The 115343-nt window shown below is 35.0% G+C and carries 109 protein-coding genes, 2 pseudogenes and 1 riboswitch (2 of these 112 running past the window's edge); of the genes and pseudogenes, 52 read left to right on the forward strand and 59 right to left on the reverse strand.

Translation table 11 applies throughout. From position 1 onward, the window contains the following. A protein-coding gene (gene metG / locus CJF12_RS07040) for a methionine--tRNA ligase (protein WP_034685637.1) crosses the window boundary here: on the forward strand, window positions 1-1146 show its 3' portion. The gene continues 891 nt to the left of window position 1, outside the view; the window shows 1146 of its 2037 coding nt (coding positions 892-2037); its start codon lies off the left edge, out of view; it ends in the stop codon at window positions 1144-1146. 133 nt (window positions 1147-1279) lie between these two features. Here the strand turns inward: metG and CJF12_RS07045 are convergent, their stop codons facing one another. The 3 genes from CJF12_RS07045 to CJF12_RS07055 form a co-directional block, all read right to left on the reverse strand. Next, the gene (locus tag CJF12_RS07045; RefSeq protein ID WP_034685639.1) at window positions 1280-2002 is read right to left on the reverse strand and encodes a class I SAM-dependent methyltransferase; all 723 of its coding nucleotides are present in this window, start codon (window positions 2000-2002) and stop codon (window positions 1280-1282) included. Between the two features lie 256 nt (window positions 2003-2258). Further along, window positions 2259-3071 carry a siderophore-interacting protein gene (locus CJF12_RS07050; RefSeq protein ID WP_034685681.1) on the reverse strand — a complete coding sequence of 271 codons (813 nt, stop codon included), beginning with the start codon at window positions 3069-3071 and terminating at the stop codon, window positions 2259-2261. Window positions 3072-3173: 102 nt separating this feature from the next. Beyond that, the gene (locus tag CJF12_RS07055) at window positions 3174-5384 is read right to left on the reverse strand and encodes a TonB-dependent receptor (RefSeq protein WP_034685683.1); all 2211 of its coding nucleotides are present in this window, start codon (window positions 5382-5384) and stop codon (window positions 3174-3176) included. Between the two features lie 390 nt (window positions 5385-5774). Here CJF12_RS07055 and CJF12_RS07060 point away from each other — a divergent pair, with 390 nt between their 5' ends. Then, on the forward strand, window positions 5775-6200 hold the full coding sequence (locus CJF12_RS07060; RefSeq protein WP_095591088.1) for a hypothetical protein: 426 nt from the start codon (window positions 5775-5777) through the stop codon (window positions 6198-6200). 3 nt (window positions 6201-6203) lie between these two features. Continuing rightward, a complete protein-coding gene (locus CJF12_RS07065; protein ID WP_051887323.1) occupies window positions 6204-7028 on the forward strand; it encodes a GLPGLI family protein in 825 nt (274 codons plus the stop codon). Window positions 7029-7093: 65 nt separating this feature from the next. Here CJF12_RS07065 and CJF12_RS07070 read toward each other — a convergent pair whose 3' ends face one another. The 4 genes from CJF12_RS07070 to CJF12_RS07085 all read right to left on the reverse strand — a co-directional run bounded on the left by CJF12_RS07070 (window position 7094) and on the right by CJF12_RS07085 (window position 12200). Further along, a complete protein-coding gene (locus CJF12_RS07070) occupies window positions 7094-8686 on the reverse strand; it encodes an efflux MFS transporter permease (protein ID WP_034685643.1) in 1593 nt (530 codons plus the stop codon). Window positions 8687-8802: 116 nt separating this feature from the next. Next, window positions 8803-9930, reverse strand: a complete 1128-nt coding sequence (locus CJF12_RS07075) for an HlyD family secretion protein (protein WP_034685646.1) — start codon at window positions 9928-9930, stop codon at window positions 8803-8805. A gap of 24 nt (window positions 9931-9954) precedes the next feature. Continuing rightward, a complete protein-coding gene (locus tag CJF12_RS07080; RefSeq protein ID WP_034685647.1) occupies window positions 9955-11265 on the reverse strand; it encodes a TolC family protein in 1311 nt (436 codons plus the stop codon). Window positions 11266-11354: 89 nt separating this feature from the next. Continuing rightward, complete coding sequence (locus CJF12_RS07085) at window positions 11355-12200, reverse strand: helix-turn-helix domain-containing protein (RefSeq protein WP_034685649.1); 846 nt, start codon at window positions 12198-12200, stop codon at window positions 11355-11357. 73 nt (window positions 12201-12273) lie between these two features. Here CJF12_RS07085 and CJF12_RS07090 point away from each other — a divergent pair, with 73 nt between their 5' ends. Continuing rightward, the gene (locus CJF12_RS07090) at window positions 12274-12747 is read left to right on the forward strand and encodes an Mpo1 family 2-hydroxy fatty acid dioxygenase (protein ID WP_034685651.1); all 474 of its coding nucleotides are present in this window, start codon (window positions 12274-12276) and stop codon (window positions 12745-12747) included. Window positions 12748-12835: 88 nt separating this feature from the next. Here CJF12_RS07090 and CJF12_RS07095 read toward each other — a convergent pair whose 3' ends face one another. The 4 genes from CJF12_RS07095 to dnaA all read right to left on the reverse strand — a co-directional run bounded on the left by CJF12_RS07095 (window position 12836) and on the right by dnaA (window position 16181). Then, complete coding sequence (locus tag CJF12_RS07095; RefSeq protein WP_034685653.1) at window positions 12836-13213, reverse strand: hypothetical protein; 378 nt, start codon at window positions 13211-13213, stop codon at window positions 12836-12838. A 195-nt stretch (window positions 13214-13408) separates the two neighbouring features. Then, window positions 13409-14107, reverse strand: coding sequence for an SAM-dependent methyltransferase (locus CJF12_RS07100; RefSeq protein WP_034685689.1), 699 nt, complete (start codon window positions 14105-14107; stop codon window positions 13409-13411). Between the two features lie 64 nt (window positions 14108-14171). Further along, window positions 14172-14636 carry a low molecular weight protein-tyrosine-phosphatase gene (locus CJF12_RS07105; protein WP_034685655.1) on the reverse strand — a complete coding sequence of 155 codons (465 nt, stop codon included), beginning with the start codon at window positions 14634-14636 and terminating at the stop codon, window positions 14172-14174. A gap of 90 nt (window positions 14637-14726) precedes the next feature. Continuing rightward, window positions 14727-16181: a chromosomal replication initiator protein DnaA gene (dnaA, locus tag CJF12_RS07110; RefSeq protein ID WP_034685658.1), complete on the reverse strand. Its 1455-nt coding sequence runs from the start codon at window positions 16179-16181 to the stop codon at window positions 14727-14729. A gap of 136 nt (window positions 16182-16317) precedes the next feature. On the opposite strand from dnaA, the gene CJF12_RS07115 reads away from it, so the two are divergent. From CJF12_RS07115 to CJF12_RS07135, 5 genes are all read left to right on the forward strand, one after another. Next, window positions 16318-16734, forward strand: coding sequence for an acyl-CoA thioesterase (locus CJF12_RS07115; RefSeq protein WP_034685661.1), 417 nt, complete (start codon window positions 16318-16320; stop codon window positions 16732-16734). 108 nt (window positions 16735-16842) lie between these two features. After that, a complete protein-coding gene (gene pheA / locus CJF12_RS07120) occupies window positions 16843-17691 on the forward strand; it encodes a prephenate dehydratase (RefSeq protein WP_034685662.1) in 849 nt (282 codons plus the stop codon). Window positions 17692-18041: 350 nt separating this feature from the next. Then, window positions 18042-18761, forward strand: coding sequence for a hypothetical protein (locus CJF12_RS07125; protein WP_034685664.1), 720 nt, complete (start codon window positions 18042-18044; stop codon window positions 18759-18761). A gap of 118 nt (window positions 18762-18879) precedes the next feature. Beyond that, a complete protein-coding gene (locus tag CJF12_RS07130) occupies window positions 18880-21111 on the forward strand; it encodes a DUF2339 domain-containing protein (protein WP_034685666.1) in 2232 nt (743 codons plus the stop codon). Between the two features lie 109 nt (window positions 21112-21220). Continuing rightward, window positions 21221-21658 carry a hypothetical protein gene (locus CJF12_RS07135; RefSeq protein WP_034685690.1) on the forward strand — a complete coding sequence of 146 codons (438 nt, stop codon included), beginning with the start codon at window positions 21221-21223 and terminating at the stop codon, window positions 21656-21658. Window positions 21659-21721: 63 nt separating this feature from the next. Here the strand turns inward: CJF12_RS07135 and CJF12_RS07140 are convergent, their stop codons facing one another. Further along, window positions 21722-22999, reverse strand: coding sequence for a replication-associated recombination protein A (locus CJF12_RS07140; protein WP_034685668.1), 1278 nt, complete (start codon window positions 22997-22999; stop codon window positions 21722-21724). A 102-nt stretch (window positions 23000-23101) separates the two neighbouring features. Between CJF12_RS07140 and yidD the strand changes: the two genes are divergently transcribed. Together yidD and lgt are read left to right on the forward strand one after the other, a co-directional pair. Then, window positions 23102-23374 carry a membrane protein insertion efficiency factor YidD gene (gene yidD, locus CJF12_RS07145; RefSeq protein ID WP_051887324.1) on the forward strand — a complete coding sequence of 91 codons (273 nt, stop codon included), beginning with the start codon at window positions 23102-23104 and terminating at the stop codon, window positions 23372-23374. Window positions 23375-23856: 482 nt separating this feature from the next. Beyond that, window positions 23857-24645 (forward strand): prolipoprotein diacylglyceryl transferase, encoded by a 789-nt coding sequence (lgt, locus tag CJF12_RS07150; protein ID WP_262485057.1) that lies wholly within the window; start codon window positions 23857-23859, stop codon window positions 24643-24645. Window positions 24646-24737: 92 nt separating this feature from the next. Here lgt and CJF12_RS07155 read toward each other — a convergent pair whose 3' ends face one another. Continuing rightward, the gene (locus tag CJF12_RS07155) at window positions 24738-26255 is read right to left on the reverse strand and encodes a bifunctional ADP-dependent NAD(P)H-hydrate dehydratase/NAD(P)H-hydrate epimerase (protein WP_034685670.1); all 1518 of its coding nucleotides are present in this window, start codon (window positions 26253-26255) and stop codon (window positions 24738-24740) included. Window positions 26256-26449: 194 nt separating this feature from the next. Between CJF12_RS07155 and mscL the strand changes: the two genes are divergently transcribed. Next, window positions 26450-26833, forward strand: a complete 384-nt coding sequence (gene mscL, locus CJF12_RS07160; RefSeq protein WP_034685672.1) for a large conductance mechanosensitive channel protein MscL — start codon at window positions 26450-26452, stop codon at window positions 26831-26833. A 61-nt stretch (window positions 26834-26894) separates the two neighbouring features. On the opposite strand, the gene CJF12_RS07165 is transcribed toward mscL, so the two are convergent. Then, complete coding sequence (locus CJF12_RS07165) at window positions 26895-27854, reverse strand: D-2-hydroxyacid dehydrogenase (RefSeq protein ID WP_034685674.1); 960 nt, start codon at window positions 27852-27854, stop codon at window positions 26895-26897. Between the two features lie 59 nt (window positions 27855-27913). Further along, window positions 27914-28318 (reverse strand): LNS2 domain-containing protein, encoded by a 405-nt coding sequence (locus tag CJF12_RS07170; RefSeq protein WP_394336995.1) that lies wholly within the window; start codon window positions 28316-28318, stop codon window positions 27914-27916. Between the two features lie 283 nt (window positions 28319-28601). On the opposite strand from CJF12_RS07170, the gene idi reads away from it, so the two are divergent. From idi to gcvT, 3 genes are read left to right on the forward strand one after another with little or no spacing between them, the layout of a single operon-like run. Next, the gene (idi, locus tag CJF12_RS07175; protein WP_034685676.1) at window positions 28602-29111 is read left to right on the forward strand and encodes an isopentenyl-diphosphate Delta-isomerase; all 510 of its coding nucleotides are present in this window, start codon (window positions 28602-28604) and stop codon (window positions 29109-29111) included. Further along, a complete protein-coding gene (locus CJF12_RS07180) occupies window positions 29112-29585 on the forward strand; it encodes a hypothetical protein (protein WP_034685677.1) in 474 nt (157 codons plus the stop codon). An 8-nt stretch (window positions 29586-29593) separates the two neighbouring features. Beyond that, window positions 29594-30670: a glycine cleavage system aminomethyltransferase GcvT gene (gene gcvT, locus CJF12_RS07185; protein WP_034685678.1), complete on the forward strand. Its 1077-nt coding sequence runs from the start codon at window positions 29594-29596 to the stop codon at window positions 30668-30670. Window positions 30671-31056: 386 nt separating this feature from the next. Here the strand turns inward: gcvT and CJF12_RS07190 are convergent, their stop codons facing one another. The 4 genes from CJF12_RS07190 to CJF12_RS07200 all read right to left on the reverse strand — a co-directional run bounded on the left by CJF12_RS07190 (window position 31057) and on the right by CJF12_RS07200 (window position 33664). Next, the gene (locus CJF12_RS07190) at window positions 31057-31815 is read right to left on the reverse strand and encodes an IS5 family transposase (protein WP_095591055.1); all 759 of its coding nucleotides are present in this window, start codon (window positions 31813-31815) and stop codon (window positions 31057-31059) included. Between the two features lie 123 nt (window positions 31816-31938). Beyond that, window positions 31939-32664, reverse strand: coding sequence for a hypothetical protein (locus CJF12_RS07195; RefSeq protein WP_034687645.1), 726 nt, complete (start codon window positions 32662-32664; stop codon window positions 31939-31941). 315 nt (window positions 32665-32979) lie between these two features. After that, window positions 32980-33165 (reverse strand): hypothetical protein, encoded by a 186-nt coding sequence (locus CJF12_RS19875; RefSeq protein ID WP_131329595.1) that lies wholly within the window; start codon window positions 33163-33165, stop codon window positions 32980-32982. Window positions 33166-33310: 145 nt separating this feature from the next. Further along, window positions 33311-33664, reverse strand: a complete 354-nt coding sequence (locus CJF12_RS07200; RefSeq protein ID WP_034687657.1) for an arsenate reductase family protein — start codon at window positions 33662-33664, stop codon at window positions 33311-33313. Between the two features lie 118 nt (window positions 33665-33782). Between CJF12_RS07200 and CJF12_RS07205 the strand changes: the two genes are divergently transcribed. From CJF12_RS07205 to CJF12_RS07225, 5 genes are all read left to right on the forward strand, one after another. Continuing rightward, the gene (locus CJF12_RS07205) at window positions 33783-34250 is read left to right on the forward strand and encodes an acyl-CoA thioesterase (protein WP_034687642.1); all 468 of its coding nucleotides are present in this window, start codon (window positions 33783-33785) and stop codon (window positions 34248-34250) included. 103 nt (window positions 34251-34353) lie between these two features. Continuing rightward, a complete protein-coding gene (locus CJF12_RS07210) occupies window positions 34354-35187 on the forward strand; it encodes a GLPGLI family protein (protein ID WP_084675691.1) in 834 nt (277 codons plus the stop codon). 78 nt (window positions 35188-35265) lie between these two features. After that, window positions 35266-35333: riboswitch (Fluoride riboswitch) on the forward strand. A gap of 31 nt (window positions 35334-35364) precedes the next feature. Then, entirely contained in the window at window positions 35365-36669 is a 1305-nt protein-coding gene (locus CJF12_RS07215) for a voltage-gated chloride channel family protein (RefSeq protein ID WP_084675690.1), read from the forward strand. Window positions 36670-36711: 42 nt separating this feature from the next. Beyond that, window positions 36712-37593 carry a LysR family transcriptional regulator gene (locus tag CJF12_RS07220; RefSeq protein WP_034687641.1) on the forward strand — a complete coding sequence of 294 codons (882 nt, stop codon included), beginning with the start codon at window positions 36712-36714 and terminating at the stop codon, window positions 37591-37593. A gap of 259 nt (window positions 37594-37852) precedes the next feature. Then, window positions 37853-38788: a YeiH family protein gene (locus CJF12_RS07225; protein ID WP_034687639.1), complete on the forward strand. Its 936-nt coding sequence runs from the start codon at window positions 37853-37855 to the stop codon at window positions 38786-38788. 100 nt (window positions 38789-38888) lie between these two features. On the opposite strand, the gene CJF12_RS07230 is transcribed toward CJF12_RS07225, so the two are convergent. The 8 genes from CJF12_RS07230 to CJF12_RS07265 all read right to left on the reverse strand — a co-directional run bounded on the left by CJF12_RS07230 (window position 38889) and on the right by CJF12_RS07265 (window position 45166). Beyond that, window positions 38889-39068 carry a hypothetical protein gene (locus CJF12_RS07230; RefSeq protein WP_084675689.1) on the reverse strand — a complete coding sequence of 60 codons (180 nt, stop codon included), beginning with the start codon at window positions 39066-39068 and terminating at the stop codon, window positions 38889-38891. A gap of 169 nt (window positions 39069-39237) precedes the next feature. After that, a complete protein-coding gene (locus tag CJF12_RS07235) occupies window positions 39238-40482 on the reverse strand; it encodes an MFS transporter (RefSeq protein ID WP_034687637.1) in 1245 nt (414 codons plus the stop codon). Between the two features lie 73 nt (window positions 40483-40555). Then, window positions 40556-42124 (reverse strand): ribonuclease Y, encoded by a 1569-nt coding sequence (gene rny, locus CJF12_RS07240; protein WP_034687635.1) that lies wholly within the window; start codon window positions 42122-42124, stop codon window positions 40556-40558. Window positions 42125-42354: 230 nt separating this feature from the next. Beyond that, the gene (locus CJF12_RS07245) at window positions 42355-42642 is read right to left on the reverse strand and encodes a cell division protein ZapA (RefSeq protein WP_034687632.1); all 288 of its coding nucleotides are present in this window, start codon (window positions 42640-42642) and stop codon (window positions 42355-42357) included. Then, on the reverse strand, window positions 42642-42944 hold the full coding sequence (locus CJF12_RS07250) for a hypothetical protein (protein ID WP_034687630.1): 303 nt from the start codon (window positions 42942-42944) through the stop codon (window positions 42642-42644). Before CJF12_RS07250 ends, CJF12_RS07245 begins: the two co-directional genes overlap by 1 nt. 138 nt (window positions 42945-43082) lie before the next feature. Continuing rightward, complete coding sequence (gene porT / locus CJF12_RS07255) at window positions 43083-43865, reverse strand: type IX secretion/gliding motility protein PorT/SprT (RefSeq protein WP_034687628.1); 783 nt, start codon at window positions 43863-43865, stop codon at window positions 43083-43085. A 3-nt stretch (window positions 43866-43868) separates the two neighbouring features. Further along, complete coding sequence (ubiE, locus tag CJF12_RS07260) at window positions 43869-44531, reverse strand: bifunctional demethylmenaquinone methyltransferase/2-methoxy-6-polyprenyl-1,4-benzoquinol methylase UbiE (RefSeq protein ID WP_262485058.1); 663 nt, start codon at window positions 44529-44531, stop codon at window positions 43869-43871. Between the two features lie 65 nt (window positions 44532-44596). Beyond that, window positions 44597-45166, reverse strand: a complete 570-nt coding sequence (locus tag CJF12_RS07265; protein WP_034687624.1) for a hypothetical protein — start codon at window positions 45164-45166, stop codon at window positions 44597-44599. A gap of 100 nt (window positions 45167-45266) precedes the next feature. On the opposite strand from CJF12_RS07265, the gene CJF12_RS07270 reads away from it, so the two are divergent. From CJF12_RS07270 to CJF12_RS07280, 3 genes are all read left to right on the forward strand, one after another. Beyond that, a complete protein-coding gene (locus CJF12_RS07270; RefSeq protein WP_034687621.1) occupies window positions 45267-46334 on the forward strand; it encodes a 3-oxoacyl-ACP synthase III family protein in 1068 nt (355 codons plus the stop codon). Between the two features lie 68 nt (window positions 46335-46402). Beyond that, window positions 46403-47608 (forward strand): metallophosphoesterase, encoded by a 1206-nt coding sequence (locus CJF12_RS07275; RefSeq protein WP_034687618.1) that lies wholly within the window; start codon window positions 46403-46405, stop codon window positions 47606-47608. A gap of 37 nt (window positions 47609-47645) precedes the next feature. Beyond that, window positions 47646-48473: a class I SAM-dependent methyltransferase gene (locus CJF12_RS07280; RefSeq protein ID WP_051887396.1), complete on the forward strand. Its 828-nt coding sequence runs from the start codon at window positions 47646-47648 to the stop codon at window positions 48471-48473. A 2-nt stretch (window positions 48474-48475) separates the two neighbouring features. Here CJF12_RS07280 and CJF12_RS07285 read toward each other — a convergent pair whose 3' ends face one another. From CJF12_RS07285 to CJF12_RS07295, 3 genes are all read right to left on the reverse strand, one after another. After that, complete coding sequence (locus CJF12_RS07285; RefSeq protein ID WP_034687616.1) at window positions 48476-49228, reverse strand: polysaccharide deacetylase family protein; 753 nt, start codon at window positions 49226-49228, stop codon at window positions 48476-48478. Between the two features lie 84 nt (window positions 49229-49312). Beyond that, complete coding sequence (locus CJF12_RS07290; RefSeq protein ID WP_034687614.1) at window positions 49313-50278, reverse strand: NAD-dependent epimerase/dehydratase family protein; 966 nt, start codon at window positions 50276-50278, stop codon at window positions 49313-49315. 105 nt (window positions 50279-50383) lie between these two features. Beyond that, window positions 50384-53242 carry a TonB-dependent receptor plug domain-containing protein gene (locus tag CJF12_RS07295; RefSeq protein ID WP_034687610.1) on the reverse strand — a complete coding sequence of 953 codons (2859 nt, stop codon included), beginning with the start codon at window positions 53240-53242 and terminating at the stop codon, window positions 50384-50386. A gap of 258 nt (window positions 53243-53500) precedes the next feature. On the opposite strand from CJF12_RS07295, the gene CJF12_RS07300 reads away from it, so the two are divergent. The 3 genes from CJF12_RS07300 to CJF12_RS07310 all read left to right on the forward strand — a co-directional run bounded on the left by CJF12_RS07300 (window position 53501) and on the right by CJF12_RS07310 (window position 57449). Next, window positions 53501-54259 (forward strand): IS5 family transposase, encoded by a 759-nt coding sequence (locus CJF12_RS07300; RefSeq protein WP_095591055.1) that lies wholly within the window; start codon window positions 53501-53503, stop codon window positions 54257-54259. An 84-nt stretch (window positions 54260-54343) separates the two neighbouring features. After that, on the forward strand, window positions 54344-56032 hold the full coding sequence (gene ggt, locus CJF12_RS07305) for a gamma-glutamyltransferase (RefSeq protein ID WP_034681493.1): 1689 nt from the start codon (window positions 54344-54346) through the stop codon (window positions 56030-56032). Window positions 56033-56168: 136 nt separating this feature from the next. Further along, window positions 56169-57449, forward strand: a complete 1281-nt coding sequence (locus tag CJF12_RS07310; RefSeq protein WP_034681494.1) for a dicarboxylate/amino acid:cation symporter — start codon at window positions 56169-56171, stop codon at window positions 57447-57449. 175 nt (window positions 57450-57624) lie between these two features. Here CJF12_RS07310 and CJF12_RS07315 read toward each other — a convergent pair whose 3' ends face one another. The 6 genes from CJF12_RS07315 to gyrB form a co-directional block, all read right to left on the reverse strand. Further along, window positions 57625-58515, reverse strand: coding sequence for a diacylglycerol/lipid kinase family protein (locus tag CJF12_RS07315; protein WP_394336996.1), 891 nt, complete (start codon window positions 58513-58515; stop codon window positions 57625-57627). 5 nt (window positions 58516-58520) lie between these two features. Continuing rightward, on the reverse strand, window positions 58521-59327 hold the full coding sequence (locus CJF12_RS07320) for a DUF3298 and DUF4163 domain-containing protein (protein ID WP_034681496.1): 807 nt from the start codon (window positions 59325-59327) through the stop codon (window positions 58521-58523). A 60-nt stretch (window positions 59328-59387) separates the two neighbouring features. Then, a complete protein-coding gene (locus CJF12_RS07325) occupies window positions 59388-60224 on the reverse strand; it encodes an RsiV family protein (RefSeq protein ID WP_034681498.1) in 837 nt (278 codons plus the stop codon). 157 nt (window positions 60225-60381) lie between these two features. Further along, a complete protein-coding gene (locus CJF12_RS07330) occupies window positions 60382-62310 on the reverse strand; it encodes a transglutaminase domain-containing protein (protein ID WP_034681500.1) in 1929 nt (642 codons plus the stop codon). Between the two features lie 2 nt (window positions 62311-62312). Then, window positions 62313-64205 carry a DUF3857 domain-containing protein gene (locus CJF12_RS07335; RefSeq protein WP_034681662.1) on the reverse strand — a complete coding sequence of 631 codons (1893 nt, stop codon included), beginning with the start codon at window positions 64203-64205 and terminating at the stop codon, window positions 62313-62315. A gap of 114 nt (window positions 64206-64319) precedes the next feature. Continuing rightward, complete coding sequence (gene gyrB / locus CJF12_RS07340; RefSeq protein WP_034681502.1) at window positions 64320-66254, reverse strand: DNA topoisomerase (ATP-hydrolyzing) subunit B; 1935 nt, start codon at window positions 66252-66254, stop codon at window positions 64320-64322. 230 nt (window positions 66255-66484) lie between these two features. On the opposite strand from gyrB, the gene CJF12_RS07345 reads away from it, so the two are divergent. Continuing rightward, complete coding sequence (locus CJF12_RS07345; RefSeq protein ID WP_034681504.1) at window positions 66485-67828, forward strand: cytochrome ubiquinol oxidase subunit I; 1344 nt, start codon at window positions 66485-66487, stop codon at window positions 67826-67828. Beyond that, entirely contained in the window at window positions 67825-68829 is a 1005-nt protein-coding gene (locus CJF12_RS07350; protein WP_034681506.1) for a cytochrome d ubiquinol oxidase subunit II, read from the forward strand. Before CJF12_RS07345 ends, CJF12_RS07350 begins: the two co-directional genes overlap by 4 nt. 167 nt (window positions 68830-68996) lie before the next feature. Here CJF12_RS07350 and CJF12_RS07355 read toward each other — a convergent pair whose 3' ends face one another. The 6 genes from CJF12_RS07355 to CJF12_RS07380 all read right to left on the reverse strand — a co-directional run bounded on the left by CJF12_RS07355 (window position 68997) and on the right by CJF12_RS07380 (window position 78987). Then, window positions 68997-70433 carry a glutamate synthase subunit beta gene (locus CJF12_RS07355; RefSeq protein ID WP_034681508.1) on the reverse strand — a complete coding sequence of 479 codons (1437 nt, stop codon included), beginning with the start codon at window positions 70431-70433 and terminating at the stop codon, window positions 68997-68999. Continuing rightward, on the reverse strand, window positions 70433-74965 hold the full coding sequence (gene gltB, locus CJF12_RS07360; protein ID WP_034681666.1) for a glutamate synthase large subunit: 4533 nt from the start codon (window positions 74963-74965) through the stop codon (window positions 70433-70435). The genes CJF12_RS07355 and gltB overlap by 1 nt, the downstream gene beginning before the upstream one ends. A gap of 539 nt (window positions 74966-75504) precedes the next feature. Then, window positions 75505-77202: a lysine--tRNA ligase gene (lysS, locus tag CJF12_RS07365; protein WP_034681510.1), complete on the reverse strand. Its 1698-nt coding sequence runs from the start codon at window positions 77200-77202 to the stop codon at window positions 75505-75507. Window positions 77203-77452: 250 nt separating this feature from the next. Continuing rightward, window positions 77453-78388, reverse strand: coding sequence for a 23S rRNA (adenine(1618)-N(6))-methyltransferase RlmF (gene rlmF, locus CJF12_RS07370; RefSeq protein WP_034681512.1), 936 nt, complete (start codon window positions 78386-78388; stop codon window positions 77453-77455). Between the two features lie 3 nt (window positions 78389-78391). Beyond that, the gene (locus CJF12_RS07375) at window positions 78392-78766 is read right to left on the reverse strand and encodes a c-type cytochrome (RefSeq protein WP_034681513.1); all 375 of its coding nucleotides are present in this window, start codon (window positions 78764-78766) and stop codon (window positions 78392-78394) included. Beyond that, window positions 78766-78987, reverse strand: coding sequence for a hypothetical protein (locus CJF12_RS07380; RefSeq protein ID WP_034681514.1), 222 nt, complete (start codon window positions 78985-78987; stop codon window positions 78766-78768). The genes CJF12_RS07375 and CJF12_RS07380 overlap by 1 nt, the downstream gene beginning before the upstream one ends. A 140-nt stretch (window positions 78988-79127) precedes the next feature. Here CJF12_RS07380 and CJF12_RS07385 point away from each other — a divergent pair, with 140 nt between their 5' ends. The 16 genes from CJF12_RS07385 to CJF12_RS07460 all read left to right on the forward strand — a co-directional run bounded on the left by CJF12_RS07385 (window position 79128) and on the right by CJF12_RS07460 (window position 92083). Continuing rightward, window positions 79128-79772, forward strand: a complete 645-nt coding sequence (locus CJF12_RS07385) for a hypothetical protein (protein ID WP_034681517.1) — start codon at window positions 79128-79130, stop codon at window positions 79770-79772. Window positions 79773-80035: 263 nt separating this feature from the next. Next, window positions 80036-81457 carry an anthranilate synthase component I family protein gene (locus CJF12_RS07390; protein WP_034681519.1) on the forward strand — a complete coding sequence of 474 codons (1422 nt, stop codon included), beginning with the start codon at window positions 80036-80038 and terminating at the stop codon, window positions 81455-81457. Between the two features lie 35 nt (window positions 81458-81492). Further along, the gene (locus CJF12_RS07395) at window positions 81493-82092 is read left to right on the forward strand and encodes an anthranilate synthase component II (RefSeq protein WP_034681521.1); all 600 of its coding nucleotides are present in this window, start codon (window positions 81493-81495) and stop codon (window positions 82090-82092) included. Between the two features lie 38 nt (window positions 82093-82130). Next, complete coding sequence (gene trpD / locus CJF12_RS07400; RefSeq protein ID WP_034681671.1) at window positions 82131-83120, forward strand: anthranilate phosphoribosyltransferase; 990 nt, start codon at window positions 82131-82133, stop codon at window positions 83118-83120. A gap of 195 nt (window positions 83121-83315) precedes the next feature. Then, a complete protein-coding gene (locus CJF12_RS07405) occupies window positions 83316-83624 on the forward strand; it encodes a GIY-YIG nuclease family protein (RefSeq protein WP_034681522.1) in 309 nt (102 codons plus the stop codon). A 191-nt stretch (window positions 83625-83815) separates the two neighbouring features. Then, window positions 83816-84595: an indole-3-glycerol phosphate synthase TrpC gene (trpC, locus tag CJF12_RS07410; RefSeq protein ID WP_034681525.1), complete on the forward strand. Its 780-nt coding sequence runs from the start codon at window positions 83816-83818 to the stop codon at window positions 84593-84595. A gap of 2 nt (window positions 84596-84597) precedes the next feature. Further along, complete coding sequence (locus tag CJF12_RS07415) at window positions 84598-85263, forward strand: phosphoribosylanthranilate isomerase (RefSeq protein ID WP_034681527.1); 666 nt, start codon at window positions 84598-84600, stop codon at window positions 85261-85263. Beyond that, on the forward strand, window positions 85260-85787 hold the full coding sequence (locus CJF12_RS07420; protein ID WP_034681530.1) for a hypothetical protein: 528 nt from the start codon (window positions 85260-85262) through the stop codon (window positions 85785-85787). The genes CJF12_RS07415 and CJF12_RS07420 overlap by 4 nt, the downstream gene beginning before the upstream one ends. Continuing rightward, window positions 85771-86310: a hypothetical protein gene (locus tag CJF12_RS07425; RefSeq protein WP_131329476.1), complete on the forward strand. Its 540-nt coding sequence runs from the start codon at window positions 85771-85773 to the stop codon at window positions 86308-86310. The genes CJF12_RS07420 and CJF12_RS07425 overlap by 17 nt, the downstream gene beginning before the upstream one ends. A gap of 10 nt (window positions 86311-86320) precedes the next feature. Continuing rightward, entirely contained in the window at window positions 86321-87499 is a 1179-nt protein-coding gene (trpB, locus tag CJF12_RS07430) for a tryptophan synthase subunit beta (protein ID WP_034681534.1), read from the forward strand. 146 nt (window positions 87500-87645) lie between these two features. Further along, window positions 87646-88380, forward strand: a complete 735-nt coding sequence (gene trpA, locus CJF12_RS07435) for a tryptophan synthase subunit alpha (RefSeq protein WP_034681535.1) — start codon at window positions 87646-87648, stop codon at window positions 88378-88380. Window positions 88381-88460: 80 nt separating this feature from the next. Further along, window positions 88461-89204, forward strand: coding sequence for a lipoyl(octanoyl) transferase LipB (gene lipB, locus CJF12_RS07440; protein WP_034681536.1), 744 nt, complete (start codon window positions 88461-88463; stop codon window positions 89202-89204). Window positions 89205-89450: 246 nt separating this feature from the next. Further along, complete coding sequence (locus CJF12_RS07445; protein ID WP_034681537.1) at window positions 89451-90488, forward strand: serine hydrolase domain-containing protein; 1038 nt, start codon at window positions 89451-89453, stop codon at window positions 90486-90488. Window positions 90489-90735: 247 nt separating this feature from the next. Next, complete coding sequence (locus CJF12_RS07450; protein ID WP_131329478.1) at window positions 90736-91080, forward strand: hypothetical protein; 345 nt, start codon at window positions 90736-90738, stop codon at window positions 91078-91080. A gap of 28 nt (window positions 91081-91108) precedes the next feature. Further along, window positions 91109-91699 carry a protein-glutamine glutaminase gene (locus CJF12_RS07455; protein ID WP_262483400.1) on the forward strand — a complete coding sequence of 197 codons (591 nt, stop codon included), beginning with the start codon at window positions 91109-91111 and terminating at the stop codon, window positions 91697-91699. 75 nt (window positions 91700-91774) lie between these two features. Next, window positions 91775-92083, forward strand: coding sequence for a hypothetical protein (locus CJF12_RS07460; RefSeq protein WP_034681541.1), 309 nt, complete (start codon window positions 91775-91777; stop codon window positions 92081-92083). Between the two features lie 28 nt (window positions 92084-92111). Here the strand turns inward: CJF12_RS07460 and CJF12_RS07465 are convergent. Further along, window positions 92112-92863: pseudogene (locus CJF12_RS07465) on the reverse strand (SDR family oxidoreductase). A gap of 99 nt (window positions 92864-92962) precedes the next feature. After that, a pseudogene (locus tag CJF12_RS07470) lies at window positions 92963-94170 on the reverse strand (MFS transporter). Window positions 94171-94372: 202 nt separating this feature from the next. On the opposite strand from CJF12_RS07470, the gene CJF12_RS07475 reads away from it, so the two are divergent. Both CJF12_RS07475 and CJF12_RS07480 read left to right on the forward strand, forming a co-directional pair. Beyond that, complete coding sequence (locus CJF12_RS07475; protein WP_034681543.1) at window positions 94373-95005, forward strand: NAD(P)H-dependent oxidoreductase; 633 nt, start codon at window positions 94373-94375, stop codon at window positions 95003-95005. Window positions 95006-95022: 17 nt separating this feature from the next. Beyond that, window positions 95023-95457, forward strand: coding sequence for a MarR family winged helix-turn-helix transcriptional regulator (locus tag CJF12_RS07480; RefSeq protein ID WP_034681544.1), 435 nt, complete (start codon window positions 95023-95025; stop codon window positions 95455-95457). A 47-nt stretch (window positions 95458-95504) separates the two neighbouring features. Here CJF12_RS07480 and CJF12_RS07485 read toward each other — a convergent pair whose 3' ends face one another. Beyond that, the gene (locus CJF12_RS07485; protein WP_051887170.1) at window positions 95505-96125 is read right to left on the reverse strand and encodes a peptide deformylase; all 621 of its coding nucleotides are present in this window, start codon (window positions 96123-96125) and stop codon (window positions 95505-95507) included. 829 nt (window positions 96126-96954) lie between these two features. Here CJF12_RS07485 and CJF12_RS07490 point away from each other — a divergent pair. Continuing rightward, a complete protein-coding gene (locus tag CJF12_RS07490; protein WP_131329480.1) occupies window positions 96955-97821 on the forward strand; it encodes a hypothetical protein in 867 nt (288 codons plus the stop codon). Between the two features lie 104 nt (window positions 97822-97925). On the opposite strand, the gene CJF12_RS07495 is transcribed toward CJF12_RS07490, so the two are convergent. From CJF12_RS07495 to CJF12_RS07530, 8 genes are all read right to left on the reverse strand, one after another. Continuing rightward, complete coding sequence (locus CJF12_RS07495; protein WP_034681546.1) at window positions 97926-98798, reverse strand: ChaN family lipoprotein; 873 nt, start codon at window positions 98796-98798, stop codon at window positions 97926-97928. Window positions 98799-98973: 175 nt separating this feature from the next. Continuing rightward, window positions 98974-100002 carry a hemin-degrading factor gene (locus CJF12_RS07500; protein ID WP_034681548.1) on the reverse strand — a complete coding sequence of 343 codons (1029 nt, stop codon included), beginning with the start codon at window positions 100000-100002 and terminating at the stop codon, window positions 98974-98976. 10 nt (window positions 100003-100012) lie between these two features. Next, a complete protein-coding gene (locus CJF12_RS07505; RefSeq protein WP_034681550.1) occupies window positions 100013-100663 on the reverse strand; it encodes a class I SAM-dependent methyltransferase in 651 nt (216 codons plus the stop codon). 2 nt (window positions 100664-100665) lie between these two features. Further along, window positions 100666-101439, reverse strand: a complete 774-nt coding sequence (locus CJF12_RS07510) for a heme ABC transporter ATP-binding protein (RefSeq protein ID WP_034681553.1) — start codon at window positions 101437-101439, stop codon at window positions 100666-100668. Next, complete coding sequence (locus CJF12_RS07515; RefSeq protein WP_034681555.1) at window positions 101439-102479, reverse strand: FecCD family ABC transporter permease; 1041 nt, start codon at window positions 102477-102479, stop codon at window positions 101439-101441. The genes CJF12_RS07510 and CJF12_RS07515 overlap by 1 nt, the downstream gene beginning before the upstream one ends. Then, window positions 102463-103338 carry a heme/hemin ABC transporter substrate-binding protein gene (locus tag CJF12_RS07520; RefSeq protein WP_034681557.1) on the reverse strand — a complete coding sequence of 292 codons (876 nt, stop codon included), beginning with the start codon at window positions 103336-103338 and terminating at the stop codon, window positions 102463-102465. Before CJF12_RS07520 ends, CJF12_RS07515 begins: the two co-directional genes overlap by 17 nt. A 24-nt stretch (window positions 103339-103362) precedes the next feature. Further along, complete coding sequence (locus tag CJF12_RS07525) at window positions 103363-104448, reverse strand: HmuY family protein (protein ID WP_228379054.1); 1086 nt, start codon at window positions 104446-104448, stop codon at window positions 103363-103365. Between the two features lie 10 nt (window positions 104449-104458). Further along, a complete protein-coding gene (locus tag CJF12_RS07530; RefSeq protein ID WP_034681561.1) occupies window positions 104459-106591 on the reverse strand; it encodes a TonB-dependent receptor plug domain-containing protein in 2133 nt (710 codons plus the stop codon). Between the two features lie 94 nt (window positions 106592-106685). On the opposite strand from CJF12_RS07530, the gene CJF12_RS07535 reads away from it, so the two are divergent. Both CJF12_RS07535 and CJF12_RS07540 read left to right on the forward strand, forming a co-directional pair. After that, window positions 106686-107489 carry a T9SS-dependent choice-of-anchor J family protein gene (locus tag CJF12_RS07535; RefSeq protein WP_034681562.1) on the forward strand — a complete coding sequence of 268 codons (804 nt, stop codon included), beginning with the start codon at window positions 106686-106688 and terminating at the stop codon, window positions 107487-107489. 196 nt (window positions 107490-107685) lie between these two features. Beyond that, window positions 107686-108966: a T9SS type A sorting domain-containing protein gene (locus CJF12_RS07540; RefSeq protein WP_034681563.1), complete on the forward strand. Its 1281-nt coding sequence runs from the start codon at window positions 107686-107688 to the stop codon at window positions 108964-108966. Window positions 108967-109048: 82 nt separating this feature from the next. Here CJF12_RS07540 and CJF12_RS07545 read toward each other — a convergent pair whose 3' ends face one another. The 4 genes from CJF12_RS07545 to CJF12_RS07560 all read right to left on the reverse strand — a co-directional run bounded on the left by CJF12_RS07545 (window position 109049) and on the right by CJF12_RS07560 (window position 110992). Further along, window positions 109049-109339, reverse strand: coding sequence for a putative quinol monooxygenase (locus tag CJF12_RS07545; protein ID WP_034681564.1), 291 nt, complete (start codon window positions 109337-109339; stop codon window positions 109049-109051). A gap of 88 nt (window positions 109340-109427) precedes the next feature. Continuing rightward, on the reverse strand, window positions 109428-110315 hold the full coding sequence (locus tag CJF12_RS07550; protein WP_034681565.1) for a sulfite exporter TauE/SafE family protein: 888 nt from the start codon (window positions 110313-110315) through the stop codon (window positions 109428-109430). A 1-nt stretch (window position 110316) separates the two neighbouring features. Beyond that, entirely contained in the window at window positions 110317-110496 is a 180-nt protein-coding gene (locus CJF12_RS07555; RefSeq protein ID WP_034681566.1) for a hypothetical protein, read from the reverse strand. A gap of 88 nt (window positions 110497-110584) precedes the next feature. Further along, window positions 110585-110992 carry an RrF2 family transcriptional regulator gene (locus CJF12_RS07560; RefSeq protein WP_034681567.1) on the reverse strand — a complete coding sequence of 136 codons (408 nt, stop codon included), beginning with the start codon at window positions 110990-110992 and terminating at the stop codon, window positions 110585-110587. 408 nt (window positions 110993-111400) lie between these two features. Between CJF12_RS07560 and CJF12_RS07565 the strand changes: the two genes are divergently transcribed. Continuing rightward, window positions 111401-111829 (forward strand): DUF4268 domain-containing protein, encoded by a 429-nt coding sequence (locus CJF12_RS07565; RefSeq protein ID WP_034681568.1) that lies wholly within the window; start codon window positions 111401-111403, stop codon window positions 111827-111829. A gap of 138 nt (window positions 111830-111967) precedes the next feature. Here the strand turns inward: CJF12_RS07565 and CJF12_RS07570 are convergent, their stop codons facing one another. Then, on the reverse strand, window positions 111968-112498 hold the full coding sequence (locus CJF12_RS07570) for a thermonuclease family protein (protein ID WP_034681678.1): 531 nt from the start codon (window positions 112496-112498) through the stop codon (window positions 111968-111970). A 1007-nt stretch (window positions 112499-113505) separates the two neighbouring features. Here CJF12_RS07570 and CJF12_RS07575 point away from each other — a divergent pair. Beyond that, window positions 113506-113874, forward strand: coding sequence for a helix-turn-helix domain-containing protein (locus tag CJF12_RS07575; RefSeq protein WP_034681570.1), 369 nt, complete (start codon window positions 113506-113508; stop codon window positions 113872-113874). A 103-nt stretch (window positions 113875-113977) separates the two neighbouring features. Further along, on the forward strand, window positions 113978-114871 hold the full coding sequence (locus CJF12_RS07580; RefSeq protein WP_034681571.1) for a hypothetical protein: 894 nt from the start codon (window positions 113978-113980) through the stop codon (window positions 114869-114871). Window positions 114872-114957: 86 nt separating this feature from the next. Here the strand turns inward: CJF12_RS07580 and gldG are convergent, their stop codons facing one another. Then, window positions 114958-115343: the 3' portion of a gliding motility-associated ABC transporter substrate-binding protein GldG gene (gldG, locus tag CJF12_RS07585; RefSeq protein WP_034681572.1), read on the reverse strand. Its footprint extends 1282 nt past the window's final position; only the last 386 of its 1668 coding nucleotides appear in the window; the start codon falls outside the window, past its right edge; the stop codon is at window positions 114958-114960.

The raw sequence follows: 115343 nt of genomic DNA on the forward strand, positions 1-115343 counted from the left end.
ATTGTATTCCACTGTATTATTTTCCCCGCTATGATGAAAGCTCACGGAGACTATATTATGCCTAAAAATGTTCCGGCATTTGAGTTCCTGAATCTTGAAAATGATAAAATATCGACTTCAAGAAACTGGGCAGTTTGGGCTCATGAATATGTGGAAGATTTCCCTGGACAACAGGATGTATTAAGATATGCTCTGCTTTCTTCTGCTCCTGAAACCAAGGATAATAATTTTACATGGAAAGATTTCCAAACTAAAAATAATTCTGAACTGGTAGGAATTTTTGGTAACTTCATTAATAGAGTTGCCGTTCTTATCCACAAATATTATAATGGAATTGTTCCGCAAGGGGATCAAAATACCCCTGAATTACAGGAGATCAATAAATCTGCAAAAGAAATTTCAGGATTTTTAGAAAACTATGAATTCAGGAATGCCTTGACAGCTTTAATGAATCTGGCACGTTTTGGAAACCAATATCTTCAAACTGAAGAGCCATGGAAAACGATTAAGGATCATCCTGAAAAAGCAGCGCATTCACTATTTGTTGGAGCTCAGATTGCAGTCGCACTTGCTCAACTATGTGAACCTTTTATGCCTTTCAGTTCTGAAAAATTACTGAATATGTTTAATGTTCAGAAATTAAGCTGGAGCGATGTTGAAACAAAATCTGTTCTCATTGAAACCGGACATCAAATTAATGAATCTTCTCTTCTTTTCTCAAAAATAGAAGACGATGTTATTGAGGCTCAGATTCAGAAACTAGAAGATACCAAACAAAATAATAAAAAAACCAACCCTAACGCTAACCCAATGAAAGAGGAAATCACTTTTGACGACTTTACGAAAATCGATTTAAGAACAGCTACAATTACAGAAGCTGAAAAAGTAGAAAAAGCTGATAAACTATTGAAGCTAACGATAGATACTGGTGTTGATGTAAGAACCGTGGTTTCAGGAATTGCCGAAAGCTTTACTCCTGAAGAAATTATTGGAAAACAGGTTATGATTTTATTAAATCTGGCGCCTAGAAAAATACGAGGAATAGAGTCTCAGGGAATGTTATTATTGACAACAAAACCTGATGGAAAATTATCTTTCGTTACTCCGGATGACAGCAATGTTGAAAACGGTATTGAGATAGGATAATCAATCATTCAGATATAGAAAAAGACACGTGAAAATCACGTGTCTTTTTTATGATGTACTTGGCTATTCTGAGAAACTAAATGATTACAACTTATATCCTGTGTTCGAAATGACAGTTCAAAAGTTTACAATTTTACAAATCAGCAATTTTGCGATTTCGCCTTAATAAAGCTAAATATGCATCTTCATCTTGCGTCACCTTCTCAATGCTAAAACCATTATTTTCTGCAGCATTTTTTAGGGTTTGAAAATCGAGATACAACCATTTTATAGGATCCTCCGATTCTCCTTTATAATGCACCACATAATCGAGTTCGCCATAATATCCACCTGCCGGAATATAGACTCCCCCATCTTCATCTCTATCAAACATATACAAAATATCGGTACTATCAATTAAAACCTGTCCGTTATCATTCAATAATGAATATAATTTCTGAAGATAGGTATCGATAGTAGTTAAGCGTTCAAAGATTCCGGTTCCGTTCATCAACAATAAGATGGTATCAAAAGTTCCTTCAGAAAAATCCAGTATGTTGGTACAAACCGTATTTTCCACTCCTCTCAATTTACACACTTCAATAGATTTGGGGGAAATATCCAATGCTGTAACATTCAGATGTCTTTCATTTTGCAGATACAAAGCATGTGAACCGGCTCCGGCTCCAATATCCAGAACTTTTCCATTGGCCAATTCGAGAGCTTTTTGCTCAAGCTCGTTCATTTCTTCAAAATCCCTGAACAGGTAATCTACCGGAAGCTCATCCAATTCAGAAATTGAAGTTTCAGTCTGTAAATCTTCAGGACCTTCATGATGATAATAATCCCAAATGGCCTTGCCCATTAAATCTTTCATAGCTATTCTTAATAAGGCAAAGATAAGGGTTTTTAATATTTTCGAATAATATGCGACAGTTCTTGCATTATCTTTTCCGCAAATAATAGGTTGTTTTCCTCTCTCGTAGATGCACCAGATTATACTAATCTTTTAATTACCCTACAGATTTCACAGATAGCAGCTCACTTAAAGTACAGACTGCAACGTAAAGTTTCTCATTTGACAAGCTCATATTCAATTGAAAAACCCGAACAAATAGTCCGGGTTCTAAAATTTATTCGACGCTGTCTTTTTCTTTTTGACGATCTGCCTGTGATTCATTCTCAGCAACTCCGGCTTTCCAATACGAATAAGCGTACAACTCCGGTTGTTTCCATCCTTTTTCCTTTCGAAGATAAGAACGGATTTCTTTTACCGTTGAGAATTCACATGCTACATATCCAAATTTTGAAGTTTCAGGAATTTCTACACTTCTTACAGCCTCAGTCAGCTTATTCCCTAAATGGGATTCAGAATGATGTATCCATTTAAATTCAATATCCGCTTTTGTTTCCAGTTTTTGTTCATCTTCTTTTCCATGGACCTCAATAATACAGACTCCTTTAGCCTTTTCAGGAAGTGTTTCCAAAATGGCACTCAAAACAGGAATCGCCGTACCATCTCCTATGAGAAAGTACCAATCAGCCTCCGGATATAGCTCTCTTCCTTCGCAGCGCATCATCACTCCTAATTTAGAACCTTTTTCCGCTTCTCTGACCCATTTTGAAGCAGGTCCTCCATCTCCGTGATCCACAAAGTCTATGAACAGCTCATTAGTTTCTAAATTAATTCCACGGTGCGTATAAGTCCTGATCGATGGCGCTATCTCTTTCGGCGGATAAATCCACTCATGATTTTCATCCAGGTCAGGGAAATAAACTTCATTCAATCCCTGTGGTGGGACAGCTATTTTATTATTATCCCCAACCGTCGTATCTTTAAATAAAGAAACCTCTTCAGAATGGAGGTACACCCTAATAAAATGTGGTGTTATGTACTCTTTTTTAGTGACTTCGGCAACAATCTGTCCTGTTTGCATTTTAGCCATAACTGTATTTTTTTTTAAGTTATATCCGGCTTCATCAGCTAGACAAAGCCGGATCATATGATAACATGGATTATAAATAAGCTAAAAACCTTAATTCAGCTTCTAAAAATCAAATGTATAAGACAAATTAAATGTCCTGCCTCTTCCTTTATAATTAAACAATTCAGGAAGTCCGTAGGTAGAATATAAGATCTGTGATCTTTTACTCCAGATCGTCTGATATTCAGTATTGAATATATTCTGAATTCCTAAATTAAATTTCCCCCAGTTGAAACGATACCCAACCATTAAATCGGAAGTATTGTATCCATCTATTTCATTATTAAGATTATCTTTCTGCTTGAAGTTTTGAAGAGATTGGAATCTGAATGACCAGTTTTGCACGTTATATCCGATATAGGTCACCAATTTTGAAGGAGAAGCATTATAAACTTCCTGCCTGATCCACTCTCCATTGTTTTCTACTTCAGATTTAATCAACAATCCGCTTGCCCCAAAATACACTCCGTTATTTAAACTATAAGAAACTTCAGCCTCAATACCCATATTTCGTAGCTTCAAATCATTAACAAGAAGCTGAAAAGTTTTTCGGTCTACCGTCACGGTTTTATCTGAATTGCTTAAGAACCCAGCAATCTGACCTCTTAAACCTCCTTTATTAATACGGTACCCTACTTCAAACTGATTGGTTTTAATGGCTTGTAAAGGCTGTTCCTTTACATTAATGCTGGATGTTACATCCCAGTTTGTTCCGTTTAATTTATAAACTCCGATTCCATAATATTTAGACGGATCTGCAAGATTGACTCCCTGGGAAAATGTTCCCCATGCCTGGTGTTGTTCATTAAACTTATACAACAGCCCTGCATTAGCGAGAGTCATGTTGTAAGAGTTTTTTCCTCCCGGAATGGCAGATGCCGACTGTCCATAGCCCATTGCCACCTGAGTCTGCTGCTGGGAACCTACAAAATCATCTACCTCTACATTAATGTTCTGATAACGAACTCCCGCATTCAACTGTAGTTTTGGAAGAATATTATATTTAGCCTGAACGTATCCGGCATAACTTTTAGAATGATTGGTAGGATATCTTCCGAGGCTGTACTTCGTTTCATTGATCAGGCCTCCGCTTGACATTGTTTTTGCGATATCATATACTGATTGTGTTCCTTCAAACTTTTCAAAATCAACATCTACTCCATACGTTACATTAAGACCTTTCCATGATTTAGACAACAATGCCTTCAATCCCGAGTAATAGGTATCTTGCTGCGAAGAAGACATATAGGCAATACTTCCGGTCTGTAGCGTCACATTTCCAGGAAAAGGATAAAAGCCCAGTTTTTCTCCTCTGGTAGCCAATTGAATGTATAAATCCTGACCGCCGAGAATATTATTTCCATTATAGCTTACCGTTCCCATATACCGTTCAGTTCCTACATTTTTATCTGAAGAAAAACCATCTCTCACCTCCAGTAAACCAGCATTTTTTGTAGTGAAAGCACTTAAGTTTTGCCCTAAGTAAAGACTCCGGTCACCGTTAAATTTTGAATTATAATATTGAAGTGAAGCAGTAATCTTATGCTTATTATTGAATTGGTAGCCTCCTGTAGCTAAAACATCAATCGACTGGTTGTATTGTAAGTCGGTTTGGGTAATATCAGTAATCACTTGCTTCTCATCAGCTCCGTAAACACAACCGTTTTGTTGATAAGCAATTCCCAATCTTCCGAAAAGCTTTTCTCCTTTTCCTGAAATAGCCTGTGCAGCACGGAAATCATGATCATCTTTTCCCATAAATCCGGTACGGACTCCTAATTCTGTTTCTCCGCTAATTCCTTTTTTGGCAGGTATTTTAGTAATAATATTAATAATTCCCCCCGTAGCATTCCCACCATAAATGGAACTTGCCCCCGAAAGAACCTCTATTCTTTCGATATTAAAAGGATCAATCGCATCTAATTGACGGCTGATAGCACGAATACTGTTTAGTGAAACCCCATCAATCATAACCAAAGCGGAACGTCCTCTCATATTTTGCCCGTAATTGGTTCTTCCCTGTGGGCCTATATCCATACTTGGAATCAATATAGACAACATCTCCTTGATAGGAACTCCACTCTTGGCCTGTTCCTGGATTTTTTCTTTCTGCACGACCCAAACAGTTCCGGGAACTTCAGAAATTTTTGTAGGTTTTCTTGATGCAACAATTACTACATCTTCAATATTTTTAGATGCAAGTGAATCTTGGGTTATTTGGGAAAACATTAACCCGGAAGCCAATAAAGATGCTACTACATACTGCTTTTTCATTCTTTTAATTAAAGTTTTATAAATGTTTTCAAATATAATTTTTATTACGTCTAAATAAAAATTAGAATATATGAAATTTTTCATATTTGAAAATATTTAACCAACACCAGAGAATACTGAAAATCATTATGTTATATCAAAGATTAAAATGTAAAAAATAATCCTTTACAAACAAATAATTAAATACAAAGCATTGGTTTATAACATATTGAAATATCACACTAAAGAGATTTAAATTATCATTTATTTGTATATTGTCATGACTAAAACACACAAATCCGATAACAAAAAATTATTAAACATGAAAAATTAGTATTATTTGTATTATTCTTTTTAAGTATTACAATTCAATCAATAGAAATTACATCTCTATCTACTACTGATGATGATGTGAATATCGAAAACATTTTCGCCAATAAATTTTATATCCTGGATAGAGATGGTAAAATTATATACCTCAGTGAAGACGATATAAAGAAAATGTGGGAAGAAAAATTAGGACAAGAAGGGCTTCATGTCAAACTTGATAAATTCAAGATCTTGAATTCCAAAGATTCACAATCTGGAAAAACTTATTATTTTTTAAAAGCTGTTAGTCATGATAAAATTATTGAAACAGGAGCTTTTTTTTCTGTAACAAAATTTGGGATGTTATTGGCTGAAAAAAAATGTTCTTGCGTAGGTTGTCCAAGCGGATGTAACCTTACTGTCTTCGGGGATCGATGCTCATGCTCTTCTTGTGGGTATGGAGGTTCGCAAGAATGTAAAAAAACAGAAGAGACAACCATTGGAACTAAATACTTAGCTGAAGAATAAATAATGAAAGATGTAGCTATTCATATTTTTTTGGCCTGTTTATTTATTATTTCCAGTGCTAAATTGGCAGGCCAGAACCATAACCATCGGTTTTACTATAGTTTCAATTATAAAACCGATACTTTAGGCTCTTCTTCAAATGATATTCTCGTGCTTTCTGTTAATGATAAGGAAAACATTTTTTTAAGCAGTAAGTTCCTTGAAACCGATTCTCTCAATTCAGTACACCAGCATAAAAAACAATATATCAATCCTCAGTACAACAGTATTCTGCAGTATTCCAAAGAAAATGACCTGTTTTCATCTTATAAAAAGCTGGATATGAATTATTATCATTATGATTTTAAAAAGAAGCTTTCCTGGAAAATTCATTCTCAAAAGAAAGAGCTTCTCAGCTTCATGGTACAAAAAGCCACCACAACCTATGGTGGCAGAAACTGGACAGCATGGTTCTGCAATGATATACAGCTCCCCTATGGCCCCTATGTTTTTCATGGTTTACCAGGGCTCATTTTGGAGTTATATGATGATGAAGACAATTTCCGATATACGCTAATTAAAAGCATAAAGTCTTCTCCTGATCACTTTAAATTAGATTATATTTTTGAAGACAAACCCATAAAAATCAAAGCAAAAGATTGGAAAGCAATACAACTGAATTATTATAACAATCCATTATATGATTACAAAACCATTGGCTGGGTTATGTATCATAAAAATGGGCAGCCTTATACATCACAGGATTACCGGAATCTGGAAATCCAAATTAAAGAGGGAATAAAGAGATACAATAACCCCATTGAACTGGACGAAAAAATACAATATTAGTTTATAAAAAGTAAAGCCCCACTTTATAATAAAATGGAGCCTTACCAGTGAAAAACAAGGTATCTTTAGATCGCAGGACCTGCGGCATCTTTTATTTCTTCTAATAATTGTTTACGTTCTCTCAATCTTCTTCTGGCGATTACTGATTTACCGCTCAACATTCTGACAAACCTCACATACTGAAAACGTTCTTTTCCAAAATGATGGGTAAACACATACAGGAGCACTCCAAAGCCAACCAATATAATATATCCGAATATTTTTTTGGTTGCAATGATAATAGCATTGAGTTGAAGGGTTTTCATATTAGCAGCAAGCGTTTGTGGGCTTACCCTCATTCCATCAATATAAACTGCCAGATCTCCTACAGCAACAACCTGAAAATGATACTGAAACCATGAGTATAATGCAGAGAAAATACCTACTGCAAGAAAAGTTCTCCAAACCAACACCAAACCAATAGCAGCCAACATATCATCCAATTCTAATTTATCCAGAGTATAAAACCAAACAGAAACAAATAAAGAACACATCCCATATCCTTTCAAAAACATCGGGAGGTACCAATTCTCATAATTAAATTCCAATACCATAGAAAAGTACATAATGATCGCATATCCCATCATTGCAGAAAACCCTGAGAAGATGAACATTTTTAAGGGTTTTTCTCTCTTGAACCAGAAAATAGCTGCAATACCTGCCAATATCATCCCGGGAATCATCAGAAGATTGAGTCTGGCATTAGTAAGCTGGTCATAGCCTAAAATACCAATGGCAAATGTATTCTGCAAAGAAGTAGTTCCTAAAAACATCCCCAGCCAAAACAACATAAATAAACCATTCTGCACATTATTCTTTTTGAATATGCTAAAGGATAAATAGGGTCTTTTAAGCGTCAGTTGACGGATAGCTAATAAAGCAAAACTTATAAAAGCGGCTATACTGGCATTCATAATTTTGGAAGAATTCCACCAATCCTGTTGTTTCCCGAAAGAATAGACATAAGCTGAAAACATAAAAGCCGAAGCAAAAAGTAAAATACTAAGCCAGTCGATATAGTGTAATGGAACTTTCAGAGCAAAATACTTATCGTGCATGAAAATCCAGTGTAAAAGTGCCAGAATAAAACACAGAACAGCCACAATGATATAAAAATGCTGCCAATTGTAAAGGATGGAAACCTTTACAGCATAATAGCTTGCAATCTGATTCATCATCAGTATAAAAGTGTAAAAACCACCATAAAACATTCCACGGTTTCCGATCATAGCCATTAAGGGCAAAAATAGCTCAATCGTCACCATCATTTTCAAAAAGCCGATAACCAAAGCAGTCATTACCATAACCATAGGCTCTAAGGTTGTCGCATTGATATAGCTTAACAACCCTAAAAGAACCAAGATCAGAGTGATCTTGTCACGTACCTTAAATCTCATTTTCATTCTGAGAACAACCGGCATACAAGCCCCCATTCCTATGGTTGTTGCATAATTGGCCCAAAGAAAATATTCGGAAAGCGCTCCCGTACCTCCAACGAGATAACTGATATTTCCAGTATAAACTCCACCCAAAGGCATTACCACAGCCAGTAGTAATACAATAAGCAGAAGCTGAACAGGCTTGGGTAACCAATCATGATATAGTCCTTTGTTGTACATTTTTTAGGTATTAAGAGTTAGGTGATAAATGTTGGATGTTGGATGTTGGATGTTGGATGTTTAGGCACAAGGCTTTCAATAAGACATTTATTGTCAACATCTTTTAATCAATTTAATCAATTCACCCCATTCACATTCACATTCACATTCATATTCATTCCTGCACTAAGCTTCTGAATATCTTCCTTCTTATTAGAATTCGTAAATTCTATTCTTACCGGAATTCTCTGCTGTACTTTAATAAAGTTACCTGTAGAGTTATCTGTTGGAACACTGGAATAACGGGAACCTGTCGCAGCAGAAACGGCGGTCACTACCCCTTCAAATTTCTGCCCACCCAATGCATCAGCTGTCATCATCATTTTTTCACCAATCTTTATATTGGGCATCTGACTTTCCAGAAAGTTCGCTGTTACCCATTTCTGATCATTTAAAACAATGGTTGCCACTTGCTGCCCCGGTTGGATCAGCTGTCCTTCCGAAATCGTTCTTCTCCCCATAACTCCATCATAGGGTGCTGTGATGACAGTATAAGAAAGATTGATCTTCGCCATATCCAATGCTGATTTCGTTCTTTTGATTTCTGCATCATTAATTCCCAGCTTACTTTTTACTTCCGTTGTAGAAAGATTAGCAGATTGTTTTTGATTCACTAAAGTTTCATAGGCTGCTTTTTGAGCATCATATTCAGTCTTCACCTGATCATACTGCTGTCTGGTAACTGCTTCAGAAGCTAAAAGGTTTTTATATCGTGTCAGGTTCTGCTCAGCATTCCACAATCTTGCTTTGGCTCCTGCAATATTAGATTCCATGACATTGACATTGTTGGAAACAGTATTCACTGATGAGCTTGTTGCCGAGCGTTGCGCTAAAGCATTCTGATAAGCCGCCTCAGCTTGTCCTAGCTGGGTTAAAATCTCATTCTTATCAAGAATGACCAGTGTATCTCCTTTTTTGACCTGTTGGTGTTCAATAAATTTTATTTCTTTGATATACGCTGAAACTCTGGTATTGATCGGATTGATAAATTCTTCAACCTGAGCCGCCTCCGTATAGCTCTTATCCCCGACATGAAAATATTCACGGACTAACCAGAATAGTCCAAAACCTATTACCAGAAAAACGATAATATTGGAAATAATAGCTCTTATTTTATTTTTTCTTGCTTCTTTTTTCTTTGCTACAGCACTTGATACCGCAGGTGCCGGCTGTGCATTTTGAGTTGTTTGTTCCTTGTTTTCCATTGCCTTGATTTTCAGTTTTAAAAATTATAATGTTCCTGTAGATTTCAAAAGATTGTAGTATTGATACAATACATTGATTTCTGCATTAGCATAATCCAGTTCAGATTGCAACTTTTGGTTCTGTGCATCAATCATTTCAGCTTGTACAGCTAATTGATTTAAATATTTAGCTTCTGTAATTTTATAGTTCTCTTCCGCTAATTTTTTTGCCTCGTCAAGGATTTCTGCCTGTTGGATAGATTCCTGGTATTTTACATATGCTGCATTCACGCCCATATCAATATTCTGTTCAACCAGAGTCATAGCGTCCCCAGCCTGTGCTTTTTGCAGCTCTCCCAGCTTTACCTTTTCTTTGGTTCTATATAGGTTATCAATATTATAGCTCAGAGAGACCCCTGCCTGCCATCCTCCCAAGTACATATCGATAACAGGATTCCGGGTAGTAACCGGGCGCTGTAACGTATAACCACCATACCCTGCAATAGTAGGAAGCTGATCGGTTTTAATGATTTCAATATTTTTATCTGCCAAATCAATATTGGTTTTTGCAGATTTCATCTGCGGATTGCTTTGATGAGCCAAATCCATATAATAATCCATTCCAATACCCGATTCTTTATTGGTCAGGCTTTCAATGGGAATAATCTCCGTACCGGTTGGTAGCCCTAAAGCAATACTTAAATTATAATTAAGAATTTTCCGGTTGTTTGCTAAAGTTAAAATACCCTGATCTAAATTTTTAATGGCCAGTTCTCCACGGATGACTTCATTTCTTGTCACCATCCCCTGCTGATAAAACTTCTGAATATTTTTCAGACGTTCCTGAGCCAGTTTTTTATTATTCTGAAAAACCGATTCCTGATTCAGGATTTTATAAACATCTAAATAATTGGATATCACCAATAATTTTACATCTTGCTTGTTTTTCTCCAGATCTAATTCTGACAACTGCTCCCGAAGTCCCGCCAGTTCAATTGACTTATTAACTAAACCTCCTTTAAAAATCAGTTGCGTTGCCTGTACAGCATAAGAACTACCGTAATGCGGCATCGGAATATTGGTAGAATTAGAAAAATCTTTATCAATAGCCACAGCATTCCCTAAATAGAACTGACTGGTTGAAGCTGTAATGGCTGGAAGCTTCTGAAGCTTTGTAATATCAGTCTGCTGTCTGGCAATTCCGATATTCTGCGCTGAAACTTTTAACTGCTGATGATTCTGAAGAGCTAGCTCAGCTACCTCATTCACTGTCATCTGCTTAAGTTCTTGTGAAAAAAACAGCGCAGGAAGTAGTCCTATCAAAAGTGATAGTGCTGTTTTTACGTTATTTACCATTTTACCTTGTTTTACGAAGACAAAGTTACGGTGGTTTATAAGTCAAACAAATGTTTGATTTCGGGAAAAAGATGTTCAAATGTAATATTCTATCTCTCGAATTGATTCCTGTATTGGCTTGGACTGACTTCTAAATGCTTCTTAAAAAAGTGAGAAAATGAGTATTGATCACTAAATCCAAGTATCGAAGAAATTTCTGAAACAGACCTTTTTGAGGAGTTTAAAAGAACCTTAGCCTCATTCATTACAATAATCGCTATGATCTGACTGGCAGACTTTCCGGTGATAGATTTTACGACTGATGAAAGATGTCTGGTTGTAATCGACTGCCGTGCGGCATAAAACTCAACTGTTCTTTCTGTATGATGATGCTGAGCCAGGTCAGTTAAAAAAATAAAAACAATCTCTTCTTGTCTGGACATTTGCCCCATTGAGTTGCTGTCCTCCTTTGAAATGATTCCTGCCATCTGGTAACAAAAAACCGAAAACAAATGCTCAACCATTTCTTTTTTATACATCATTTCAGCCGGAGAATCCAGGATGTATTTAAGAAAGTTAACGCTTTTCCATACTACCTCCATCTCGTCCTTCTGAAAAGGAACTCCTTTATTCATTTGCTGCCTGAAATACCGATACCCTATCAATCGGTTGAACTTCAGTGATAATGCTGAAATAAATTCTCTTTTATAAGAAACCATCCTGGATTGAAAATCATCACTTACAGCTACCATCTCGTAGACTGTTTGAGGATCGGTTACCATAAACATATTCGGAGTGAGTTCCAGATCGCTAAAGTGCTGACGCAATTTTATCGTTCCTGTTTTCACAAAAATAAAAGCCGGATTATCAGGACGGAAGGGTTTTTCGGCAGAGATTCTTTCGAAGATATTATGTTGTGTGAAAATTTCAACACCAAATTTTTCCAAGGCAGACATAACGCAAATGTAACCAATCTCTTGGCTGATTACAAAATTTTATTAATTTAGTATTCTCCAAATTCCAAATATCATGAGAAAGATAGATTTATTCTTTGCAGAGTATCGGGGAAGCCACAAAAACAGAATTAATAAGCTCATTCATCTTATCTGTGTCCCCCTTGTTTTCTGGTCTATTTTAGGCTTTATTTCTCTTATTCCATCTTCACATTTCTGTGCATCTTATTTCGGATGCATCAGTATTGTAAGTTGTGCTACAATAATCCTGGTCACTTTATTTTATTTAAGACTTTCCTTATTAATAAGCCTGATCATGCTTGTTATTATGCTGCTTATGGAGCATCTAACGTATACAGTCAACGTTCAATTTGGAAAAAATTCCTGGATTTTTTATACTGTTGTCTTTATGATTACCTGTCTCTTACAACTAGTGGGACACCAGATAGAAGGTAAAAAACCATCTTTTCCAAAAGATCTTAAATTCCTTTTGATAGGACCTATCTGGCTGGTAAGGTTTGTCTTAAAAAAAGCAGGAATAAAATATTAAAATTAGCCAAACTTTTCAGGAGCTTTTTAGCTAGAAAAATAAAAAACCGGATATGAAATCATATCCGGTTTTTATTAATTTGAAAGTATTAGGCATTAAAATAATCCTTAACTGTTTCGAGTACCTTTTCTTCTGACATTTGCTGGGATGTATCCAGGGTAATTTTCAAATCTCTGAATTGAGCAGTATCATGAAGATAATGTTTCAATTCTTCCTGAACGATACCAGGACCTGTTATATAAACTTCCTGCGAATTAGTCAGCAAATGTTCTACCTCTTTAAAAAATTTTATTCTATTCGTTTTTTCAGCATTATTTGCCGCATTCTCACTGGAGTTACCGTGTTGTTTTTCTGCTTTTACAGGATTACAAAGGAAAAACTTAAACGCATTCTGTGCATCATGATTTTTTACTACTATTGCCTTCTCTGTATCGATCCATATTCCTGCTAATTTCTTTTCTGACATAATTTATTTTTTTTAAGTTACATCATATCAAACAACAATAATGCAAAGCACACGTTAATGCATGTTAAATATTTTTGATGAATCAAATCGATTATCTTAAAAATATTTTATAACAAGCCACTAAAATAAGATTATATAAAACATCGAAGGTTCCTGGTACCAGATTGCTTCACCTTCGTTCGCAATGACAAGTCCCTAAACCCCCAGAACAAATACGGCAGGAATTTTATGAAGTTCAGGTTTTTGTTTCTGCCAATCCTTAATCGTTTTTGTTTTGATGAACTCGTGCTCCGGATCATTAATATTAGCTGCAATACAAAGCTTTGTGTTGGGAGATAGAAATTTGCATAAGTCTTCAAAAAGCGGGTTATTGCGGTATGGTGTTTCCATAAAAATCTGAGAATATCCGGTTTTCTGCACCAGACTTTCCAAATGTAAAATTTGTCGTTTTTTTTCTCCTTTATCAATAGGAAGATACCCGTTAAAAGTAAACTCCTGCCCGTTAAAACCACTTGAAATTAAAGCCAGGATAATGGATGAGGGTCCCGAAATCGGGATTACTCTAATGTTTTTCTCATGACACCATTTCACGATCAGGTTTCCGGGATCAGCAATACATGGTAGCCCTGCTTCTGACAGCAAGCCAAAATCCTGACCTTTTAGCATTAATTCCTGAGCTTCTTTGATATCTGCATTTTGCGTGTATTTATCCAGTAAAAACAATCTAAGATCAGCCTGCTTCTTTTCCGGTGCAAAGAACTTAATCACCTTTCGCGCCGTCTTTTCATTTTCTACAAAGAAATAATCAGTCTGCATAATGTAATCTTTCATTACCGGGGAAAAATGGCTAATAGGAGTATTTTCTGATAAATAAGCTGGGAGTAAAAAAAGCATTGTATTATTTTTTAGTTCTTTAGTGTTTGTAATGGTAGGTTTAGTAAAATAGGTGTAAGGGTCTTTAATTCGCTTTATATTCATCCAAAATATGACTGCTAATCACATCACATGCCTGGTCCAAAAGCTGATATACCTCTTCAAAATCATTCATATCTCCCCAATAAGGATCAGGAACCTCAGCATTTTTATGATTTCCGGCTGCTTCCAGAAATAAAAACACCTTCTGCCGCTGTTCTTCATTCTTAGCTTTGGAAATAACATCTCCATAGATGTCGATATCCATGCAATAAATTTTATCAAAATTTTCGAAATCCGCATCGCTGATTGGCCTTGACCGTTGCTTTGAAATGTCTAACCCATGGTTAGCAGCTGTTTTTATAGCGCGCTTATCAGGATGTTCTCCTTCATGCATTGAAATGGTGCCTACTGAATCTATAAAAAAATGATCAGGAAGCTTTGTCTTCATAATACCTTCTGCTAAAGGGCTTCTGCATATATTTCCTAAACAAACCATCAATATTTTCATGTATCAATTCATTACCTGTTCAACAAAATTAAACAAAAAAATGAAGAATAATTTCTATCCTTCATTTTCTTTATTTCAAATTAAATTATTTTAGTGCTTAATTCTTTCCGTAAGTTCTTTTACGTATTTTTTCACTTCTTTATCAATCTTTGAAACATCTTTTATCGTTTCGCAGGCATACATTACGGTGGAGTGATCTTTACCTCCCATTTCTTCACCAATTTTAGTAAATGTAGCATTGGTAAATTCTTTAGCGAAATACATAGCCAATTGTCTTGGAAGTGCAATCTCTCTTTTTCTTGTTTTAGAAAGAAGCTGCTCTCTTTTAATTCCAAAATAATCACACACTACTTCCTGAATGAAAGGAATATTGATAATTTTTTTCTGGTTAGCGGCAATCTTATTGATCGTGTCTTTTAATAATTCAAGACTTAAATCAGATTTGTAAATTGTTGAATATGCTATTACTGAATTGATTACACCAATCAATTCTCTCACATTGGTTTTAGCTTCTGCAGCTAAGAAATCCAACATATCTTCTGTAAGAACAATTCCGTCTCTACTTAATTTATCGACGATAATTTTCTTACGGGTTTCCAGATCCGGAGATTTTATTTCTGCAGAAAGCCCCCATTTAAAACGGGAAACAATTCTGTCCTGAATATCCATAATATCAACTGGAGCCTTATCAGAAGTTAGGATAATCTGTTTTCCATTCTGATGTAAGTAATCAAAAATATGGAAGAAACTATCCTGGGTAGCTGATTTCCCGGAAAGAAACTGAATATCATCAATAATTAATACATCTACCATCTGGTAGAAATTCGCAAACTCAGTTTGCTTGTGTGCTTTTGCTGCTGATATAAACTGCTGTATAAATTTTTCAGAAGACAAATAAAGAACTACTTTATCCGGAAACTGACTTTTTACCTCCAGTCCTACCGCTTGTCCCAAGTGCGTTTTACCAACTCCGTATCCACCATATAAAAATAATGGATTGAAAGCTGTTGCTCCAGGTCTTTTGGCAATAGATCTGGCTACTGTAGCAGCGAATTTATTACTTTCTCCTTCTACGTAATTGTCGAAGGAAAAATCAGACTTAAGATTAGAATCTATATTTACTTTTTTAATTCCGGGAACCACAAAAGGGTTTACAATATTTGATGAAAAGCCTTGTGGCATGGTTTCCTGAATTTTTGGAGTAGGAACACTTTTTCCTTTCATATTCATGGTAACAGGTTTTTCCAGGCCGTTAGGCTTATTTTCCATTACCGAATACCATAATTTTACTCCTTTTCCTATATTTTTCTTCAGGGCAGCAGAAAGTAGAGATAAGTAGTTATCTTCAATATACTCTTTGTAAAAATCACTCGGTACCATCAATGTAAGATTGTTGTCAACCAAAGAAATTGGCTGTACTTTATCAAACAACAAGTCGAAAGATTTTTCAAGTTTTTTTAAGTCAGAATTATCTTCAGCTGCGTTGAGATTATCACGCATAAACTGAAGGCACTTCTGCCATATCATCATTAAATTTTCATCCATATTTATGCCCTGATTAATTCTTAGTTAGTACTGTTTTTAGAAGGAAGACAAAGGTCTAATTTTTTATTTTTAAAAAAAAATATTGCGGGTATTGATTATTTAAAAATATATTTGTATGTATAATTTAAGACTAAAAATGATACATACAACACATTCAATACGAGTACGTTACGCTGAAACAGACCCTATGAAATATGTATACTACGGCAACTACGCTGAGTATTTTGAAATCGGAAGAGTTGAGCTTTTTCGCACCATAGGGATCTCGTATGATGAAATTGAAAACCAGGGAATTTGGCTTCCTGTTTCAGAATATAAAATTAAGTATTTAAAACCAGCTTTGTATGATCAAAATTTAGAAATCCATACGTATGTCAAAAAAATTCCGGGAGTGCGAATAGAATTTGAATATGAAATTTACAATGAAGAAGGCACCAAAATTACAGAAGCCTCTACCACCCTGTTCTTTTTAGACTCTAAAACCAATAAAATCATTAAATGTCCCGATTATTTATTGAAATTAATTGAAGAAAATTGGAAAACCGAACAGTAGTTCGGTGAAAAATGCTAAAAATAAACAATAACAATACCGTTAAAGATAAAACATTTTGCTTCCTTTGCATTCAATAAACCTTAGTTTCATACTTATTTTAACAGATATATGAAGATTGCATTTTTAGGGCCTCAGGCCAGCTTTACTCAGCTTGCGACCACCCAGCTATTTCCTAACGAGGATCTTTTTCCACAGGCTAATATTTTAGATTGTTTCAACGCTGTTGAAAATGGAATTGTTGATAAAGCCGTCGTACCTTTAGAAAATTCGATAGAAGGCACTGTTTCAATGACATTGGATTATTTATATAAAACACCATCCATAAAAATTGAGGCTGAAGCAGTAATGCCTATTGCTCATCACCTGATGATTCATCCTGATAATGATATTCAGGCTATTGAAAAGATTTACTCCCATCCCCAGGCATTAGCACAAAGCTTTCACTTTTTGGATTCGGAATATAAAAACATCCAGAGACAGGATTTTTCATCTACTGCCGCCGCCGCTAAACATGTATCTGAAAATCCTGAGCGTAAAATTGCAGCTGTTGCCAATCAATTTGCCGCCAACCTTTATGGACTTAAAATCATTAACCGGAATATTCAGGATTTTGAACAAAACCACACCCGATTTATCGTCATATCGAAAGAAAAAAACACCTACAAGAATGATCGTCTTGAAGTTTTGGGTGAAAAATCCGGATTATTAATAACATTACCGGAAGATCATGCCGGAGGGCTACATCAGGTGTTATCTGTATTCGCATGGCGAAAAATGAACCTTAGTAAAATTGAATCAAGAACGTTAAAAACAGGACTTGGAAATTATTTTTTCTTTATCAATGTAGCAGGAGAATGGCATCCGGTCTTATATGAAAATGCTATTCAGGAACTGGAATCTATCCACGCAACAGTCGATTTTCTAGGCACTTATAAAGAATTCCTCTTAGAAAGTTAAGATAAGACTTCAAAAAATATGTCAACATGTCCACACGATTGATATGACATAATTACCATTATTCTCATTACAAGCTGTCCTATTTTTTGGGCAGCTTAATTTTTTAACAAAAAATTTATTCATCAACATGGGATTTAATCACAAATATTATTATCTTTATCCGAAATTATTTAGGTATAAATACTCATAGCACAAATACGTAATGTTGTTTTAAATATAATTCGTAAATTGTTAAAAAATTACGACCAACAATGGATTAAATTTAAATAATACATAACCAGAAGGCATGATTTTTGCTTTATAATTAAAAACTAACTAAGATCGACCATAATAACTTAAACTTTTAAAACATGAAAACTAAAATTTGCAGTTTAATTCTATCTTTTATTGCATTCCAGGCATTTTCACAAGTAGGAATCAATACCACAACACCACAAGCAACCCTCGATGTAAACGGGGATATGAAAGTTCGTCAACTTCCGATGACTACGAGTTTAACGGGTTTTGACGTCATGATGTACAATATCACTACCGGCGAAGTTCAGCAGGCAGACCCTGTACTAGTAGCTAGTGCCGGAGGAGGAAGTGGTGCTACAAACACCACCGTGTATGCAGCTAAGAAAACAGCAGGAATCAACCTGTTAAGTTTAGGATTATTCCCTTCAGGGTTTAGAGCCGTTAATTTCCTAGCAGCAGAAAGAACTATTGGAAGTGCAGCCTTATTTTCCGATACGGACAATACCTATGTGATTCCATCTGCAGGTGTGTATGCTATAGGATTTACATTCCGATACGGTACAGGATTACAGGCTTCAATATTAGCCAACTCTCCTGGGGTAGGAATTGTTAGAACCAGAGCAGGTGTCGCTACAACAATAGACAGCCGTGCTTTTAGTGGAGCTAACTTAATACTACTAAGTTTAACAATTTCAGAATCCAGCATCAGCTCACTGTATAGCTTACAGGCAGGGGATAAAATCTCTTTCGGGCTGGTAGGATCATCTGCTCTTGATGTAGGATTACTAGGATCAAGTGTCGCTTCATTCTATATTTATAAAGTATCTAACTAAGACTTTTACAATTTAATCACTATACACCATTAATCCATCATGCTCAAGTATGATGGATTAATTGTATATAACTAGGTATTCCAAACATTTAATTATATTTGATAAAACAAATGTAGGCATGGAAAATTCCCTCTTTATTCTATTAATTATAGTGATTGTATTTATTTACAATCATTTAAATAATAAAATACGGAAACTCGAAAACAAAATTTCTGATCTGCAAAGAGGTACACCAAAGGGAAATGTAATATCTGAAATAAAAAAAGAACAAAGCGATACAAGGGAAATATTAAGCACCCCACAGACACAATCAGATACCCAATCTATTTCTCAAAACCAAAGACTGTCTGAAGAAAACATTCCTGTCAGCCAAAAAGATTGGTTCAATCCCATCGTTACTTTTTTCAAGCAAAACATTTTAGCTATTATTGGCATATTCACGCTTGTTCTTGGGATTGGCTATTTTGTAAAGTATGCTATTGATAAAAACTGGATTGGAGAACTTGCCAGAGTGGGAATTGGGTTTTCCATAGGAGCAGCAATACTTATTATCGGCCATTTCCTAAGGAAAAATTATACGATCTTCTCATCAATCATTTTGGGTGGAGGTGTTGCTATTTTATATTTTACTACTACGATAGCGTTCAGAGAATATCATTTATTTTCTCTGAATACAGCATTTACCATTACCTGTCTGATTACGCTTCGGTCTATTGTCCTTTCCTACTATTATAAAAGTGAAGTACTCATCATCTTTTCATTAGTAGGTGGCTTTTTAGCTCCTTTAATGATCAGTAACGGAACAAGTAATTATGTATTTTTATTTACCTATTTATCGGTGTTAAATATCGGCATGCTTATCATTGTTTTCTTAAAGCACTGGAAAAGCGTCGGCTGGGTCTCATTCATTTTTACTTCCTTATATTTATTATACTGGACCGTTGAAAAGACCGAACTCCTGAGTATCTATTTTTATCTTTTCAATTATATTATTTTCTATTTATTTGCCCTACAAGATTATATCAGAAAAAACACACCCTCTACTGCTGATATCTTATTATTGATCCTTATCAATTCCTTTAATACATTAGGACTGGTTTACCTATTCAATACATTAGGTTATGAGCCAGTTAACTTATTCCCTATTATCTTTGCAGTGATCAACGGGTGTTTACTTTTCAGAGAGTACCGAACTAAGAACTTTGGAATTCATTATTCTGTTTTTGCAGGTATTACGATAAGTCTTATTACAATTGCGGTTGCTTTACAGTTTAAAACTCATCTCATTACCAGCATATGGGCTATAGAAGCCACCCTTCTTCTTTTTATCTGGAAGAAGACAAAAATCAATATATTCAGGACATGCTTTTATATATTATTTCCATTGGTCATCATAGCTCAGTTGGTAACATGGTCACAATATTTCACCTCCAAACAGCTCACGGTAATTTTTAATCCATTATTCTTAACAAGTACAGTCACCATTATAACAACTCTATTTAATTTAGTATTATTCAGACAAGTTCCAGAATCCGATAACCAGCGGAACGTTTTTTTTGAAAGCTTATTCAAAATATTCAGTTATGCAATTATTTACTTCGCTCTGTTGTTTGAAATGGCCTATCAGCTTTCAGGAAAACCTTTTGTTATAACTCTTAATTTTGCATTATTACTTAGTATATATTATAGTTTCATCCTGCTATTGTTAAGTAAAAAAATGGAAATGAGCGAACAATTCAAAACCGGGTTTGCTTATATTGTGTTATTACTTATTGCAGCTCATGTTTCCGTATACGCTTCAGAACTCATATCCTCGATTATATCGAAAGAGGTTCCAAAAACAATTTACGGCGTATATCTATTATATTTAATTCCTTTTATATATCTATGCTGGAGACTTTTACCACAACTTCATTTCTTTACAACAAAACTATCATATTGGATGGTTTCCTGTACTATAATTATGGTCATCAGCTACGAACTTTATCATGGGTACATGCTAGGAAATGTCGAAAATATTTCAAATTTCTATCCTTCACAAAAACACTTTAGTATTTTATATTTACCCATCATATGGGCCGTTCTTGCTAGTGCTTTTATTTATATGGGCTTGAAAAAAGATCTTAATGAGCTTAGCAAGATAGGATTTACCCTCATTGCTGTTATGATTGTAAAGCTATACGCATATGATGTCTGGAAAATGGATAATATTTCCAGGATCATTGCATTTATTCTATTAGGAGTTATTTTATTATTAAGCTCCTTCATGTTTCAAAGATTAAAAAACATCATTAGAAATCTGGTTGAAAAAAAAGAAGAGAACATTGAACATGAAAATTTAAAATCCTAACAAAACGTTTTATTTATATAAAATTTTCAAATTATCATAATTTTTCATTCATATTTTATAAAAAACAATTATATTTAACAAGTTTTTAATAGTTACTTATTCAATGATTATGAAAAAAATATTCTACTCTTTTTTATTATTTTCTTCTGTTTGTATATTCGGTCAGAAGAATCCTGCTGTTAAATTTGCAGTAGCTAATGATATTGTCGGTACAATAGATATGTTTAAGGACAAATCAGATTTCATTCAAAGTATGCACGTTTATAAAACTCCTGCTACCCTTCCACAGAATCTTAAGAAGTTCAGCAATATTGCAGAAAACGGATTCGCAGAATTCAAGCTAAAAAAAGGTTATGAAAATTTAGACCGAATCACTTTATCAGAGCTTAACAAACAGAATAATCTACCTCAGGACAATCCGGTAATTATTGAAGGCTATGAATTCGCTAATACAGACACTCTTGTTTTTGGAGACATTCTAGCAAAAACAGAAGTAAAAGATTACAATGGAAAAAAATCATTGTTTATCAGCACTACTCAGAAATAGATTTCAACATTATATTTAAATAAAAAAGGATATTCAAATTGAGTATCCTTTTAATTTTAATATCTAATATTTATTATTCCACTTTTTCTTAAGCTCTTCATAAATCTTTTTCTCGGTTGCATTATTTCCCGGCTCATATAGCTTTACATCTTTAATCTCTTCGGGAAGAAAATCCTGATTCACAAAGCTGCCTTCATAAGAATGTGCATACTTATACTCTTTGCCATAATTCAGATCTTTCATCAGTTTGGTAGGAGCATTTCTAAGATGTAACGGAACAGGCAGATTTCCCGTTTGTTTCACTAATGCTAAAGCATCATTAATAGCCATATAAGCAGAATTACTTTTGGGTGACACCGCAAGATACACAGCTGCTTCACTTAAAATAATCCTTGCTTCCGGATTACCAATGACATTAACCGCCTGAAAACAATTATTAGCAACAACCAGTGCATTAGGATTGGCAAGGCCAATATCCTCAGCAGCCAGAATAAGCATCCTTCTGGCAATAAATTTAATATCCTCTCCACCGGCAATCATCCTTGCCAGCCAATATACAGCTCCATTAGGATCACTCCCCCGCATTGACTTTATAAATGCCGAAATAATATCATAATGTTGTTCTCCGTTTTTATCATATAGTGCCATGGTCTCCTGAAGAATCGCAAGAACATCTTCATTGGACACTTCTTTCAGATCGGAATTTTTATACTGGTTTAGAACCAGCTCAACCGAATTAATTAGCTTTCGGGCATCACCTCCGGAATATTGGATCAGCGCTTCTTTTTCTATAAATTTAAAATCCGTATTCTCATCATCATTGTATCTCTTTGACGCTATATCCACAAGTTCTTCCAGCTTTTCATAACTCAACGCTTTCAATATATACACCTGGCTTCTGGAAAGCAAAGCTGAAACGACTTCAAAACTGGGATTTTCTGTGGTTGCACCAATCAGCACAATCCACCCTTTTTCTACTGCATGCAACAACGAATCCTGCTGAGACTTATTAAAACGATGAATCTCGTCAATAAACAAGATCGGTGACTTCCCTGAAAATAAATTTTGTTTTTTAGCTTCGTCAATAACATCTCTAACGTCTTTAACGCCAGAAGAAACAGCAGATAGCTTATAAAATTTTCTTCCGGATTTTTCAGAAATTATTTCCGCTAGGGTTGTTTTCCCCGTTCCGGGTGGTCCCCAAAAAATCAAAGAATTCAGGGCGTCATTTTCAATCATCTTTCTTATGGTTCCTTTTTCACCGGTAAGATGTTCCTGCCCAAGTACTTCATCCAGAGTTTTGGGTCTTAATTTTTCAGCTAATGGAATATTTTGATTCAAGATATTTTACAATTTTTGTTGAACAGCCTCAGGTTTATCGATCCTTAAACTTATAACAAATTTAAACTAATTTTCATTTTTTTACCCTATTTTTGCATTGTTTTGAAACTTACAATCCATAAAATCATAACATTTCCTTTGGTAATTTTAATCAAATTCTACCAATGGTTTATTTCGCCCTTACTTCCGAAAAACTGCCGTTATGAACCCACCTGTTCACATTATATGGTGGAGGCTTTGCAGACACATGGCATTTTTAAGGGTTTATGGCTAGGGATTAGAAGGATTTTAAAATGTCACCCATGGGGAGGAAGTGGATACGATCCAGTTCCCCCTAAAATTAAAAATTCAATACATAAACTATCAAAAAAATAGAAATGAGTAATATTTTTTTCAGAATTTACCTTGTCGTATTTGCATTCATAACCCAATGTTTTTTCGCACAGGAATATCCCGGCGGTTTATCTGACGGAACACTAAAAGTAAACACTACGGAAATCCCCGTAAAAATCTTTACCACAACGGAGGTTAGTGATTTAGATGCCTTTGCAGGGAAAAAAATCGACCAGAATGTTTTGGTAATTCTGAATAAATCCAACTTCGAACCTGCTTATTACAACTTCAGCTCTTTGATTTTAAGCAAGTTTAAAAGTGAAAACTATCAGTTTTTTGATAAAAATTTTAAATTAATTCAAACTGCAGCTACTTCTGAAAACATTCAAACATTTAAATATGCTGTAAAATCTGATAAGCCTATAAGTGCATCTGACCAGGTGGAACTTGAAACTCCATTTAAAATATGGGATCCATCTAACGGAATTAAACTAGGACCCGTTACTTTACATTTTTACAGTCTGATGTTCATTTTCGCTTTTGGATTTGGTTATATTTTAATGACAAAGATCTTTAAAATTGACAACGTTAACCAAAAATATTTAGAGCCTCTTTTCACGTGGACTCTGATAGGAACTATTCTTGGTGCAAGATTAGGGCATGTTATTTTCTACCAGCCGGAATTATTCAAAGAAGACTTCTGGAGTGTCTTTTTACCCATAAGTACAAAAAATGGATTTAAATTCACAGGATTCTCAGGATTGGCTAGCCATGGTGCAACGATCGCATTAATCTTAACAACCCTTTATTATTGTTTTAAAATTATTAAAAAGAATCCTTTCTGGGTATATGACAGATTGGGAATCGTAGTATCTCTTGGAGGCGCTTTTGTGAGAATGGGTAATTTTTTCAACTCGGAAATCGTAGGGAAGCCAGTAGATCCTAATTCACCATTTGCATTGCTTTTCCCACAACAGAGCAGCGAATATGGGATAACAGTCCCGCGTTATCCAACTCAGCTTTTTGAAGCTTTCGGATACATCTGTCTGTTTATACTCCTATGGGTTCTTTATAAAAAGACAGACAAAAAATACCAGCAGGGATGGTTATTTGGTTTGTTCTTTATTATCCTTTGGGCGATAAGATTCTTTGTAGAGTTCCTAAAAGAGCCTCAGGGTGATGAGTTTATTCAAATGGGTGGTCTAAACACAGGTCAGGTGCTGTCTATTCCTTTTATGATTGCAGGAGTTGTGATCATGTTCATGTCTAAAAAGTTCAAAATCACTCAGGCAGAAAATGCTAAGCCAGAGTAATTGAATTTCAAAATAAAACAAAAAAGCCACAATTGAATTGTGGCTTTTTTGTTTTTGATATACATTCTAAATCGGGTATGAAAGTAGGATGCTTATAATTTTATAGCAACTCTTCTATTCACTCTTTCAAAAACGTTTCCGAATTCATTAACAACGTCATTCGGAAGCATTGATTCTTTGGAATGTTTTTCAGCGGCAAGATCAGCAGCTTTTCCATGCAGCCAAACGCCAAATAAAGCAGCTTCTTTTTCAGAATATCCCTGAGCCAGCAATGAGGCTAAAACTCCGGTCAGAATATCTCCACTTCCTCCTTTAGCCAGTCCTGAATTTCCTGTTACATTATAATAGACCTTACCTTCAGGCGTAATAACCTGTGTATGATGATCTTTTAAAACAATATAAATCTGGAATTCCTGAGCTTTATTACGAGCCAGCTCTAATCTTTCGAAAGAGTTTTCTGTTGCTCCGAATAATCGTTCAAATTCTTTTGGATGGGGAGTAATAACAGACCCTTTAGGGAACAATTTTAAGTTTTTCTTATTTTCAGCAATAATATTTAGAGCATCAGCATCTAAAACCAATGGCTTTGAATAAGTCTTCAAAAATTGCAGAAGACTTTTTTGTGTTTCCGGATGGGTTCCTAAACCAGGTCCAACTCCATAAACCGAATCGTCATCCTTCTCAAAGTGATCAATGTGCTGATCCCCTCCTTTAATAAACATGGCTTCAGGACATGAACTTTGCAAAATTTCATAGCCGCATCCCGGAGCAAGCGTAAAAGTAAGACCAGCACCTGCTCTCAGAGCAGATCGGGTTGAAAGCACTGCTGCCCCAATTTTCCCAAAGCTTCCTGCAATCATTGTTATCTTACCGTAAGTTCCTTTGTGAGCAAAATCCTGTCTGGGTCTAAAGGTTCTTTTAATAAGTTTCTCATCAATGACAAAATAACCGGTATCTGCAGCAGAAATATAATCTTCGCTCAGTTCAATATCCAGAATTTCTACCTTCCCAGTAAAATAACCGGTTTCAGGATGTAAAAAACTTCTCTTCCAGAACTGGAAGCTCAACGTGTAATCTGCTTTAAAAATGGTTGAATTATCATTGGAAACAGTATCTGCAAAAAGTCCGGATGGAATGTCAATAGATATTTTAACCAAATCAATCCCATTCAATTGATCCACAAGTTCCTTGTACTCCTCTTCCAGTTCTTTTGATAAACCGGTTCCGAAAAGTGCATCAATAATAATGGTATTGGAACCAAGGTTATTCTGTTCAACTTCATTGAATTTTTTTATCGAAACTCCGGAAATCCCTTCCAGTCTTTCAAAATTCACCTGTGCATCATCAGAAAACTCCGGTTTTGAACCATTGATAAACACATCTACATCAAAGCCCTTTAAGTATAATAGCCTTGCAATAGCAAGCCCATCCCCTCCATTATTCCCTTTTCCGCAGAAAACAGCAAACTTATTGTGATTTTTACAGTTTTCTGTTATCCAGCTCACACACGATTGTGCAGCCCTTTCCATTAGCCTTATAGAAGAAATCTGATCGTTTAAAATAGTAAACTCATCGCATTCTTTTATTTGCTTCGTCGTAAATATTTTCATGTCGTATTAGTATGGAGTCTAATTTATAAAATATTTTCTATTAATCCCTAATCGAACAGCGGAAGTCATTTAATATTTAAATAGACCAAGGAAACAATATTTTTTATAGATAAACGCAAATAAATGTCCTGTAAAAGAATAAAAAATAACAATTTTAATTATATTTGTGCAACACAACATTAAAAAAATAAATTATGGGATTTCTAAAAGAATTTAAGGAATTTGCAGTCAAAGGCAATGTCATTGATCTAGCGGTAGGGGTTATCATCGGTGCAGCCTTTGGAAAAATTGTTTCGTCATTTGTAGAAGACGTTGTTACACCTCTTTTACTGAATCCTGCTTTGAAAGCTGCAGGTGCTGAGAATATCAAATCATTAGTTTGGAATGGAGTTACTTATGGTAACTTTTTAGCAGCAGTTATTAACTTCTTATGTATTGCTCTTGTTCTATTTATGATGATTAAAGGAATCAACAAGATGTCAAAACCAAAAGAAGAAGCCGCTCCTGCCGGACCTACTGATGACCAAAAATTACTAACAGAAATCAGAGACTTGCTAAAAAGCAAAAATAACATATAAATAAAAAAACACCTCAATTGAATTGAGGTGTTTTCTTTTATTATTGTTACACTAAGTAAAATTAGTGAATCTGTAAAATACTTGAAATCTGATCAGCCAGGGAAAGACCTATTCTATCCTGTGCTTCTAATGTTGATGCTCCCGTATGAGGGGTTAACGAAATCTTTGAATGATTCAGAATTTCTTTAGAAGGCGTTGGTTCATTAATGAATACATCCAGTCCCGCAAACTTTACTTTTCCTGAGTCTAAAGCTTCAATTAAAGCAGCTTCATCAATGACTCCGCCTCTTGAACAATTAACAATAGCTACCCCATCCTTCATCATATTCAATTCGTTTTTACCAATCATATATCCATCTTTTTGAGCCGGAACATGAAGGGTAATAAAGTCTGAATGTTTTAATACTTCCTGCAATGGTTCTGTTTCAATATCTACATTGATAAACTGATTGTTATAGAATTTTACTTTGATACTCGCTCTTCCTACATTATTATCTGCAGCAACCACTCTCATTCCCAAACCTAAAGCAATTCTGGCCACCTCTTGTCCGATTCTTCCCATCCCAATGATACCAATGGTCTTACCTCTTAGTTCAATTCCTTTAGCATATGATTTCTTAAGAGCTGCAAACTCACTATCTCCTACTACAGGCATTTTTCTGTTGGAATCCTGCAAAAATCTTGCTCCGGAAAACAAGTGTGCAAAGACCAGCTCAGCAACCGACTCTGATGAAGCGGCCGGAGTATTGATAACGTGAATTCCTTTTTCTCTTGCATAGTCTACATCAATATTATCCATACCAACCCCACCTCTACCGATAATCTCAATAGATGGGCAGTTATCAATAATATCCTTCCTTACCTGCGTTGCACTGCGAACCAGTAAAGTACGAACCTTATGTTCATTGATATAATCTACTAAAAACTCCTGTGGAACTTTTGTCGTGATTACTTCAAACCCCTTTTCAGTTAATGCATCAATTCCAGATTGATCCAGACCGTCATTTGCTAAAACTTTCATGTAGAACTTTTATATTTTTTGAATTTGGATAAATGCACCCTTAGGCTCATTTATTATACTTAGTCTTTAAAAACTTCAATGGTAACTTGTTTCTCAACCAAATCAGTAAACTTACCTTTATATCGTGTTGCTCTCACCAGATGATTGTCTATCCAGTGATAATTACCTCCTCTTGGTTTTCCGCATAATACACTGTGATATTTAAATCCGTGTTTATCCAGCCAGTCAATGGTAATTTGTTTTAAATTCTCGGTTCTTGAAGTAAAAAAACAGATCTGATGACCTTCGTCATACCATTTATTAATTGTTTCCAGAGCATCAGGATAAGGCTCACAGGTAACCATTCTCTCGGGCTCTTCGTTAGGAACATCATCTGTAATGGTTCCGTCAATATCTATTAGGTAATTTTTCACTCCGTCCTTCAGTATAGGACTTATATGTTCGATATAATCTAACTCCATCATTAAAATTTGAATTGCGAAGTTACAATTTTTACAGGAAAGAGGATTGTTAAACTTAGTTTATGTTTAAATTAAACTACAATAAATACTATTTAATGAATAAAATAAACATTAATCTTGTCAGTTATACAATTATGATTAAAATTTTTCTGTTTTTTCATAAAAACCAAGAAATGTAAATATTGAAACCCAGGTTTTTATCTATTTTACATTTCTCCTGTAAGCATCTCTATGATGTTTTACCAAAAATTTCCAAAATACATTTATAAGACTTACATTTGTAGTAATGGAAGAATTCGTAGTCTTAGTAAACCCTGAAGATGATGTTTTAGGTTTGATGGAAAAGCAGCAGGCTCACATTAACGGCTTGCTACACCGTGCGTTTTCCGTATTTTTATTTAATGATAAAGGTGAGATGCTTTTACAAAAAAGGGCTTCGGAAAAATACCATTCTCCTAACCAGTGGACCAATGCCGTTTGCTCACATCCGAGAATTGGTGAAACTTACCTGGAAGGAGCAAAGCGCAGAGTAAAGGAAGAGTTGGGAATAGACACAGAACTTTCAGAAAAATTCAATTTTATTTATAAAGCAGATGTTGGCGGTGGCCTTTGGGAACATGAATTAGATCATGTATTCACAGGAAATTATGCTGCTGAATTCAACCTAAATAAAAAAGAAGTAGAGGAAGTAAGATACATTTCTATGGAAGATCTCGACAGAGAAATATCTGAAAATCCCCAGAATTTTACAGAATGGTTTAAAATCATTCTGGAGGAATATAAACACCATTTTTAGATGATAAAAAATACAATAATCGTATTAACGTTTTTGCTTGGATATTTTTCATTTGCCCAGAAAACAAAGACTTATGAAAATTCCAGCTATTCAATTAATGTTCCTGAAGGATGGAAAGCAACTAATGACAATGAGATTGTCAATATCTTTCCGGTCAATGAAATAGGAGCCATTACCATTTCCGAATATCATGATCTGGCTATTCCGAAAGAAGAAATCAAAAAATTCGTCCTTGCCCTTTACAAGTCTAATGATGATGAAAGTAAAGTAAAAACTAACAAAGGTAAAAAAGGATATACGGAATACTACTATGAGTATTTTGATGAGCAGGAAAAGCTTTTCTGGATTACCAGGGTCTTCCAGAAAGACAAAGAGCTATTCCTTATTACCATTAATTGCGGACAGAAATACTGGAATGGAAACTACATGAACCTTTTCAACGAGACTTTCAACAGTTTTAAAATAAAGAAATAAAATAAAAAATGAAGAAAACAGCCTTGTACGACAAACACGTTTCTTTGGGAGCGAAAATAGTACCTTTCGCAGGCTTTGAGATGCCTGTGCAATATTCCGGAGTTACGGAAGAACATTTTGCAGTAAGAGAAAAAGCGGGAATTTTCGATGTTTCTCACATGGGACAATTTTTTATCGAAGGACCGGGCGCCAGAGATCTTTTACAATTGGTTACCACCAATAATGTAGATGTTCTTGAAAAAGGAAAAGCTCAATACTCTTGTCTTCCTAACGAAAACGGAGGAATTGTAGACGATCTTATTGTTTACAAAATGGAAGATGAAAAATACTTTGTGGTTGTCAATGCATCAAATATTGATAAAGACTGGGATCATATTTCAAAATACAATACTTTCGGAGCTACAATGACCAATGCTTCAGATGAAATGTCTCTTTTAGCTGTACAAGGTCCGAAAGCTACGGAAATTCTTCAAAAGCTTACTGACGTTAATCTGTCTGAAATTCCTTATTATCACTTCACAGTGGGATCACTTGCAGGAGCTAATGATATCATTATTTCAAACACTGGATATACCGGAAGCGGCGGATTTGAAATCTATTTTAAAAATGAAAATGCTGAAACACTTTGGGATGCAATCATCAAAGCAGGAGAAGAAGAAGGCATTATTCCTTGCGGATTAGCTGCAAGAGATACGTTAAGATTAGAAAAAGGATTCTGTCTGTATGGAAATGATATCGACGATACTACTTCTCCTATTGAAGCAGGATTAGGATGGATTACCAAATTTGATAAAGATTTCGTTTCAAAAGATATTTTTGCAAAGCAAAAAGAAGAAGGTATCACCAGAAAACTGGTTGGTTTTGAGCTTGAGGATAAAGGAGTTCCAAGACACGACTATCCTGTAGTGGATGCAGAAGGAAATGTTATCGGAAAAGTGACTTCAGGAACGCAGTCACCAATGAAAAAAGTTGGTTTAGGATTAGCGTATGTTGATAAGCCTCATTTCAAATTAGGTTCAGAAATCTTTATCCAGGTTAGAAATAAAAATATTCCTGCAAAAGTAGTTAAGGCTCCTTTTGTTTAGATAAAAAATTCTATTGATATAAAAATAAGCTATCTCAGTTTTGAGATAGCTTATTTTTTATTTAGTCACGAATTCCTGAATTCATTTACTTGCGCATTCGTGGCAGGAATAATGTATTTGCGTTAAAGACAAGTACGGTATAGCTTTCGGTCCGGAGTACAGACGTCACCAACTCCTGGTGTATTGGAGACCACTCCCCCTGCGCCACCGCATAAAAGTTGCAATTAACCGGAGGTATCACCCACCATTCATTTATTTTAAATCTGCTCTGTCTAAGTTTCTGAAAATTGTAATCATAATAATAATTTTGGCAATAGCAAATATAAAACATTCCGATACCCTGGCTATTGCATCTTGAAATCCATAATTATAAATTAAGAGTCTGTTTAAATTTTATTCAGTAATAATTTTATGGCGGATAATTTGACCATGTTTTCAGAGGATTCCATTAAGAGTTCATAATTTCTGCATAATCTTCTATCGTTATCAAACCAAGCAAATGTACGCTCTATAATCCATCGTTTATGAATTGGCTCAAACCCTTTTACTTTTTTGTCACTCCGCATTACGATCTGAATGATATAATTAAACTTAATTCTTATTTCCTCAATAATCTCTCCTCTATAACCTCCGTCCGCCAGGATTACCTGAAGCGGAATTAGTAAATATCGCAGTGTTTTGATCAGTAACAATGCAGCCTTACTGTCATGAACATTGGCTACACTTACCATTACGGCTAACAAAAAACCATTTTTGTCTACCACAACGTGTCTCTTGATTCCTTTTATTTTTTTACCTCCGTCAAAGCCATTGAGTGAACGGTTATTTCCCCAACGAACACTTTGACTGTCAATAATTCCTAAACTTGCCTGCGCTTTCTGACCCCTGTTTCGTCGTACTTCCTCTCTCAATTTTGATAATAATAAATCGAAAATCTCCAGATTTGACCATTTTGAATAATAGTAATAAACCAATTGCCATTTGGGAAAATCATGAGGTAAAAGTCTCCATTGACAGCCTGTTTTTACTAAATAACTGATAGCATTCCAAATGACAACCAAATCATATTTTCGTTTTCTGTCATCAAAATCTAATGCTTTTTTTATAAATTGCCACTGAGTTTGGGTTAAGTCTGTTGGATACATTGATGTTTTTTTCTTTTGCAACTCTAAAATGACAATTTTTATGCAACTTTTAACCCTTACTATTTTTTATTATTACTTTTTTAAACAGGCTCTAAACCCTTTTCATAAAAGAACCAAAAACTATTATACAGAAGTACCGTCCATCCATCTTCTCATCTGTACCCTGTGAGCCGGTGTTTCTTCTACACCACCCGCCAAAACATCAAGAACTTTATCCCATAGGCTTTTTTTCTTGGATTGAGAGTCTTTCAATTCATTATAGGCTTGTAAATATTCTTTCTCATATTTATATGCCTCGTCATCTGAATAATTCCAAGGGATATATTTAAGAATATCCATTGTTAAAGTATCGATTTCTTCTGGTTTTAAACTTTCCATTAATGCCAGCTTCAACTTATAGGTTTCTGCTATTGAAAGTATCTTATTAACATTTAATGAAATTATCTGCCATATCCCATCCCATTTTTGAAGATTTTCTGTGACAAAAATGACATCCCCAATTTTTTTTAATTTTTCTAAACCTGCGACTACAGTTTCTCTATAATGGTTATGAGCCTCCCAGATTTCCGTCAGATTTGAAGTATCTTTATTGTTGAATTTATTTTCAATATTTTCTAGAATTCCAAACAATACCGTGATGTTTTCCATTACGTTTGCTTTCTCCCTGATCCATAAATTAATAACCATACTATCATTAGAAGTAGCAATTAATTTTCCAGCTTCAGCAATCTGTTGTACTGCATTATCACTACTTTCTTTAATTTCCTTGTTAGTAGACTTAATATCCAAAGAAAGTTTCCTTAAGCTTTGTACAGCTTTAATTACGGGATTGAATTGTTTTTCCATCATAATCTGTTTTAATTATATTTTATTTTAAAAGAATAAATGTGTTTTTAAGGGAGCAAAGAAATTCAATGTCTTGCGCCCACTAATTTACGAACTTCCCATCAAAATAACCAACTAACAGCCGAAAACAAAGCAATCATAACATAAAACACAAATTATTAATAAAAAATTTACAATAAAAACAATAAAATATAAATAAAAAGTAACATAAAAAAAAAAGAAAACAATATTTTTTTCAACTAATGATCAAAATGGATATTTACTTTCAAATTCACTAAAAACAAAAAGAGGTTGTATATCTACAACCTCTTTTTGTTTTTAATAGCAAATACAGCATAGCTTTCGGTCCGGCGTACAGACGTCACCAACTCCTGGTGTATTGGAGACCACTCCCCCTGCACCACCGCATAAAAAGTTGCAATTAACCGGAGGTATCGCCCCACCATTGATCTCTTTTAGATCTGCCCTGTTTAGGTTTTTGATTTTTTTAAGACTTGTGATCATAGTAATAGTTTTTAGTGTTATCAAATATACTTTTTTTTGTACAAAAAATAAATATTTGATTCAAAAAATAACCTCACAATCAACTGAAATCAAATAAGTTAAATAGAATCTTTTTATCTAAAATTGTTTTAACGACAATATCCGATCAATTCACTCCAAAGAATTCTTTAAGATCTTCTACGTTTTTCTTATCATTTCCTACAAAAATTTCATTGTCTGTAAGGAAAACAGGACGTTTCAGGAACGTATAGTGATCCAGCAAAAGGTTTTTAAAATCCTTTTCCTCCAAAGATTTTACATCCAGTTCCCTTAATTTGATCTGGGTTGATTTTCTGCTGAATAATGCTTCGTAAGACTTTGTCTTTTTATACATTTCAGCCAACTCTTCTTTGGTAATAGGCTCTTTTTTTATTTCGCGAAGCTGCCAACCGTTAAGATCAAATTGCGCCATTATTTTTCTGCAGGTATCGCAGGTGTTAAGATAAAATACCTTTTTCATCATCTATTATCATTTTATTATTTGACAAAAAAGCTTTTTGCAAGCTTTAGTCTTCAAAAATAGGATTTAATCTAAGATTCTAAAAATTATTAAATATCTTTATTCAAATTTTATAAGAATGGAGAACAAGCCAATTACCTTTCAGTTTATCTCAGAGCCCTCAGATGTTAATTATGGAGGAAATGTTCACGGCGGGAGTGTAATGAAATGGATAGACCAGGCAGGGTATGCTTGTGCAACAACCTGGAGCGGAAATTATTCCGTGACCGTCTATGTAGGCGGAATTCGTTTTTACGAGCCTATTAAAATCGGAGAAATTGTAAAAGTAGAGGCCCGGGTAATCTATACCGGCTCTTCTAGTATGCATATTTCAATTAATGTATTTTCACGAAATCTAAAACAACCTACTTTTGACAAAAAAACCCATTGTATTATTGTTTTTGTTGCGGTAGATGAAAACGGTAAAAAGCTTCCGGTTCCCAAATGGATTCCAATATCTGAAGAGGATAAGCAACAGGAGCAGTATGCAAAGCGATTAATGGAGCTCAGAACTCAGATTGAAGATGAAATGAAGCCTTTTTTGTAAGATAAGAATCCAGACAAATATGATACCCATATATTGAAATAAAATAGGGTAAAGGGAGGACATCAATAAAAACATAGTTGATAATAAAACATCATATAATACCATGAAAAATATTTTTATACTATCTGCTTTGTTTACGATCATTTGGTTCCAGTCACAAACCCATAGGTTCATTTATGAGCTTCAGTCTAAAATGGATTCTACAGAAACACATCATGAAAAGCTGAACATGATTTTGGATATCACCCCAAAAGAAGTCAAGTTTTACGGACAGAATTTAATGACAACAGATTCCTTAAATAAAAAATTTGGAATGAATTCAAGCCATACCGATATGTCCGGACAGATTATCAAAAGAAATATTAATTCTTTCGATAACGAAAATTTCATCAATATAAAAATGGGGTATTACTCATTTAAAACTACTGATAAAATCAATTGGATCATCTCTGATGAAATCAAGAAAGTTGAGAATTACACATTACAAAAAGCTACCACAAAGTTTGGAGGAAGAAACTGGACTGCCTGGTTTTGCAAAGATATTCCGTTTAATGAGGGGCCATTTAAATTTCGGGGATTACCAGGCTTAATTTTTGAACTGTCAGACTCCAATAAAAATTTCATTTATCACTTGGTAAAAAGCCAGAAGTTATCTGGAATCTATTCCACAGAAGATTTTATAGAATCCAACTTCGGAAATAAAGCAGTACCCATTAATGAAAAACAAAAACAAAAGCTAATGATGGAGTTTTATAACGATCCTTTTGCATTTGAAAGAACCAACTTTAGCAAAACCAATACGAATCTCAATATTAACATCAACGGGAAAGAAATCCATAATGTAGATGAATTAAATACTCAGACTAAAAGTATGCAGGAGGTTATCAGAAAATATAATAACCCCATTGAAATTGATAAAGCCATACATTACAGATAATTTAAATTCAAATAAGGGAATGTAGTTTTTCCTTTAGTATGTTTTTTTCAAATTATCAAAATAATAATTATATTTGTCATGATAAAAGGAAATGGTGTTCTTCCTTACCCAACCGCTTTACATAAGCTGATGACGCCTGATTAATAGATTATCAACCGTAATTTAATCAGGATTATTATGTCTAAACATCCAAAAACAATAAGTAAAAAAGTTAATTTTCACATAAGATTTTTCTTTAGAAGATTTCCTGCTGCTCCTTACATTTTAAAGTGGTTTAGCATCAGTATTATTATTGGAATGCTCATAGGAACAGCTTCTGCCGGATTTCTACAATCATTACAATGGGCTACTCAATTTAGAGAAAGCCATATCTGGCTCATCGCTTTTTTACCAGTAGGCGGATTTTTAATTGGCCTTTTATACTACTATCTGGGTAAAGATGTTGAAGCCGGTAATAATTTACTCATTGACAATATTCATGATCCAAAAGAGACTATTCCTTTCCGAATGGCGCCATTTGTTTATCTGGGCACTATGGTTACTCATTTCTTTGGAGGGTCGGCAGGTCGTGAAGGAACCGCCTTGCAAATGGCAGGAGCTATTGCTGATCAATTCAGCAAACCTTTTAAGCTTGACAAAAATGAGCGGAAAATATTAATTATCTCAGCAATTGCTGCCGGTTTTGGCTCTGTATTCGGTACCCCTTTAGCCGGAGCAGTATTCGGACTGGAAATTTTCTTAATCGGAAGAATCCGTTATAATGCTATTTTCCCTGCTTTTGCTTCTGCTATCCTCGCTGACTGGGCAACCAACCTTTGGCAGGTAAAACACACCCATTACACTATCGGTTTTATTCCCAAACTGGAATTTCTTCCTCTATTGTATAGTATTATCGCCGGTATTGCTTTTGGGATATGTGCTGCAACATTCAGCAAAACCCTCCATTGGATAGGCAATATTTTTAAAACAAAAATTAAATTCCCTCCATTTCGTCCGATTATCGGAGGTACTATCGTGGCGCTTGCAGTATTTGCCATGGGAACCACACGATATATAGGGTTAGGCATTCCTGTCATTCTCGAATCTTTCGGAACTCAACTTCCCATGTATGATTTTTTGTTGAAAATGATCTTCACTATTGTTACCCTTTCTGCCGGCTTTAAGGGCGGTGAGGTAACTCCCCTGTTCTTTATCGGAGCCACTTTAGGAAGTGCCTTATCTTTGTTTATCCCACTTCCTGTAGGGTTATTGGCAGGAATGGGATTTGTAGCCGTTTTTGCAGGTGCTACCAATACTCCTTTAGCTTGTATGCTGATGGGTATTGAGCTGTTTGGAGCTGAATCGGGGATATATGTAGCAATTGCTTGTATTGTTTCTTATCTGCTTTCGGGGCGTAACAGTATTTACAGCAAACAGAGAATTGGTGAAGCTAAAAACAGAAGGTATGAAAGTGATCAGGATAAATGCTTTTCCGACTTGTGAAATTAGTAAGTTTGTATATTCATATTTAATTATAATCTCAAGATGTTTGATTACAGACTAAAAGTTTTTTATACGGTTGCGTCCAGGCTGAGCTTCACAAGAGCTTCTGAGGAATTGAATATTTCACAACCCGCAGTTACCAAGCATATCAAAGAAATAGAAAATCAGCTCAATACTAAACTCTTTGACCGAAAAGGCACATCTATTCAACTTACTCGCGGAGGAGCGGTTCTCTATACATATGCCGAAAAGATTCGGAATATGTACAGGGATCTTGAGTTTGAAATATATCAGCTGAATGCTGAGCATAAAGGTAAATTAATTATTGGAGCTAGTACCACCATAGCTCAGTATATCCTTCCTGAAATTTTAGCCAAATTCCATGCTTATTATAAAGACATCAAAATCGAACTGTTGACCTACAACACAGAAACAATTTCCACTCTTTTGAAAGAGGGAAAGATTGATTTAGGGATTATCGAAGGTGAATCTCAATCCTCTTATTTCGATTATCAGCCCTTTAAAGCTGATGAAATTGTACTTGTTGCAAAATCTGACCATCCATTGGCCTTAGCAAATAAAACTTTAAGTATTAAAGATCTGTCTCAACTGAACTTAGTGGTAAGAGAACAAGGCTCCGGAACTCAGGAGTTTATTCAAAATCGTTTGCGTGATAAGAATATCGATATGGAAGACCTCAATATCATTATGCAGTTAGGGTGCAGCGAAAGTATTAAAAGCTATCTTTTATATTCCGAATGTATGGCATTTTTATCAATCAGTACAATACTAAATGAATTGAAATATAATATGCTGAGTATTATTGATATTAAGGGGTTTAGTATCGAAAGAAATTTTCATTATATCCTTCCAAAAGGTGAACAATCTGGGCTAATTAAACTTTTCCTGAGGTTTATTGGGTAGAGGTTTCTGGTTGCGAGGTTTGACATTCAGATTAAGATTTACATACAAGGTTTAAGAGATAGAGGATTGTTGGTATAGGCCTGTATAAAAGCGATTTCGCAATTCAGCAATTTTGCGATTTCACCTTACAATTCCCAATACTAATTGCAACTACCCCTATTCTATCTATAACTAAAAGTTATCTTTAATAACAAAATACAATTTAGTTTGTAATAATAAATTTTGGAATTTTGCCCTAAGATTTCAAAATTTATAGAACATGAAAGATTTCATTCGAAATGAAAGATTCCAAAAGATTACATTCTTAGGATTAAGCATTTTTTGTCTCACACCATTAGTTTCATCACCGATTGCTTTAGCACTGGGGTTTATGTTGGCTGTATTTTTAGGAAACCCCTTTGAAAAGTACCTTCATCAATATATTCATGTATTGCTTCAGATATCCATCGTCGGACTTGGATTTGGATTAAAGCTCAATGAGGCCATGCAGGCAGGAAAAACAGGATTTGTTTTAACGATCATCAGCATTTCAACCGTAATGGTTTTAGGTTACGCTCTGGGTAAAGCATTTAAACTGGAAAAACAATTATCTTATTTAATTTCCGTAGGTACGGCAATATGTGGTGGAAGTGCTATTGCGGCTACCTCTCCTATTATCAAGCCCAGTACAAAACAAATTTCCCTGGCTCTGGCCATTGTTTTTACCCTCAATTCTATTGCTTTGTTTGTTTATCCCGCAATTGGTCATGCCTTAAACCTGACTCAACAGCAATTCGGGCTGTGGTGTGCTATTGGAATTCATGATACCAGTTCTGTAGTGGGAGCTGCGAGTAAATATGGAGATGAAGCTTTAAAAATAGCCACCACTGTAAAGCTAGCCCGGGCTCTTTGGATCATTCCGGTTTCTTTGATCACGATGTTTATTTTTAAAAATAAAGAGTCTAAAATTAAAATCCCCTGGTTTATCGGATATTTTATACTCGCTATTATTTTAAATACGTATTTCCCATTTTTTGACCAGTTCAGCTCATCGATAACAGCTGTAGCCAAATCAGGATTGAACCTCACCTTATTTTTCATCGGTTCCAGCTTATCTCTGCAAACATTAAAAACAATAGGCTTAAAGCCTTTAACAGCAGCTGTCCTCTTATGGATTACCATAAGTGTGGGAAGTTTAGTTTACATCATCTACTAATTGCAACAAAGGCCTTTTGAATACTCAAAAGACCTTTGTATATTAAATGTGGAAATGTTTGTTTATCTCTAGCTGAAATAATTCTTAAACTTGCCTATCATTAACAATTTTCTACTTGTGGGCAAGCAATATATTGAACACAATATTTAGGTCCTGTAACAGATCCTGAACAGCTGCAACCGCATAAAGACAGGTCTGGGTTTTTATCTACACCACCAACGATGTTTTTAAGTTCTTCTTTCCTTAATTTTTTAGCGTTTTTAAAAATGTTGTTTGACATGTGATTGGATTTTGAGATTGAACAATATAGTTTAGTGATTTCAAATTTAAACAAATAAATAATATTCAGTACATAGTTTGATGAAAAAATTTATAATTTATTTATTTTGTAATAGTTAATATTCCAAAAACAGGAAATACACTTATATAATTAATTAAACACCTATTCATCATTCTGTAAATTCCAAGTCTTTATTATGCGTTTCAGAAATGGTCAATGCTGAATAGAATGCCAATCCGAAAACTACAGTTCCTACTATTGCCGCGCTGATAATCACTGTAAAATTATTCTTAAGAAGATCAAATGCAAGGATCATCACCGGAACCAATCCCCTCACCATATTAGGCACTGTAGTTGTAGCCGTATTTCTGATATTGGTTCCAAACTGTTCGGCAGCCAATGTTACAAACATGGCCCAATATCCGGTTCCCAACCCTAGCCATACACAGAAAATATAATACTTGGTTTCCGTATCCGTATTTCCAAAAAGCATGATCACTACTCCTACTAAAGTAAAAGCCAACATATAAAAAATAGCCATTTTTCTGGATTTCAGAAGATGCGAAATAAAACCGCTCAACAGATCCCCGACAGAAATACCTACATATCCCCACATAATTGCTTTTCCGGGATTGATTTCCTTAATCCCCATTTCCGGAGCAAACTGATTGGCCAAAACTGCTAAGATGCCGATACAATACCAGGTCGGAAGTCCGACAGCAATACATTTGACATACCGAATAAAGCGGTCTTTATTGGTAAAAAAGGAAAGAAAATTACCTTTAGAAACTGTTGCAGCATGTTCAATATTCTTATAGATCCCGGATTCCGAAACACTGATTCTTAAGAAAAGAAGCATAACGCCTAGTCCCCCACCAATAAAATAAGAAATATTCCAGCTTCCCGCCAATTCTACAGTCAATTGAGCCACTACTGCTCCCATAAGTCCAAAACCGGCAACTACTGACGTTCCAATAGCTCTCAGATTCTTCGGCAGGCTTTCAGAAACAAGCGTTATTCCCGCTCCAAGCTCTCCGGCTAATCCAATCCCCGCAATGAACCTTAGAGCGGCATATTGATACACTAAATTCTCTTTGGGAAAATAAGGCAAAAAACCACAGGCTATGTTTGCCAGGGAATATACCAGAATCGATCCGAACAATACAGAAAGTCTTCCCTTTTTGTCTCCAAAAATCCCCCAGAAAACTCCTCCTATTAATAACCCCACCATCTGACAGTTCAAAATGAAGGTACCATCAACGTCCGGATTCAATCCTAATGCTTTTAAACTAGGGATTCGTACAATACCAAACAAAAGCAGGTCATAAATATCAACAAAATAGCCTAAGGCAGAAATAATAACAGGAATAGAGAAAATGTACTTCAGCTTTGAAGACATGGATAGTTCTTGCATTTTTAAATTTTGATAAAAATAAAAAACCTTTCAATTTCTTGAAAGGTTTTTACAAAATATCTTTGTTAAATTATTATCTCGCAATATTCACAGCTCTCGTCTCTCTGATCACTGTTACTTTTACTTGTCCAGGATAAGTTAATTCATTCTGAATCTTTTCAGAGATATCGTAAGACAGCTGAGAAGCAATTTCATCATTTACTTTTCCGCTTTCTACCATTACTCTCAATTCTCTACCTGCCTGAATCGCATAAGCGCTGGATACACCATCAAAGCTTAGTGCTGCTGATTCAAGATCTTTCAGTCTCTGAATATAAGACTCCAATACCTGGCGTCTTGCCCCCGGTCTTGCTCCGGAAATAGCATCGGCTACCTGGATAATAGGAGACAATAAAGAAGTCATTTCAACTTCGTCGTGGTGAGCTCCGATAGCATTAATTACTTCAGGGTTTTCACCATACTTCTCAGCCCATTGCATACCTAGCAATGCGTGAGGAAGTTCAGATTCCTGCTCAGGAACTTTTCCAATATCATGTAAAAGACCTGCTCTTTTAGCCAGTTTCACATTTAATCCTAGTTCAGCAGCCATGGTTGCAGCAATGTTGGCAACTTCTCTGGAGTGCTGTAATAGATTTTGTCCGTAAGAAGAACGGTATTTCATTCTACCTACGATCTTAATCAATTCAGGGTGTAATCCATGAATTCCTAAGTCTATAATAGTTCTTTTACCAACTTCAATGATCTCCTCTTCAATTTGTTTTCTTGTTTTTTCAACAACTTCTTCAATTCTTGCAGGGTGAATCCTCCCATCCGTAACCAATCTGTGAAGCGATAGTCTTGCAATCTCTCTTCTTACAGGGTCGAAACATGAAAGAAGAATAGCTTCCGGAGTATCATCTACAATAATCTCAACTCCTGTTACCGCTTCCAATGCACGGATATTTCTACCCTCTCTACCGATAATTCTCCCTTTTACTTCATCAGATTCAATATTGAAAACCGATACTGAGTTTTCAATAGCCTGTTCTGTACCGATTCTCTGGATCGTTTGAATTACGATTTTTCGGGCCTCACTCTTTGCATTAAGCTGAGCTTCTTCCATAATGCTTTGAACATGAGCTTGAGCTCTAGTCTTAGCCTCTGCTTTCATCGATTCTACCAATTCAACTTTTGCTTCTTCAGCAGTATAATTGGAAATCTTTTCCAGAATTTCAACTTTTTTAGAAGTTACAGAATCTAGTTCCTGTTGTTTTCTTTCTAAAATTTCGTTTTTCTTAGCGTAATCTGCAATTTGTCTGTCCAGATCCTTTTCAAGCTTTCCTGTCTTACTAAGCTCGTCGTTTAGCTTATGTTCTTTATCCTTTGTTCTTTTCTCAATCTCCTGCATCTTCTTTTCACGAACCTGGATATCTGCATCATGCTGAGATTTTAGTTCAAGGAACTTTTCTTTAGCTTGAAGGTTTTTTTCTTTTTTTATGGATTCAGCTTGTACATTAGCTTTTTCTATAAGGTTTTCGGCATTTTTCTTTGCATCATCTATAATAAATTTTGCTTTGGTATTCAGTGAGCTTATAGAGAAAAACATCCCTATCACCGCACCAATCACCAAACAAATAACGCCGACTATTATGGCTGTTGTCATATATATTGAGTTTTAATTGTCTAAACTATTTAATTAAAATAAAAAAAGCCCACAATAATCCAGTGATATAGAGTAAACTCCTAATCAACACGATTTGAACTGATTTCCACTGTCTGTAATCCGGAGAACCGGCACGCCATTCAATGGACATTTGTTCGGTAATTGTTTAGCGTTGAGTTTACCTTTAATGTGTTAGAATTATTGTAGGCAGTCTTTTCAGGAAAAAAAATCTATTTCCCAATTTCATTCAACGATTGATTAATTTTGGCTAATCTTTCGTTGGTTGAATTTATGTTTTTTTCGTAGTTAAGAGAAACGACTTCAGCATTGGTTCCCAATTTCAGGGCACACATCGCTAAAGCATCCTGTTTATCTCTCACATCGAAGTTTTGTTCAAAATCTTTAATCATATTTTCGATCTGCTTCCCTACCTTACGCAAAGTTTCTTCCTCTGCTGCCGGTACATTCAGCGGATATACTCTTCCTGCAATGTTGATGGTTATTCTCCTTACCTCCATTATAATCCACTGTTTTGAAGCTGAGCAATACAAAAATCAATTTCTTTTACCAATCTGTTGATATGGTTTTTCATTAATCTATTGTGTTCAGGATTTCCTGATATTGCTGAATAAAGTTTTATATTTTTTTGTTCTTCTGCTAATACCTGACTTCTTTTTCTTTCATCATCATACTTCTTCTTCAGTTCCTCGTGCTCTGTATTTAATTCCGTAAATTTCTCAGTAAGATTCTGATAGTTTTTATGTAAATTCAAAATCTTTTTTTCCAGCTCTGAAAAATTGTTTTCTAAATCTTGAAGCATTTCAGGTTTATATATTCTAACTATTAGCAAAAATATAAAAATATTAACATTAACAAAAATAAAACTCTCTATATTTTGATATGAAGCACAAAAAAGGAGATACAAAAGCATCTCCTTGATTTATTTTAAGTGTATTTCTTATTCGAATTTCAAGACAAACATTACTGCTCTTGTCTGTAAACTAGACATTGCTGCAGCCCAGTAAGGAGGTGTCGTGGCATTATCAGCAACCACTTCATTATTCATAATGAACGTTCCTCTGATCGCCGGTGTTAATTTGAATTTATTAAAGTAAAACTGAATTCCCATTTCTGCGGACCATGCAAAATTATGCGTAGTAGATCTGAACACTTGCTGCAAATTATCATCCGTAGAACTTGAATTGGATTGCAGGTTAACAATATAGTTCACCCCTGCTGCTATATATGGTCTTGAATTATACCATCTGTGCCCATGAAGTTCCAACAAGATGGGAATATCTACCAAAGTTGATTTCACATCTCTCACTTTATCTTTCTCAGTTAAAGGAATAGGAAAAAATGGAGGATTGGTTAAAGTCCCAGCTGCATACTGGTCATTAGATTGTGTATTAAAAGTCAACTGCCTTTGAGCAAATTGTAATCCTGGTTCCGCTCTTAAATCAAGATAATCGTTAAGTCTCCACTTTCCGATCAGTCCGGCTCCAAAATTATAACTTGATTTAGACGAAACGAGATTATAATTCCCATCCATACCGTATCTTGGATTGAGTACTATACGGTAGTCTAGTCTGTTACCATTCAGATAAAAACCCCAGCTGAATACTTGTTGGTCAAACTGCTCCAACTTATCCATCCTGTTTCGGGTTCTAAATTGCGCGTCTGCAAAGACTGCAATATTTACTGAGGCTAAAACCAGTGCTCTTAATAAAAATTTATTCATAGGTTACTTTGTTGCTTTGTAAATTGTGGCTATACCTAAACTTAGTTTTTTATATTCAACTTTCTTAAATCCTGTATCTAAAAGAATTTGTCTCATCTTTTCCCCAAAAGGAAAAGCATTTACAGAATCCGGAAGGTATGTGTATGCCCTATTATCTTTAGAAACCAATCTCCCTATGGCAGGTAATATATTTTTGAAATAAAACATATAAAATGGTCCCAAAAACCCCTCAACCTTTGAAAACTCCAGTATAAAAACACTTTTGTTATCTTTAACTACTCTTCTTAACTCTGATAAACCTTTCGTAAGATTTTCAAAATTTCTCACTCCAAATGCAACGGAAACAGAGTCAAATCTATTGTCCTCGAAAGGTAAATTTTCTGCATCCCCCTTCTGCATGGAAATTTTGCCGTCTAAATTAAGTTTTTTTATTTTAATAACGCCAACATTTAACATTTGTTGCGATAAATCTAAACCAATTACTTTTGCACCGGTTCCTTTTTCAATCGTGATTGCCAGATCTCCCGTTCCTGTAGCCACATCCAGCACTTCCTGAGGGGTGTCATTTTTCATCCAATTTACCAATTTATTTCTCCATAAAACATCAATTTTCATGGATAAAACATGGTTCAAAAGGTCATACTTGGGTGCAATATTGTCGAACATATCCTCTACCTGGCTCTTCTTTGTAGCCTCAGAATTGTAGGGCGTTACTTTAGTGATATCTTTTGTCAAAACTTGTAATATTCTTTATAGTAGTTAAGGTAATCTTGTTTTCTGAAAATCTTTGAGCGGGACTCCACTTTATCAATATTTTTAATCACTTTATCATAATCTTCATCTACGTTATAATAAAAATCATCAGTGAAAAGTTTATTGAAATGCTTGGCTCCGCCAAAATATTCTTTACCGTCAATTACGGTCTTATTGAGCTCCAAAAGTAATGAATCTTTTTTAAGATTGTATCCATAATATTGTCGGTTGATATAATAATCCTGATGAGCAATGTTAACCAGCCCACGAATTTTATTTACCTGGAAGGCAGAATCATATAATAATTTTTTGTTCCTGTCGAAAACTTTAATCGCATTTTTCCCCTGATTCAGATTAACCTGTACCGACTGTCCTGCGGAGATAATTCCCTCAGAACCATTATTGATTTTATAGTAATAGGTATTGGGAGTAGGATTATCTACCAGATAATAATTTTTCTTGGCTAGAAAAAAGAAATAGATCCCAAAGGCAATTATAAACGCCACAATAGCAATAGCTAAGCCTTTTAAGGCCGGATTATTTTTCATAGATTGTAAAGTACAATTTTTGCAAATTTAATAATATTTTTAATTCTTCGTTATTAAGATTAATTATTAACTTTGCATTTTTAAAAAATCATTTAAACGAATGCCGAATACGATCATTATTGGTTCTGGATCTTATATTCCTAATAGAGTTATAGGTAGAGACTTTTTCATGAATTCTGAGTTCTATACAGATGAAGGGGAAAAGATAGAAAAGCCAACTGAAGAAATTATTGCCAAATTTGTAGAAATCACCGAAATAGAAAACAGAAGATTTATTGAGGAAGATCTTACAAATTCACAAATCGGATATGAAGCTGCAAAGGTTGCTATTGAAGATGCCAAAATAGATGCAGAAGAATTGGATTACATTATTTATGCCAGTAATTTCGGAGAGGTTACGGTAGATGGTTATGTCAATTTCATGCCTAATATGGCTGCGAGAGTAAAAAATAAACTAGGGATAGAAAACAGAAAGTGCGTTACTTACGATATGATTTTCGGTTGCCCGGGTTGGGTAGAAGCTATGATTTTAGCAGATAACCTTATTAAAGCTAAAGCAGCTAAAACCATTCTTGTTGTGGGAGCAGAAACACTTAACCGTGTTACAGATCCGCACGACAGAAACAGAATGATCTTTGCTGACGGCGCCGGTGCTGTTGTCGTTAAAGCAACTGACGAAGAAAATGTTGGTATTATTTCTCACAATACCATTTGTGATAATGGTCCGGAATTATGCTACCTTGCCAATGGTCCTTCTATCAATAAGGATGCAGATCAAAAGCGTTTATTTGTAAGAATGCAGGGAAGAAAAATTTATGAGTATGCTCTTAAAAATGTTCCTGTAGCCATCAAAGAAACTATTGATGATGCAGGATTATCTATTGAAGATATTGATAAAATATTGATCCACCAGGCTAATGCAAAAATGGATTACGCCATGATCGAAAGACTCCATAAGCTTTATGAGGTAAAAGATTATGATCACGCGATCTCTCCAATGACGATTCAGGAGTTTGGAAATTCCTCTGTAGCAACCATTCCTACAATGTATGATTTAATAATTAAAGGAAAAATGGCTGGTCAAACGTTTAAAGATAAAGGTAACATTGTAATGACTTCGGTAGGTGCCGGAATGAACATCAATGCGATCGTTTATAAATTTCCTTAAGAATAAAACAACTTAAAAATATAAAAAGCACAAAGGGAATTTTTCTTTGTGCTTTTTTTAACCAGATTATGCAAAAAAATTTTTTAATTATTGCCGGTATTTTCCTTTTTCTGGAAATTTACATTTATCAGGCAATAAGAACCCTCACTGACAATTCCTGGATAAAAATAGGCTATTGCATATTATCCTTGGTACTTTATGGAATCTTTGCTTATGAACTTATGCATTTTCAAAAAGCGGACAGAAGCTCGGTAAGAATCCAATGGATGATGTCTCTTTTTTTAATCTTTATTCTACCGAAGATTTTCATCGTTTTATTTCTATTGATTGACGATATTTTTAGAACAGGTACCTATCTGCTAGGCTTTAAAAACCCTTCAGAAAATTTCTTCCCTGAAAGAAGAAAATTCCTCAGTTTAATGGGATTAGGATTAGGAGGAGTTCTTTCCGCTCTTTTTATCGACGGAATCACTTTTGGAAAATACCGTCATAAAGTAAGAAAGGTAAAAGTAAAACTCAATAATCTTCCCAATAGTTTCAAAGGATATAAGATCGTCCAGATTTCAGACGTTCACAGCGGGAGCTTTTCAGATCCAAGCAAATTAGAACACGCTATCAAACTAATTAATGAGCAGAACCCTGATCTGGTATTATTTACCGGAGATATGGTCAATAATGTTTCTGATGAATTTAAACCTTTCATTCCTTTGTTTTCTAAAATCAAAGCCAAAGACGGAAAGTTTGCAGTACTCGGAAACCATGATTATGGTGATTATGTAACATGGACTTCTCTGGATGCAAAGAAAAAGAATCTGGACACCCTGATTGAATACGAAAGACAAGCTGGATTCGATATGCTTAGAAATGAACATAGAGTCATTGAGAAAAATGGTGAAAAGCTCTATATTTTAGGAGTTGAAAATTGGGGACTCAAACCCTTCCCTCAATTTGGAGATATCGACAAGGCGCTTGAAGGACTTCCTGAATCTGCCGCAAAAATACTAATGAGCCATGACCCTACCCATTTCGATTACGTGGTTAAACAACACCCCGGAAACGTTCAGCTAACATTATCCGGCCATACCCACGGTATGCAGTTCGGATTGGATCTTAAAAATATCAAATGGTCACCCGTTCAATATCGTTATCCAAAATGGGCTGACATCTATGAAAGTGAAGGAAAGTTCCTATATGTCAACAGAGGTTTCGGAGTTTTAGGTTATCCAGGAAGAGTGGGCGTATTACCGGAAATAACGCTTTTTGAATTGGCTTAAATTATCTAGTTTAGTAGAAAACAAAACATTAACATTAATGAAAGATACTGGTGAAAGGCATATATTAAACGAAAGTTTTAACAATAAATCTGAATTATATCTTCATCTGATGCATATTGCCACTTATGAATATGCTAAAAATTTTGTGAAAAATAAAAAAGTTTTAGACTTCGGATGTGGTTCAGGTTACGGTACACATATGTTATCAGAGAATACAGAAAGTATTATTGGCGTTGATATAAGTAATGAAGCTATTGATTATGCAAAAAAAGAATATCGCTCTTCTAATTTAAGCTTTATGACAATTTCCGAACTAGAAAATGAAAAATTTGATCTCATAACATCCTTTCAAGTTATCGAGCACGTTCCTAACGATCGTGAATACACTGCCAATTTAAAAAAGATGTTGAACCCCGGTGGTATTTTGATTATTTCAACTCCGGATAAAAAACACAGACTTTTTAAATATATACAACAGCCCTGGAATATTTTCCATCTCAAAGAATACACTTCGGAAAGTTTGCATAAAACACTTTTAAAACAATTTAAAAAAGTAGAAATTTTAAAAATAGGTTCCGAGTCGGACTTGGTTTTGGAAGAGATCAAACGAACAAAAAAGCAAAGAATAATCACACTACCATCAACCCTATTCTTTTATCCATATTTTTTAAGAGTTTCGCTCTTAAAGCTTCAAAAAAGCCTATTTGATTTCATCAAAAAATCAAAATCCAGTAGTCAACCCAATCCTATGCAAAATACTACTAACAAACATTTCTCATCAGAATATTCTCCTGAAGATATTCTCTTTAAAAAAGAGATGCAATACTCTACAGATTTATTGGCAATCTGCAAAAATGAAGAATAGAATTAAAATATATAATCTTTCATACGGGAAGTAGCAAGCTCCTTCTCATTGATCCAGGTAAGGAGGGCATTTAATTTGTCCTCCATTTTTTTTCCAGAAAACAGACTCCTGTAAAAAGGTATTTTAAACGGATATGTATTGAAATCAGTAAACTGCCATGAGTTAAGATAGATCAAAACAAAATCATCGTTTTTTAAGGTCTCAAAGACCATATTCTGGTAATACTTCATCGGAAGTACCTGAAAAACGAAATCATTATAGGGTAATTGACTATATGGCGAGATACTCTCCGGAACAATACTTAATCCTTCTTCCTCTATAATTTCAGTATTCCTTTTTAACCGTTTAAAAGGAAAAAGAATATTAGCATTATCAATATTGGAAACGTAATTAAATTCCAACAGCTTTAAATTCTCCTGAGGAATCTTATGATCTTTTTGCCGGATTCCCCGGATCTGTTTTCCCAGAAAATCTTGAGTCCTTTTTTTAACTTCTTCAACTTTCTCAAGGGTTGAATTTTTATTATAAAAAGCAATTTCATGCCCACGGCCTGAAATTGCTTTTATAAGATTTTGCAGTTTTTCCACGATAGAAATTTCAATAAAAAAACTCGCTTTGATATCATGAAGATCCAGAATTCTGAGAATAGCTTTTGTGTTATCAATTGTTATTACCAATCTTTCTTCATCGGAAATTTCCGCTCCATTTTTCACTTCAGAATCAATATTCACGATGTTAAAAGTCAATAATATCATTTAAACTTAATTTTATATAAAATTTATAATTAATTAAAAATCAGATGTTAAAACTATTCTTAATTAAACCTATACTTAAAGTAATTAGTTTTTATTTAATTTCACTTTCAGATTCTTGATCATGTCCTTTGTCATTTCAGAAATTCCAAAATCATAAGTCAATCCCCAGTCTTTTTTAGCTATGGAATCATCAATTGAAGCAGGCCATGAATCGGCAATCTCTTGTCTAAAATCCGGCTTGTAATCAATCGTAAAATCAGGAATTTCTTTTTTAATTTCTTCCGCTAATTCTTTTGGAGTAAAAGACATCCCTCCTAAATTATAAGAAGAACGAACGGTTAAACTCTCTTTTGGCGCTTCCATTAATTTCAACGTTGCATTGATCGCATCATCCATATACAACATAGGCATCCCTGTATTTTCTGAAATGAAGCTGGTATACTTCCCCTCTTCGATCGCTTCATAGAAAATCTCTACAGCATAGTCGGTAGTACCTCCACCTGCCGGAGTCTTCCACGAGATCAAACCAGGATACCTTATACTTCTTACATCTACTCCATACTTATCGAAATAGTACTCACACCATTTTTCTCCTGCCATTTTTGATATCCCATATACTGTAGTTGGATTCAAAACAACATCTTGTTCTACATTCTCTTTTGGAATCCCTTTCCCGAAAACAGCAATAGAGCTCGGCCAGAATATCTTTTGAATCAATCCTTCTTTCGCCATTTCACAAAAATGCAGCAAAGGCTCAAGGTTGAGTTTCCATGCAAATATAGGCTGCTTTTCAGAAGTACCCGATAATAAAGATGCCAGGTGATATACCGTAGTAATATCATAATCTTTGATAACCTGTCTTACCAATTGTGTATTGGTAACATCCATTCTTTCGTAATACCCTGCAGAAGTGATTCCTTTCTGCCATCTGTCCAGACCTGAAGCGACAACATTTTCGGCACCATGAATTTCAACAAGTCTGTTCGTAAGTTCGGTGCCAATCTGACCTAAAGCACCGGTAATCAGTATTTTTTCCGTATAGGATTCCATTTTTATTTTTTTTAGATTTTGAATTTTACAAAAGTAAAAAAATCATGCTAATCATAATAAAAAAAGGTGTGCAAAAACACACCCTGAGAACATTGATAAGCTTTTCTAAAAATTAAAATTCAATCTCGTAAAAAGAAACCTTCCGTTCATTCCGAATTGTGAAACATTTCTTGAATACACAAATTGGTTCTGATTAGAAAGATCGATTGGCGCCGCCGCATTATAAACTACCTCTCCTGAAGAGTTCATAGAAGGCCTTTGAACCGTAGCTGGCCCCAAATTCCTATCCGGATAAATATCAAACAGGTTATTAGCTCCTATTGTCAAAATAAAATTCTTAGTAAACTTATATCCTACAGAAAGATCCGTAATTATTTTTCCGCCCCAAACCGGATGCTCGGTTTCTACTACACTACCATTGATAATCTGGTAACCTATTTTACCATCACCATTAACATCCATCGTATTAGGATCTGTTACTTTTCCAAAATATACATTTCTCAGTAAAAAACTAAATTTACTGACTTCCAAACTGTTATTAAGAGAAGCTTTAAATCTTGGAATTGCTTCTTCAAGATACACACGGCTCATCTCAGAATAATAACGGTTGATCTGCCCCGCGTTAATTAAAAGATCAGAACCACGAATATTCCCTATCCTGTTTGTTCTGGAAACCGTTACCGCTAAGTCCGAGCTTAATGAAACTTTGGGAGAGAACTTAGCTCTGTGTGAGATAACACCCTCTAATCCTTTTGTCTGAGTATCAATAGCATTAGTAAAAAAAGTAGCCGCATTAGCATTGGCTTTGTCAAACTCTCTCTGAAGGTTAAATTCTGAACTTCCAGCAGGATAAGTTCCGGATGGTCTTAAAAACTGATCCGTTAGCACTACTCTATCTTTAATCTTAATATAATATCCATCAACGGTAATGGTTAAATTCGCTTGTGGAATTTTAGTTGTAATACCTGCTGAAAAACTCATCGATCTTTCTTGCTTAAGTGTTGGTATTCCCAAACTTTTCGCTATCTGAGAGTCATTAGAGAAGGTACCTACCTCATACGCTGTCCCCCCTACAAACTGAGTCGATGTTGTATTGTAATAAATCTGCTGCAAAGATGGAGCACGAAATCCGGTGGAATGCGCCGCTCTTATATTGATTTGATCAGTAAGCTTATATCTTGTAGCAATTTTATAATTAAATGTAGATCCAAAATCAGAATAATTTTCAAATCGCACAGCCCCACTTATTAACCATTTATCTGTAACATCAAGTTCAGTATCCAGATAAGCCGCCACAGAACGTCTTCCTTTATTCAAACTATTTTCAGGTCTGAATCCCGGGAAGACCTGTGCTCCTCCAGGTCTTACAGCACCAAAAAAATCGGTCGGTTTTTGGTCATCAGGACTTGAAACAGTACCACTGGTATTATAAAGCGCCCAGGAAGCCTGCTCTCCGCTTGTAATTTTATATCTTTCAAATCTGGCTTCTCCTCCAAAAGCAATATTAAAACCTTCCAGCCAATCCACTTTGGTATCAAAATCCGCATTGATTGTATTCTGAGAAAAACTTAGACCTCCAGCATCAAATTCCGTTTTGCTGGGAAAGAGCATCGAAGCATTCGCAGTATTTTTAATGGTATAATCAAAAGTATTTTGTCCAAAAGTATTACTGATGTCATAATTAACATTCCCTATTTTCCCTTTAACACCAGCAGCAAAGGAAAGATCAATCACATCAGAAGCAATTTCAGGTAAAAATCCGTTAGGATAAATTGAAGTAGGCGTTCTGTTTACGTTTGGCCTACGGAAAAAACCTCCTGCATTCCCGCTTCTGTATGAGATTCCACCAAAAGCATAACCTTGTACAGAATCCGATAAATCAAATTGAGAATTCATAAAAAATTGTCCGGATGTCAACCTGGACTGCCCTACCCGCATATTAAAATCATTTCTCGTTAATCCTCTATATGCCAATTCATTTTCTGTAAAATCGGCACCTAAAATTCCTTGTAATCCGGATATATTATTTGTATTCTGGATCTGTGACTGAAAAGAAGGGCTGAAATAATTCACTCCCTGTGCATACTGGTGAATATAGTCAACAATCTGTTGTTGATTGGGCGTACTGCCTATATTACCAAAAAGAGAAGAAAGATTTACTCCATTTTCCAATGCTCTTTGTTCAATCGCATTATAAGCATTAAAAATCGATCCTGTAGCCGTACCAGCCCTTCGGGTTTCATCCCTCTTCATCAGACTGGCAGTAAAATTGATAAACCCTTTTTTCCCGATTCCCACCCCATAATTAAGATCTACCTGATATTTCGCTCCATCCCATCCTCCCTGATGATCATTAGCCCCATTAGAATTGAATCCTCCTGCTGTAATTGCAGCAGTCAAAGCATTAGTATTTCTTTTCATGATGACATTAATCACCCCCGCAATCGCATCAGAGCCATATTGAGCAGAAGCTCCGTCTCTTAGCACCTCCAAACGCTCAATAGCAAAAGCTGGAAGTGCATTTAGATCTGTTCCTACAGAACCTCTTCCGGGAGAGCCATTAACGTTAACCAAAGATGAAGTATGCCTTCTTTTACCGTTTAATAAGACCAATACCTGATCGGGACCTAATCCTCTCAGCTGTGCAGGATCAATATGATCTGTTCCATCTGCAACTGTTGTAGAATTTGAAGTAAATGAAGGAGCCGCATAATTCAGAATCTGATTCAAATCCATCTGTGGAGTCATCACAGATTGAGCTCCAATATTGATTACATCTACAGGTACGGGAGTATCTGTTGCGACTCTTGCTTTATTCCTGGACCCTAATGTAATTTTAATCTCTTCTATATTCTTTGTCTTAGTAGAATCTGTCTGAGCCTTGGTCTGAATCTGAGCCTGTACATGTACAGAAACTAAAAACAATGCCGCTAACGGGATAACTTTCTGGTAATTTTTGATCATTTGCTTTTTTTTCCAAAAGTAATGAATTATGTCTAATACACAAGTGAAATAAAAACCAAAATCCACATTTTATTAAATTATTTATAATTAATCATAATAAAAATTACACAAAGACAACTACCTGCTCTTTTTCAATACTAATAAAACAATTTAAAAAAAATACTAAGAGCCTGTTTAAAAAAGTAATAATAAAAAATAGTAAGGGTTAAAAGTTGCATAAAAATTGTCATTTTAGAGTTGCAAAAGAAAAAAACATCAATGTATCCAACAGACTTAACCCAAACTCAGTGGCAATTTATAAAAAAAGCATTAGATTTTGATGACAGAAAACGAAAATATGATTTGGTTGTCATTTGGAATGCTATCAGTTATTTAGTAAAAACAGGCTGTCAATGGAGACTTTTACCTCATGATTTTCCCAAATGGCAATTGGTTTATTACTATTATTCAAAATGGTCAAATCTGGAGATTTTCGATTTATTATTATCAAAATTGAGAGAGGAAGTACGACGAAACAGGGGTCAGAAAGCGCAGGCAAGTTTAGGAATTATTGACAGTCAAAGTGTTCGTTGGGGAAATAACCGTTCACTCAATGGCTTTGACGGAGGTAAAAAAATAAAAGGAATCAAGAGACACGTTGTGGTAGACAAAAATGGTTTTTTGTTAGCCGTAATGGTAAGTGTAGCCAATGTTCATGACAGTAAGGCTGCATTGTTACTGATCAAAACACTGCGATATTTACTAATTCCGCTTCAGGTAATCCTGGCGGACGGAGGTTATAGAGGAGAGATTATTGAGGAAATAAGAATTAAGTTTAATTATATCATTCAGATCGTAATGCGGAGTGACAAAAAAGTAAAAGGGTTTGAGCCAATTCATAAACGATGGATTATAGAGCGTACATTTGCTTGGTTTGATAACGATAGAAGATTATGCAGAAATTATGAACTCTTAATGGAATCCTCTGAAAACATGGTCAAATTATCCGCCATAAAATTATTACTGAATAAAATTTAAACAGACTCTAACACTTCCCGGTTAATGAAGAAAGATTTTCATTAAAAAATATATACTTTTGTTTCTGATAAAAAACAAAATGATATGAAGAGCCTATTATTTGCTGCCTTGTTTTTAAGTACCCACTTTTATCTGGGTCAGTATACCGACTTCAATATTGTAAAAGAAGTTAAAGTAAAAAATAAGGGAGTGGTTGTTTCTGCCCATCCTCTGGCTAGTGAAGCCGGAGCCAAAATAATGAAAATGGGAGGAAATGCCTACGATGCTGTTGTGGCAACTCAATATGCGCTGGCAGTTGTTTATCCTCAAGCCGGAAATATAGGTGGTGGTGGATTTTTAGTAGGAGTAAAAAACAATGGTGAAAAATTTACATTAGACTATCGTGAAACAGCTCCTAAAAAAGCTTCCAGAGATATGTATCTCGATAAATCAGGAAAAGCCAATACCGACCTTTCACAAAATGGAAGGTTAGCTGTAGGAATTCCCGGAAGTATTGCCGGATTTTTTGCTACATTGAAATACTGTAAACTTCCAATGGGTCAAATCATCCAGCCGGCTATTGATCTGGCAGAAAAAGGGTTTGCGATCACAGAGAAGGAAGCAGATATGCTCAATACTCATAAAGAAAACTTCCAGAAACACAATACAACTTCTATCGCTTTTGTTAAAAATACACCATGGAAGGCAGGAGATATTCTGATCCAGAAAGAACTCGCTGAAACACTAAAGCTGATTCAAAAATCAGGAGCAAAAGGATTCTATGAAGGAAAAATAGCTGAGCTCCTGGTAGCAGAAATGAAAAAAGGAAACGGAATCATCACATTGGAAGATCTTAAAAACTATAGGGTTGCTGAGCGAAAAGCTTTGGAATTTGATTATAAAGGAAACAATGTTGTTTCGATGCCGCTACCTTCCAGTGGTGGAGTTTTATTAGCTCAAATGCTTAAAATGGCCAGTTATGAAAATCTGGAAAAATATCAGCAAAATTCTACGCCGGCCGTGCAGATTATGGTAGAAGCCGAAAGAAGAGCTTATGCTGACAGAGCGGAATATATGGGGGATCCTGACTTTATTACTGATAAAACAAGTTATTTGATTTCTGATGATTATTTAAAAAGCAGATGGAAAAGCTTCAGTTTCAATAAAGCCACTCCGAGCTCCGAAGTAGGAAAAATTATCAAGCAGCCTAAAGAATCTACTCAAACTACTCATATTTCCATAATTGACAAAGAAGGAAATGCAGCATCCGTTACCACAACATTGAATGGTTATTATGGAAGTAAAGTAGTCGTTTCGGGAGCAGGATTCTTTCTGAATAATGAGATGGATGACTTCTCTATCAAACCCGGAGTTCCGAATATGTTTGGAGCTGTAGGAGGTGAAGCCAATTCAGTTCAGCCTAACAAAAGAATGCTTTCTTCCATGACACCAACCATTCTGTTAAAAAACGGGAAACCTTATATGGTGGTTGGAACACCTGGAGGAACTACTATACCTACTTCCGTTTATCAGTCTATCGTCGATGTGGTTGATTTTAAATTGAATGCTAATATTGCTGTAAATGCACCCAAGTTTCATCATCAATGGCTTCCGGAAACCGTATCTGTAGAAAACAATTTCCCTGAAGCTACCATCAATGATCTGAAAGCTAAAAATTACGTCATTGAAAAAGTGAAACAGATCGGAAAAACAGAAATGATCGTTATCGACAATGATGGGAATATCCATGCCGTTGCAGACGGGCGCGGTGATGATTCTGTTGCTACAGAATAAGCATACTGATTAATTTAATAATAATCCTCAACTACAAAAAGCTGACAATTAGGGATATCTTTGTCTTTATGACATGGATCTTAAATCACAGCATTTTTTCTTACTTTTCGCTTTTTAAAATTTAAAACACACTCCTTTGAAAGCAAAAAAATTCTACCAACAGCTTTATTTTCAGGTAATCATAGCCATTGTGGCAGGTATACTTTTAGGCATGTTTTACCCTGAATTGGGGGAGAAAATGAAACCCCTGGGTGACGGATTCATTAAATTAGTCAAAATGATTATTGCCCCGGTAATTTTCATTACGCTTACTTTAGGAATTGCCCACATGACTGATCTAAAGAAAGTAGGAAGAATTGCTGTAAAAGCAATGATTTACTTCTTTACTTTTTCTACACTTGCCTTAATTATCGGATTAGTTGTCGGAAATATTTTACAGCCAGGATCAGGACTAAATATCGACCCCGTAACACTTTCAGGAGATGTTTCGCAATACCAGCAAAAAGCTCATGAAACTACATTAACCGGGTTTATCATGAATATTATCCCGGAAACTCTTTTCAGCCCGCTGGTTGGAGAGAATATTCTTCAGGTACTTCTTGTTGCTATCTTAATGGGGGTTGCCCTTGTATTGACTAAGGAAAAAAGCCAGAAAATAACCAATTTTCTACAAGACCTTTCAGCCCCGATTTTTAAAATTGTGCATATGCTGATGAAGTTAGCTCCTATCGGAGCCTTCGGGGCTATGGCATTTACCATCGGAAAATATGGACTTCATTCTGTTCTTAACCTTATATTTTTAGTAGGTACATTTTATATTACCTCTCTCCTATTTGTTGTTATTGTACTAGGTGCTGTGGCCTGGTATAATGGTTTTAACATCTTTAAGCTAATGTACTACCTGAAAGAGGAACTTCTGCTTGTTTTAGGAACCAGTTCTTCAGAATCTGCATTACCCGGAGTGATGGAAAAACTTGAAAAAGCGGGCTGCTCAAAAGCGATCGTAGGATTGGTAATCCCTACAGGTTATTCTTTCAATCTCGATGGCACCAATATTTATATGACATTAGCTTCGTTATTTATTGCACAAGCTCTTAACATCCATCTCCCGCTTGAGAAACAATTAATGTTACTTCTTGTTGCTATGCTCAGCTCAAAAGGCGCTGCAGGTGTTACCGGAGCTGGATTTGTAACCTTAGCCGCAACACTTGCTGTTGTTCCTGAAATTCCGATAGCCGGGATGACTCTTATTTTAGGAATTGACAAGTTCATGAGTGAATGCAGAGCTCTTACCAATGTTATTGGAAATTCAGTTGCGACTGTCGTGGTAGCGAATTGGGAAAAGCAACTGGATAAAGACCAGCTTCAATATTGTTTAGATCACCCTTTGGAGGTGGAAAGGAAACTGGAGGTATAAATTAACCTTCTTGTTGTGTTGTACTATATAAATCGTACAGCATTAAGTCATTTAGCAAAAGAGATTCCTCCTTTCGTCGGAATGACATATACTCAAATACAGTTTTACAAATTAACGATTTAGCGATTTCGCAATTTTGCCTCTTTTACAATTTCGCAATTCCAATTTCCAGGCTTTACACCAAAATTGTCAAGCTTGCAGGCAGAACCTTAACATGAATAGGAGATTTAATCTTGTTGAACTCCCCATCCAAATGCCAATTTTTCGTAGTTACTTTGAATTCAATTTCAGATACGGGAAGATAAGTGACATAGTCGTCATCTTTTAATTTCTTTGTGAACATCCTGAAAGCAAATAATGCGGAGTAAGTCAAAGGAAATTTTTTCACTAAAACCATATCAACCAGGCCATCACTCTTACTCGCATTAGGCGCTATGTAAGCATTGTTCCCAAACTGACGGGTATTGGCAATATTCAGCATTAAATATTTACCGTCATATTGTTGATAGGCCTCATCAGTAAATTTAACCTTAATGGGTTTATAATTAAAAAATGTTTTAAGAGAAACCTTGATATAGTTCTTGAATCCGCGATCAGTCTTTTCAAACTCTTTCACCACTTTTCCATCAAATCCTGTTCCTGAAACATTGATAGAAAGCTTATCATTCACTGTAAATGTATCGATCTTTCTGGATTTTTTACTTGCTATTTTTTCAAGCAGCTCGCCCAGATTTTTACTAAAACGGGTCTCATTGGAAAAACCATTTCCTGAACCGGCAGGAAAAATAGCAAGAATCTTATTGGTATTAATCAGGTTTTTGGCAACAGTAGAAATCGTTCCATCTCCTCCGATAGCCACAAAAATATCAATCTCATTAAAATGCTGTTGAATAAAATCATCTGTTCCCTGAATGGACTCCGAAATATAATATAGTGGGTTTCCCACCTTCTTTTTCAGCTCATTCAGAAACGGCTGGTAATTTTTTTTCGCAGAAAAGGGATTGATGATAAAAGCTACTTTTTCCATTGTCGCAAAATTAGAAAATGCTTCCTGATTTGGAAGCATTATTATTATTTAATTTTCATTCTTTCTTTAAATTCTGGTTTCAGCGTTCCCTTTAGGTCTTCCCATGAAACAGGAATGGTAATATCTCCCGCGGCATATGATGCAATTGCATATGAATTATACCGGAAATATAGATTTTCATCATCAAAATAAAAATTATCTGTAACCGGAATATCTTTCACCAAAAGCATATCGGAGTTTTTCCCCTCGGGTTTGGCAGCTCCGCTGGGAACTTTATCAATATTCTTCATCAGAAGCTTTTCAAGATCTTTTTCAGATATAGTGGTAATATCACCAAGGGTTACTTTCGTATTTGCCCTCAAATCAAAAACCCTTTCAAAAAAATCAAAACTACCATGAGCTCCACCGTAGTAAGAATCTTCTGAATATTCAATATGCATAAAATCATTGATATTATTCTTTAGATTCATATCAAAATGTGAATACCACTTTCCTGCATCCCCGCCATAGCTTCCACCCTTCCTATCTTTAAAGAAGTTTTCTTTTTCTTTTCGTAGAAAATCCTGAAGCCCTTGTTTTGAAAAATCAGCAATGTTCTGATTTCTAAAATAGATACTGTCTAAAAGCTTCTGATCTTTTATCTCCGGAAACACCAAAAGCTTTGCAGAGTAATTGACAGAAAGTGCATTATTTATACGAACTGAATCATTTATTTTAACAGAATCTACCACTAATTTTTCAGCTTCTTTTGCGTTTGTCTGTAAAGATGGTGTAATGGGAGAATCTCCTTTTTTACAGGAAGAGAAGGCCAAAAAGGAAAATAATGATAGGGCAACAATAGTATTTTTCATAAGTATTTTGTACTTGTCATTGCAAAATGGACACCAAAGGTCTTTTACGCATTTAATTTTTTATTGAATCTTCATTCTTTCTTTAAATTCAGGCTTCAGCGTTCCTTTAAGGTCGTCCCATGAAACAGGAATCGTCATATCTCCCGCAGCAAATGCAGCTATTTCATACGGACTGTAATGGAAATACAAGTTTTTATCATCAAAATAGAAATTATCACTGGCAGGAATCACTTTTACCAAAAGCATATCAGAACCTTTGACTTTACCCTCAGCATCTGTTATTCCACTGTTTATCTTATCAATGTTTTTCATCAAAATCTCCTCGATTTTATTTTTAGGCATTGTGGTGATATCGGTAAGCTCAACTTTTTTATTATTTTTTAAATCGAAAACTCTTTCTGAAAATCCATAATTATCATGAGCTCCGCCTTCGTAGGAACTACCCGTATACTGAATATGCATATAGTCGTTCATATTGGATTTTAACCTCATGTGAGAACTTGAATACCAATCCTGAGCTTGGGAAGGTCCGGTAAGTTCATCACTATCTCTTTTCATAGAGTCGAAGTAAACATTTTTTTCTTTTTCGAGATAGCTCTTAAGTCCGTTTTTAGAAAAATCTTTGATTCCTTCATTAGCAAAATAGATACTATCCAGAAGCTTTTGATCCTTTAAAGTAGGAAAAACCAAAAGTTGTGAGGTATAGCTCACCTTTAATAGCTTACCTATTTTTATAGAATCACTAACTTCCACCGAGTCTATTTCTAATTTTTGAGATTGTTTATTTTCTTCTGTATTCACTGTCTTTTCCGTCGAAGTATTCACCGGCTCATTTTTTTTACATGCTGTAAAAACAAAGAAAGAGGATAACGCTACAACTGCTATTGTATTTTTCATAATTTTTAATTTTCAATATCAATACAAAAACCATTCAAAAGATGAATGGTTTTATAATTTATTTTATATTTTCTTTAGTGACTGGAATTCTCTGACTATCGAATTGATCATTTCCGAAAGCCAATAGCGCAATAAAGATAAATCCTAAGCTTTCTAGTTATTTTTTAATTAAACTTATTACCTGGTTTTCACTTTTTGAAGCGGTTCCCCAAATCTGTTTGAATGCAGGATAGTATTCTTTAGGATAATCCGGGCTTAGTACCTTGATGGTACTGGTTACCTCAAGCTTATTTCCTTTATGCTCTGCTACATAACTGTATTCAATTTCTTTGTCATCAGTAACAATTTTCTTGCTTTTAGGCATTTCCTCAATAACATAGCCTTCCGGAATTTCAAAAGTGATCTTTTTTGTTTTGGTATAGGCAGAAATAAAATCTATAGGAAATCGTCTGGTTTCAGCCTGATCAAATTCATTAGAGTTTTTATTTAAGAATAACATCGGATTAATGATGATCTTCTTTCCTACCCGGTCAATTAAATTATCTGATGAAAAATTCATGGTACTTTCAAAATCACCATTTTCAAGAACTTTAGATTCAATATTCGTAAAATCAATAGCGTAATTATCTTTGTATTGCTTTTTGTACTTCTCCATATTATCATCATAATTCTCTTTTGCAAACATTGCATAACTTCCAGTATCTTTATCCGAATAGGTTCCTGAAACACTTCCATTCTCGTTGATTTTCGCTACTGCAGTCAAATAATTAAAACTTGGTTTTGAATTGACCATGGTTAATTGCTGTACTTTATCTTTTGACAGTAAAATTCCAAACTGATTCCAATCTCGTGGCGGAAGCATATCCATTGAAGATTGTTTTGTGGTAGCGTCATATAAATGATACTGATCGTTAATTTTCACGGCAGCCAATACAAAATTGAAGTTAGAAACATTAGGTGACGTCAGATTAATAACCCCATTTCCAACAGTAGAGATCGCTACAGGATCTGCATTGATTCCGGCTTCTCTAAAAAGCATAACCAGGAAAAGATTAATTTCAGCTGCATTACCCGTTTTTGTTTCCAGCATTTTCTTAATACCATCCTCAGTTTTAACCCCTGAGTATTTATTCCATGTAAAGGTTTTCTGAACGTATTTGAAGATTGCCTCGGCTTTTTCATTTTCATTTAAATTTGAAATTCCCGCTGGCATATTATCCTTTGCTAATATCGTTTTCTTTAATTCTCCTCCAAAATCTTCATTCTCGTACAGTCTTTTCTTAATCTGATCCCATGATGAAGAGTATAGTTTCAGCTCTTTGAAATTGGTGGAGTTTAATTCTGCACTGATTTTAGTCCTGTAATTTCTATCGTTTTTTATAAATTTTTCAGTTTTAAATCCTTTAAGGTTTTCATACCCAAACCTATAGGTTCTGTAATTGATTCCATACATCATTTTTTCCTCCACATGTCTGTGTTTTGGATTAAGAGATCCGGTATAGTTGACATTATACGCAATATTAGAAGGAGTATCCAAAACGTACTCTGTATACATTGACGGAGTATCCGATTCTATCAGTATTTCAGGAATGGCAAATAAAAACGGCGAGGTCACCTCATACTGATATTCTAAGACAGATCCGTTCTTTACGTTAGGAAAAGCAAATTTGGTAATTGATACATATTTATTTTCCTTGCTTTTATACTTGGAGCTTTTATCAACTTTTGTGGTCACTACATTTCCATTTTCCAAATTGTATGTGTAAGCCTTCATTTTAGACAAGGTTTCCTGATCGCTTCCGCTTTGGTAAAGAGGAACTTCAAGGTTCAACCAGTCTTCAGCTTTATCTTTATCATAAATTTTAACTCTGTAAAAAATAGTTTTCTGAAGCGTTATTCTTGAATAATCAATATTAAAGTGTACAGATTTGTACAGAATTTCAGCCGGGGCATTTTCATCCAGTGCCGATTTTTGTTTTGATAAATCCGCATCATTAAATTTTGGAGGGTTTAGAAATTCATGCTTTTGAGATTTAACAAAAGTAAAGGTTACAAAGCTGAAAACAATGAGTATAATTTTTTTCATGATTAGATTTTAGTAATTAAAATTTTAGAGTTATCCATATTGGTTGTTTTTTTCCTGAAGTTGATGTAGTCATTATACTTTTCTTTCGGAAAAACTCCTTTGTTCACTTTCATTGTTCTGTTCACTTTTATTTCCTCTCCTTCTTTCACAAAACTCAATTGGTAGGTCCCAAATTCAGAACTTAGCTTGATGTCATTCGGTACCTCATCAACTTTATAATTTTTGGGGATTTGAAAACTGATGTGATATTCATCTTCAAATGAATACATGATTTCAAATGGTAGCTCTCTTTTTTCTTCTGTTTTATAGATATTATTGGAATAGATAGGAACAGCTCTGAAAATCATACTGCTTCCTGCGTATTTGGAATAATTATTAGCTTTAAAATCAAGGTTAAACTGTGCCACTGCATTTTCTCTGTCATTGGTAAAGTCTTTCATTTCAGCTTTTTCAAAGTGCAACATTCCCAATTGGTCTTTTATCGATTCCTCTTTTTCTTTGCCCGACAAGGTTGCATATTTTAAACTATAATCATACTGGCTCCCCGTAAAGGCAAATTGTCCCTGCCCGCTGATACTGTTATCTTCATTAAGCTTAATGAGCAATGTTTGTTTTTCCTTATTTTTTTCAGCCGGATAAACAGGTGTATTGATCAGTTCAATTCCCTCTTTTCTAATAGAAAGAACATTACGGTCAGTTGTGCTAAAACTCAAATGATTAAAAGCTATTTGCTGTGAAGTATTTTCCAACCAGATATTGCCTTTTTCAGTGGGCACCATCAAAATAACATGGTTTCCACCCATCTTAGGAAAATCAGGATCAAAAGACTCGATGGAGGAACCTGAATTGATCACCGAATAATAAGATGGAATACCCGCTTCATCCAATAATATTTTCATATAATTCGTAAGCCCTTTACAGTCTCCATACCCTTTTTTATGTACTTCATCAGGAAGCATAGGCTGCCAGCCACCGATCCCCAATGCTACAAAAATGTATCTGGTTTTGGCCTGCATATGCTGATATAGCTTTTTTACTTTTTCCTCTTTGGATCCCTGTAAATTAAGCGCTGCAACTTCCGCTTTGATAGAAGGAGTAGACAAGGATACAGGTTGTATAATGCTGTTATAATACCATGATCCAAAATCTTTCCAGGTATTGATACTTCCCTGCTTTCCTTCAAGATTGAATTTTGTCAAGGCAAAACTTACTTTAGGTAAGATTTTGGTTGGCTTAGGAATCAAAGGAGCATCTTCGATAGCCGGAACATTTTTATAGGAATATATTTTATCATTGCCACTACCATTTTCTATAACCGAAGTGTAATTATATAAGGAAGGATACGTTTTAGTACGAAGCTCAATCCCTGATTTATTGATGATCTTAAACTGACTGTCTTCCAAAGATACATTCGGAGAAGTAAATGGCACAAAATCGGGTATAAAAACAGTATTAGAATTGGTAATCTGATACGTAAAATCGATGGTATATGGATATTGGGTCGGGGTATAGGATAATGCCAAAAATCTATTATCAGAATAAAAAACACCTTGAGAGTTATTGGCAAAGTCTCCAAAATCGGATTTGGAATAGGACTTTACTTTTTTCCCTGATTCATCATAAATAGTTACTTTAACATCTGATATATGATCTCCTTTTTCATAGGGGATATAAGCTTGAGCTTTAGCATTCCCGTCATTATTTAAGACCGTTGTTACCGTATTGATCTGATATTTCATTTCGTCTATCCGATCAATCTGAACAGTGGTCCAATCTTTACGAACGACAGCATTCGCATTTTTCTTTAAGTTCTCAGGAATTGCAGATACCGGATAATTCTGAGTATAATACAGAGAGGCTATACACAAAGCCCCTGCAGTAAGCATTTTCATCATTGGTTTATAAAATTTAACAAAAATAGCAAAAATTCCCAATAAGTGTTAAAATTAAATTTTAAAGCAAAAAAAAGACTTCATTGCTGAAGTCTTTTTTATTATAATGAAGATCGATTAAGCATCAATCTTAGCATATTTTGCATTCTTTTCAATAAATTCTCTTCTTGGTGGAACTTCATCCCCCATTAGCATAGAGAAAACACTGTCCGCTTCTACTGCATTATCAATTGTTACTTGTTTAAGGATTCTGTGTTCAGGGTTTAGGGTTGTTTCCCAAAGCTGTTCAGGATTCATTTCCCCAAGACCTTTGTAACGTTGTACCTCAACACCTTTTCCATCCGGAGACATATCTAAAGTAAACTCTTCACGTTCTTTTTCGTTATAAGCATATACTTTTTTGTTTCCTTTTTTAAGTAGGTACAAAGGAGGTTGAGCAATATAAATATATCCGTTTTCAATAAGTTCCTTCATGTATCTGAAGAAGAATGTAAGAATCAATGTAGAAATGTGAGACCCGTCAATATCGGCATCGGTCATGATTACAACCTTATGATATCTTAGTTTAGCCATATTCAAGGCCTTGCTGTCTTCTTCCGTTCCTACAGAAACTCCAAGAGCTGTATAAATATTCTTTATTTCCTCGTTATCATATACTTTATGAAGCATTGATTTTTCTACATTCAGAATCTTACCTCTCAATGGAAGAATTGCTTGGAAATGTCTGTCTCTACCCTGCTTTGCAGTACCTCCTGCGGAATCTCCCTCTACTAAGAATAGTTCAGATTCTTCAGGGCTTTTTGATGAACAGTCAGATAATTTACCAGGAAGTCCAGAACCTCCCATCGGAGATTTTCTCTGAACCATTTCACGTGCTTTCTTCGCAGCCTGTCTTGCTTTTGCAGCCAAAACAACTTTTTGTACGATCAGCTTAGCTTCGTTAGGATTTTCTTCCAGGAAGTTCGTAAGCATTTCCCCTACGATTTTATCTACGGCACCGGAAACTTCAGAGTTCCCAAGTTTTGTCTTAGTCTGACCTTCAAATTGAGGCTCCATTACCTTTACTGAAATCACGGCCGTTAATCCTTCACGGAAATCATCTCCGGTAATTTCTACCTTCTCTTTTTGTGGAACACCAAGATCATCAGCATATTTCTTCAGCGTTCTTGTCAAAGCACGTCTGAAACCTGCAAGGTGAGTTCCTCCTTCATGAGTATTGATATTATTAACGTAAGAGTGAAGATTTTCGTTAAATGAAGTATTATAACGCATCGCTACTTCTACAGGAATCTCATCTCTTTCTCCTTCCATGAAAATCACATGCTCCATGATGGATTCTCTACTTCCATCTATATAGGCAACAAATTCTTTTAATCCTCCTTCAGAATGAAAAATCTCTGTTCTGAAAGATCCGTCTTCTAACTGCTCTCTTTCATCAGTAAGGGTAATCGTAATTCCTTTATTAAGGTAAGAAAGTTCTCTTAAACGGTTTGCTAAAGTATCGTAGTTATATACTAATTCTGTAAAAATAGTATCATCCGGCTTGAAAAACTGCTTTGTTCCTCTTTTATCACTGTGTCCTATCTCCTGAACTTCAGTTTGTGCTTTTCCTTTGGAGTAAACCTGCTGATAAACGTTTCCATCTCTGTAAACTGTTGTTATCATTTCGTTGGAAAGTGCATTCACACACGATACCCCAACTCCGTGAAGACCTCCTGAAACCTTGTAAGAATCTTTATCAAACTTACCTCCGGCTCCAATTTTTGTCATAACAACCTCAAGAGCCGATTTTTGTTCTTTTTCGTGAAAGTCAACCGGGATACCTCGACCGTTATCACTAACTTCGACTCCGTTACCTTCTTTAATGCTAACGAAAATGGTATCGCAGTATCCTGCTAACGCTTCGTCAATAGAGTTATCTACTACTTCATAAACCAAATGATGAAGTCCTCTGACTCCAACATCACCAATGTACATTGAAGGACGCATACGAACGTGCTCCATTCCTTCCAATGCCTGAATACTACTAGCTGTATATTGTTTCTGACTCATATCAAATTATTAAATCTTGCTAAACGCAAAGACCTACAAATATCGTGATTTTTTTCGACTTATGAAAGTTAAAATATGTCAAAAAAGTCTGAACTTTTCCACATCAAGCAAAGCCTTTTTTCCTCTAAAAAAGAACAAAGTTATTATGTATTTTATCAGCATATCCTGTTTTAAATCATATCAAACATCCATAATTTATACGTAAATTTATTTTCTCAAAAATTGATATTATGGACGATTTCATTGCAGCTCGCGCACAAATGGCCATGTCCCTTGGGTTTCACATCATTTTCTCTTGTGTCGGTATGGTGATGCCTTTTCTAATGGCATTTGCCCACTGGAAATACCTTAAAACAAAGAATGAGGTCTACAAAGGACTCACCAAAGCCTGGAGCAAAGGAGTTGCCATTTTATTTGCAACCGGAGCCGTTTCGGGTACTATGCTTTCTTTTGAATTGGGACTTCTCTGGCCACAATTCATGAAACATGCCGGACCTATTTTCGGAATGCCCTTTTCTCTTGAAGGAACTGCCTTCTTTATTGAAGCTATAGCCATTGGCTTTTTCCTTTACGGCTGGGATAAATTCAACAAATGGTTCCATTGGTTTTGTGGATTCCTGGTAGGACTTAGCGGCTTGGCTTCTGGTATTTTAGTGGTTGCTGCGAATGCCTGGATGAATTCCCCTGCAGGTTTTGATTATGTTAACGGCCAATACTTAAATATAGACCCGATCAAAGCCATGTTTAATGAAGCATGGTTTCCACAGGCTCTTCATATGACAGTTGCCGCATTTTGCGCAACAGGATTTGCCGTAGCAGGAGTTCACGCCTATCTCATTATGAGAAAGAAAAATGTGGAATTCCATACCAAAGCATTCAAAATTGCTGCTGGTTTTGCCCTTATTGGTGCTTTCGGAGCCCCTCTGAGTGGAGATGTTGCCGCAAAATCTGTTGCTAAAAGACAGCCTATAAAATTAGCTGCCATGGAGGCTCACTTTGAAACAGAAAAAGGCGCCGCTTTTGTGATCGGAGGAATTCCGGATGAAAAAAAGGGCGAGATTAACTACGCTATAAAAATACCTAAACTATTAAGCTTTTTAGTAAGTAACGATTTCAATACAGAAGTAAAAGGGTTAAAGGATTTTCCAAGAGACGAATGGCCTCCTATTGCTGTAGTTCACTACTCTTTTCAGATTATGATCTTCTTCGGTGTCATTATGATCTGTATCGGTATGATTTATGTCTATTCTCTATTTTTCAAAAAGGAATGGCTAAATAGAAACTGGCTCCTAAAAACCTTCCTTATCGCAACACCTTTCGGATACATTGCACTGGAAGCAGGCTGGACCGTTACTGAAGTTGGACGCCAGCCCTGGATTATTTATGGAATTATGCGAACTGTAGATGCTGTTACTCCTATGCCTGGAATCCAGTATTCATTCTATTTTTTCACCGCGATCTTTGTGTCCTTATCATTAATTATTATTTTCCTTCTGAAAAGACAAATACAAATGGTTCCTAAACTTTATGACCCTACCGATCCTCAGTTTAACTTTAAAAACAAGAAATCATGATTTATGTAGTTATAGGTTTTCTCTGGCTCGCTATCTGTCTGTATGTAATTTTGGGCGGTGCTGATTTCGGCGCTGGTATTGTTGAATTGTTTACCAAAAAGAAATCCCGTCACAAAACAAAAGAAATCATGTATCAATCTATCGCTCCTGTTTGGGAAGCAAACCATATGTGGCTGATTATTGCTATTGTGATCTTGTTTGTAGGTTTCCCTGAAATCTACACTACGATGTCAACTTATTTGCATATTCCTTTAGTACTTATGCTTGTAGGAATTATAGCAAGGGGTACTGCTTTCACTTTCAGGAATTACGATGCTGTTAAAGACGATTGGCAGGTATTATATACGCTAATCTTCTACTACGCTAGTCTTTTAACTCCATTTTTCCTTGGATTAATCGCTGCCGCCACAGTTTCACAATCTATCAATCCGGACGCTACCACCTTTTTAGATCTGTATATCTTTAGCTGGCTGAATTGGTTCGGTATAGCAGTAGGCCTATTCACCATAGCATTGTGTGCCTACCTTGCCTCTATTTTTTCATTAAGGGAAACACGCGATAAAGCAGACCTGGATTTAATGATCAAAAAGTCTAAACAAACGATGATTTTTGTAGTGATTACCGGAGCTCTCGTATTTTTCACTGCTTATATTTCCAATATCCCGCTTGTAACATGGGTATTTTCAAAGCCTTTAGGTATTATGTCTATTGCTTTCGCAACCATTGCTTTAGGATTAATTTTCCGTGCTATGAAACAAAGAAAGCTGCTTCCGGTACGTGCATTAGCCGGATTCCAGGTTATTATGATCTTAGTAGCAGCTACCTATCAGCATAATCCTGATATTATTCTATTAGCGAACGGAAACCATCTTTCTTTACTGGAACATGTAGCCGCACCCAAAACAATTTCAGCATTAGCCTGGGCTTTAATGCTAGGCTCCTTATTTATTTTACCCTTCTTATTCTATCTGATGTTTTCATTCAGTAGATTAAGAAAATAGATATTTCATTTCATAAAAAATCCTCTGCAGCTTTGCAGAGGATTTTTTATGATTTCAACTTAAAACTAAGCTAATTTTATCAATATCTGATCGTCAATTTTTCTACTAAATTATTTGAGTTAATATTTCATGTTCACCAGAATGAGAAAATGAATTCTGAATACGATTCAGTCTTCATTTTTTAAAAATTCATTAACCTTCTCTGCACACTGTCTGCCTTCAGCAATTGCCCAGACTACAAGACTCTGACCTTTTCTGGCATCACCGCAGGAAAACACTTTAGTCTGGTTGGTTTTATATTCTGTATTATTTCCAATTAAGTTCCCTTTGGGATCTAAATGAATATCTAAAGCTTCCACCAGCCCTTTATGTTCTACATGTGTATATCCTAGTGCAATAAAAACAAGATCACATTCGAGAACAAATTCAGAACCCAGTTTTTCAGTATATAAGTTCCATTGCCCCGCATCAGAATCTTTAGCCCACTCTGCTTCCACAAGACGAATTCCTTCTAGATTTCCATTTTCATCTTTTACAAATCCTTTAGAATTAACAGACCATAGACGATCACATCCTTCTTCATGCGAGGAGGTTATCTGTAATAATGCAGGATACGTAGGCCAGGGCATTGTTTCATCCCGCTCTGTAGGCTGCATGGGCTTATAATAGATTTGATATACAATTTCCGCTCCCTGGCGATTAGAAGTTCCTATGCAATCAGAACCGGTATCTCCTCCACCGATTACCACTACTTTTTTCCCTTTAGCATTAATTTCTTTTTCTTCAAAAGGAATTCCACTCACTTTTTTATTGCTTTGCTTAAGAAAATCCATAGCAAAATAAATTCCTTTTGCATCGCGATTGGGAATGATCAGGTCTTTTGGAACAGTGCTTCCTGTTGCCAGGACAATCGCATCAAAATTACGATTCAACTCTTCCACAGCATAATCAACACCAACGTTGATACCAGTATAAAACTTCACACCTTCTTCTTTCATCCATTGAACCCTGCGTTCTACAATATTTTTATCCAGTTTAAAATCCGGAATTCCAAATCGTAGTAACCCTCCTATTTCAGAATCTCTTTCTAGAACGGCAACATCGTGTCCCATCTGATTCAACTGATATGCAGCAGCCAATCCTGCTGGCCCTGAACCTACAACAGCTACTTTTTTCCCCGTTCTTACTTTTGGTACCCTTGGCTTAGCAAACCCCTGTTCAAAAGCTATCTCCACAATATTCTTTTCTATTTCCTCAATAGTGACAGCTTCATCATTAATTCCCAAGACACACGCACTTTCACACGGAGCAGGACAAATTCGTCCTGTAAACTCGGGAAAATTATTGGTAGATATTAAAATACGATAAGCTTTTTCCCATTGTTTTTGATATACCGCTCTATTGAACTCAGGGATCAGATTCCCCAAAGGACAACCGCTCTGACAAAATGGAATCCCACAGTTCATACATCTTGCTGACTGATCATTCAATTGTTGATCCGAAGGCTTCTGAATGAATTCTTTATAATCCCGAAGTCTTTTTTCAACATCTAATTTAAGGGGAAGCTCCCGTTCATATAATAAAAATCCATCTGTCTTTCCCATTATTTCATAACGTTTATATGGTTTTCAACAACGCTCTTATATTCTCTCGGATATATTTTGGTAAAATGTTTATGACTGTTATCCCAATCACTTAGTATATATTCCGCCAATGGACTTCCTGTATGATCAAAATGCTCTTTAATCAAACCCGAAATTAATTTTTTATCTTCTTCTGTAATTGGTTCCAGGTCTGCCATATCAGGATTAAAGTTATGTTTCAAGGTCTCATTTACATCCCATACATAAGCAATTCCCCCACTCATTCCTGCTCCAAAATTTCTTCCGACACCGCCCAACACAATGACTTTTCCACCTGTCATATATTCACATCCATGGTCTCCAATTCCTTCTACTACTGCAATAGCTCCGGAGTTACGAACAGCAAAGCGTTCTCCTGCCATTCCACTGATAAACAGTTTTCCGGAAGTAGCTCCATATAAAGCTACATTTCCTACAATACTATTTTCATTAGCTTTAATAATAGCCTCTTTATCCGGAAAAATAACCAACTGAGCCCCCGAAAGTCCTTTCCCTACATAATCATTCGCATCTCCTTCCAGACACATGGTTATTCCTTTATTACAAAAAGCCCCAAAACTCTGCCCTGCGGTTCCTTTAAAATGAAACCTCAGTGAATTTTCTTTCATTCCCTCAGACTTATAAATCTTAGTTAACTCATGAGAAAGAATGGTTCCTACCGCACGGTCTGTATTTTTGATATCAAATCCGGCTTCCATCGTAGTATTATTTTGAAGCGCATCTTGCGCCGCCTCAATCATTTGCCACGAAATAGAAGTTTCTAACCCTCCATCCTGTTCTTCTGTCTTTATAAGAGGTAAGTCTGTTTCTATTTTCTGAAGGAGCCTACTTAAATCGATATGCTGATGTTTCCAGAAATTAACGCCAGGCTTTCTTTCCAGACATTGAGACTGACCTACCATTTCATCAATTGTCTTAAATCCTAAACAAGCCATAATCTCACGAACTTCCATAGCAAGAAATCTGAAATAATTCACCAAATGTTCTACTTTTCCGTTGAATTTTTTTCTTAGTTCTCCATTTTGAGTGGCAATCCCCACAGGACAAGTATTCAAATGACATTTTCTCATTAATATACATCCTTCTACAATAAGAGCAGAAGTGGCAATTCCCCACTCTTCCGCTCCTAACAAAGTTGCCACAACCAGATCTCTACCTGTTTTTACCTGTCCGTCTACTTGCAGGGTCACTCTTTGTCTGAGTTTATTTTTAATCAAAGTCTGATGGGTCTCCGCCAAACCAAGCTCCCAGGGTAATCCGGTATGGCGGATAGAACTTAAAGGTGACGCTCCTGTTCCTCCATCATATCCTGAAATCAGAATGTGATCGGCTTTTGCTTTAGCTACTCCCGAAGCTATGGTTCCTACTCCTGCTTTTGAAACTAATTTTACAGATAATCGGGCATGACGGTTAGCGTTTTTCAAGTCAAAAATGAGCTGAGCCAAGTCTTCAATAGAATAAATATCATGATGTGGTGGTGGAGAAATCAACCCGACACCAGGCGTTGAATGTCTGGTTTTTCCAATCCACGAATCTACTTTATCCCCCGGCAACTGTCCTCCTTCTCCAGGCTTTGCACCCTGAGCCATTTTGATTTGAATTTCATCAGCCTCAGCCAAATATCTGGCCGTAACTCCAAATCTACCGGAGGCAATCTGCTTAATGGATGAACGCATATTGTCTCCATTTTCGTTAAGCGTATATCTTGCCTCGTCTTCACCTCCTTCCCCGGTATTACTTTTTGCGCCTATTCTATTCATCGCAATAGCCAATGTTGTGTGTGCTTCCCATGAAATGGAACCAAAAGACATCGCTCCTGTCGCAAACCGGCGCATAATATTTTCTATAGGTTCTACTTCTTCCAAAGAAATAGGCTCCCTGTCATTTTTAAACTCCAATAGACCTCTCAATAAAGAAGCTTTACTCATTTGCTTATTTACTAATCTCGAATATTTTTTAAAGATATCATAGTCATTATTCCAGGTTGACTGTTGTAGTAAATGAACTGACTGTGGATTAAACTGATGATATTCATTACTCTCTCTCCACTGATAAATACCGCCAGCATCCAAAAGAGCTTTTTCCAAATTCTCTTCAAAAGCTTCCTGATGTTTCACTAAAGCTTCTTTTGCAATTTCATCAAAACCAATTCCTTCAATCCTGGAAACAGCTCCCGTAAAACACGTATTTACCACCAGCTTATTCAATCCTATAATTTCAAAAATCTGAGCTCCATGATAAGATTGCAAAGTTGAAATCCCCATTTTAGAAAAAATCTTTAAAAGACCTTCTCCTACTGCCTTTTTGTAATTACCTCTAAGCTTTTCTAAATCTTCATTCTCCCCAAACTCTCCATCTTCAAACATTTGCCGGATACTTGCCAACGCCAAATAAGGATTAATCGCTGTAGCACCAAACCCCAATAAGGCTGCAAAATGATGAACCTCCCAAACATCTCCTACCTCCATCACCAAGCCTATTTTTCTACGAAGACCTTTTCTGATCAGATGGTGATGAACCGCAGAACAAGCCAATAATGATGGAATTGCTGCATGTTGGGAATCCAAAGACCGATCAGAAAGGATAATCACTTCAAATCCGTCATCAACTGCATCTACCGCATATCTGCAAATCCTGTCAATCGCCTTTTTTAAACTTCCCTCTTTTCCTTCCGCATTAAAATAGGTATATATAGTTTTTGATTGAAACCTTCCGGTATCAACACTTCGTAATTTCTCGAGCTGCTGATTATTTAGAATAGGATTTTCCAGTTTAATAGAATGAGCAAAATTTTTATCTTCTTCCAAAAGATTCCCATTCCCTCCGATAATTGTCGTCAAAGACATTACCAGTTTTTCCCTGATCGGATCTATCGGTGGGTTAGTCACTTGGGCAAATAATTGCTTAAAATAAGAACTTAAATGTTGTGGCTTTTCACTCAAAACAGCCAATGGAACATCAAACCCCATAGATCCAATCGGCTCTTTTCCATGAGAGGCCATTTCCTTAATCACTATATCCAGATCTTCCCTTGAATAGCCAAATGCCTTCTGGTATTTAAAAATATCTTCTGTCTGAAGTTTATTAAAACGAATTTTAGGATTCGGTAATTCATTAATATTAATCCTCATATTGTCTAACCATTCACGATAAGGCTTTGAGGTACATATTTCTTTTTTCAACTCATCGTCACTGATGATTGTTCCCTTTTTCAAATCCACAAGAAACATTTTGCCAGGCTGAAGACGACCTCTTTCAATAACCTTTTTAGGATCTACAGACAATGCTCCTGATTCGGATGCCATAATTACCAGATCATCTGAAGTCACACAATATCGTGAAGGGCGGAGACCGTTTCTGTCTAAAGTAGCACCAATGATCTCACCATCCGTAAAGGAAATAGAAGCAGGGCCATCCCAGGGCTCCATCAGACAAGCATGAAATTCATAGAAATCCTTTTTATACTGCTCCATTTGTTCATACCCATCCCACGCTTCTGGGATCAACATCATCATCGTATGTGGAAGTGAGCGTCCTGAATGATAAAGCAGTTCTACCATATTATCAAGGTACGAAGAGTCAGATTGCCCCGGTTTTGTTAAAGGAAGAATCATATCCATTTCTTGAGGGGTAAAAAACTGACTTTTAAATATCTTCTCGGAAGATCTCAACCAATTAAGATTTCCTCCTATGGTGTTAATCTCACCATTATGAGCTAAAAATCTAAAAGGTTGCGCCAAACTCCATGTGGGTGATGTATTGGTGGCAAAACGGGAATGCACCATCCCAAAAGCAGAACGAGTCTTAGGATTCGTAAGATCTTTGAAATAATTTCTGATCTGAATACTTCTTAATTGCCCTTTATAAATCAATTTTTTGCAGGAAAAAGAAGCAATATAAAATCCAATAGGATCATTATTTGTTACACTTATTACCTGATGAGAAATATAATTTTTAAAAACAAATAATTTTCTTTCGAAATCTTTTTCAGTTTCCACATCAAAAGGACGTTCTATAAAAAGCATTTCCATAACAGGCTCTACACTCCTTGCTAACGCTCCCAGATCAATATTACTTACTGGAACAGGACGGTATCCCAAAATTTTAATGTTCAACTTTTCAGCAGATTGAGCAATCACCTCTTTACATTCTTCACGAATAAAATTATTCTGGGGAAAAAATAACATTCCGACCCCGTAGTATCCTGGCTCCGGTAAATCTATTCCATAGTTTAATGCTTCATCATACAAAAGCTCATGAGGGATCTGAATCTGAATCCCTGCTCCGTCACCTGTATTACTTTCATATCCTGTTGCCCCACGATGCTCCATATTCTCAAGCATCGTAATCGCATCGCTTACAATTTTATAACTCTTAAGACCTTTTATATGGGCAACAAAGCCTACCCCACAGGAATCAAATTCAAATTCCGGTTGGTAAAGTCCATAGTTTTGCGAAAAATGATCAGGATTTCTTTTATGTGTTTTTCTCATCTGCATCTTCATTTACTTATCAAATGTAATGAAAAAAACAATTTTAAAGATTACAAATTACATTTATTCTATTGAATAATAGATAATATAGATTAAATAACCAATAAAACATGAAAATAAACAACAAATAGATATTAAAATTAAATATATTTTACATAATAATAAATTTAATTTCGAAATAAAATAATAAAACAAATAACTGAATATCAACACCATACAATCAAATCTATAAAAATCCCTGTCTATTTTCTATCAATCAATTCATATTAAAAAATAAAGTGAAGAGCCAGTCTATGAGTAGGTTATGATATGATCTCTGAAAAAAGAAAGTTGAAATCATGAATACGGCATCCAATCAGATAAATTACCTTAAATATGATTTTTAATACACAATTATACTTGGATACATTTTATTTAGCAAATTAATTATCTAAAATACATTTATAAAACAAAAATAATATCAACCATTCAAAACTACATATAAAAAAGCCTCCTAAAAAAATTTCAGGAGGCTCTTATTCATATATTTATTTTTTATCTTAAACCAATTTCATCAATACCTGATCATCGATTTTTTCTACTTTTACTAAATTGTTTTTAGTTAAAGTTTTAGAAGCTTTATCCCATTTTTTACCGGAAAGCTGGCTTCTTTCTTTGACCTCCGCTAAAGAGAGTGCTTCTTCCTGAGAGTTTAAGATTTCAAGGATTACTTTTTCATCTTCTCCCAATTCAATTTGAGGAACAGTTTTCTCCGGTCTCATTTGAGGGAAGAATAGTACTTCCTGAATCGATGGATTATTCGTTAAGAACATTATCAATCGGTCCATTCCAATTCCCAATCCTGCCGTTGGAGGCATTCCGTATTCCAAAGCTCTTAAGAAATCCTGATCGATAAACATCGCCTCATCATCTCCTCTTTCTGATAAAGTCATCTGTGCTTCAAAACGCTCTCTCTGGTCAATCGGATCATTTAACTCAGAATACGCATTGGCAATCTCTTTCCCACAAACCATTAATTCAAAACGCTCAGTTAACCCCTCATGAGTTCTGTGTTTTTTAGTTAATGGAGACATTTCAACAGGATAATCGGTAATGAAAGTCGGCTGAATAAAGTTTCCTTCACATTTCTCTCCGAAAATTTCATCAATTAATTTCCCTTTACCCATGGTTTCATTCACCTCAATACCGATTGACTTCGCGAAATCAAATAATTCCTTCTCCGTTTTCCCGGTAATGTCAAAACCTGTATATTTCTGGATCGCTTCTGTCATTGATACTCTTGGATAAGGAGCTTTCCAGTTGATAGTATGCTCACCAAAAGTAGATTCTGCATTTCCATTTACTTTAGTAGCACAGAATTCCAATAATTTCTCCGTGAATTCCATCATCCAGTTATAATCTTTGTAAGCTACATAGATTTCCATCGCTGTAAATTCAGGATTGTGTGTTCTGTCCATTCCTTCATTTCTGAAGTTTTTAGAGAATTCATATACCCCATCAAAACCTCCTACGATCAATCTTTTAAGATATAACTCATTGGCAATTCTTAAATATAAAGGAATATCCAAAGCATTATGATGAGTGATGAAAGGCTTCGCAGCAGCTCCTCCGGGAATCGATTGAAGAATCGGAGTTTCCACTTCAAAATATCCTGCATCATTAAAGAAAGTTCTCATTGCATTGAACAATTTTGTTCTCTTTACGAAGATTTCTTTAATATGTGGATTAACCGTTAAATCTACATAACGTTGTCTGTATCTTAATTCTGCATCATTAAATGCATCATGGGTTACCCCATTCTCATCTGTTTTTGCTTGTGGAAGAGGACGTAAAGACTTGGTAAGAAGTGTAAAGTTTTTTACCAATACCGTCTTTTCTCCTACCTGTGTTGTAAACAATTCCCCTTCGATACCGATAATATCACCAATATCCAAAAGGTGCTTATATACATCATTGTATAAGCTTTTATCTTCACCGGTACAGATTTCATCTCTGTTGAAATATACCTGAATTTTACCTGTAGAATCTTGCAATTCAGCAAAAGAAGCCTTTCCTTGAATTCTGCGGGACATCAATCTACCAGCAATCTTTACCTGTTTATTCTCAGAGAAATCCTGTTTTATAGACTCTGTAGTGTCTGTAATTTTATATTCATCCGCAGGGAACGCATTGATTCCCATTTCAACAAGCTTATTAAGCTTTTCTCTTCTAATGATTTCTTGTTCTGATAATTGCATTTCTTATTTTTCTAAAAGCGTACAAATTTAGGCATTTTTGAATTGATCATCAATGGCTTTTTTTAGAAATATAATTTATTTCATATAAAACTGGTAAAGGCAGGAATTCTGATGTTGTTTGTGAAGAGGCAAAATGGCGGAAAGGCTAAAAGGCGGAATCGCGGATTTGTAAAATCGTAAAATCGCTTTCTTTTTACTATCCAATGTGAAACTTTGTATCCCGAACCCCGAACCTCATAACTTCCTTAGTTTACTTTATAAAAAACCAGTTTTTACCTTCTTGCTGAGGAATAAATGTCCAGGCTAGTATTCTGCTTATCTTCTGACCCTGAGCCATATCGATAATTTTAAAATCGACTGCCTTGACTTTCTTTAAGACTGTAGTGAGTTTGTATAAGTTCTCTTTTTTCGAAACCAAACATGTAAACCAAAGAACTTGTGATGAATATAAAGCGCTTTCATGAATCATATTTGAAATAAAGGCCAATTCACCTCCTTCACACCATAATTCTGATTGTTGTCCGCTAAAATTAAGAAGCGGCTTACGTACTTTTGACTTGTGAACATTCTTTGTCTTTCTAAGATTTCCCTTTATAGCAGCCTCTTCAGAATCATGAAAAGGAGGATTACACATAGAAAATACAAACCGGTCTTCAGCACCTATTACATTTTTAAATATGCTTTTAGGATCAGGCTGATGTTTTAGCTGGATAGCAGGAATTAAATCAGGATTTTCATCCAGAATGTACTGTGCATTTTTCAAAGAAGCCTCATTGATATCCGTTCCCAGCATTCTCCATCCATAAGACCTGTGGCTGATTAAAGGATAAACAAGGTTAGCCCCTACTCCAATATCCAGACCTCTTATAGATAGGCCTGTCGGAATCTCGTTCTGTTGTTCACCCAATATATCTGCTATATAATGTACATAATCAGCCCTTCCGGGAATAGGAGGACACAGATTAGCATCAGGAATATCCCAGTTCTTAATCTTATAAAAATGAGATAACAGTGCTTTATTAAGAAGTTTTACTGCCTTGGGAATACTGAAATTAATCGTTACCGTCTGGTAGTCATTGGTAAAAACATACTGTTTCAGTTCTGGCACACAAGAAATAAGCTGATCAAAATCATAGGGATTACGATGCGGATTTCTTGTGTGCAGACTGGATTTTTCAGTAGACATATTTTATTTTTTCTGGCTTAAAATATATTCTACCATTTTTTTTGCATCTTCTTTAGATACCTGAGGATGAGGCTGCATAGGAACACTTCCCCAAACCCCACTACCGCCTTCTATAATCTTGGAAGCAAGCATTTCGATATCCTTTTCAGAATATTTATCAGCTATTTCCTGATAAGAAGGTCCTATCATTCTTTCATTAACCGTGTGACACCCTGTACAATCCATCGTTTCAATGATTTGACTTCCTGAAAGGTTGGATTTTACAGGTTCTGAAACCACTGCTGTTTCAGAAGAAGTTGCATCAACGGGTGTATTTTCTTTTTTGGAACAGGAAAGAATGAGTAATCCCATACATCCTGTCAAAAATAATTTTTTCATTATTTTTTTGCCGTAGAGTCAGTTTTAGCAGCTTCCGTAGCTGGGGCTGAAGTTGCAGCAGCCGGTGCTGGAGCAGCCTTAGCCTTTGTAGAATCAACCACTGTAGTTACTTCCGGTTCTTCAAGCATGGTGTTGCTGTCCTGTAATGAATGATCTGGTTTTTTAGAGCAGTTTACAACGAATAAACTTCCGATAAACGCAATTGCTAATACTTTTTTCATTATTTTTTCTATAAAATTTAAGCAAAAGTATAAAAAATAAATTTTTAAAATGGTGATAAATACCCATTTTAATGATTATTTTTTGGAAACTTAATTAATTAATCCGGACTCATGTGAATATAAAATTTTAAATTTAAACTATGATTATTGTTTCTAAAATTCTATTTTTCACAAGTCATCATGGTTTTTATACTGTGATTATCCTTATTTTGTTTTTTGGCTTAGTCTCATTTATCACCAGAAAGGTCTGGTTTCTGATTCCAATTCTTCCATTGGCCATTTTAAATGGCGTAGCCGGTCAGTTTCTGAATGCATGGTTTTTAAATAAGTATGGAGTGGAAAGCACAGCCATTATTACTTCCTATATTGAAACAAACTCCACCCTAAACGACATGTACATCCATGACTATGAAGCTATTGTAAAAAAACAGGATCAATCATATACTACAACTTTCTTCTCAACAACTTCTGCAGCCATCTATCCCATTGAGAACGCTATCAGGATCCCACAGGTTAATCAACCTTTTCCGGTAAAATACATCCCCGGTTATGAAAAAAACATCGTTATTCTATATAATGAATCTGAAGAAGGTAAAAATCTTCGTCGATACGAAAAACAAGCTCCTATCAATTCTGCAAAAATAAAATATGAAGCAGATCCAACGAATAAGGAATTTTTAAAAGAATATATTTCAGCCCTGGATGATTATTTACAGACCTATGAAGACAGAAATTATACTATTAAAATGGAAGAATTAAAGAAGGAGCTGAAGCAGTTGAAATAGTTAATTTTATCTTAAGTTTTTTTAATTTTCCTCTTTTTTGTTTTTTATATTAAAAAAATATCTAAATTTGTCCCATGTTTAATATGAGCAACAATATTTGGTGGTGGCTTTCAAACTCTTCGTCGGGTCTGAAGTTATTATCATGTCGTTAATTGTAAAAACACGCTTACAACCAGAATAAGATAAAAACAAAATATATAGACTTTGACGAATTTCGTTGAAGTCTTTTTTTATTACATAATTTCAAAAAAATAAAACTGCAAATGTTTAGCAAAAAAATAAAAATAAAAACCGTTTCTAAAAAGACATTAGGAGACCTTCAGACTCCAATGGGAATCTACCTGCAGATCCGTGATAAATTCAGAGATACCATATTACTGGAGAGCTCGGATTCCAAAAATATTGATAATAACTTTTCTTTTATTGCCATCAATGCTATTGCAGGAATTGAAATTAAAAACCTTAATGAGTTTGAAATAAAACTTCCCAATTCAGAACCTGTAAAACAGTTCATCATTGATCATAAAATAGCTGATATCCTACATGATTTTTCTTCTGTATTCGAGTGTGAAAAAACTACGGATGCCATCGAAGAAACGGCTCAAAGCCTTTTTGGATATACCAGTTTTGAAGCTGTTCAGTTTTTTGAAAATGTAACTTTTAAAGCTCAAAGTGAGGAAGTTGAAATTCCACTGCTTCGGTACCGTTTATACCAGTATGTGATTGCGATCAATCATTATAATGATGAAATGTATTTCATTGAAAATCAAATTGAAGGTGTAAAATCTGAATTGTACACTTTGGAAAATTTGATTAAAAATAAAAATTCAGCGATTTATCCATTTGAAAAAATAGGTCAGGAAACTTCCAATATCAAAGATGAGGAATATCTTGAATTGGTAAAAACAGCTCAGAAGCATTGTATGCGTGGAGACGTTTTCCAATTGGTATTAAGCAGAAGGTTTGAACAAAAATTCCTTGGGGACGAATTCAATGTTTATCGTGCTTTAAGAAATATCAACCCTTCCCCCTATCTGTTCTTTTTCGATTATGGGGATTATAAGTTATTCGGTTCCAGTCCTGAAAGCCAGTTGATTATTAAAGATCACAAAGCCATCATTCACCCTATTGCAGGAACGTTTAAAAGAACCGGAAATTTTGATATCGATTTACAGTCTATTGAAGAATTGAAAAACGATGCCAAGGAAAATGCAGAGCATACCATGTTGGTTGACTTAGCAAGAAATGATTTAGGGAAATTAGGAAAAAATGTCACGGTTACTAAACTGAAGGAGATTCAGCTTTTTTCTCACGTTATTCATATGGTAAGTGAAGTTACTGCAGAATTACCAGAGAAAACCAATCCTTTCGAAGTGGTTGCAGCTACTTTTCCTCAAGGAACATTAAGTGGAGCTCCAAAGCACAAAGCACTCCAACTTATCAATCAATATGAAAAAGATTCCCGTGGTTACTACGGAGGCTGTATCGGGATGGTTGGACTTAATGGAAGTTGCAATCAGGCCATTATGATCAGAACATTTTTAAGCAAAAACAATACATTATTTTATCAGGCAGGAGCCGGACTGGTTGCCAAATCTAATCCTGAAAGTGAATTACAGGAAGTCAATAATAAGCTTAATGCATTAAAAAAAGCTGTTGAAAAAGCAGATAAAATGAGCTATTAATCCGGCATCTTACCAGTTATAAAAAAAATAAGCAAATGGATAAAAATATAAAAGAACAAAAAGCAACTAAAGTTTTAGTTTTTGATAACTACGATAGCTTTACTTATAATCTCGTTCAGATTATTGAAAGAATTCTGGATCAAAAAGTAGATGTTTTCCGTAATGACCAGATTACTTTAGAAGAGATTGATCAATACGATAAAATAATCCTTTCTCCAGGTCCTGGAATTCCTGAAGAATCTGGTATTTTACTGGATGTGATCAGAAAATATGCCCCTACGAAAAGCATCCTGGGTGTGTGCCTTGGACAACAGGCCATTGCAGAAGCTTTTGGGGGAAGCCTCATCAATCTTTCTGAAATTTTTCATGGGGTGGCGACTTCTACTGATCTGGTAAAAGATGAAACCAAGCTTTTCAAAAATATACCTTCTGGGCTGGAAGTGGGAAGATACCATAGCTGGGCTGTAAATCCAGATAACTTCCCAGAAGAATTAGAAGTTACAGCAGTAGATAAAGACGGGATGATTATGGCCTTACAGCATAAAACATATGATGTACATGGTGTACAATTTCACCCTGAAAGTATTTTAACTCCGGACGGAGAAGTAATCATTAAAAACTTCCTTTTACATTGAAAGCTCTAGAAAATCCCTCAACCACAAAAACCCCACAAATGAAAGAAATTCTGCAATATTTATTCAATCATCATACTTTATCGAAATCCGAGGCTAAAGCTATTATGATTGAAATTGCTCAAAACAAATTCAATACGACGGAAGTAACTGCTTTCATCAGTGTATTCCTGATGCGAAATATAACACTGAAAGAATTGGAAGGTTTCAGAGAAGCTTTATTACAAATGGCTGTACCTGTATCTATAGATACCAGCGATACAATTGATATTACAGGAACAGGAGGTGATGGAAAAAATACCATCAATATTTCAACCTTAGCCAGCTTTATCATTGCAGGAGCAGGTCAAAAGGTGACCAAACACGGAAACTATGGTGCTTCAGCTGTTACAGGATCTTCTAACGTTTTAGAGGAATTAGGTTATCAAATGAATAATGACTCTGGTAAATTGAATAAAGATCTGGAAAAAGCCAATATCTGTTTTTTACATGCTCCTTATTTTCATCCGGCACTTCAGTCTGTAGGAGCTTTAAGAAAATCATTAGGCTTAAGAACTTTTTTCAATTTATTAGGTCCATTGGTTAATCCTGCAAAGCCTAAATTTTCTGTGATCGGTGTCTACAATTTGGAAATTGCAAGAATCTATCAGTATCTCCTACAAAAGGAAAATTCACGAGAATTTATTTTGGTTCATGGGTTGGATGGATATGATGAGATAAGCTTAACACAGGATACCAAAATTATCACTAAAAAAGGAGAGGAAATTTACTCTGCCGAAGACCTAGGTTTTGATTCTGTAAGCCCGGAAAGCATACAAGCAGGAAGCACAATTCAGGAAACAGCTAAAATTTTCAAGAACATCCTTAACGGTAAAGGAACAGAGCAACAAAACTCTGTGGTTTTGGCCAATGCTTCGGTTGCGTTATACCATACCCATAAATTTGGCAGTTATGATGACTGTCTCTTATTAGCACAGGAAAGCTTAGAAAGCGGAAAAGCATTAAAAAGTCTGGAATTATTGCTGGAATAATAATTTGCAAAAAACAGTGTATATTTTAAATCATGTAAGTATTAAACAAAGATTTCTCACTGCATTTCATTATGTCCGAAATGACAACTATATGTTTAAAAACCACAACTGTCATTCAGAATGAAGCGAAGCGGAATGAAGAATCTCTAAACAAAAAAGATAAATTACAAAAATCTACTTTGTTAAATCAATTAAATGAAAACATTAGGAACACATAATTACTACGTTTACATTTTAACTAACAGAATCAAAACTGTTCTTTATATTGGTTTTACTAATGATTTAAAAGCTAGATTATATTGGCATAAAAATCCTGAAGCTGGAAATATTCATTTTACAACTAAATATAAATGTTTCTATCTTCTTTATTATGAACACTTCCAAGATGTCGAACAGGCTATTTTAAGAGAAAAACAAATTAAAGGTTATTCGAGAATGAAAAAAGAGAATTTAATTAACAGATTTAATCCTGAATGGAATTTTTTAAATGAAACTATTGAATAGAGATTTCTCACTGCATTCCATTACGTTCGAAATGACAACTATATGTTTAAAAACCACAACTGTCATTCAGAATGAAACGAAGTGGAATGAAGAATCTTTAATAGATAAATTATTAAAATAGATTTCTCACTACATTCTATTGCGTTCGAAATGACAATACAGATTTAATTTAAGTACAAAGCACACAACAAATGACAATACTAGATCAAATTATATCGAGAAAGAAAGAAGAAATCCTTTTTTCAAAATCCAATACTCCGGTAGAGCAATTAAAAGATTCCCAATTTTTCGAAAGAAAAGGTCAATCATTAAAAGAGTCTATCGGATCCAAAAGTGGAATTATTGCTGAGTTTAAAAGACAATCTCCGTCAAAAGGTATTATTAATGATAAAATATCGCCTTTAGAGGTTGCTTCCGCTTATGAAAAATTTGGAGCAAGTGGTATTTCAATTCTTACAGATTCTGATTTTTTCGGAGGAAGTTCTAAAGATATGCTGAGTGTTCGAAACCAGATTCACATTCCTATCCTCAGAAAGGATTTTATGATTGATGAATATCAGTTTTATGAAGCCAAGGGTATGGGTGCCGATGTTATTTTATTAATTGCCGCCTGCCTCTCCCCTGCTCAGGTACAGGAATTCACAGAATTGTCACATGAATTAGGCATGGAAGTTTTATTGGAAATACACACCGAAGAAGAACTTGGCCATTTTAATTCAAATGTGGATCTCGTTGGAATTAACAACAGAAATTTAAAAGACTTTAAAGTTGATTTACAACATTCTGTTAACTTAAAGAATCAACTTCCGGAAGGGGTTTTATCTGTTGCTGAAAGTGGTATTTACAGTAGTCAAGACTTCAGCTATCTTAAAGAAAAAGGATTTGATGGATTCCTGATGGGGGAATATTTTATGAGAAATGAAAATCCTGCAAAAGCTTTTGAAGACTTTACTTCTAAAGTAACAGTATAATCATGAATCAGCCATTACAATTAAAAGTTTGTGGTTTAACCCAAATCAATCAGATTCAGGAACTTATTTCTCTGAATACGGATTTTCTTGGATTCATATTTTATAAAAAATCGCCGAGATATGTTTTGAACCATCTGAACCTGGAAGATCTTTTCAAGATTAATCATTCGGGGAAAGTAGGTGTCTTCGTTAACGAAGATGTTGGTAAAGTAGCAGAAATTGTAAAAAAGGGCGGTTTGAATTTTATCCAACTGCATGGAGACGAAAATGAAGATTACATTTTGGAATTAAGAAAAAAGACTGGTAATAGCATTAAAATTATTAAAGTGTTGAGAATAGGAACTGATCCTTTTTCTTCAAACAAAAAATACATTGATTCAATCCGTTCTGTGCAGCAATATGTTAATTATCTTCTTTTTGATACCGACAGCCAGTCTTTCGGAGGAACAGGAAAACAGTTTGGCTGGTCTTTACTCAATGAATTTGAACTGCAGATTCCTTATTTTTTAAGTGGAGGTATTTCAGAAGAAAATGTCATGAATATAAAAAATCTGCATCAAAAGCCCTTTGCTTTAGATATCAATTCAAAATTCGAAACAGAACCGGGAGTCAAAAATATTGAAAAAGTAAGATTGTTTCAGTCTAATCTGACAAACTCAAACCTATGAATATAAAATCATTAAAAAAGCATTTTTATAAGACTTTATTCCCACCAAGGTTTGACAGTAAAAAAGTAGAAGAACTGCATCAGTTCATTTCTGAAAATGACAGTATTACAGATTACTGGGAAGTGGGAGGATTATTATCCGAGTTTATCAACATCATTAAACATTTTAATGAAGAGGATATTCAATGTTTCTTTAAAACAATTGATTCCTGGGATAGTTATCACCTGGTAATGATCGCTGATAAGCTTATGGAAACTCATGTAAAAGCCAGTGTCAATTATGATCTGGGAAAGATCTATTTTAAGATTTTTTTATCTTATGAGAAATTTGACTCTTATTATTTACTGGACAATTTAGAAATGATTTTCACGATGTATCAATCAAAACTTGATATCGAAACACAGATCAGCATTGCCAGTAAAATAAAATTTTTATATCAGCATAAGCAGATCAACAAACAACAGTTTGAATCTAATTTATTATTTATCAATAATTTAAATAATGAAGATGGCATATACAATTAAAAAAGCGGAAGAACTAACAGACTATGAAATACAAAAAATCATAGAGCTTTGGGAACATGAAGAGTGGAATAATTTGAAGCCCAATGATTTTAAAAATTTATTTAAAGATTCCGAATTTCATATGTTGTCTGATGCTAAAGAGGAAATTGCATCTGTACTGCGTCTTAATTTTGATTTTGTTTTAAAAATTGCTGACATCCTCTATTCCTTTATCGAAATGGGAGGATTAGTTTCTTCACAAAAGAGATTGGGGTTTGGCAGCAAGTTGGTGCAACTGGTAGCAGAAAATGTTACCCAACGTAATTTAGAAACAATAGGTTTCTGCTTTTCAGATCTACGTCCGTTTTATGAAAAATGTTCGGTAGAAATTTTAGCTGATATGGCAAAAAACATTAAGGAAAAGGAAGGCAGCGAATGGGTTATTTCTGAAGATGATGACATTTTGGTGATTCATTTATCAGAAGAGAAGAAAAACCTGCTGAGCCAGCTTACACTGGAAAATTATGCTTATTTAATACAATAATAAAAAAGAAATGGATTATAAAAACCCAGATGAAAATGGATATTATGGAGAGTTCGGAGGTGCTTTTATCCCCGAAATGCTTTATCCAAACGTTGAAGAACTGCAAAGAAATTATCTTGAAATCATAGAATCTCAGGAATTTCAGGCAGAATATCAGGATTTACTGAAAAACTACGTAGGTCGAGCTACACCGCTTTATTTTGCCAAAAACTTAAGCCAGAAATATAATACCAAAATCTATCTGAAAAGAGAAGATCTCAACCACACAGGAGCTCACAAAATCAACAACGCTTTAGGTCAGGTTTTATTGTCAAAACGTCTTGGAAAAACCAGAATTATTGCAGAAACAGGCGCCGGACAACATGGTGTTGCAACAGCTACAGCATGTGCTTTGCTGGGACTGGAGTGCATTGTTTATATGGGCGAGATTGATATTCAGAGACAGGCTCCGAATGTAGCGAGAATGAAAATGCTGGGTGCTGAAGTGATTGCAGCAACTTCCGGATCAAAAACATTGAAAGACGCAGTGAATGAGGCATTAAGAGACTGGATCAATAATCCGGTAACTACCCATTATGTGATCGGAAGCGTCGTAGGACCTCATCCCTTCCCCGACCTGGTAGCAAGATTTCAGAGTATTATTTCTAAAGAAATTAAAGAACAGCTCTACGAGCAAATTGGAAGAGAAAACCCGGATTATGTCATTGCCTGTGTAGGCGGAGGAAGTAATGCAGCCGGAACATTTTATCATTTCGTTAATGAAGAAGAGGTAAAAATTATTGCTGCAGAAGCCGGAGGCTTAGGAATTGAATCGGGAAAGTCAGCAGCAACCACTTTTCTGGGAACATTAGGCGTTTTACATGGAAGTAAAAGCCTTGTAATGCAGACAAAAGACGGACAGGTGATTGAACCTCATTCTATTTCTGCAGGACTGGATTATCCAGGAATAGGACCATTCCATGCTCATTTATTCAATGAAAAACGGGGTGAATTTTTTAGCATTAACGATGATGAAGCTTTAAAATCAGCTTTTGAACTGACAAAATTAGAAGGTATTATTCCCGCATTGGAAAGCTCCCACGCCTTGGCTATTTTGGATAAAAAGAAATTTAATAAAAATGATATTGTCGTTATCTGCCTGAGCGGACGTGGTGATAAGGATATGGAAACATATTTAAAGAATTTATAAAATGTAAAAAGTATTTATGTAAAATGATTTTGAAAGCTAACCAAAACACAATGATAGCTTTCTTAAAGAAATGAAATATAATTAAAAAGTCATATGGACTATCATAAATACATTTTACATGAATACATCAATACAATTTAAACCCTATGAAAAAACTCAACATATACTTCACAGCAGGGATTCCACAATTGGAAGATACTGCAGATATTATACAACTGATACAGGATTCCGGAGCAGATATGATGGAAATCGGAATGCCTTATTCTGATCCCGTTGCCGACGGTCCTGTTATTCAGCAGGCTCATGAATCGGCCTTAAAAAACGGAATGACCATTGAAAAGCTGTTCTCTCAACTGAAATCGATTAAAAACGAAATTAAAATTCCGATTATTTTAATGGGTTACATTAACCCTGTTCTCAGTTTCGGCTTTGAAAACTTCTGTAAACAATGTGCAAATAGCGGCGTTTCCGGATTAATTATTCCTGATCTCCCTCCTATCGAATTTGAAAAAAATTATGCACATATCTTAAAAAAATACAATCTTAATTTTACTTTTCTGATTACTCCGGAAACTTCAGATGAGAGGATCCGATATCTGGATTCTTTAAGCTCAGGTTTTTTATATGCTGTAAGTTCCTCATCCACAACTGGAAATCAAAATGCGGTATTAAAAAACGAAGATTACCTTTCCAGGATCGCCACCCTACCCCTAAAAAATCCTGTATTGATCGGTTTCGGAATAAAATCCAAAAATGATTTTGAAAATGTTACGGAAAAAGCTGATGGTGGGATTATAGGAACGGCATTTGTGGATATATTATTAAAGAATAAAGATTGGAAGATCAAGGCTATAGATTTTATTAATTCCATAAGAGACTAAAATTCACTAAATTTGTATATCAAAAAATGGGGATGAAATTATGATTTCATAGACCTATTATAAGAAATCGATACCGGCGTATGAATACAAATCAAAATAAAGTAGTAGAATTTGAGGATTTAGGGATAAAAGATTATCAGCCTTCCTGGGACTATCAGGAAAAGCTGATGAAAAATATTATCGATACCAAAATAAAGAATCGAGACTTACCGGCTGAACAGCATGTAACTACTCCGAATCACTTTCTTTTGGTGGAACATCCTCATGTATACACTTTAGGAAAAAGCGGTCACGAAGAAAATATGTTGGCCGGCCTCGATAAGTTAAAAGAAATCGATGCTACTTTTGTAAAGGTCAACCGCGGTGGAGATATTACTTATCACGGCTACGGACAGATCGTAGGATACCCTATTTTAGATCTTGAAAACTTCTTTACCGATATTCATCTGTATATGAGAAACCTGGAAGAAGTAATTATCAGAACTATTGCTGAGTATGGACTTAAAGGCGAACGTTCTAAAGGAGAAACAGGAGTTTGGCTGGACGTTGGAAAGCCTTATGCCAGAAAAATATGCGCAATGGGAGTAAAAGCTTCCCGCTGGGTTACCCTGCATGGTTTTGCCCTGAATGTAAATACTGATATGAGGTATTTTGAATATATTATCCCTTGTGGAATTAAAGACAAGCAGGTTACCTCTATAAAAAGAGAGCTTGAAAGAGAACTTACTCCGGAAGAAATGAAGGATATAAAAGCCAAGATTACGAAACATTTTACAGATGTTTTCGAAGCAGAATTGGTGAGTAAGTCCTCTATTCTTTTATAATTATCATCGATTACAGATCATTAGCAATATTTACCATTCCGTAGAAATCTAAATTTACTCACTATATTTTAGATTTCTACGGATCGTTATTTATGCAAACCTATTCCAGAAAAACAAAAACCTTTACGCACAAAGTATCCCATATTTTTATCCATTTAAAAGATATTTTTTAGGTACCAGTTTAATTTTTAATTTTATTTTTGAATGCATCTTAAAATATCTTTTAAATCCTAAACTTATAACCAGATGAAATCAATTGTTAAGCTATTTTGTTACCTCTTTTTATTTTTTTCTCATTCCTATTTTTATGGACAAAAAGATTCCTACACAAAAAGAATCGATAGCTTAATTCAGCTTAAAAACCCCAGATCGTTTAATGGTGTTGTCTTGGTTACTCAAAATAATAAGGTTAAATATTCCAAAGCATATGGCGTTGCAGATATTACAACCGGAACTCCTTTAAAATTGGATGATCAGTTTGAAATCATGTCTAACACCAAGCAAATTACTGCTGTTTTGTTATTGAAAGAGGTAGAAAAAGGGAAAGTAAATTTACAGGAACCCATCAAAAAATATTTACCTTTTTTAAAACAATCATGGGCTGATTCGGTAACCGTACATCAATTGTTAAATCATACACATGGAATCCTGGATCAAGACAAACCTTTGGCTTTTAAACCCGGTACGGATTTTAAGTATGGTAATTTATCCAATATTCTTTTAGGGAAAATTATTGAAAACTCCAGTCACAAATCTTATGCAGAATTAGCCAATACTTTATTCAACCAACTCAAAATGAATGACACTTTCTGTTATTCAAAAAATAACCTAGGAAGATTGGTCTATGGCCACATGAGTAAAAATAATATCCTGACAAAGGTACAAAACTCTTTTATTGATGATGAAAATTTGCCTGCAGACGGAGTGATTACAACGGCAAAAGATCTATCCATCTGGAACCATTTACTTCACAATGGAAAAATTTTAAACCCGAAAACCTATTCATTAATGACCACACCTTCTGTCATGTCACAGCATGACGTTTTTGGAAAAGATAAAATGGGTTATGGATATGGTATTCGGATTGCCAATAACTATGGTATTAGTTATTTTGGTCACACAGGACTTGGAGATGGTTTTGCTTCTTTAAATGTCTATATACCCGACTCAGATATAAGTATTATTGCATTAGAAAACCAAATGACAGAAAATAGTAATGTATACTACTATTTTGAAGCATTGATCAAAGATATTATACTACAAAGCAATTTGGCTAAGAAATAATTGTATCCGGTCAGCTTTCTTTACTCTTTACTATTAAAAAAATCTCATAATTCCTTTTCTTTATATTCAGATAACAGAAAAATCCAAGGATTAAATAATGAAATAATTCAAAATATTTTATTTTTATAGAATATAATTTATTCATATTCAATTTTTATTAACTTTATTTTCACTTAGACGTGAAGTATTATCTATAAAAACAAAAACTAATACAATTTCATTACTAACCATCAAAATTACAATTATTATGAGAAACTTCTTTTTATCCATGGTGGCCTTTGTGACCATCTTGTCATTCAGCGGTTGCGCAGATTCTTCCGGAAGTCAGGAGCTTAATGGAAAAGAAAATCAAAACTCCAGTAACATTTCTTTAAAAGACATTGGAAAAACGATTCCGGTGGGTATGGAAAAAGAAAATGGGGTCTACAAAATTTCACTTATTGTAACTGCTCAGTTCTACGAAATTAAAGCGAGTAAGGAGAATGAAAAGTATATAGACCTGATCAGACAAGCTGTTAAAGATGAGCTACCTATTCATATCTACACAGTAGCTAATACTCATGAAATAGGAAAAGGTAGAGGCAGCAACTGAGGAAGACAAAAGGTATTTCAGATCTATTCTGACCAAAGATGTAAAAGCAGAAAGTAGCAAATTAAGCAGCGTAATTCCTGATGTAGCTACATTAAACAGCTTATTCAATCAAATTAAAAATCAATCTTGTGGTACCTCTACCGCCTCATCACCTTGTATCACGTTCAGATATCCGGTAGACGGCTGCTATGCAAGAGCACACAAAATGAGACAAATCCTGATCAATAATGGTTATGATTGTGAGAAACAGTTCGTATACGGAAATTTAAAAGCTTCTACTGGTACATGTTGTGTGGCATGGAGCTACCATGTTGCCATATTAGTGAGTTATAAAAATGCTTCCGGAGTAACGGAAAAAAGGATTATTGATCCTTCCCTGTTCTCAAGTGGCCCCGTAACGGATACCGCATGGAGAAATGCCTGTATCAATACTTCTTGCGGATCAGCATCAGTTTCTTCTTATGCAAATACAGCAGGAAATGTTTACTACAGAAGTCCTAGCAATTCTAATATTTATGATAACAATTTAGTCAATACGAATTGCGTATTAACGAAGTTTACTTCACTTTCAGGTTGTTCTCCGTCACCAGCTCCGGATGTATCAAGCTGTGGATTCTAAATAATTTGATCATTTAAACAGCTCCTGTCAGCATATTGGTGTAAGGACAGGAGTTGTTTACAAAACATATATTTTATGAAAACATGGATATTTATAGTATCTTTATTTATGATAATATCTTGCACCGGTAGCTCTGGTTCACAGAACCTGACATGGTATAATAATGCAACAATCACCCAAATCACAGAAGACCCCGACAATCCGGAAAACCTTCTGCGTATATCTATAGGAATAAGCGCACAGGTCTTTTATATATCCAAAAAAGATCCAGCCTATACATCTCTTTTAGAGAAGCTAAACCAAAGTTTGAAAAAGGGAAAAACCTATAATATAGGTATTGAGAATAAAACCAATCTCATTAAACAGGTTAATGAGATCAAGTAACTTAACGTAGAACGATTTGCATACAGCTTTATCTTATTACAGAAATCCCTGCATCCACTTTTATTTCAGCTCCGTGAATATAGGAGGCTTCTTCGGAAGCAAGAAAAAGTACCGTACTTGCTACTTCTGACGGATTTCCTGCCCTTTTAAAAGGAATTGTCGGAAGAATATTTTGTATAGCATCTTCAATCTGTTCTTTGCTGAATCCTGTATTATTGAAAATATTGGTTGTAATATGTCCCGGGCTCACTCCATTCACCCTGATTCTTCTCTCCGTTAATTCAGTCGCAAAGGTCTTGATAAAAGATTGTACTGCCGATTTTGCCGCTGAATAAATAGAAAAATTAGACATAGCAATTTCTGTAGCTACAGAAGTATTAAATACTATAGTACCTCCCTCTTTCATTAAAGGCAATATTTGCTGAACTGTAAAAAAGGACCCTTGACCAGCATATTAAAGAGTTCATCAAAGTGATCTTCATCAACATTTTCAATTGGAAAAAACTTCCCATATCCTGCATTAGCAAACACTACATCAATATGATTGGTATACTTCTTCACCTCGGACTGCAGCTGCATCAGGTCACTTATATTTCCGGCATTGGAAACAAGTCCAATCGCTCTCTGTCCTAATTTTTCTACAGCTTTACGTACTGTTTCCTCACTTCTTCCAGTGATTATTGCTGTTCCGCCTTCATCAATAAACTGTTGAGCTGTTGCCAGCCCCATTCCATTGGTTCCGCCTGTTATTAAAGCGAATTTGTCTTTAAATCTTTGCATGTTATTTTGTTTAAAATTCTATACAAAGGTTAGATTTCAGTCGCTTTAAAGAAATCCGAAACCTGCAGAATTCTTTACACCTATATCTTTTCTCAGCTCTTACTTCTTCAAATTCATCAAAGAAGGGGTCAGAAATGAGATTATTCCTATAAGTAAAATAATCAGTCCTAATATTATAAATGTAACATTAATCCCTATAGAGTCTGCTACAAAACTAGTAAACACAAGGCCTAATACTGTTGGTAATATTTCTAAACTGAAATACACAGAGAATACACGTCCTAATAGATCTGAGGACACTTCCCCCTGCACTATAGCTGTAAATGCAGAGCTATAAAATGAAACAGCAATTCCCCCAACACCAGTTAAGAATGAAAAAAATATAAATCTTTCAGGAGACAGAAAACCGGACCAAAAAAAAGTAATTCCTATCAAAATATAAGAGAAGTTTATAATGATTGCTTTATGAATTGATGGCTTAAATATTCCTAACATACCCCCGCCAATCAGCGCTCCTATTCCCCATATAATTTCTATAATAGTCATCTCGAATTTACCCCCATGAAAGTGCTCAATAGTCATCAAAGGAAATAAGACAGAGATAGGCATAATACAAAATATTACAATAGTAGAATATAGAAAAAGTGATCTAAGTCCCTTGTTTCTAAGGATTTCATCAAAACCAATTTTCATATCCTTCCAGACTGAAAATATATTGTTAGATTCATTTTCTTTTTGAGGTGAAGGAATTGAAATAAAGAACAAGGAAAAAATAGCAATCGCAGCCCCTCCAATGTCCAGCAGTAATACATTTCCTATAGATAATAATCCAATTGCTAAAGCACCAAGCGCTGGCCCGGCAATAATGGAGACTGATTTTATAATCTGATTGATTCCGGCAATACGCAATAATTCTGATTTTGGGGCTATCAACGGTATAGTAGCCTCCATTGCAGGCATATGAAATGCTGTTCCTATAGAGCGTAATGCAAGCATAACATAAACCAATAACAAATTTTCGTACCCAAAATAAAAACTAATGGACATTATTAAAGTACATACAGCTATAAATCCATCTGCAAAAATCATTGTTTTCGATCCCACCGATCAACATAAACACCAGCAAACGGACCTATCAGTGCCTGAGGAAGCAAGCTTGCAATGGCAGCATAGGCTAATACTTCCGCAGATCCCGTTTCTAGACTCAGCCATATAATAATTGCAAAAGCAACAGCTGAGCTGCTGATGAGTGAAAAAAATTGACCTGTCCACAAAAAAGCAAATTTTCTTCTCCACTGACTATCCATGCTAAAACATTTTAATTGCAAATCAAATATAATGATAAAAGAAAAGGCATCAAAACAATTAAATTCCCTGCAATAAAATTTTACAAAATAATATTATGCACAATTTAATTTTTTCGTAAATTTGTACATTGATTTTAGATGTACAATTTCAAATAGTATTTCAAAAAAATCATTTTCGAAGATTAATTTAAAATAGATAAAAATGTCATTAATAGAAGATTTAAACTGGAGACATGCAGTAAAAGCTTATGATCCGTCAAAAAAAGTTTCTGAAAAAGATTTAAATACCATTTTAGAAGCCGCCAGGTTAGCTCCAACCTCATCAGGTCTGCAGCCTTTCCGTATTATTGTTGTGGAAAATCAGGAATTAAAGGATAAAATGGTCGCAGGAGCATTAAACCCTGAAGTGATGAGAGATTCTTCCCATGTTTTGGTTTTTGCTGCGTGGGATAATTATTCCAATGAAAAAATTGATAAAGTATATGATTACCATACGGATGTAAGAGACTTACCAAGAGGACGCTTTAACAGTTACACGGATAAAATCAAAGAAATATATGGAGCACAAACTCCCGAGCAGCATTTTATGCATACTGCCCGCCAAACCTATATTTCTTTAGGAATCGCTTTAGCACAAGCCGCAGAATTGAAAATTGACAGTACACCGGCTGAAGGATTCAGCAATCAGGTAGTTGATGAAGTTCTTGGTCTTAAGGAGTTAGGCTTAAAAAGCGTCAGTCTTTTGTATCTAGGTTACCGAGACGAAGAAAAAGACTGGTTATCTTCTATGAAAAAGGTGCGTGTACCTATGGAAGAATTTATTATTAAAAAATAATACAAATCATTCGGGTTATGGAAAAGTCAGAGATCTTAAAACTGGAAAATCAAATATGTTTTCCGCTGTATGCTATTGCCAAGGAAATTACCGGATTGTACCGCCCTTTCCTTGATGAGTTAGATATCACCTATCCCCAATATCTGGTGATGATGGTGCTTTGGGAGAATGATGGACTTCCTGTTACCCATATTGGAGAAAAGTTATTACTAGACAGTGGTACACTGACTCCATTACTTAAAAGATTAGAGGGGAAAGGCTTTATTTCCAGAAAGAGGAAAAAAGAAGATGAAAGAGTCGTGCAGGTTTTCCTGACAGAAGTTGGAAAAACATTAAAAGATAAAGCCTGTGGTGTTCCGGACAAGATTATGGAAAAGATCAATGTTCAGGCTGAAGATTTAATAGAGCTTAAAAACTCCATCAACAAGATTTTAAGTAAGATTGAAAAATAATATAATTAATAAAAAAAAGCGGCTGTCAATTTAGGACAGCCGCTTTTTTATTCTTTTACTTTTTGATATGCATCCACTTTCAAATAGGCATCATTCTTTTCTTTCTCTTTTTTATCTGAAATCAGAATACCAAAAAGGTGGTCTACTTCATGTTGAAAAATCACAGCAGTAAAACCTTCGATTATTTCTGAATATTTCTGACCTTTTAAATCTACATATTCCAACTGAATCACTTTACTTTTGTAAAACTGGTCTCTGAATTCCGGGATGGACAAATCCCCTTCCGGTCCCAAATTCTGTATATCGGATCTCCAAACAATAACCGGATTGATAAAATACTCTATTGGATTGTCCTTTTTATCAAAACGTTGAACCCAGATTATTTTCCGATTGACGCCAACTTGTGGTGCTGCAATCCCCACTCCTCCATCGGTGGAAAGAAGTGATGCTTTCATTCTTTTGACCAATGTTATCGTATTGGGATCCATAGGATCAATTTCGTTTGAAAGATTCAGCAATGTTTGGTGCTGATTAGGATCTGTGGTCTGATAAATTGGAAGGGCGGTATTAATATCTCCTTGGTTAATGATGGCAAGCTCATTTGACGTCAATTTTTGAGCACTTACCCAACCCATGAAACAAAGCAGCAGAAAAGATAGTTTTTTCATTTTTTATTGGTCTTGTACAAAGATAAATAATGTGTTTTTAATTCTTCATGCATGAAAATCCTAATTTTAGATTAATTGATGTTCCTTCATCTCTCCTAACTTCCATTTGTCATTTCGAACGTAATGAAATGAAGTGAGAAATCTTATTAATTTACATTATTTATTGAACTCTTAACTATGTTTGCAGACTACTATTACGATGGATTTAGATTCTTCATTCCGCTTCTGAACTACGTTCGCAGACTTATCGTCTGTATTCTAAAATCGAAGATTAGACGAAGTCAATGACAAAGATGACGTTTGAAGATTATGTATAAAAGAGGTTTAAATATACTCAATGCCAATACCCTTGCTAAGTGAAATGCCTTTGCGAACTTTAAAACGTAGCACTTTTAAAAAACTTTGCGTCGTTGCGATTAACTGCTTTTAAGTTAACTTTTATAAGAGGTTTGAGATTCTTCATTCCGGCTCCGCTCCATTCTGAAATCGAAGATTAGACGTAGTTAATAGTAAATAAAGTATTGAAGCTAGACCCTATAAAAGGTCCTAAGTATTTTTTTGAAAATAATATACATATTTTTAATTTTTAATGTAAAAAATTAAAACAATAAATAGGTTTTAAAAATATAACCAAATCCAACAGTATAAATAGATGTGTTAATATTTATGCCTACTACATACATTATGTTAAATAAATAATGATAAATAATAATTTCACCTTATTTTTTTTAATTTATTTGTTTTTTTCAGTAATTAACATTACCTTAAACATACAAGCAAGTGATAATTAATATTAAAAAATAAAATAATTTAATTAAAAACACACAAAATGATGAAAAAAAAATTCCTTACAATTGGAATGTTAAGTATTTCTGCAACGGCAATAAGTCAGGTAGGGATTAATACCCCAAATCCTCAAGCAACATTTCATATCGATGGCGCAAAAGATAATGAGATAACAGGAATTCCAACAGCTAAACAACAGTCTAATGATTTTGTAGTCACTTCCGAAGGCAATACTGGCATAGGAACAACTAAACCCGACCCCTCTGCCGATCTTACTTTAGCTAGTACTAATAGAGGTTTTTTGCCTAATAAAGTTAATCTTAATTCTATAAATGATGCTGTTACTATTTTAAATCCTGCTACTGGCCTCCTGATATATAATACAGGAGCTGGTGAGTTAAAAAAAACCGGATATTACTATAATTCCAGTACTCCTTCTGCTCCGGTTTGGTCTTATTTTGAACCCCAAACTACGACCAGTGGAAATGATGTTAAAAAAATAATATTTACCAAAACAAGTTCTTGTAATGCCTCTATAATTGATGGAAGTGTAGATATTGATCATTTTAAATTTTACTTCAGATCTAGGAATGGAGATAATGAGGAAGGTTGTAAACCTTATATGGCTTTAACAACCAGCCCAGGCAATGATAAAATATTCTATCTTGGTATAAATCAACAGTATGCGACTGGTGGATTTGAATATGATAACAGAGCATTAACTTATACCAATACTAATTTTGCAACAGCACAGTTTTTGGACAGAAATATTCAGGATGCTCTTGCTAATAGTGAATTAAACATAATACATATTGTTGATACTGAAGCAAATAAATATTACCGGGTAACATTTTATATTTCAGGTGGAGGTAACACATATGCTTATATGATTATTGCAGAGGGTTTCTAGAAAAATTTCAGAAATTCAAATTTTAGATATAAAACTAGAGAGATGTTTTTATTTTCTTTAAATCAAAAAGATTTAAGAGACCATCAATCTAGTTTTAATTATTTTTAAAAAGTTTTTGTCATATCAGCTGGTATGATGAGATTGAAGTCTGTAGGAATATATTCTTTTTCAGGAACTTTCAATTCGGGGTTTTCCGATTCAAAAACTGAGATAACTGCCATTTTCAGGTTCGGATTCTTTTGTTTCATATACCAATAAATTCCTCCAAATTCTTTACTGTGATAATTACCATTATAATGAATGAATGTTTTTCCTGGCTGGACATTCTTAAGAATAGATTCAGCCATCGTAGCATCTTTGGTTGCCTGTGCTGAAATAAAATTCATCACTCTTGTTCCCTCTGCATGATCTCCCATCATTTTCTTCATTTCAGAATAGCCGGGAGTTTCTAATGTCACTTTAATAGGCAACTGGGCAATATAAGTTTTTTCTTTTGCGGTCAACTTATTTAAGGATTCCAGTCCTTCTTTTGCGGTCTGGGAAGCGTATCTGCGAGGAATATTGGTCGCAATAAAATCTAATTTCTTCACTTTGGCAAAATCAACCAGAGGTTTATAATCTGTAGAATAATTATTCCATAAACGGGCAGAATCTTTGAATGTCTTGGTATCAAAATTTCCGCTTAAATACTGATTGAGCTGAGACTGATTATCTCTTTCGAACATTTCGGCACCTAAGATAATCTGTCTGTTTTTCTTTTCATATAATCCTTCTGTAATCTTCAACTGGAGCCAGTGATTGATCGAGCTGTTATGATTTTCCCCAAAGAAAACCACATCATAATCTGCTAATTCTTTGATCAACTTATCGGTAGGAACCTCTTTTCCTTTCTTATCATAAAATTGATAGGCTTTGAAACTCTGGGCATTCATGAACCCAAAACCCATTAACCATATTGTGATGAAAATATTTTTCATTTTAATTAATTTATTGTTTAATAGCGAAAGGGCTGAAGGGCAAAATCGCTAAACCGTTAAATTGCAAATTTGCCTTTTAGCCTTTTAGCCTTTTAAATTTAACAATTTACTTTCAAAAAAAAGACCGCCTTGATTTACAAAAAAACAAAACGGCCAAAATCAAATCATCTAACTATTACTTTTCCAATTCCGCTACAAGGTCTTTCCAACCTTGTGATTCAGGAGTTCCAGGTTTTCTTTTTCCAAAAAATTGAACGATAGGATCTCCAGCACTATTAAATACCTCAACAGCTGTTATTTCTCCATCTTTACTTGGTTTTTTAACCACCCATACCTCAACAATTTTCGTTACATCCAAATGCAGGTTGAAATCAGAATCCAATACATTGAACCATTGCTGGTGCCAAAGTGTCTTCTTCACGTTTCCTGTATGGATTTGAATAATTCCTCTGTTTCCAACAAAAACCATAATCGGGACGTTCTTCTCAGACGCATCCTCAAGGATGTTTACTACTTTAGCATTGTCTATTTTCTTGGCAAATCCTTCCGGCGCTAATCGTAATGCCTGTGTTCTTGTTACTCCGAATTTTCTGGTCATCATTAAGAACTCGTGAATATCTTTTAGTTCTGTCCAAGCTTTTATGAAACCTTCCGTATCAATTTCAGAATCTGATTTTTCAGCCGGTTTTGGTGCAATGGCTTCAAATACAAAAGCTTTATTCTGGTTCTCTGCCTTATATTTTTCTACAATAGCATCAAATGCTTCTGCGTTACTATCTTTCGTTAAATAAATTTTATGAAGAGCCAACCCATCTTTTCCGAAGAATTGAAGGCTTTTTTTATCTCCTTCTACTACAGCAAAAGCAAGTTTCCATGAATTAAGGAAAATTCTGAGATCAATGTCTTCACCTACAAAAAGCTGTGCATGAGGACTGCTGAAATCTCCATTAAGATAAGTACCTTTTCTTTCATGTACACATTCATCATTACGGGTAAGCGCCATTACCTTTCCTAATTGTTCAACTTCAGGTAAGATATTTTGAAACTCCGGCTTTAAAACCGTTACTCCATCTCCAATATTAGTTACTAATAATTCAGCCTCACTTACACCTAATTGTACGGCAGCATTTCTTATTCTTAAATGCGGATTTTCTGCTTTTAGAGCTTCCCACTTTTCTTTTAATTCGTTAACTAATGTGCTCATTTTTATTGATCTATTTTTTTATGGTTAAAACTGTATAAATTCTATGTATTGTTTCGTTTCCTGATTTACTTTGTATGTCTTCTTCTTTCTCTGAGATCTTCATTCTTTTAAAGTGGCTCTCTGAAATAAGCTGCTCCATCTCACTGTTGCTGTACATCGTAAAATTGTATTCTGTAAATGGCAGTGTTTCCATAAACCTTCTCTGGCCGAAGGTCAGAACAAAAGTTCCGTCATCTTTTAAAATTCTGTAAATTTCATTAAGAAACGCTACCGGATCTTCCCAGAAGTACACGGTATTGACAGTAAATATTTTATCAAAAACTTGGTCTCCAAAAGGAAGCTTTTTGCCTTCGTACAAAATAAATTCTGCCTGACTCTCAAAGTCTTTATTAAGCTTTTTTGCTTCATTATACATCGTTTCTGAAATATCAATGCCTGTATAATTTAAATTTCGGGCTCTGTTCAGAATATTCTTCAGATGCCCGGCATTTCCGGGTCCGATCTCAAGAATGCGTTCATCATCTTCTATTAAAAGCGTTTTAATGCTTTCTAAAGTCATGCTGATGTTGGTCGCATTCATCATCTCACCGATCTCAATACCTTTTTCTCCCTGAGGATTGGCAAGATTTCGGGCTAGGATTTTTAATTCATCTTTTTCCATGGTTATCCAAAAATGATCATTGGGTTATTAGTAATAGGGTGATCACAAATGGTACAGGGAAAGTTATACGCCTTGCTTATATTTTCAGCGGTAAAAACTTCCTCCGGTGTTCCATAAGCTGAAACCCTTCCTGATTTCATTAATAATATTTTATCAGCAAACTGTGCTGCCAGGTTTAAATCATGTAAAACAACAATAGCGCTATTGGCTTTTCTCGTGAAATTTTTAATAATCTCCAATGCTCTATATTGATGCTTAACATCCAGATTATTAAGAGGCTCATCAAGAAATATAAGCTTGTGGGCAATATCGTTTTGCAACTGTGCCATTACCCTTGACAAATGCACCCTTTGTTTTTCACCTCCTGACAAGGTATTGTATTCTCTATCTTTTAAATGAAAAACATCCGTTTCATACATCATATGGTTCATGGCCTCCAAGTCCTCTTTTCTGGGTTGTGCATCGAAATATGGATACCTTCCCATCATGACAACATCTTTTACATCCAGAGGAATATCATTGCTATTGTGCTGAGAAAATTTAGCTTTATGTTTGGATAGTTCCAGAACTTCCCATTCACCAATAGGTTTATTCTTGAACAAAATCTTTTGTTTTCCAGATTTCACTTCATTAGCCAAAACGCTCATCAAACTTGATTTTCCAGCCCCATTCGGTCCTACAATTGCCAAAAACTCGCCATATCCCAATGATACATCTACTCCATCAAGTATATGAAACTCTTTATGCTTATAGTTAATCTGATGTGCCCTGATCATTATAATGACTTTTTAAATTTAACCAAAATAGCTATAAATATCGGCCCTCCCATTAATGCGGTAAGAATACCAATTGGTAATTCTGATGGTGCAACAATATTTCTGCTGAACGTATCTGCTGTTAACAGCAAAATACTTCCACAGACTGCTGATAATGGTAGGATAAAGGCGTAATTCGATTTAAATAAAAGCCTTAAAATATAGGGAACAATTAGACCCACAAAGCCTATCGTACCCGAAAAGGCAACCGATGTTCCTACCATTAATGCAACGATAATAATAATCTGTTTTTTAAGTTTCTCAACATTGATCCCTAAATGCTGTGCATCTTTCTCACCCAGCATCATAGCATTCAATGCTTTCCCTTTGGGTATTAAAATTACATAAGAAATGATTAACACGACTACCAAAACAATATTCTTTGTCCATGTAGCCGCCGCTAAGCTTCCTAAATTCCAGAACGTAAGATCTCTCAACTGCTCATCTTTTGAAATATAGATCAAGAATCCTGTGATTGAAAAACCGATAGCTGTAATCGCCACCCCTGTAAGCAACATCATCACAACATTTGTTTTTCCGCCACTTGTGGAAATCCTGTAAACCAACATCATAGATAGAAAAGCTCCTATGAAAGCAGAAATACCTACTAATGAGAATTGTATCACCTCAGGAAGATATTGCTTGAAATGTCCTCCTAAAATAATTGCAATTGCAGCGAGTAATGTTGCTCCTGAAGTCAATCCTATTAAATCTCCCGTTGCCAGAGGGTTTTTAAAAAGCCCCTGCAATCCTGTTCCTGAAACCGCCAGCATACTACCAATCAAAATAGCCATGATGATCCTTGCTGCACGAACGTCCCATATCACATATTTATCACTTAATGATAAATGCTCATCTCCTTTTATCAACTGCCATAAAACTTTATACGGAGAAGTTCCGCCAAAGTCATAAACCCCTGTATTAAGTGACCATACTGCTATGATAATAAGCAGTACGGCACTTATAGTGAAATAAAAGTATAGTTTACTTTGTGTTTTCAATTAATAATTTGTTTAATCCAACTGCAGCCTCTCCTAATCTTGGTCCGAAACCTGAAACCAGGCCTCCATCCATAGCAATAATCTTCTTATTTTTCCCGGCATTGGTATGGGAAACACCCGGCATTTTTAATGCACCTTCATTTCCTCCTGCACCCTGTAATCCTGTAGAGAAGAAAAATAATACATCAGGATTAGCTTTTATCACTGCCTCAGGGGTTAACGGTTTGAAATCTTCAAAATCCTTAACTGCATTTTCACCTCCTGCAAGACCGATCAATGCATCCATTGGAGTGTTTTTACCTGCCACCATCAACATATTTCCTCTGGCATAGATGAATAATACTTTAGGTTTTTTAGCAATAGGCTGAACCTGCTTCAGGTCAGCATCTATTTTATCATTAAGTTTTTGATAATCTGTATTTCCAACTGCTTTTGCAACGTCAGCGATCAATTTTTTAGTTCCGTCTACAGAATATTCCTGTTTGAATACCTCAGCTTTAATTCCGGAAGATTTTATTTTTCCGAGTAATTCAGGATTGATATCTTTATCTGAAGCCAGGATCAATGTGGGGTTTACCGCCATGATAGGTTCAATGGTCATCGATCTTACATGCCCCAGGTCTTTAGCTGTAGCCTTTAGTGTTTCCGGGTAAGTACTTGTTACATCTGTCCCTACAATTTCTTTTTCATGCCCTAGAGCACTTACTATTTCTGTAATTCCACCGCTAAGTGTTACAATTTTATTATTGCTTTTAGGAGCCTCTGAGCTCACTTCTGTTGTATGTTCCTTTTTAGCATCTGCTTTTTTGCAAGAGTACACAGCCAAAAGCATGGATGCTACTAAAACGAATTTTTTCATATGTCGATATTTATTTGTTTAATATTATAAAGGTTTGTACTCAAATTGAGGTCTTCCACGTTCTCCTGATGCGCTGGTCAATCTTGTAAACCTGAGTTTAAAATAATAGCCTTCTGCATCTTTGATAATGTAAAAACGATCTCCATACACTTCAAGGCCGTTAGCTCCAACAGGATTCCTCCAATTAGCCCCGATTATACGCTGGTCATTATACATAAATTTAGACTGGTCGATGTCTGAAGCTTTAAAATTGTTAAATGCTTCAACTCCTGACGCGGGTGCTGTAATCCTCACTTCATATGCACCTACACCTCCAAGGTTATTGGATATCACAAAATCTGCATAAATATAACTTCCTGCTCCTGCAATTGTATTTGTGAATACTGTAAAACAGATATCCCATTTCTTTTTCTCGGGCTGTACCAGTACTTCGGTATTTTTTTTCAGACTTATAAAATTGTAATTGTAAGCAGGGTTTTTAGGAATTGTCAGCTCCTTATGTGTTGCATCATTAAGTTCTGCGTATTTCACTTTATAAGAATCTCCTGATCTTACCACCTGTACTTTCATCCAGCCTCTGCTGTCCCCACCGGTTGCTACAGAACCATTAGCGATAGTTCCTTTGAAGATTTCTTTCCCCATATTCACCAGGTAAATGGCATTTTCAGACTCAGTAGGTTTCACTTCTTCAATAGCAGTATACCCTGAAGGGAAATTACCATTTACATCATCTATATAAGTAACATTCGCCGGATTAAAATTGGCAACCTGAACCTGTTCCATCAACGCAGTAACATCTGCCTGTTTTACCAAATCTATATTGGTAGCATTGGGAATCTTTCCGGCAGCCATCATGATTGAAGAGTTTAAAACTACTTTAAAACTAGTTCCTGCATACAATGCAAGATCCCAATTTGTTCTATTGGTAAGTACTTCCGTATTGGTTCCTAAATCAAACCACACCTGATTAGGTTGGGCCGCACCTCCAACATTAGGACTAAATACTGCCCCATCCGTAGGCGTTACTGCGACAGGATCTTCATTATCATTAATACAAGACTGAGATATAAAGGATGCCCCAACCAAAAGGCACAATAGTATTTTTTTCATTTTTAACATTTTAAAAATTATACGTTAATCTGGCAAAATAACTTCTTCCGTAAAATAAATTTTGTTGTGTATCAGCCGCATTATGACCACCTCCCGCAAGTGTTGTATTAGGTACTGTGGTCACATTAAAAATATTTTTAATTCCTACGCTGAGGTCCAGATGATTATTAAAGAAAGGCTGAGTAAGAGTAAAATTCAACATGTTGAAATCACCGATTTCACCTAACACATATTCCCCGGGATCCATTGGATCCTGTGTATTAGACCTGTGGGTATAACGTCTCTGTTTTCCGGTATATTTGTAGTAAAGTGCAAATAACGTTTTGGTATATGGTAATGTATAGTTTGCAGCCAGGTTGGCTTCTGCGTAAAAATTAAAATCATCAGGTGAATAGATATTTCCGGTATTTAAAACCTGGGAAATTCCCATTACTGAAACTCCGGCATTCAATGATAAATTACCCTTTCGAACATTAACGCCACCACCAAATAACATTGATTTGTAATTATCTATATTGATATAGGTATATCGTAAAGGACTATTGCTGACAATTACACTTTCGATTCTATCCTGTACATCGAGGAACATTCCTGAAACACTGAAGTTAAACTTCCAATCATTAGCCGTCATCTTATTATAATCCCAGAATATACTGGCTGAATATCCGGTTTCCGGTTTTAGATTTTCATTTCCTCTGATATCATGATTATTATCTACCATATAAGTATACAGCTCATCATATGTCGGGAATCTGTTGGCAGATCCGAAAACCAGTCGAATATCGGAGTTTTTAGTAGTTTTAAACCTTGCTGTAGCTGAATAATTGTATTGAGAATCAAATTTATCGCTCAATGCCAGTCTTAGTCCAGGACGTAATGAAAACCAACTGTTGACATTCCATTCTGCCGATATAAAATGAGCATAGTTAAAAATTGTTCTTTCAAGATTAGCAGTTCCAAAAAGTCCGGTCTTAGAGCTTGCAAACCCTTTTGTCCTGTCTAATTCATACCCAATCTGAAAATTAACTTTTTCACTATCTAAAAAATTACTGAACATTCCTCTCGAATAAAGCACCTCTGATTTATAATACGGTTGTTCTTCAGCTCTTGACAGCTCTTGTCTGTTCGGAACATTGTATTGATAATCCTGATATTTTCTTTCTTGACTCTGATAAGAAAAATCACCATTATAATTAATTCTGGAACCTATTTTAGTTTGAATATTAAATTGGTGAATCCATCTCTTCGTTCTATAATCTTTATCATTAGCAATATAAGTTCTGTTTCCATTGCCCAGATACATTTCTTCAACTAATGGATTGTAGTAATTCACCTTTTCCGTAAGGTAATTGACTTTATAGAAAAAGCTTGTATTATTTTTATTATAACGAATGGTTCCGTTGGTTGTTAATTGGTCTTTCGGTTGCCAATCATATCCCCGTTGCCCATCATTATTTTCACTAAAATACTTATAGCCCTGAAATCTTCCTTTGTAGCCCTGAAAGTCATTATGATTGATATCAGCAGAAACAGACCAGTTATCATTAATTCTGTATCCTAAATTCAAAGACTGAATATGGCGGCCATTTCCTTTTTTAAACCAGTCATAATCTTTATTCACGGTTTCTTCCTGAACGGAAGCAATAGCCGTAAATTTCTTTCCATAGTTTTTCTTCGTGATGATATTAATAACCCCTGCCAGAGCGTTATTACCATATTCAACCCCCATCGCACCTTTTACCACTTCGATACGTTCAATATTATTGACGTTGATTTTTGTAAGGTCTACTAAATTTCCCATTCCCTGATCACTTACAACGGGAATATTATCAATAAGGATTTTGGTATACTCACCACTAAGCCCCATAATATTGGCATTAGAGTCTCCTGATCCTTTATTGGGTTCTATTAAGATATTAAGATTTTGATTAAGTACCTCTGCAACATTGGTGACAGCCATATTTCTAATTTGCTCCGCATCAATAACTTCAACTTTATAAATGGATTTATTAATGGATTGCTGCATGTATTGTCCCGTAATGACAACCTCTTCTATTTTCTTTTGATTAAGAGAATCTTTTTCCTGTGCATTCACCCATAAGACAGTGGATAATGATAGTATAGAAAGCACCTTCTTCTTCATAGACACAAAATTTTCGACAAATATAAAGATTTATTTAGAACAGTTAAAAATAATTTACTAATTTTGTGTAATAATTCTAAATAAAAATAACATTATGAATTTAAAATTACTTTTTGGAGCTCTTCTATTTTCTGCCATTACTACAAACGCACAATTAGCCACTCTTAATGAAAATTTTAATGGCTTTACAGAAGGTCAGGGATCGACCGTTTTTCCTCAGAATCAATGGACGACTATTTTCCCTGCAGCAGTTGGTAATCCAGCCCCTATGATGAATATCGTAGCCAGCGGAAGTGATAAATTTGTACAATCGTATTCCGGTGCTAACCAAAACAGTCCTCAATATTTAATCTCACCCCAGATTGTTGCTCCTGCAGGCGATAAGACTCTAAGCTTTAAAGCCAGACGAAATACAGGTTCTGCGCCTGGTACCGTACAGGTTGGATTGGTATCCAGCCCTACGGATATGAGCACTTTCATTCCTTTAGGAAGTGCAACAACGTTAGGAAGCAGTACATTTCAGACTTATAGTTTTCCTGTTCCTGCTTCCAATTCTTCTTATATTGTATTTAAATTTGTAGGCGTTGTAGCTCCTCATACGGTATTAGAAATAGATGACGTAGTATATAACGTCTCTTCTACATTAGGAGTTTCTAATCAGGTAAAATCAACGGATGCCATCAGGTTTGCTGTTAATGCAGAAAACACAGCTCTGGATTTTATTTCTAAAAAAGCTCCTAAAAATATACAGATTTACTCTGCTTCGGGACAAAAGGTTGCTGAAGGAAAGCTTAATAATCAAAGATTTGACATCAGCCAGCTTCAAACCGGAATATACTATATGGGTATTGAATCCACAGAAGGAACAATCACTCAGTCGAAGTTTATTAAAAAGTAAGATTTATTAGATATTAACTTACCTTTCAACGGGCTGGCTTATTATTTAAGTCAGCTTTTTTCTTTATAAAGCCCCTATAAATCAGGAAAAAATAAAATAATCATCTATAAAACAAGATAAAAATCATGTTTTTATTTAGAATGATTAAAAATAATTATGTAGTTTTGTAGAATAATTCTAAATAACAACTCGGGAGATGAGAACAAAACTACTTTTGGCTTCGATGCTTGCATTGGGCATTCAACAAACAGTATTGGCACAGACTGATGCTAACGGATATAATACAGTGAATTTATCAATGGAACCCAGCTACCAAAATCGCGTGTTTTTTGATTTCAGTGCTAATGCTACCGTATCTCAGCCGGCTAATACATGGGACGTTGCTTTCTTCAGAAATTCAAATATGAGTTTTGGAACCAGAATCAATGATGCTCAAAATATAGAAGTATATCAGGCTTCTGCTCTACCTGCAGACTGGGATACTGTCAATATTGCCAATATCGCTTCATGGGGATCTCCTCTATATAATCCGGATCAAACGACTTCACTTCAGGAAGGAGCATTTGAACAGGGATCTGCGACATATGGATGGGGAGACTACAACGGAGCCACTCATCATATTGAGGGAAAAGTAATTTTTGTTTTAAAGTATCTGGCGACCAATACGTATGTAAAATTTATGATTACTGACTATTTCGGAGGTTATACTTTCAAATATTCAAAATGGAACGGAACATCATGGGATGCTACCCAAACGAAGACCATTGCTAATGGATCAGATGATGCTTTTTTCAATTATTTCTCATTCACAACAGGAGATAAAGTAGCTAATCTTGAGCCTTCAAAAGCCAATTGGGATTTGATGTTTACAAGATACTGGACAGATTATACGTATCCGGGAGGATCCATGATGTACAGAATGTCAGGAGTTATCCAGAACCCTTCTGTGACGGTAGCCAAGGTACAACCGGAAACTCAGGCAACATCCACCTCTACTGTACCAGCAGCAGGAGCATTCTCTAATAAGATTACTGCAGTAGGTCATTCATGGAAACCTACTTCGGGAGTTTATAATGATGTGGTTTATTATGTAAAAAGAGGAGCTGAATACTACAGAATGTATTTTACTCAAAACGGCGGAGCAAGTACCGGTAATATGTATTTTAAATACAAAAACATTACATCAACCTTAAGCGTTAAAGAGTTTGGAACAAAAGCTTCTTTCGGTATTTACCCGAATCCAACTGCACCTGATAAAAAAGTAACGGTTTTATTTGATGTAAAAGAAAAAGCAAACAACAAAGGAAATGTCGAAGTATATGATCTTTCAGGTAAGCAGGTTTATAAAGCTGAATTGACCAATCAAACCGGTTTTTATAAGCAGGACCTGAACCTATCTGGTCTTACTTCCGGGACATACCTTGTTAAAATAACTTATGGCGCTAATAGCGAAACCAAAAAGTTAATTATACAATAAAATTTTTAAATTTTAATACTTTCTATTTTTTCTAATAAAAGGCTGCTTACGATGGTAAGCAGCCTTTTAAAAATCATTTTCCTTAGTAAATTTTAAATCCCTTGTATACTTCCGTTGCGCTTTCCATCATTTTAGAAGCATCTTTACGGAAATTAAGAAGGTGATCCTGACCCATATGGTTATTATGATGTTCTACCGTTTCCCATAATTCGATCATGAAAAAAGTACCTTTATTGTCTTTGTCTTCAATAAGGTCATATTGCAGACAACCTTCTTCTTTTCTTGTTTCTCTTACTAAATTCTGAAACAACTCTACCGCTTCCATTAAGTAATTTTCATTAAACTTAAAAAGCGCTATGATATGTAAATTCATATTCTATTAATTATGCTGTAAAAGTATACTATTTTCAAAATTGAAAACACTTTTCATCCCTTTTATTTTTCCACAACCAACAGATATTTTATTTAAAAACTGATTTATAAATAGTTATGCAACTCATCACGATAACCAGAGTTCCGATAACCAGAAACATTTTCTTTACGGGTAACTTGGCTGTAAGCATAGCCGAAAAAGGTGCAGTAAAGATTCCGCCAATTAATAGTCCTAGAATAATATTCCAGTGCTGAATGCCTAATGTAAAGAAGAAAGTAACCGCAGCCGTTATGGTTAAAATAAATTTAGCTACTGTTGAGCTACCCACTGCAAACCTTGGGGTAAAAGCATTTTTAATTAAAGTTCCGGTCACCAATGGACCCCATCCCCCACCTGCAAAAGAGTCTATAAATCCTCCAATGACGCCAAGCCTTGTAAGGTTTGTTTTTCTCTTTAACGCTTTACTCTGTTTGGGTTTAAAAGCATTAGACAATATTTGAATCCCCAGATACAGGGTATAAAATGCAATAATTGTTTTGGTAATTTTAGAGTAGTATTCTCCAAGATAAGTAAGACTTAGTGCTCCGATGACCGCTCCGATTACAGCAGGAATTGCTAGTTTTTTGACCAGACTTTTACTTACATTCTTCAGTTTGATATGACTTATACTCCCCGCAGCCGTCGTAAAACTTTCTGCAGAATGAATACTTGCACTTACAATGTGAGGAGGAATATTTAGAAAAAGCAGAGTCGTTGTACAGATTACTCCATATCCCATACCCATCGATCCGGCTACAATTTCAGCAAAGATACCCACCAGCACCATCCAATAAAAAATATAATGGTCTTTGGCCAGAATATTCAAAAGCTCATCCAGATATCCTAAGCTATACATCGAAAAAGTAATCAGCAGCAATGCTGCAATAGTGACTACCAGCACATTGATTCTTATCTGAATCTTTCTTGAAATCACCATCTTATATCGCCGTTAAAGTGAAAAACTGAATGGGTATATGATGACCGAAAGCCATTGTTTCTATTACCTGACTCTCTTTTTCTGATATTGAAAAAACATCTGAGAATTTACGGGACCCTAACTTTACTTTTTCTTTTGCCAGAAGCTGTTGTAAGATATTTGTATCTTCTTTTGAAATCATAGTTTGATCGTTTGATGTAATACAAATATCCAATAAAATAATTACCCTACCAAAAATGTAGACTAATAATTCAAAAAAAAGGATCAGATCAGTCGATCAGATCCATTAAAGTTTTTTCTTCCAGAATTCTTAATGAAGCATCCCGAACTTCAATGAGTACATCGTGTAATCCACAGTGATCTTCATTACAATCTTCACATTTTTCATAAAAATTTAAACTGACACACGGGAGCATAGCAATAGGCCCGTTTACCAAACGGATAATTTTCGCCAGCTTCACGTTGGCAGGATCTTCCTTAAAGAAATAACCTCCACCCTTTCCTTTTTTACTATCAAGGATGCTCGACTTTTTCAATTCAAGCAGAATGTTTTCTAAAAATTTCAGCGGAATTTTCTTGTGTTCCGCAATTTCAGAAATAAGTATGGGCCCTTCATTTCTTTTCTCTACAAGATATGAAAGTGCCTTAAAAGCATATTGAGATTTTTTTGACAGCATTACAGCAAATTTAAGAAAATACTTTTACATTTAGTGAAATGGTAAAAAGGGGGAAGGATGAAAGGCTAAATTGCTGATGGGCAGAAAGGCGGAATTGCGAAACCGCCGAATCGTAAAATTGTTGAATCCTTGATGGCTGGAAAAGCCAAAGGGCTGAATTGCAAAAAGGCTGAATCGCCGGATCGTAAAATTGCGAGAATGTAAAACAGTGGAAAAGCCAGTTTGTGAAAAGATATATGGATAAGCAAAAATAAAATGATTCAAAAACAATATGCAATTTGCCTTTTTGCCTTTCAGCGATTCCGCGATTTTGCGATTCGGAGATTCGGAGATTTTACAATTTCACCAATCATCGATCCACAATCTCACCTCCTTGCCTTTTTCCCTATAAATTCTTAAGTTTGTCCTATGTTTAGTAAACAGGAAGCACAGCAATTAAAAAAAGAATTTTGGACGGCTTTTGGAAAATCTTTTCCAAGAAAATGGATATTGTATGATACCAAGGTCAAAGATTTTTCATTTAAATTCTATGCAGATAACAAAAAAGCGGAAGTTTCTCTTGATATAGAAATGAAAGACGAGATTTACAGAAACGCTTATTACGAAAAAATATGGTCTTTAGAAGACATTCTGAAAGATTATATCGGAGATTTTTACAAAGATGAACACTTCACGCTGGAAAACGGAAAAGTGATCAGCAAAATCTGGATTGAAAAACATCAGGTCTCCATCTTCAATAAAAATACCTGGAGCGAAATTTTCGAGTTTTTTGTAGAAAAGATGGACGGTTTCGAAAGGTTTTATTATGAGTATGAAGACTTTATAAAAGACGTATAACCCATGTCTATCATCCTTGAGTTACTAACCAAATTACTACTTGGCATATTGTATATTCTTGTCGAAGTATTCTTTGTAGATCTTATTTTAGGCAGTATTCAATACTGTTACAGGAAAATTAAGCAACTATTCGCTCCACTATTTTAATGCTTTTCCGGACGAAGCCGTTGAAAGTTTATTTTTTGCTTTCTGCTGATAAGCTTCTCTTTTAGTTTTTCTCCATTCCCAAGGAGAAATATTAGCTTCAGTTGCTGACCAAAGTCCTAATTTAAGTGCTCTCGCTTTAGATTCGAGTACCCCTAAATTTTCATTATCAGAATATTGATAATACCACCATCCATAACCTTTCTTTATAATCTCCTCAGATAAATACCGGTCATTATTAAAGTAAACTTTAGCGATTATCCGACCATATCGATCAGAATTTGTTTTGTAATACTGAATAGATTTTCCATATACCAGATCACTGGTAAACTGTTTGGCATTTTTACCAAACGGCTGTCCCTTCTCAGGACAATCTACCTCTGCGAGACGCAATGTGGTCTGTTTATTATCTTTATCAAGAACTAAAATAGTATCTCCATCTTTAACTCCAATGACCTTCGCCCTGATTTGTGACAGCAATATACCTGAAGCCACCATGCACATCAGTAAAAGTATTTTCCTCATTCTTTTCATTGTACCCTCTCTCTCCTTTTGAATTCAGTCTGCAATTTTAGGGATTTTTAAAACGATAAACAGGAATCTTTCTAAAATATTATCAACAATCATGATCAGCACCTGTAAGCATCAGTTTTTAATGGATTGTAAGGAGTAAGTTCTCGATACAAAATTATTCTCCGTTATACTCCGAATAATTTCACTCGAACTGACGACACATATCCGTCACTTCGAGTGATTTTCGAAGAAAATTGTATCGAGAAGTGGTTGAATTATTGGATGAAATTCATTCTTCTCTGTTTACATTCCTTTACTTCGCTCCTGAACTACGTTCGCAGACTTACCGTCTGTGTTCTGAAATCAAAGATTAGGCATAGGCAATGACACCCCTATCCACAATATTTCTCATTAACTTCGTCGAACTTTCAGTTTCCGTAAGAATCTAAACTTAGTATTTTATAATAATTAAACACAAATATTTTAAATTCTACTGTTTTATTAGCAGTCAAAAATCAGCCAATTTATCGTTTATAAAGCTTGAGTTTTTACTATGCTTAGATTCCTCCACTTCATTACTGAAATCAAAGATTAGACGTAGTCAATGACACTCCTATCCATAATATTTGTCATTCCGTAGGAATCTAAACTTAGTATTTTATATGATTAAACACAAATATTTTAAATCCTACTGCTTTAATAGTCAAAAATCAGCCAATTTATTGTTTATAAAGCTTGAGTTTTTACTATGCTTAGATTCCTCCACTTCGTTACTGAAATCGAAGATTAGACGAAGTCAATGACAAGTCATAATCACAAACTTTGTCATTGACTTCGTCGAACTTTTAGTTTCCGGCAGGAATCTAAACCCTTATTTTTTTAGTAGAACGTTACTTTTCCATCTTCTTTAAAAATTTCTCTTCTATTAAAATCCTTATTTTCCTATCTATTAAAAAGAAAACTTAAAAATTCTGACTCATTTTTTTCTATATTTGTACAAAACACGGATAAATATCATTATGGAAAAGCTAAGAAATCTAAGAAAGCAAAGAGGATACTCTCAAGAGAAACTAGCAGGTATTATCGCTACAGATCCTTCTAATTATTCTCGTAAGGAAAGAGGAGAAATCAGAATATACGATGATGAATGGGAAAAGCTGGCAGCGGCTTTGGATGTTCCTGTGGAGGAGATTAAGGAAGAAAAACCAACAGGTGTCGTACATAATGACAATTCAACTTTTAGCGATCATGCTAATTCCGGAAACTTCTATAACCAGCAATTCAATATTCCAGATTCTGTCATAGAAAACTTACAGGATTACATTAAGGTTTTGAAAGAACAGATTGAGGCTTTGAAGAAGGAGAATAAGACGCTGAGATCAAAATAAATATATTTATTTATAAGTATTTATAATTTTAAAAAATTTATAGTTCAGATTAGTGCAATGCACCAATCTAAATATTAGGCGACAGCTTTAGACAAATGTTCGTATGAAAAGTATATTTGAATTTCTAATTTTTTATCAAAACGAAGATATTAAAGAAGCTGAAAAAAAATTAAAAAATACAACGAATAATTTAATTTTTCTTCATCAAAAATTTGCTGATTTAAAAATCCCATTAGCAGACAATTATATTTTTTCAGAACAATTAATTATTAAGTTTCATTTACACAATTGCAGCATTCTTTCGCTAAGTGATGGAATTTATTTACACAATTCTAAACTTGGGATTACAAACAAAAGTAAATTTCTTGATATTTCTTCAATTATGACAATTATTAGAGCTCAGTATGAAACTTTATTAATGTTTCAACATCTTTTCATTAATACAGATAATGAAGATGAAAAAATGTTAAGGTTTTATGCGTGGATGATGTCTTCAATGATTGATCGTGAAAAAACAATGACAAGTGAAAATGAATTAATTATAGAGAAAGTAATGGAAAATAGATTAGCTATTGAAAACACTAAAAACGCAATACAAAAACTAGAGTCATTTAAGAATCTTTCTGAGAAGCATCAAAAAACACTAATAGAAAAAGGGTCTGGAAAATTATTTAAGCACTGGGAAACTATAAAAACCGAATCTTTTGGAAACCATGGCATTTTGTCTAATATCTATTATTTATTAAGTGTATATTCACACTCGGAAGGAATTTCATCATTACAACTAAAAGAAACTAAACATTTATATGAGGACTCTAATAATCAAAAAAATCTTTTCCTTTATATAATTCAGTCTTTAGCAATGACAGCAGTTATGATAAAAAATATTTGTAAAATATTTAAAGAAGTGCAAATAGAATACGAAAAACTACCTCAAGAATTTAAATCAGAAATTGACACCCTTTATAATATGGCAATTAGAAAGCCGATCATCTAGCATTGTATTTGCAAAATGCAGAATTAAAAATTGAAATGAATCTATTAAAAATAAAAAGAGAAACCTCACAGTTTCTCTTTTTTATATCAATTAAATTTCCTTTTCCTTAACCAGAAGAATAATCCTCCCAGTAATCCTATAATTACCAACGGAAGCAGTAAATTAAACCACTGCCAATTGCTTTTTTCTTCGGTGATTCTCTGTCTGTCCAATAACCTTTCCTCAATATTTCGGTTTCTCAATTCCATCAGGTTGCTGTCATCTAAAAGATAATCTAAAGCATTTCTTAAAAACTGTTCGTTTCCGAATTGTTCATTGGTTAGCAGGTCTACTCCTAATGGTAAAGGTTCTCCTTTAATTACTTTATTTCTTCCTACATCCCCATCTGCGATCACGATCATTTTATTTTCAGGACTTTGTCCTTTAAAACCGGGATAAGATTTTCTTTCGATTCTTGAAGCATATGCAGAAG

The sequence above is a fragment of the Chryseobacterium piperi genome, from assembly GCF_002285635.2.
GTDB classification, from domain to species: Bacteria; Bacteroidota; Bacteroidia; order Flavobacteriales; family Weeksellaceae; genus Chryseobacterium; species Chryseobacterium piperi.

Bases quoted from the DNA above. Each gene is read 5' to 3' on its own strand.
- lysS (WP_034681510.1), bottom strand. From the start codon at position 77,202: ATGCAATTATCAGAACAAGAAATCATTAGAAGAGAAAAGCTTAATAAG.
- CJF12_RS07280 (WP_051887396.1), top strand. From the start codon at position 47,646: ATGAAAGATACTGGTGAAAGGCATATATTAAACGAAAGTTTTAACAAT.
- CJF12_RS07105 (WP_034685655.1), bottom strand. From the start codon at position 14,636: ATGAAAATATTGATGGTTTGTTTAGGAAATATATGCAGAAGCCCTTTA.
- CJF12_RS07325 (WP_034681498.1), bottom strand. From the start codon at position 60,224: ATGAAAAATACAATAGCAGTTGTAGCGTTATCCTCTTTCTTTGTTTTT.
- CJF12_RS07480 (WP_034681544.1), top strand. From the start codon at position 95,023: ATGGAAAAGTCAGAGATCTTAAAACTGGAAAATCAAATATGTTTTCCG.
- CJF12_RS07235 (WP_034687637.1), bottom strand. From the start codon at position 40,482: ATGCAAGAACTATCCATGTCTTCAAAGCTGAAGTACATTTTCTCTATT.
- CJF12_RS07565 (WP_034681568.1), top strand. From the start codon at position 111,401: ATGTTTAGTAAACAGGAAGCACAGCAATTAAAAAAAGAATTTTGGACG.
- CJF12_RS07200 (WP_034687657.1), bottom strand. From the start codon at position 33,664: ATGAAAAAGGTATTTTATCTTAACACCTGCGATACCTGCAGAAAAATA.
- CJF12_RS07090 (WP_034685651.1), top strand. From the start codon at position 12,274: ATGAGAAAGATAGATTTATTCTTTGCAGAGTATCGGGGAAGCCACAAA.
- CJF12_RS07485 (WP_051887170.1), bottom strand. From the start codon at position 96,125: ATGAAAAAACTATCTTTTCTGCTGCTTTGTTTCATGGGTTGGGTAAGT.
- trpB (WP_034681534.1), top strand. From the start codon at position 86,321: ATGGATTATAAAAACCCAGATGAAAATGGATATTATGGAGAGTTCGGA.
- CJF12_RS07445 (WP_034681537.1), top strand. From the start codon at position 89,451: ATGAAATCAATTGTTAAGCTATTTTGTTACCTCTTTTTATTTTTTTCT.
- mscL (WP_034685672.1), top strand. From the start codon at position 26,450: ATGGGATTTCTAAAAGAATTTAAGGAATTTGCAGTCAAAGGCAATGTC.
- ggt (WP_034681493.1), top strand. From the start codon at position 54,344: ATGAAGAGCCTATTATTTGCTGCCTTGTTTTTAAGTACCCACTTTTAT.
- CJF12_RS07100 (WP_034685689.1), bottom strand. From the start codon at position 14,107: ATGCTTTTTTTACTCCCAGCTTATTTATCAGAAAATACTCCTATTAGC.
- CJF12_RS07505 (WP_034681550.1), bottom strand. From the start codon at position 100,663: ATGGAAAAAGATGAATTAAAAATCCTAGCCCGAAATCTTGCCAATCCT.
- CJF12_RS07385 (WP_034681517.1), top strand. From the start codon at position 79,128: ATGATTATTGTTTCTAAAATTCTATTTTTCACAAGTCATCATGGTTTT.
- CJF12_RS07535 (WP_034681562.1), top strand. From the start codon at position 106,686: ATGAATTTAAAATTACTTTTTGGAGCTCTTCTATTTTCTGCCATTACT.
- CJF12_RS07405 (WP_034681522.1), top strand. From the start codon at position 83,316: ATGAAAACATTAGGAACACATAATTACTACGTTTACATTTTAACTAAC.
- CJF12_RS07415 (WP_034681527.1), top strand. From the start codon at position 84,598: ATGAATCAGCCATTACAATTAAAAGTTTGTGGTTTAACCCAAATCAAT.
- ubiE (WP_262485058.1), bottom strand. From the start codon at position 44,531: ATGTTCGACAATATTGCACCCAAGTATGACCTTTTGAACCATGTTTTA.
- CJF12_RS07285 (WP_034687616.1), bottom strand. From the start codon at position 49,228: ATGATATTATTGACTTTTAACATCGTGAATATTGATTCTGAAGTGAAA.
- CJF12_RS07275 (WP_034687618.1), top strand. From the start codon at position 46,403: ATGCAAAAAAATTTTTTAATTATTGCCGGTATTTTCCTTTTTCTGGAA.
- CJF12_RS07095 (WP_034685653.1), bottom strand. From the start codon at position 13,213: ATGTCAGAAAAGAAATTAGCAGGAATATGGATCGATACAGAGAAGGCA.
- CJF12_RS07265 (WP_034687624.1), bottom strand. From the start codon at position 45,166: ATGAAAAATAATCCGGCCTTAAAAGGCTTAGCTATTGCTATTGTGGCG.
- CJF12_RS07335 (WP_034681662.1), bottom strand. From the start codon at position 64,205: ATGATGAAAATGCTTACTGCAGGGGCTTTGTGTATAGCCTCTCTGTAT.
- CJF12_RS07270 (WP_034687621.1), top strand. From the start codon at position 45,267: ATGCCGAATACGATCATTATTGGTTCTGGATCTTATATTCCTAATAGA.
- CJF12_RS07225 (WP_034687639.1), top strand. From the start codon at position 37,853: ATGAAAGATTTCATTCGAAATGAAAGATTCCAAAAGATTACATTCTTA.
- rny (WP_034687635.1), bottom strand. From the start codon at position 42,124: ATGACAACAGCCATAATAGTCGGCGTTATTTGTTTGGTGATTGGTGCG.
- CJF12_RS07050 (WP_034685681.1), bottom strand. From the start codon at position 3,071: ATGGCTAAAATGCAAACAGGACAGATTGTTGCCGAAGTCACTAAAAAA.
- gltB (WP_034681666.1), bottom strand. From the start codon at position 74,965: ATGAGAAAAACACATAAAAGAAATCCTGATCATTTTTCGCAAAACTAT.
- CJF12_RS07510 (WP_034681553.1), bottom strand. From the start codon at position 101,439: ATGATCAGGGCACATCAGATTAACTATAAGCATAAAGAGTTTCATATA.
- CJF12_RS07180 (WP_034685677.1), top strand. From the start codon at position 29,112: ATGATAAAAAATACAATAATCGTATTAACGTTTTTGCTTGGATATTTT.
- CJF12_RS07475 (WP_034681543.1), top strand. From the start codon at position 94,373: ATGTCATTAATAGAAGATTTAAACTGGAGACATGCAGTAAAAGCTTAT.
- CJF12_RS19875 (WP_131329595.1), bottom strand. From the start codon at position 33,165: ATGATCACAAGTCTTAAAAAAATCAAAAACCTAAACAGGGCAGATCTA.
- lipB (WP_034681536.1), top strand. From the start codon at position 88,461: ATGAATACAAATCAAAATAAAGTAGTAGAATTTGAGGATTTAGGGATA.
- CJF12_RS07215 (WP_084675690.1), top strand. From the start codon at position 35,365: ATGTCTAAACATCCAAAAACAATAAGTAAAAAAGTTAATTTTCACATA.
- CJF12_RS07315 (WP_394336996.1), bottom strand. From the start codon at position 58,515: ATGCTTCCAAATCAGGAAGCATTTTCTAATTTTGCGACAATGGAAAAA.
- CJF12_RS07545 (WP_034681564.1), bottom strand. From the start codon at position 109,339: ATGAATTTACATATCATAGCGCTTTTTAAGTTTAATGAAAATTACTTA.
- idi (WP_034685676.1), top strand. From the start codon at position 28,602: ATGGAAGAATTCGTAGTCTTAGTAAACCCTGAAGATGATGTTTTAGGT.
- CJF12_RS07500 (WP_034681548.1), bottom strand. From the start codon at position 100,002: ATGAGCACATTAGTTAACGAATTAAAAGAAAAGTGGGAAGCTCTAAAA.
- CJF12_RS07125 (WP_034685664.1), top strand. From the start codon at position 18,042: ATGAAAACTAAAATTTGCAGTTTAATTCTATCTTTTATTGCATTCCAG.
- CJF12_RS07045 (WP_034685639.1), bottom strand. From the start codon at position 2,002: ATGAAAGATTTAATGGGCAAGGCCATTTGGGATTATTATCATCATGAA.
- CJF12_RS07450 (WP_131329478.1), top strand. From the start codon at position 90,736: ATGAGAAACTTCTTTTTATCCATGGTGGCCTTTGTGACCATCTTGTCA.
- trpC (WP_034681525.1), top strand. From the start codon at position 83,816: ATGACAATACTAGATCAAATTATATCGAGAAAGAAAGAAGAAATCCTT.
- CJF12_RS07210 (WP_084675691.1), top strand. From the start codon at position 34,354: ATGAAAAATATTTTTATACTATCTGCTTTGTTTACGATCATTTGGTTC.
- gcvT (WP_034685678.1), top strand. From the start codon at position 29,594: ATGAAGAAAACAGCCTTGTACGACAAACACGTTTCTTTGGGAGCGAAA.
- trpA (WP_034681535.1), top strand. From the start codon at position 87,646: ATGAAAAAACTCAACATATACTTCACAGCAGGGATTCCACAATTGGAA.
- porT (WP_034687628.1), bottom strand. From the start codon at position 43,865: ATGAATAAATTTTTATTAAGAGCACTGGTTTTAGCCTCAGTAAATATT.
- CJF12_RS07550 (WP_034681565.1), bottom strand. From the start codon at position 110,315: ATGGTGATTTCAAGAAAGATTCAGATAAGAATCAATGTGCTGGTAGTC.
- CJF12_RS07190 (WP_095591055.1), bottom strand. From the start codon at position 31,815: ATGTATCCAACAGACTTAACCCAAACTCAGTGGCAATTTATAAAAAAA.
- CJF12_RS07575 (WP_034681570.1), top strand. From the start codon at position 113,506: ATGGAAAAGCTAAGAAATCTAAGAAAGCAAAGAGGATACTCTCAAGAG.
- CJF12_RS07295 (WP_034687610.1), bottom strand. From the start codon at position 53,242: ATGATCAAAAATTACCAGAAAGTTATCCCGTTAGCGGCATTGTTTTTA.
- CJF12_RS07135 (WP_034685690.1), top strand. From the start codon at position 21,221: ATGAAAAAAATATTCTACTCTTTTTTATTATTTTCTTCTGTTTGTATA.
- CJF12_RS07490 (WP_131329480.1), top strand. From the start codon at position 96,955: ATGATGAAAAAAAAATTCCTTACAATTGGAATGTTAAGTATTTCTGCA.
- CJF12_RS07530 (WP_034681561.1), bottom strand. From the start codon at position 106,591: ATGAAGAAGAAGGTGCTTTCTATACTATCATTATCCACTGTCTTATGG.
- CJF12_RS07495 (WP_034681546.1), bottom strand. From the start codon at position 98,798: ATGAAAAATATTTTCATCACAATATGGTTAATGGGTTTTGGGTTCATG.
- CJF12_RS07170 (WP_394336995.1), bottom strand. From the start codon at position 28,318: ATGATGGAGTTAGATTATATCGAACATATAAGTCCTATACTGAAGGAC.
- CJF12_RS07320 (WP_034681496.1), bottom strand. From the start codon at position 59,327: ATGAAAAATACTATTGTTGCCCTATCATTATTTTCCTTTTTGGCCTTC.
- CJF12_RS07230 (WP_084675689.1), bottom strand. From the start codon at position 39,068: ATGTCAAACAACATTTTTAAAAACGCTAAAAAATTAAGGAAAGAAGAA.
- CJF12_RS07080 (WP_034685647.1), bottom strand. From the start codon at position 11,265: ATGGTAAATAACGTAAAAACAGCACTATCACTTTTGATAGGACTACTT.
- CJF12_RS07525 (WP_228379054.1), bottom strand. From the start codon at position 104,448: ATGAAAAAAATACTATTGTGCCTTTTGGTTGGGGCATCCTTTATATCT.
- CJF12_RS07460 (WP_034681541.1), top strand. From the start codon at position 91,775: ATGAAAACATGGATATTTATAGTATCTTTATTTATGATAATATCTTGC.
- CJF12_RS07165 (WP_034685674.1), bottom strand. From the start codon at position 27,854: ATGAAAGTTTTAGCAAATGACGGTCTGGATCAATCTGGAATTGATGCA.
- CJF12_RS07345 (WP_034681504.1), top strand. From the start codon at position 66,485: ATGGACGATTTCATTGCAGCTCGCGCACAAATGGCCATGTCCCTTGGG.
- CJF12_RS07560 (WP_034681567.1), bottom strand. From the start codon at position 110,992: ATGCTGTCAAAAAAATCTCAATATGCTTTTAAGGCACTTTCATATCTT.
- CJF12_RS07205 (WP_034687642.1), top strand. From the start codon at position 33,783: ATGGAGAACAAGCCAATTACCTTTCAGTTTATCTCAGAGCCCTCAGAT.
- CJF12_RS07520 (WP_034681557.1), bottom strand. From the start codon at position 103,338: ATGAAAAAATTCGTTTTAGTAGCATCCATGCTTTTGGCTGTGTACTCT.
- CJF12_RS07245 (WP_034687632.1), bottom strand. From the start codon at position 42,642: ATGGAGGTAAGGAGAATAACCATCAACATTGCAGGAAGAGTATATCCG.
- CJF12_RS07425 (WP_131329476.1), top strand. From the start codon at position 85,771: ATGGCATATACAATTAAAAAAGCGGAAGAACTAACAGACTATGAAATA.
- CJF12_RS07220 (WP_034687641.1), top strand. From the start codon at position 36,712: ATGTTTGATTACAGACTAAAAGTTTTTTATACGGTTGCGTCCAGGCTG.
- CJF12_RS07075 (WP_034685646.1), bottom strand. From the start codon at position 9,930: ATGGAAAACAAGGAACAAACAACTCAAAATGCACAGCCGGCACCTGCG.
- CJF12_RS07195 (WP_034687645.1), bottom strand. From the start codon at position 32,664: ATGATGGAAAAACAATTCAATCCCGTAATTAAAGCTGTACAAAGCTTA.
- CJF12_RS07395 (WP_034681521.1), top strand. From the start codon at position 81,493: ATGGATAAAAATATAAAAGAACAAAAAGCAACTAAAGTTTTAGTTTTT.
- CJF12_RS07580 (WP_034681571.1), top strand. From the start codon at position 113,978: ATGAAAAGTATATTTGAATTTCTAATTTTTTATCAAAACGAAGATATT.
- CJF12_RS07130 (WP_034685666.1), top strand. From the start codon at position 18,880: ATGGAAAATTCCCTCTTTATTCTATTAATTATAGTGATTGTATTTATT.
- CJF12_RS07290 (WP_034687614.1), bottom strand. From the start codon at position 50,278: ATGGAATCCTATACGGAAAAAATACTGATTACCGGTGCTTTAGGTCAG.
- CJF12_RS07055 (WP_034685683.1), bottom strand. From the start codon at position 5,384: ATGAAAAAGCAGTATGTAGTAGCATCTTTATTGGCTTCCGGGTTAATG.
- CJF12_RS07300 (WP_095591055.1), top strand. From the start codon at position 53,501: ATGTATCCAACAGACTTAACCCAAACTCAGTGGCAATTTATAAAAAAA.
- gyrB (WP_034681502.1), bottom strand. From the start codon at position 66,254: ATGAGTCAGAAACAATATACAGCTAGTAGTATTCAGGCATTGGAAGGA.
- CJF12_RS07380 (WP_034681514.1), bottom strand. From the start codon at position 78,987: ATGAAAAAAGTATTAGCAATTGCGTTTATCGGAAGTTTATTCGTTGTA.
- CJF12_RS07420 (WP_034681530.1), top strand. From the start codon at position 85,260: ATGAATATAAAATCATTAAAAAAGCATTTTTATAAGACTTTATTCCCA.
- CJF12_RS07570 (WP_034681678.1), bottom strand. From the start codon at position 112,498: ATGAGGAAAATACTTTTACTGATGTGCATGGTGGCTTCAGGTATATTG.
- trpD (WP_034681671.1), top strand. From the start codon at position 82,131: ATGAAAGAAATTCTGCAATATTTATTCAATCATCATACTTTATCGAAA.
- CJF12_RS07250 (WP_034687630.1), bottom strand. From the start codon at position 42,944: ATGCTTCAAGATTTAGAAAACAATTTTTCAGAGCTGGAAAAAAAGATT.
- CJF12_RS07375 (WP_034681513.1), bottom strand. From the start codon at position 78,766: ATGAAAAAATTATTTTTGACAGGATGTATGGGATTACTCATTCTTTCC.
- CJF12_RS07070 (WP_034685643.1), bottom strand. From the start codon at position 8,686: ATGTACAACAAAGGACTATATCATGATTGGTTACCCAAGCCTGTTCAG.
- CJF12_RS07085 (WP_034685649.1), bottom strand. From the start codon at position 12,200: ATGTCTGCCTTGGAAAAATTTGGTGTTGAAATTTTCACACAACATAAT.
- dnaA (WP_034685658.1), bottom strand. From the start codon at position 16,181: ATGGATGAAAATTTAATGATGATATGGCAGAAGTGCCTTCAGTTTATG.
- CJF12_RS07330 (WP_034681500.1), bottom strand. From the start codon at position 62,310: ATGAAAAAAATTATACTCATTGTTTTCAGCTTTGTAACCTTTACTTTT.
- CJF12_RS07115 (WP_034685661.1), top strand. From the start codon at position 16,318: ATGATACATACAACACATTCAATACGAGTACGTTACGCTGAAACAGAC.
- CJF12_RS07065 (WP_051887323.1), top strand. From the start codon at position 6,204: ATGAAAGATGTAGCTATTCATATTTTTTTGGCCTGTTTATTTATTATT.
- pheA (WP_034685662.1), top strand. From the start codon at position 16,843: ATGAAGATTGCATTTTTAGGGCCTCAGGCCAGCTTTACTCAGCTTGCG.
- CJF12_RS07355 (WP_034681508.1), bottom strand. From the start codon at position 70,433: ATGGGAAAGACAGATGGATTTTTATTATATGAACGGGAGCTTCCCCTT.
- CJF12_RS07390 (WP_034681519.1), top strand. From the start codon at position 80,036: ATGTTTAGCAAAAAAATAAAAATAAAAACCGTTTCTAAAAAGACATTA.
- CJF12_RS07555 (WP_034681566.1), bottom strand. From the start codon at position 110,496: ATGATTTCAAAAGAAGATACAAATATCTTACAACAGCTTCTGGCAAAA.
- CJF12_RS07155 (WP_034685670.1), bottom strand. From the start codon at position 26,255: ATGAAAATATTTACGACGAAGCAAATAAAAGAATGCGATGAGTTTACT.
- CJF12_RS07540 (WP_034681563.1), top strand. From the start codon at position 107,686: ATGAGAACAAAACTACTTTTGGCTTCGATGCTTGCATTGGGCATTCAA.
- rlmF (WP_034681512.1), bottom strand. From the start codon at position 78,388: ATGTCTACTGAAAAATCCAGTCTGCACACAAGAAATCCGCATCGTAAT.
- lgt (WP_262485057.1), top strand. From the start codon at position 23,857: ATGTTCATTTTCGCTTTTGGATTTGGTTATATTTTAATGACAAAGATC.
- CJF12_RS07350 (WP_034681506.1), top strand. From the start codon at position 67,825: ATGATTTATGTAGTTATAGGTTTTCTCTGGCTCGCTATCTGTCTGTAT.